Raw genomic sequence first — 115343 nt, 5'->3', positions numbered from 1 at the left:
TAAAATGATGGACCTAAATGAAATTATTGAACAAGCCATTGATATATCGGAAGAATTTATCAAAAGGAACTCTGTAGTGGTTACTTTTGATAAGAAATATAGAACGCTTAAAACATATGCCAACCAAACATACTTAAAGCAAGTATTTGTCAATTTAATAAAAAATAGTTCGGAAGCCTTTCCTATAGAAAGATCTGATAGAATAATTATCATTTCGACTGATATCCAAATCGATAAGATTATAATCGATTTTATAGATTCCGGAAAAGGAATCCCTACAGACAATTGGGAAAGTATTTTTGACCCGTTTACTTCTTCAAAAAAGGATGGATTAGGTTTAGGTTTGCCATTTGTCAAAAACATCATTTTTGAACATCGCGGAGATATAAAAGTGGTAGACAGCAGTTCCAAAGGAACCCATATTCAAATTATTTTGCCCCAGTATTCTTTTAGTGATTTCTAATGTTAGTGCCGGATAGTCTATTGAGACTATCCGGTTTTTTATTTTCTGGGATATCTTGGCCTATACTGATCACTGAAGATTTTAAACTTCCATGCTTTTTTAATTGTATAAATTGCCATAATAGATTAGAAATAAATTTTAACTATAAATAAAAGTAGGAAGGAGCACCCCTTCCTACCATTGCTTACTTATTTAAAAGCATGTTATCCAAATATTCCTTAATTGCTTCCACATTTCGAGAAACTTTCATTTCTCTGATTTCATCTTTTTTCAACTTCTCTAAAGATTTTTCCATGATTTCTTGAGCTTCCGCTTGAGGTATGACCACTACACCATCAGCATCCCCCACGATCATATCCCCTGGATTCACCGATGTTCCACCGCAAGAAATCGGAATGTTTATTTCCCCGACTCCTGCTTTGCCACTTGCTGCTACAGCGGTCCCTCTACAGAAAACAGGGAAGTCTAAGTTCTTAATCCCAACAACGTCACGGATCACACCATCGACGACAATGGCACTCACGCCAAGAGTCTGAGCCATTCCTACGACAAAATCTCCTGCTATAGCTCGATACTGATCTCCCTTAGCATCAATTACAATGACGTCTCCTGCCTTTGCTTCTCTAATCGCTTTTAATACAGCTAAATTATCCCCAACCGGAATTTTTACGGTTAATGCCCTGCCGGCAAACTTGAATTCTTCCTTTAGTGGTTTAATAGCTGGATGCATATTATTTAATCCATCCATAACATCAGAGATACAAGTTGTAGGTATGTTTAAAAATTTTGATATTATTGAGTCCATAATTTCCTCCTTTTATTAAATGCTATTACTAAAAATTATACTGTTGATAATTTAATCGGAGAAATAAAAAAAAGTTATCAACATCCATAAATAATAATTATTTGTGACTAAGTTATAAAAGTATGAAAATTAGTTATGGAAAATGATAAAAAATAGATATTTTACGAATCTGAATTATTTCATTAAAGTAAATGTAAGCGCTACTAATTACGGTGAGTTAAAATTCTACTTTTGATGGCCATCGAATGGGAGAGTAGTAGTTTTGAAATCGAAGACAAACAAAGGGGGATTTTTACGTGCAAATGCAGGTTGAGGATGCAAAAAACAACGTGGATATGAAATCTGATGACTCCAACAAAAAGGGGTTAGCAAAATTGTTTAAAATAAGTTTTTATGGGATTTCAATGCCAATCTACCTTGTTGGGCTAGCGATCATCATACTCGGATTAGCTACTAAGTCCCTTCCTACAGATATAACTGGCAGTCTTTTTCTTGTATTCGGTAGTGGATTGATTTTTGGTAAAATTGGTGATAATTTGCCCATTTGGAAGGACTATCTTGGCGGCGGAGCTATTTTGGCCTTCTTGGGGACTTCTTGGGCAGTGTACGCTGGGATTATTCCAAAGGAAAATGCCCAAAATGTCACTACCCTTTTTGATGATATGGGTTTCTTGGATACATACATCGCTATCATCATTTGTGGTGCATTACTATCCATTGATAAAAAGTTCTTACTTAAAACCATTGGCGGATTTATTCCGATGGTCCTTATAGCCACCGTTACTGGATTTCTTGGTGCTGCCATTGGGGGGTTAGTCACAGGTGTTCCCTTTAAAACTGCCATCATGAACTTTGCGCTTCCGATTATGGGTGGTGGAAATGGCGCAGGTGCCATTCCTTTAAGCCAAATGTGGGGAACTGTAACGGGTAAGGATCCTAAGATCTGGTATTCTTCTGCTGTGTCAGTATTAACGATTGCAAATATTATTGCGATCATCTCCGCTGCACTTCTAAACGGACTTGGTAAGAAAAAACCAAAGTGGACAGGAAATGGTGAATTAATTAAAGGGGCAGCTAATGCTGAAGTGAGTAAAAAATCAGGTTATAAAGCCAATTTGGAAGACGCAGCTTTTGGACTTTTTGTCACTTTTGCATTCTATGCTTTAGCAAATATTATTGGAAATAAATTATTACCTACTATTGGCGGCATCTTAATTCACCCATATGCGTATATGGTGATTATGTTACTGTTAGCTAATGGCTTCGACTTAATACCTGAACGTGCGAAGGCCGGAGCTAAACAGGTGAATAAGTTTATGACTGGCAATCTTTATTATGTAATGATAGCTGGTGTGGGTATATCAATGGTAGATTTCGGTGAACTGATCAGCGCAGTAAACCCTACTACTTTTATTATTGCAATCCTTACTGTATTTGGAGCCATGTCAGGTGCTTGGGGCTTCGCTAGATTTGTTGGTTTCTATGAAATTGAATCCGCCATCGCAGGGGCATTATGTCACGTAAACAGAGGTGGATCAGGTGATTTAGAGGTATTGGGAGCTGCGAGAAGAATGCAGTTGATGGCATATGCTCAAATTGCTACAAGACTTGGTGGGGCATTAATCTTAATCATTGGAAGTTTTCTGTTTAGTCTATGGGCTAAATAATTCAATAACTTTTTTTGATGGACTTTCATAAAAAACCAATATTTTAATTTATGGAAACAATTAATTAAAATATAAAATGTAAAGGCTAACAAACTATTAAAACATCATATTTTAGAAGGGGTTTTAAACGATGGCAAAGTATAAATTAGGCGTATTATATGGCGATGGGATTGGACCAGAAATTGTTAAGTCCTCTGTTGAAGTTTTAAAAGCTGCTACTTCAAAGGTAGCAAATGGATCCCAATTTGAATATGTTGAACTTCCAATGGGGTGGGAAGGGATTAAAAAGTACAATGATCCTGTACCTGAAATGACAAAAAAAGGCTTAGAAGAAACAAATGGCTGGTTAATGGCGCCACATGATTCTGCTGCGTACCCAGATGAGCATCGTATTTCTAAAAGAAACCCAAGCGGTGAATTAAGGCATCATTTTGATTTATTTTCCAATGTTCGTCCAAGTCGTGCACTACCCGGGACAACCAGTTTAGTAGGAAACGCAGATTTAGTCGTATTCCGTGAAAATACGGAAGGCTTCTTATCTGACCGTAATATGTATAAAGGTATCGGTGAGTACATGGTTTCTCCAGATGTAGCACTTGTAACTGGAGTATTTACTAGAAAAGCGACTGAAAGAATTGCTCATGAAGCTTTTAAACTAGCAATGACTCGTCGTAAAAAAGTGGCTATCGTTCATAAAGCAAATGTCATTAAGTTTGCATTCGAATTATTCCGTGATGTTTGTTATGAAGTGGGTCAAAAATATTATCCAGAAGTTCAAGTGGAAGACTATCATATTGATGCCATGACGGCACATTTGGTACGTAGAGCAGAAGACTTTGATGTGATTGTCACAGAAAACTTATTTGGCGATATTCTTTCTGATTTAGCCGGTGAGCTAGTTGGAAGCTTAGGATTATCACCATCCCTCAACACAAATGGGACGCAGGCTATGGCACAGGCCGCACATGGTTCTGCTCCTGATATTGCTGGACAAAATATTGCCAACCCAACAAGCATGCTATTATCTACCGTTATGTTACTACAATGGTTAGCTGCTAATCATAATGATAATAACCTAAACGAAATTGCTAAAGTAATGGAAGAAGCTGTATTGAACATAATCGCTGAAGGACCTACTACCCGTGACTTAGGTGGATCGGCGTCGACAACAGAATTTACTGAAGCAGTCATTAATAGAATCAACCAAAACTAATCATAAAAAAACCAAACGGGTACATTCTGTTTGGTTTTTTCAATAAAGGCTCTGTTGTAACCGAATGTTGATTTCAGTGTGTTTGAAAAATAAACGGAAAATTTCCGTTTAAATTGGGAAATACCTATATTTCCTCCAAAATAAAGGAAGTTTTTCCGTTTATATTATCCAAACCTCTTGATTTCGTCTTATTTAGAACAGTTAAGCGGAAGATTTCCGCTTATATTTGCATCTTAAGCTGTCTCTATATACATTAGCGGAAATTCTCCGCCTATGAATTCTCATACCTACACGAAAATCAACAAAAAATGATGGAGGGAATCTTTTTGTCAGCAATAAATGAGTTAATTCATACAGGGCATTACTTATTAACTAATCAATTGGCGTGGGGGACGTCGGGTAACATTAGTAAAAGGGTCGAAGATGGAAAAATGGTTATAACGGCTTCAGGGACATTTATGGGGAATCTAAAAGAGGATGATTTTGTCCTTTTTGATCTTGAAACCCAAGAAAACTTAAGTGAAAAAAAGGCATCGAAAGAAACACCGATGCATACGGGGATTTACCAATCCAGGCCTGATGTAAATGCCATTATCCATTCATCACCTTTCTACACAACACTATTTGCCTGTAGTAATGAACCCATAACTTCAGAGCTCTTTATCGAGAATATGTATTATCTTGAAAATCTTGGATATGTAGATTATTTTCATCCGGGTACCATTGATTTAGGGGAAGCGATCGCTGAAGAAGCCAAAAAATCGGATGTTATTTTTATGCGGAATCATGGTGTAGTTGTAATGGATACCTCACTACCAGAAGCATTGATGAGAATTGAAACTGTTGAAATGACTTGCAAAATGATTGTTACTGCTAAAGCCAGTGGCTTCGAATTAACTAAACTATCCAAAGAAACCATTAGAGAATTTTTAGAGGATTCCAAGTACAAACCACGTAGAAAGCGCATGTAATAAGGGGGTGTAATCATGATAGGTGTTGTAGCAGATGACACAACAGGTGCAAATGACATTGGAATTATGTTTACCAATAGTGGTTACAAAGTGAAAGTAGTCACTTTTGAACCAAATCTAAAGGTTATAAAAGATACTGATGTGTTAATTATTGATACGGATAGTAGATTAGATTCACCTGCTTTAAGTTACGAGAAAGTTAAGAAGGCAACAGAAATACTAAAAAATGCAGATTGTACTATGTATTTTAATAAAACCTGTTCCGTGTTTCGTGGGAATATTGGGGTTGAATTTGATGCCATGCTAGATGAACTTGATGAAGAGTTTGCCATTATCTCGCTGGCCTTCCCGAAAAATGGCCGAACAACGTCTCAGGGAATACACAAAGTATATGGAAAACTCTTAGAAGAATCAGAGTTTGCTAATGATCCTGTTCACCCAATGCATGAATCCAAGTTGCAATCCATTTTGCAGAAGCAAACGAAAAGAAAAGTAACATCTATTTATTTAGATGCCGTTCGGAAAGGTCCTGTAGCATTAAGGGATTCGATTGAAGCGGCAAGGAATCATTATAATTATGTCATCATCGATGCTGAAACCCAAGAAGATCTTCATACCATTGCTGAAGCGTCAGTGGGTTATAAAATTTTAGCAGGCAGCTCAGCTATTGGTGAGGAATTACCAAAGGTACTAAAGAAATCTGAGTATCAAAACTTAGCCAATACCATTGAGATCAAAGATAAAAATGGAGTACTCGTTATTTCAGGAAGCCTAACGCCGCAAACAAAAGGGCAAACGCAAGAATTAATAGAATCAGGTTTTCCGTTTATTTCTGTAGATTCAAGAATGATTATTAACGAAGCAGGAAATAATGCTGAACTTCATAAGGTTGTAAATAATGCGAAAGCTGTCCTTACGGAAGGGAAGGATATGTTGATTATGGCTGACAACAACCCTGAAATCGTGAAAGAAACAAAGAAAATTGGGTTGGTAAAAGGGTTTAACGAGTTGGAGATTAGTAAGAAGATTTCTGATTTTCTTGCAGAAGTCGCCAAAAGACTAACCGACGATTTAAACCTAAAGCGTATCGTAGTAGCTGGTGGAGATACATCAGGAACAGTCTGCAGGAAACTGAACATTAAGGGAAATTATATTATAAGTGAAATTGATACGGGTGTACCATCGGGATTAGCCATCGGCCAAGAGATGCTTATCGTCTTAAAATCAGGAAGTTTTGGTAAAAGAGATTTTCTAATTAAAGCTGTCGAACACCTCAAACAGTTATCTAAATAATAGCGGTTCTACAATTTTTATATTTTCTTCTATATAATTGGAGTAATGTGTTGAACATTGGAGGGTTTGATAGATGGACAAACGTGATTGGCATATTCTTCAAATGTTATATAGAGAAAAAAATATTACAAAAGTAGCAGGTAATTTATTCATGTCTCAACCTGCCCTGACTAAACGTATTCAACAGATAGAAAATGAATACGAAGTTAAGGTGATTCACCGTGGAAAAAAGGGATCCAATTTACTCCCCAAGGTGAATACTTAGTGAAATATGCTGCCGAAATGATTGAAAGAGAACAAAAGGTCAAAGACCATTTGAATAACATGGATACAGAGATATCAGGTACTTTACGATTAGGAGTGTCAGGTTTTATCACTAGGCAAATTCCACCCATCTTAAAGCAGTTTAAAAATAGATACAATAAAGTGAATTTTAGTTTGACAACGAATTGGAGTAACCAAATTTATAATCAAGTGTATAATCATGAGATTCATATTGGATTTGTTCGTGGTGATTATACGTGGAAGGGCGGTAAAAAGCGGTTATTAACAGAAAATCTGGTGCTAGTCGCTAACGACAAAATTGAACTTAGTGATCTACCATCGCTGCCCCGGATTGATTATAACTGTGATGTGAAATTAAAAGACTTGATCGATACTTGGTGGGCAGAAAACTTTATTTTGCCACCAATGGTCGGAATAAAAGTGGATAAGACCGATACCTGTAGGGAAATGGTCGCAAACGACTTAGGATATGCAATCATGCCAGGTCTAGTAGTGAACAATCATGGGAATTTGTATGAAACTGCCTTAAAAGACAAAGAAGGAAATCCGATTATAAGAGAGACCTGGATGCTATACAATGAGGATGATTACGAGTTAAATCTAGTTAGAACGTTTATAGAGTTTATGGATGAAATTAATTTCCAACAGATGATAACAAAAAATTCCTAAGTTGGAGGGATCATAATGTCCAATTTACAAATCGGATTAATACATGCAACCTTAAATTCGATAGATCCTTTAATAAGTGCTTTTGAAAAAAACTTTCCGCAAGTTGATACTATAAATTTTTTAGATGAAGGTTTATTAATTGAATTAAATAGGCAGGGCCAATTAACAGAAAATCTAATTGATCGGATATCATACCTATTACAGAAAGCAATAGATACGGGTGTTGATGGTATTCTGTTATCATGTTCATCCTACAGTCCTGCCATCACTGAATTGAGAGCAAGATTTCCCGAGGTTCCTGTTGAGAATGTAGATGATGAGATGATTCTAGAAGCATTAAACAAAGGCAAAAAAATTGGCGTTGTTGCGACTGTGGCTGCTGCAGGCCCGACGACACAAAAGACTCTTCTAGAAAAAGCGAAACAAATAAATAAGAATGTTGAAGTCTTTGTAGCGGTAAGCACGGAAGCCTTCGATGCCTTAAGCGAAAAGGATTACGAAAGGCATGATACTCTTATCGCTCAAATGGTTCATAAATTACTTAAAGAGAGTGAAATTGACGTAGTTATTCTGGCGCAGTTATCCATGGCAAGAGCGCTAAGCAGCCTTCAACATTTAGCCATACCTGTTTTAACTAGTCCAGAAATTAGTTCGAAAGCAATTGTAGATAGAGTATTAGAAAAAGGCTAAGGAAGGATATAAGAATGCAGCAGGGATAGAATCGAAAGAAATGCCAAACTGCTCATGATGGAAAATAACCATTTCAGGAAGCTATTTCGAATAGACGTAAACAACAGGGATGTCCATAAGCTAAACCAGATAACAATAGTAAAGATAATTAAGCTATCAATCATGTAATATGTAATATAATTCCAATAAACTAAACTACCAAGAAGACAGCAAAAAAACATTGGTATTAAAATATCAAATGTATTTTTTATCACAGGTTTACTCCTAGGATCTAGGGCATTACCGAAAATCAGTGGGAACATGAAGAAAGGGAGTACAAATCCGAATCCAAGTCCTGTTAGTAGCCGTCGCTCATTATTACTTTCAAATAAATGAGCATACGACCCTAAGCCGTCAATCATCATAGGTACCATAAATAATAGAAGAAAAAAGCTAACTTTTATAGATGGAATGGTTATGATTTGATTTCGCTTCAATAGAAACAAATAAATAAAAGTGGAGAAGATCCCTAGATAAATCCCTGTGTCACGTGCACAGACGGAAAGAGTTTTTCCTGATGCCAGGAGTGAACGATCCTCGATCTGGTGGCAAATGGCTTTTCCGAAAAATTGCAATAGTTCATGGATCAATCAACATTCACTCTCCTTATTGAAAAGAACCCGATTCACACCTACAAGAATGGGTTCTTTTCATTTCTTCCATTACTTATCTTAGTAACCCGACGTAAAGGCAGGGGCAAGCGACAATGCCGAAGCAGCAAACCAGCAAATACAGCTTAAAACAATCACTACAATGGCAATAATTAAGCAGTTTTTCCCCACAGCTTTCTTCTCAGGATCCTGATCATTCATCCAAATAATCCCTAAAACAATCCCAACAACCGGAATAAGTATCGATAGAATATAAAAAAGTGCTTTTTGTCCACCTGACACTCATTTCACCTCCGTCAATATGCATATAATCATAGGAGAAAAATCTTGTTCAATGATATGTATGTTGAACGGATTTAGAATTTGCCTGTCTTCCTTTTGGGAAAGGGAGAATAATTTTTCCTTTATTCCCCCTTTTTTGTTTATTATTGGTATAATGTGGTGGTAAAACTTGTAATGTAGTAAAAGTGATAAAATACCCATGACAAAAGTATTATTTAATAGAAATGTAATATTTTTAATAGAATTGAAACAATTATATGGAAAATTCATCTATAATGGGGGAAGAGAAAAAAAGATCAAAGAGGGTATGAACAATGGGGAATCTAAAAAGAGGTTGGTCAATCTGGACGTTAATCATCCTAGTGGCAGTTGGATTCTTATTAACAAGAGTATATCTGAACCACAATTTCCAGGTAAATGCTGTAAATAACACTATTAATCAATCAAAAAATGAACATATCAACCGGGCAATTGCAAAAGAACCGCCACGTGAGACCGTTATTAGGAACACCAAGGATTTAAAACTGGAAAAAGGGCTATTTCACAAAAAACAAGAGCAAGCAATAGCTTGGAGAAAGCAACACGAAAGAATTCAAATAAGCGTTACCCAACCGACTGCTGCATCAGCTTCTGCAGCGGCCGAGCCAACTACGAACACCACAGAACCTGAAGCGGCCGAGCCAACTGCGACCACCACGGAACCTAATGCGAACACTACAGAGCCTGACGCGACTCAGCCAGCTGCGGGCGCTACAGCTTCCTCCCAACAACAGGAAAAAGATGCAAAACCAGCATCGTCCGGGGAGCCAAATGTGCCGCCAGTTAAGCCAGACACGCAAAAAACGATTTATCTAACATTTGATGATGGTCCGTCTGCCTACTCAGCTCAAATTATTGCTTTGTTGGAAAAGTTTCATTATAAGGCTACTTTTTTTATGATTGATGGCAATATCCGACGCTATCCAGATGCGGCTAAATTAATGGTCCGATCAGGAGAAACCGTAGGCTTGCATAGTGTATCACATAATCCGAAGATTTTTTATGCATCTGCGGCATCAATCATTGGAGAATTAACGCAAAACCGGCAAACGCTAAAAGAAATTACGGGTGTGGATTCTTATATAATGAGAACCCCATATGGCAGCGTTCCGTATATGACACCGGAATACCGGAAAGCCGTGCAAGATAACGGATATTTGATGTGGGATTGGAATATTGACAGCAGGGATTGGGACTATAAGGATTCCAGATATGTAACGAGTGTGATTGAACAGATAAATCAAATGGTCCACCATTCTGGACCAATTGTCGTTCTAATGCACGAACGGAAAGAAACGTTAGCAAATTTACCGAAGCTTTTGGATTATTTATCGAAAAACGGCTGGAGTAGTAAAGCGATTGATCGTTCTATGACACCTGTTCAATTTCGAACATAAAAGAGTCTAAAACTGTCTATTTAAGGATAAAATTTGATATAATGAGCAAATGATACTAGTAAATTTAATGGGGTTAAAACAAAATCTATGATTAATAAACTTTTTCAGAGTAGCAGCTTTAAACGAATTTCGATTTTTATTCTTATTGCACTCATTTTATATGCGATGAGATCAATGATGAATTTAATTTTACTTACGTTTATCTTTACTTTCTTAATGGATCGGTTAGTGCAATTCATTGAAAAAAAAATACCGCTCAATCGCCGGCTAATTGTCGTGCTCTCGTATGCCTGTATTGTTGGTTTACTTTCCTATGGTGTGGTCATGTATTTGCCTATGATCATTCAGGAAATAACCGCGTTAATCAAACAGATAACGGCTTTTTACACGTCTAAGCATGATAACTTGGTTTTAAGTTATCTCCACAACCGGCTCGAAGAAATTAAGATTTCGAGTTATCTGGAGCAAGGGGTTACTTTTTTAATTAAGTATTTTACAGACATTAGCAGTGTTACCGTGCAAGTGTTATTGGCTTTGATGCTTAGTATCTTTTGTTTATTAGAAAAGCCGCGGCTAATTGAATTTACTAAGAAATTTAGAAAAAGTAAAATTGCTTCAATTTATGAAGAAGTGGAATTTTTTGCAGGTAAATTTGTGGGGACGTTCGGTAAAGTCATTGAAGCACAATTAATTATTGCGATTGTGAACTGTATTCTAACCACGATTTTCCTATGGATATTAGACTTTCCGCAATTGGGCGGTTTGTCGATCATGATTTTTATCTTGGGGTTAATCCCTGTTGCCGGAGTTATTATTTCCTTAATTCCGTTGGTGATTATTGCTTATAGTATTGGCGGATTAATGAAGGTTCTTTATGTGGGCATAGCGGTTATGATTATTCATGTGATCGAGGCCTATATCTTAAATCCAAATTTGATGAGTTCCAAAACCAATCTTCCTGTCTTCTATACATTTATTGTCTTGATTTTCTCAGAACACTTCTTTGGGGTATGGGGGTTAATCGTTGGCATTCCAGTGTTTGTGTTCCTTTTGGATGTATTAGAAGTGACAGACCATAAAAAAGTGTAAACAAAAGTCCAGTACATTATTGGGCTTTTTTCTTTTCGAAACTTTTCTGCTATCCTAAACGTACATACATAATGGAGGAGGAAGAAACAAATGAGCGAATGTAAATTGAATCACTCTCTAGAAGATGTGAAAAATAAATATGAATCACAGATCTCTTTTTTACCTGAAGACATGAAGGATTTATTTAATCAGTTTTTGGGTAAAGAACATACACAGGAACTTTTGAATGAAGTGTTCCATTTATTGAAAAAATATGATTTAGCATCAACCGAAGAACAAAATGAGAGGAATAACCGTTTATATTTAGTGTTAAAAAATGTTTAAAGAAACGAGGATATGATGGTAGAAATTTTCCAATTATTAAAACGAGGGAATAAATCAGCATTTCTTGCTGCCATTATCAATACTATTATTGCGATTATTAAAGGTGTGGCATTTCTGTTTACAGGAAATGTTGCGATGTTTGCTGAAACGATGCACAGCCTTGGTGATGCGGCGAATCAGTTGTTTGTCTTTGTTGGTTCGGCTTTAAGTAAAAAAGCTCCGACAGAAAAATATCCGAATGGCTTTGGTCGTCTGGTCAACCTTGTTCTCTTAGGGGCCGTGTTAATTGTAGGAGTTATGGCATTTGAAACGATTAAAGAGGGATATGCTCATATTATTCATCCTACAGAGTCGAGTGGATTTTTAATTAATATTGGTGTTTTAGCTTTATCTACCTTGCTTGAAACCTTTGTTTTGTTTAAAGCCATGAAGGAAATTTTGCACGATGTTGAGGTGGAGGCAAAAGGATTGAATGTTTTCGCTAAAGCCTTTGCTAATTTAGGACGGGCTAAACCGGCGACCAAGCTTGTTTTTATGGAGGATTCGGTTGCGACTTTAGGTGGTTTGTTAGCGATTATTGCGGTTGTTTTATCTCACTTTACTCCTTTACACCAATCCGAAGGGATTGCTTCGATCTTAATTGGGGCGATGATGCTCTTTGTCGTTGGGAGGGTCTTTTTAGATAATGCCGCCGGTGTGATTGGTCAAGCTGATGAGGAAATGGAGAATAAGATTGGGGTGCTCGTTATGGAGGACCCGGATGTGAAGGATATTCAAGATATTACTGTTATTAAAGAGGGAGAAGATTTCCACGTTGAATTGGAAATCGAAATTGATCCTAAATTAACGGTAGCTGCGGCCGATGATATTAAGGACCGTATCCATGAAAAAATTATGTCCGAAAAAGGGGTCGTCGATGTCACGATTGAGATAGATGAAGCCGATGATATCATGACCTGGAATAAACCGAAAGCAACTTAACAAAAAGATAGTGTAATTGGAGTCCAATTCGGACAGGTTCTTGAGAAAACCCGAGGCCCTTGTCTGAATGAGAGGGCTATTCCGACAAGGGAGAGAGAAAACCAAGGGCCTTATTGTCCGAATTGGGTCCGTATTCGGACAGCATGACTTAGAAATCCCGCAGAGCTGTCCGAAGTCCAGCCAAGTTCGGACAGCACAATCCAGAAATCCCGCAGAGCTGTCCGAAGTCCAGCCAAGATCGGACAGCACAATCCAGAAATCCCGCAGAGCTGTCCGAAGTCCAGCCAAGTTCGGACAGCACAATCCAGAAATCCCGCAGAGCTGTCCGAAGTCCAGTCAAGTTCGGACAGCACAATCCAGAAATCCCGCAGAGCTGTCCGAAGTCCAGCCAAGATCGGACAGCACAAGCCAGAAATCCCGCAGAGCTGTCCGAAGTCCAGCCAAGATCGGACAGCACAAGCCAGAAATCCCGCAGTGCTGTCCAAAGTAAATTATAGTTTACTACACTAAGTTGTTCTAAATAGTTGAAAATCATGGTTGACACTTTTACACATTTAAGTGGACTTGACTAGAAACCCCAAGAGCCTTGTTCGAATGAGAGAACTATTAGGACAACAAAAACAAGAAAATCACCCGGGAAAGTCCAAAAGCAAACCCCATTTAGCCAGGCTAAAATAATAAACAAAAAAAGAATGGCTCGGAACTTTTCCGGGCCATTCTTTAATTCGTAAAAAGTTGTGATAAATGGGCGAGTTCAATCCACCTACATGGTGACCAGACAAATCGCTCCTAATCATTCACATATCCTACAAATACTTTTCCTATTCCCAAGGCTTATGTGTAGTTAACACCCTGGCATATTCTTTACTATTTTTGCGATGTTCCTTCCGCTTTTCAGCGCGGCCTTTTCCTGTCTCATACAGTTTTTTCTCTTCTTCCGTTTCAGGAATAATCGCTGGAACTTTTGTTGGTTTTCCATTCTGATCTAAGGCAACAAAGGTTAAAAAAGCAGTAGCCGCTATCTTCCGCTCACCCGACATCATATTTTCCGCAATTACTTTGGCGATGACCTCCATTGAAGAAGTTCCGGTAAAAGTAACAAACGTTTCAATACAAACCGAATCTTTTGGTGTAATTGGACTTAGGAAATCAACCGAATCAATGGAAGCAGTTACACACTCTGCTCTAGAATGCCGTACAGCCGAAATCGATGCAAGCATATCAATATCACTGATCAGTTTTCCTCCAAACAAAGTATTATGGTTATTTACATCATTAGGAAAAATTCTACTTGTCCTGATCACTCTTGTTTCATTACATGTTTTGGCTTCCATACAATCCCTCCAATTTTGTCACATTTATTTTGCCCACATACTGAATTTTCTTCTTTCTTTTTAGTGAAACCGAGCTAAATGTGGTACATTACATATATCAATAAATTGGGCAGGAGGTCAACAAATGAGTTTACAAGCACAAATTATGAAAGACTTAAATGTAAATCCAAGCATTAACCCAAAGGAAGAAATTCGCAAACGTATAGATTTTTTAAAAAATTATTTGTTAAAAACAAAAGCAAAAGGTTTCGTATTAGGGATCAGCGGCGGACAAGATTCCACATTAGCAGGACGGCTGGCGCAGCTCGCTGTTGAAGAATTACGAAAAGAAGGAACAGAGGCTCTGTTTATTGCCGTCCGATTACCATATGGCGTGCAGCAGGACGAGGAAGATGCGCAGCGTTCATTAACTTTTATCCAAGCGGACCGTGAGGAAGTTTTTAATGTCAAGAGTGCAGTAGATGAAGTACAAACTGAATATGACGCAACCATCAAAGGGGAAGCCCTACGAGATTACCATAAAGGGAATGTAAAAGCGAGAATGAGAATGATTGCCCAATATGCAATCGGTGGAATGGAAGGTTTGCTTGTCATTGGGACGGATCATGCCGCTGAAGCCGTAACTGGTTTCTTTACGAAATATGGTGATGGCGGTGCGGATCTCCTGCCACTTACAGGTTTAACTAAGCGACAGGGGAAGGCCCTTCTAAAGGAACTTGGCGCCGACGAACGTCTATATTTAAAGGTACCTACTGCCGACCTTCTAGACCAAAAGCCAGGACAAGCCGATGAGACCGAATTAGGCATTACCTATGACGAACTTGATGATTATCTAGAAGGAAAGTCGGTGTCACCGGAAATTGCGGAGAAAGTTGAAAAACGCTACATTATCACGGAGCATAAACGAAGACTTCCAGCAAGTATGTTTGATGAGTGGTGGAAATAAATTAATCAAAAGCATCGCATTTGCGGTGCTTTTTCAATGGTGAAAATAGTCCTCTAAAAACAAATGTTTGAGGGTACTCTTATTTTTTTATGCTAATGCTTTAGCGAGATAAAATTTCCCATTGACTAACATCTGAATTGGTCTTATATTTGATGAGGTTAATTAATGTATATACATCTAAAAAAGCTATTTTATTATAAAAGCTCATCAAGGAGGATCACACCATGGGCAAGTCAAATAAATTAGGACTTTGGGTTTTAACAGCTCTTGTCATTGGAAATATGGTCGGTTCAGGAATCTTTATGCTGCCGCGTTCATTATCAGAAGCAGCCAGCCCGGCAGGTGTTATTTTGGCGTGGCTCGTAACAGGATTTGGTGTTCTGATGCTGGCTCTAGTGTTTGGAAGTCTGGCCATTCGGAAACCGAATTTAACAGGCGGACCTCAAATCTATGCAAAGGAATTGTTTAAATCAGGTTCACATGCTTCTATGCTTTCAGGATTCATGTCAACATGGGGTTACTGGATTGGGAACTTAGCCGGGAACGTGGCGATGATTACAACCTTTGCCGGCTATTTATCAACCTTCTTTCCCATCTTAACGAGTGACGCAACCTGGTTTACGGTTGGAGGAATTACTCTTAAAGTTGGCAACGGCCTGACATTCCTTGTTTGTTCTATTTTGCTTTGGGGTACACATTTTATCATCTTACGAGGGATGGAAAGTGCCGGAAAATTGAATTTCCTCGCTACAGCTGCTAAGGTCGCTGGATTTGTCTTCTTTATTATTGTTGGTCTGTTTGCGTTTGAAAAGAGCAATATCCTGCCATTGATGGCACCAAGAGTGGACGGGGCGGGACATGCTATCGGATTATTGAGCCAAATCAACGGTGCGGCGGTTAATACATTATGGGCGTTTATTGGTGTTGAGTCTGCCGTTGTATTTGCTTCCCGTGCCAAGAGACAAAAAGATGTAAAAAGAGCTACGATGTTAGGATTATTTATTGCGCTAGGGATTTATATTGGAATTAGCACTCTTGTGATGGGGATGCTGGACCAAAACACCTTAATCCATTCAGATAAACCATTAATTGATGCGATTCAAACCGTCTTAGGTCCAATCGGCGGCAAATTATTAGCTGGTATTGGATTGATTAGTTTATTTGGTTCCACCATTGGCTGGCTAATGTTAAGTGCAGAAGTACCGTACCAAGCAGCGAAACAGGGATTATTCCTTCCTGCTTTCTTAAAAGAAAACAAAAAAGGTTTGCCGGTGTTTTCGATGATTGTTTCCAACGGTTTAGGGCAGCTATTTATTTTTTCAACGGTATCAAAGTCCATTTCAGGTGCATTTGACTTCGTGATTGTTATTGCGACATTAGCCTATTTGGTGCCATATCTAATTTCATCTGTTTATCAGCTTAAACTAGTAATAACCGGAGAAACGTATCAAGCAGGAAAGCATAGAATCTCAGACGGGATAATTGCGGTGCTAGCTACGATTTATTCCATTTGGGTGATTGTAGCAGGAACGGCAGATTTAAAGACATTTATGTACGGAATGATTCTGCTTGCAAGCGGTATTCTTTTCTATCGACCGATTATGAAGAAAAAAGACTCCGCTGAACTCAAATCCAAAAAAGCTATATCTGCTTAGCCTATCAGATTTTTCTGATAGGTTTTTATTTTGAGGAAAAGGGTAAAATAACGATACTCGATTTGTGCCATAGTATTAAAATGACCAAGTCCGATAAAGTTGATATGATCTAGGGGGTTTGACACATGAAAAAACTAATGGTTATTTTTGCACTGCTCCTCAGTTTTATGTTCGTCCTTTCAGCCTGTGGCGGCAAAGACGAAAAAGAGGACCAAAAAACGGCAGTCAATACGAAAGATAAAAAAACAACAAATAATCAAGATTTATTGAAGACAATCCAAGATGATGGAAAAATTACAATTGGAACGGAAGGTACATATCCACCGTTCACCTACCATGATACCAGCGGAAATTTAACTGGTTTTGATGTGGATTTAGCAAATGAAGTGGCTAAGCGCCTTGGTGTGAAAGCCGAGTATAAAGAAACCCAGTGGGACGCGATGTTTGCTGGTTTAGACGCTAAGCGTTTTGATATGATTGCGAATGAAGTGGGGATTCGTCCTGACCGTCAAGCGAAGTATGACTTTTCGGACCCATATATTACATCAACGGGTGTCCTTATTGTCAATACAGCCAATACGAAAGTGAAAAAGTTTGAGGACATTAAAGGCTTAAATGCGGCCCAATCACTGACTAGTAATTACGCCACTACGGCTAAAAAATATGGAGCCAATATTGTTGGGGTCGAAGGTTTCCAACAGGCCGTTGAATTGCTAACACAAAAACGAGTCGATGTGACTATTAACGATAAGCTTACTTACTTGGATTATAAGAAACAAAAACCAGATGCACCGATTAAGATTGCCGCAACAGCAAATGATGCAGCGACAAGCGGTTTTATGTTTAGAAAAAATAGTGACACACTCGTAGCTGCGGTGAATAAAGCCCTTAAAGAGATGGTGGATGACGGCACTTATAAAAAAATCTCAGAGAAATGGTTTGGTGAAGATGTACTTAAATAGTATTTTTGCTGATCCGGAAAGAACAGCTAGGTTAGTCGATATTGCGAAGAGTTCCCTCCAGCCTCTCCTGGAGGGGGCTGTTTTTTATACCATCCCGTTAACGCTGATCACTTTTGTCGTCGGGATGATTTTGGCTGTTCTGACAGCATTAGCTCGAATCTCACATCTGAAAATTTTACAAATCATCGCCAGGGTCTATGTTTCAGCCATTAGGGGTACTCCATTGTTAGTTCAATTATTTATTATTTTTTATGGACTTCCTAATCTCGGCATCACCTTAGATCCCTATACCTCTGCTGTTATTGGCTTCTCGTTAAGTGTCGGAGCTTATTCCTCAGAAATTATTAGGGCAGCCATTTTATCGACACCTAAAGGACAGTGGGAGGCAGGCTACTCGATTGGCATGAGCTATTCTCAAGTATTAAGAAGGATTATTCTGCCGCAGGCGGCAAGGGTATCTGTACCGCCTTTATCAAATTCATTCATTAGTCTTGTCAAAGATACCTCGCTTGCATCATTGGTGTTAGTAACCGAGATGTTTAGGCGTGGTCAAGAGATTGCTTCCACCAACTATGAATTTTTACTAGTATATTCAGAAGTAGCACTTATTTATTGGGTGATATGCTTTTTCCTTTCCATTCTTCAAGGATACTTGGAAAAGAGACTGGGTCGTTATGGGTCTTAATCAAAGGAAAAAGGGAGTGTTTTTATGATACGCATACAAGGTTTATACAAGCAATTTGGTCAACTGGAAGTCCTAAAAGGAATCAATTTAGAAGTGGAAAAAGGCAAAGTAGTTGTGATGATCGGACCATCCGGTTCCGGGAAAACAACCATGCTCCGCTGTTTAAATGTTCTTGAAATACCTACTAAAGGTATCATATCGATTTCAGGCCAGAGCTTAGATTTTTCAAAAGAAGTTCCGAAAAAGAATATTGCTTCCTTTCGCCGTTTAACGGGGATGGTGTTTCAGAACTATAATTTATTTCCCCATAAAACAGCCCTTGAAAATGTGATGGAGGGTCCGGTGATTGTGAAGGGTGAAAACAAAGAGTCGGCCAAGAAAAAAGCGCAGACCCTTTTAGAAAAAGTGGGACTGGCGGATAAGCAGGATTATTATCCGGCTCAGCTTTCAGGCGGTCAGCAGCAGCGTGTAGGAATCGCAAGGGCACTAGCGATGGAGCCGGAAGTGATGCTGTTTGATGAACCAACCTCTGCACTTGACCCAGAATTAGTCGGTGAGGTGTTGAAGGTGATGAAGGACCTTGCAGCAGAAGGGATGACGATGATTGTCGTGACCCATGAAATGCGTTTTGCCCGCGAAGCAGCTGATGAAGTGATCTTTATGGATCAAGGCGTCATAGTGGAACGAAATAAACCAGATGACATTTTTACAAATCCAAAAGAAGAACGGACAAGGAAGTTCTTGAATATGATTCAATAAGGTGCTGTAGCTCTAGTAGGGCTATGGCACTTTATGCCCATAAACAATCTAAAAGAAATGATGGAAAAGACCAGCGATTGCCCTGCCTAAAAGCTGAAAAAAGCCTACAACCAATCTCCATAACAGACCCAGGATTCCTTCAACTATCCATCCAAGGATTTCTTCTATTACATAATGGCCTCCACTGTTCTTCTTCTTTTTTTGCTTTTCTTTAAATGGTTTCATTTGTCATACCTCATTAAGATAGTAATTGATAGTTATATTATTAGAATAGAGGTGCTGGTTTATAAATATAGCTATGACAAAAAAACTTGGCTAAAAGAAGGAATCCATTTTCCAACGGATTCCTGACAAGTAAATGTTAGTGGATTTATTTTTCAGTAGTTTTATCTTCTTGTTTGGTTATACCTTGAGCAATGGCTCCAAGTTCACCTTTTAAGTTATGTTTACCTGAGTAGTTTTCAATCAATTCCTTTAAATCCAAACCAGTTGTCTCTTTTAAGGATTCTTGCAACCCAGTCATTAAATTGGTTACGTTCCCACTGACAGATGAAATTCCTCCGCCATTACCAGAGTCAATCACGGTTACCTTATCAATATTGCCAATCGGTTCAGCTACAGCTTTGGCGTATTCTGGTAACATTTTAATAATCATATCCATAATCGCTGCAGAACCGAATTCTTCAAATGCCTTCGCCTTTTCACGCAATACATTGGCCTCTGCCATCCCTCGTTTTTCAACAGCAGATGCAGTTGCTTCTCCTTCAGCAGCAATGGCTTTTGCTTTTGCAAGACCTTCTAATTCCACTTTCTTCGCTTCTGCCTCCGCTTTGTTGATCTCCTGAATTCTCAAGGCTTCCGATTGATTTTGAATGCGAATCTTTTCAGCTTCCGATTCCTTAACCTTTTTATAATATTCAGCATCTGCCAATTTTACAACATTTGCCGTATACTCTTTCTCTCTTCTGAGAATTTCCTTTTCTTCCAATTCAATTTTCTTTTCACGTTCGACAATTTCTACTTGAATCTCCTGTTGTTTTAATTCTTGCTTCCGTTGAGTGGTTTGAAGTTCAAACGCAATAGCAGCATTCGCTTTGGCTGTATCTTCCGAAATCTTAAACTCTGCCAACCTTAATTCATTATTTTTCTTTGCCTCTGCTACTTCAGCCGCTCTTTCATATTCAGCCGACGTAGCCTCTTTCTTCGCCTGGGCAACTTGGATTCTTTGTTCCTTTTCAGCATTCGCACGAGCCACTTCTGCATCCCGTTTTACCTCTGCCGTACGTTTAGCAGCCAAACTGCTAATGTAGTCGTGGTCATCCGTCACGTGAGTAATATTAAAGGTAACAATTTCAATCCCGAGTTTCTGTAAATCTGTTTCACTTGTTCTTTTTACAGAGGAAGAAAAACTATCCCTATTTTTATTTGCTTCCTCAACGGTTAAGGTTGCGATAATCGCCTTTAAATGTCCTTCTAAAATCTGTCGAATTTGTTGTTCACGATGTTCGGTCTGTACGCCTAAAAAATTCTCTGCAGCGCTAATTAAATTTTTCGTATCGTTATAAAATTTTACCGTTGCTACAGCAGTAACGTTAATGGGAACGTCTTCTTTTGTGACAATCCCTTTTGCTTCAACTGTTAGGTTTGAAGGTTGCAACCTTAATGTACCCATTTTATGTATGATGGGTAATACAACGGCTCCGCCCCCAACCACTACTTTAATTTTCTTACCTTGTTCATCTGTTTCCACGTTTCTGCTGCCCAAAGCACTACCCGTAATAATCATTGCCGTATCCCTACCAACAACCTTATAACGGCTAATGGCATAAAGGATAACTCCTAAAATTACAACTACTAATATGCCAACAATACCAATGGTCGGAAGCATGTAATCCCCTCATTCCTTTTAAAATATTAAACTTTAAAAATATCTGTTTCGTTTGTTCTCTGAAAGACAACAAAGCGATTATCTTTTATTTCCCAAACAATCACTTCTGTGTCTAACGGAATGGCTATTCCATCTCTACTGATTGCTGTTTTGAACATATACCCCAAATCGTGTTCCACTTTTACTTCACCTAAAGAATCCCTTCCTTCCTTAATTTCCATCGTAATAATTCCTTTTCGGCCGACCATATCCTCTAAATCCACCGCAGAAGAACTCTCCATATGTTTCAATGGTCGTAAGAAAAAATAAGAAATAACAAAGGTTAAAACAAAAGCTGTAATAGCAGAAATAATCAAAGTAACAATGGAGGGAAATGCCAAAAGGGCTAACTTTTGAAGCAATAACCCAACCCCACCTAGAAAACTAGCAAACAAGACGACTTCACTTGGTCCAAAAGGTAATACATCTAAATGCCCCGTTAGTGCATCCATGAGATCACCTAATAATAAAATAACGAGTAATAAAATTACCCCACCTATCAATAGATACCAATAAATATGTGCCATAGTGGTTCCATCGATGTGCATAGTCATCATTCACCACCTTCCAAGTTTAAATAGGAAAATACGGAGTTACAAAAGAATGAATGCTTCTAAATATACGTAACTAGATGGAAAATGTTCCCGATTTCATCATAGGATTACTCCATTATATGTAAGGACAATAAAAAAAGATGATAAGCCGAAATCTTTCCCATCTCGTTAACTTCATTTTATTCCTTTTTGTCTGTAATGCTTTAACAGATTTTGTCAAATTATTGTTATTTTTATTTGCGATTAATTTTTTAGAGGAATTAATGCCTACGAGTTCTAGCCATTTATAGGAAATTCTTCTATTAATTTGGCATAGTTAAGTAGAGTTATTATTTTATAAGAAACTTCAAATTTAATACATTAGGGGCCCAGTTATACCAAGGAGCAGAGGAATGAATGCTCTATATAATTTTGTAGCAATATAATCAAATACTCTTCGGGGGAAAAGAGCAACTCAGAACCGTCGAATCAAAAGAACTGAAGAACCTTCGGGGGAAAAGAGCAACTCAAAACCGTCGAAGCAAAAGAAGCAAAGACCCTTCGGGGGATAAGAGCAACTCAAAACCGTCAAGGAAAAGAACTGAAGGCCCTTCGGGGGATAAGAGCATCGCAAAACCGTCGAAGCAAAAGAACCAAAGGCCCGTCGAAGGATAAGAGCAACTTAAAACGGTCGGCAGCCGGACCAAGGCTCCCCATTGCTTCGCCTCCAAAGAATCTCCTCGTTCCTATCTCACCAATAAAGTGTGAAAAAACAACAATTATCGTAAATATATACAAAAAAAGAAGGTGTCCCAACGCGCGGGGCACCTTTTATATTGAGAGGTTAATTTTGGAATGAGTAAGATGGTTGTTGCCATCTACTCTAGATAAAGAACCGATAACCGAAACTATGGGGAGTTCGAAGGTTTATCTTGTCCTTACATGACTATCTTAGCGGAAAAAATTGAAGATGTTATGAAGAACTTGTGGTGAATTTGTGAAGTTACAAAAATCACAGACTAGAGGTGTTATAGTAAGGATATGGGGAGTGATGAATCATGAAAATTTTACTAGTGGACGATGAACGCAGAATAGTAGAAGTCCTCGAAGCTTATTTAGAAAGAGAAGGCTATGAAATCCATAGTGCAGATAATGGTATAGATGCATTGAAAAAAGCGAAAACAATCGAACCTGATTTAATTATTCTTGACCTCATGCTGCCTGATATATCTGGTGAAGAGGTTTGCCGTCTGGTAAGAAAAGAGTCAGATGTACCCATTCTGATGCTGACAGCGAAATCTGCAGAGGATGATCGAATTAACGGCATCGTAATGGGAGCAGACGATTATTTAACGAAACCATTTAGTCCGAGGGAAGTTGTCGTACGAGTGCAGGCCATCCTAAGACGCGTGAAAAAGGTAGACAAGGTTGAACGTCTGGAATTCAATGACAGTAAACTGTCGATTGATTTAGTCAAAAAAGAAGTCACCATAAATGGAGAGTATGTTACATTAACACCTATTGAATATAAGTTATTAACCAATATGGCCGTCAATCCTGGGCGGGTTTACAGCCGAATGGATTTGCTTGAAAAAATTCAAGATGAAGGGATCTATTATGAGGGCTATGAACGCAGCGTGGATACCCATATTAAAAATCTCCGTAAAAAAATAGAGTCAGATACACGGCAGCCTGATTTTATCCTGACTGTTTTTGGAATGGGCTATAAATTTGGAGGGGTCTTAGATGCTGCAAACGCTCCGGTCTAAAATTCTTTTTTATTTAGTCCTTATCTCATTGATTGGCATTCTAATTGTCAGCTTTTTTATTCAATATGGATTTGAAGAAAGCTTTAATAGCTATTTAGACCGTAGCCGCGAAAAGAAGATTGATCGAATTATCACTGAAATTGAGAAAGACTACCAAAAAAATGGTCACTTTACCAGTGATCCGGTCTATGGACTGCTGCATGAGAACGCCATGACGGATCAGTTGTATTTCCAATTATATGATCGATTTGGCAAAATGCAGATGGATACTTCCAGTATTCGCAGCATGTTAAATAGCTTTGGCTTAACTGAACCGGAGCCAGATGGAGAAAAGTGGCACAGTAAGACCTATACTTTGAAGGTTGATAATGCCATCATAGGCAAACTAATTGCCATCTATCCTGAGGGTCCTATTGATAACGAGTACACTTTTATCCAAACCATTCAATTATATATCCTTGCCGCGGTGTGCCTAACCATTTTGTTAGCGATTATTTTTAGTATGGTCTTTTCTAAAAAACTAACCTCCGGGCTAAATAAGCTCTCGTTTGCCGCAAGAGAACTGCAGCAGCATAATCTTGATATCCGGGTCCCATTAGCAGGTTTACCAACAGAGGTAAAGGAGATTGCCGTTTCATTTAATAATTTGGCGGAGTCCTTAGCAAAGGAAGAAATACTTCGCAAGCAATTTACCGGTGACCTGGCACATGAACTGCGTACGCCACTTGCAACGTTAAGAAGTCAAATTGAAGCCTTTCAAGATGGAATTTGGGAGCCAACAGAGCAGCGCTTGCAGGTAAGTCATGAAGAACTTATGCGCCTGGTGCGGCTTGTCAATGAATTAGAAAAGCTGCTTGCGGCGGAGAATCCACAAATACGATTGGAAAAAATGGAATTGGAAGCAGGAAGTGTCTTAGCGGCTTTATGGGAAATGTTTTTACCCATTTTTAAAGAAAAGGGTGTTGGTCTCCAAATCGAAGAACCTGTCCAGGAAGAAATGTTTGAGGCTGATAAAGACCGGCTGATGCAAATTTTATCCAATGTCCTAAACAATGCCTTGAAATATACACCTGAGGGGAAAAATGTGACGATTTCAGTGGTTTCTGACAAAGATGGTTATGTTGGTTTTAAAATTGAGGATGAAGGCTCAGGGATGGCTGAAGATGATATCCCGCATATTTTTGAACGGTTCTATCGGGGCGATAAATCCAGGGACCGAAAAACAGGGGGTGTGGGAATCGGACTCTCAATCGTAAAGGCATTAATGGATGCCCATAAAGGCTTTATTAAAGTAAAAAGCAGATTAAATAAAGGGACAAGTATTACTTTATGGTTCCCGCAAGAAGAGTAAAGACCGTACCTTTTGGGAACGGCCTTTTTTCTAAGTTTCTAACAGTTCTTTGATATGGTAAACCTTCCCGCTTTCAGGAGTTCCGGTTAGCACGAGGTCAACCAAGCGATGTGCAACGGTATCGGTATCTAATAACATATTTTTTTCTTTATATTCCTTGAATTTTTCTAATTCTTTAAAGGCATCTTCGGTGGTAGAACGGATCGTTTCCTGCATGCCTGTATCCATGACACCTGGACTGAAGCCAATAATCGTATGCTTTGTTTCCAAATCTGCCTGTTCGACGGCAGTGGTCTGGGTGAACATATTTAGTCCGGCTTTCGAGCTACAGTACACACTCCAGCCTTCAATCGAGCGAATGGCGGCACCTGATGTAACATTGATAATCGTGACTTTTGTGTTGGTTAAATGGGCTTTACTTAAAAATAAATTCGTAATCAACATGGGTGCAATCAAATTTATTTTAATATTGCGGATGATGGGGGTTTGATCTAAGTTGCCTACCTTTTGGATGGGTTCGATGACACCAGCATTATTAAATAGAAGGATCTCAGTTGGTTGGTTTTCAAATAGACAATGAGCTATCTCCATAAAGACCTCTTGTATTTCTGTTTCTAATGAGAGATTACAAGATATATGTTTATATTCAATTCCTTTGTCCATTGCCAGACTTTTTAACTCTTTATTCTCTGTCCGGGAAACAGAGATGACGGCAATTTGTTCTTGTAAAAGGCGTTTTGCAATACTTTCTCCTAAGCCTTTAGAAGCCCCGGTTATGATTGCATATTTCATCAAAAACTCCCCCTGAAAGCCAGTTTCATTCTGTATATAATCTATTTTATTCTTCCCAAAAATATTAAGCAAATTTAGGAGATATTTAACAGTGACTAAAAACACATACAAATATCTTCAAAAGTAATAAAATTAAAATATGGAAAAATATACAAACCAAAAGAGTTTACATCTATGTTGGGCGTAAGCGTCATTACCCTTCAGCGATGGGATAATGAAGGTAAATTGGTCGCCTATCGAAACCCTAAAGGAAGAAGGTACTATACCGAAACGCAGTATCTTGAATACAGGGGGATTCCAAAGGAAAATAAAGTAGGTAAGACGATCATTTATGCTAGAGTATCCAACCGAAATCAAAAAAAGATTTAGAGAACCAGATTGAGTTTTTGAGGAATTTTGCCAATGCCAAAGGATGGATTGTGGATGATATCCTGAGAGATATTGGAAGTGGACTAAATTACAAACGCAAGAACTGGAATGAATTACTGGACCTGGCTCAAAAGCGAGAAATCAAAACTGTTCTTATCTCTCATAAAGATCGGTTTGAACGATTCGGATTTGAATGGTTTGAAGGCTTTTTGCAAAAGTGTGGAGTAGAAATGGGCGTTGTGAACAATGATACCCTTTCACCAAGAAGAACTCGTTCAAGATTTAATTTCAATTATTCACGTTTTTTCTTGTCGTATCTATGGTTTAAGAAAATACAAAAAGAAATTGAAAGAAGATAAAGAGTTATGAAAAGGGCCTATAAAACGGAAATTGAATTAACTTCCGATCAAGCAGAGAAAGTGAATCAAACAATAGGGGTTTGCCGCTATGTTTATAACTTATATCTGAAAACAAACCAGGAGCTTTACGAAAAAGATAATAAATTTATAAGTGGATTTGATTTTTCTAAGTGGCTTAATAATGTCTATACCAAAGAAAACGACCCTTGGATCAAGAAAGTGTCTAGTAAAGCAGTCAAGCAAGCCATTATGAATGGCGATAAAGCATTTAGAAATTTTTTTGAAGGGAAAGCCAAACTTCCTCGATTCAAAAAGAAGAAAAATCAAGATGTGAAAGCCTATTTCCCAAAGAACAATAAAACAGATTGGACAGTAGAACGCCATCGGATTAAGATTCCTACCTTAGGGTGGATTAGGCTGAAGGAATTCGGATATATTCCAACAAACGCCGAAGTTAGAAGCGGAACGGTTTCGCAAAAAGCAGGCCGATATTATGTATCGGTTTTATGTGAAGTGCCCCCTAAAGAAAAAATGATCAACAACCATGATGGGTTAGGAATCGATGTAGGCATAAAGAATTTTGCGGTTTGCAGCAATACGGATGTTTATGGGAATATAAACCTTCGAGAAAGAATAAGGAAGATAGAAAAAAGCTTAAAACGTCAGCAGCGAAAGCTTAGTCGAAAATATGAAAACAAAAAGAAAGGTGGTGAATCCTGCTATAAAAACATTCAAAAACAAGTAAAGAAGATTCGAAAACTTCATGCTAGATTACCCAAATTAGAAAAGAATATGTCCGTGATGTCGTAACCCGAGTGGTGAAAACCAAACCCTCTTTCATTACGATTGAAGATTTGAACATCAAAGGCATGTTAAAAAACAAACATCTTGCCGATTCCGTTAGAAAACAAAATTTCTATTATTTCCGCACATGCTTGGAACAAAAATGCAAGCAAAATGGGATTGAATTGCGAATCGTAAGTAGATTCTATCCATCTTCTAAACTTTGTTCCTGCTGTGGTCACAAGAAAGCACGTCTATCGATATCTGAGAGAATTTTCATATGTGACCAATGTGGAATCGAAATAGAAAGAGATTTTAATGCGAGTTTAAATCTTAAATATGCCATGGACTATACCATTATCACTTAACGGTAATGTATAGATATAGGGTGGGCTACATCCGAATTAACGCCTGTGGAGAGCCGAACAAACGATAGTAGCTAGCAAGTGGCGAGATCGGGTTCAAAGAAGCAGGAACTAATCTAGCATAAATGAATGATGATATTTGTTTATGTTTTTAGTAGCAGTGAGGTACACTTATTAAAATAAAAAAGCAGTTCTATGACAGAACTGCGCCCCGCTTTTGGGTAATATCAATATAACGAACTGCCCGTTAAGGCGGGTAAGAATTTCTTCCACTCCTTTAGGAAGGATTGAGTGGAAGGGTTAGGATGTTCGAGGACCAGAGGGGTTGGTCCTGATTGCTTTACTTGGCCATTGACCATAATCATAAGCCGATTGGTAAGATAATGAATCTCCATTACATCATGGCTGACAAACACAGCAGTTGTTCTGGATTCTTCGGTAATCTTCTTAAAATCTTCCATTAAGCGGATTTTCGTTGGAAAATCGAGCGCTGAAAATGGTTCATCAAGAAACAGGATTTCCGGTTCAACAATCATGGCTCGGGCAAGATTAACCCGTTGCGCCTCACCACCGGATAAATAAAGAGTATTTTTTTTGGCCAGATGGCTGATTCCAAATAACTCCAGCCACTGTGCCGCCTTGTCTTTTATGATTGATTTGGGAACCTTTCTCAATGTTAACCCAATGGCAATGTTCTGATAGACGGTTCCATCTAAAAGGAGGGATTGCTGCAGAGCCACTGAGAACTTTCTTCGCAACTCGAGCGGTGCATATCCAAAAGGAAGGAGCTGCCCCCGATAAAGTATTTCCCCGCTTGTTTGCTTGTCTAGTAAGGATAGGACCTTAAGTAAGGTGCTTTTTCCTGCACCGTTTGGTCCCATAATCCCAAGAAATTCACCGTCATTTACTTGAAATGCTGGAATATCAAGAATCGTTTTTTGCTGGGCAGTAAAAGTAACGTTTTTCAGCTCCATTAACGGGTTCATGATATTCGCTTCCTTTGCTGGAAAAATGTTAAGGCTCCTGTAATCATTAAGGCAACAGACAGTAAAATGAACGAGAGGGCTAGGGCAATGTCAAAGTTTCCCTTGGAAACTTCCATTACGATAGTCGTTGTTAATATTCGGGTATCCCCTTGAATATTGCCCCCAACCATCATCGCAGCACCCACCTCAGCAATTACACGGCCAAAACCGGCCATGAGGGCTGCTAAAATGGCCATTTTTAATTGTTTGATTAGAATCCATAATGTTTGCAGTCGTGTTGCCCCAAGTGCCTTAATTTGCAATAGCATTTTTTCGCTAATTTGCTGAAAGGCTGTACAGGTAAGGCTTGTTACGATTGGCAGACTGACTAAAATTTGTGCCATCACAATCGCTGTCGGTGTATAGAGCAAAGATAAATCACCTAGGGGTCCTGATCGCCATAAGACAAGAGAAATCCAAAGACCGGCCACAACAGGGGGCATCCCTAAACCAATGTTGATGAACACGAGCAGGAATTTGCGTCCTCTGAAGCGGGTCAATCCGAGCAACATACCAAGCGGCAATCCGATAAGGGTACTGATGAGAATGGACAGTAGACAGACTTTTAGGGTTAGAAGCGTAATCGCAAATACTTCCGGATCCCCGGAAAGGATGATTTCAATCGCTTTTTTTATTCCGTCTAACAATAAGTCCATATCCTATTCCCCCAGGTGATCCATTATGCCTAGTCATACTATTTATTCAGTGTACTTAATAAATAATGAGCGGCCATATTCTTTTTTACCGAAGTTTTCAATCACATCTTGTGTTTTTGGATTAATCATAAATTCAACAAACTTTTTAGCATCTGTACTATTGATGTTTTTATGTTTGTCTGGATTTACTTGCATAACATGGTAGATATTCATTAAATCTTTGCCGCCTTCAACGACGATCTTTAAAGTATCTAAGTTTTTAGCTTGGGCAAGCCATGTAGCACGGTCTGTTAATACATAGCCTTTTTTCTCTGCAGCCACTTGCAGGGTTTGACCCATTCCCTGTCCGGTTGAAACATACCAGGTGCCACTTGGTTTGATATTAACAGTTGTCCAAATGGCAAGTTCTTTTTTATTTGTACCAGAATCGTCTCCGCGTGAAACAAAAGTAGCTTTCGTCTCTGCTAATTTTTTAAATGCCGCATTAATATCATCTCCGCTAACACCAGCAGGATTTTCTTTTGGACCTACTAAAACAAAATCATTGTACATAACGCGCTTATAGTTGATTGCATCACCAGCATCAACTACAGCCTTTTCAGCTGCAGGAGCGTGAACAAGCAGTGCATCTGCTTCACCTTTTGTCCCCATTGCCAATGCTTCACCAGTTCCAACTGCAACCACTTTAACTTTCACATTGTTTTGCTTTTCAAACATAGGGATGATAACATCCAGTAACCCACTGTCTTGTGTACTGGTTGTTGTAGCAAGAATCATTTGGGTAGGTGCTGGTTTGCCAGCTGTTTTTTTCTCTTTCGCTGCTGCTTCTTTGGTATTCGAATTGCCACATGCTGATAAAACGAGAAGCATTAAAGCAAATAAGGCGATTAATAATCGATTTTTCTTCATACAAGTTCCTCCAATTGACCCGTTTGATAGATCATTTTTCCTAAATCTTGAATCGAATAGCCATCTACATCTGTTAGGCTTTCTCTAAAGCCTGAAGACTGTAAAAAATGGATAATAGCCAATAAGTTCTGTTTGTTTTCTGCTGTAAAACGAAAAACAAGATCAAACTTTTCCTGCGCAACTGGCACAAAATCTAGACCTAAGTGACTCGCGGCGGATTGTATGCCAAAGGTCACATCAGCGATGCCTCGGTTGATATGTGAAGCAGCAGATAAATGGGTCCATTCGACACGACCGTAGCCGTTAATCCTACTTGGATTAATCCCATAGTTAAAAAGCATTGAATCTAGTAAAAATCTTGTACCTGCCCCTTTTTGCCGGTTAATAAACTGGACATCCCTTTTGGTTAAATCCGGAAAATCAAGAATCCTTTTGGGATTGTCCTTTGCGACGATGAAGCCTTGCTCTCTGGAGGCAAATCTCATGACCGCAATATCTTCATAAACAAATAGCTGATGGATAAATGGCAAATTATACTCTTGTGAAGTGGGATCTAATAAATGAATTGCAGCATATCACATTGACCGCGGTATAGAATCATTAAACCGTCTAAACTGCCGATAAAGGAAGGTTGGATTTGTATATTCAAAGCGCTTCCAGCTTGTTTGGCGAAATGCTCAACAAGAAAATCATGACTACCGGACAGACGAATCGGTGCAGCCACTATGTTAGTTAAACTGGGAACATGGAGCATTTTTTTAGATGGTGCTTTCATGCTTTCTTTATACCGTTCCAGTTCAGCATGCTCGATTCTCATTTTATTACCTATTTTGAAGGCTTGCAGTTGTCCTCTTTTAATTAGCTCATAAACAGTATGCTTTGAAATTTGAAAAATTTGCGCCACTTCATCGGGAGTATAAGCCTTTTCCTCCATTATTTATGTCAACCTCCTTTTCCTGCTTTATTTTATAAAAAAATTCCTATACCACATGTGACTTTTGTTAAGTGTTGTTAAGTGTTGTTGAGTTTTGTTAAGTTTTGTTTAAGATTGTCATGAATTGTTCATAGGGAAGAGTTAAGTTCTTATTTTCGTCACAAATGTCACGTATTGTTCAATCGTGAGCAAGGGGATTTGTTGTAGTATATTTTATAGAAGGAAAATTTCTGGTTAAGGGAAGGATGTACATGTCGAAACTTTTATATATAACAGCAAACCCTAAAAATAATCTAAAACTATCAAAAGGGATGCAAATCGGGGAAGTATTTTTAGAGGAGTTTAAGGCTGCACAGCCAGATGTGGAAATCGAACGCTGGCACTTATATGATATGGACATTCCTGAGATTGACATGGATCTTTTATACGCACGGGCAAAATTATCATTCATGGGTTATACAAAGGAGCAATTATCAGAGGCTGAACGGAGCAAGCTTGAAAAAATGCATGAACTTGCCGACCGTTTTATTGCTGCGGATTATTATGTATTTGTGACACCGATTTGGAATCTTGGTGCCCCATCAATATTGAAGAAGTTTATCGATAATTTATTTATTGTGGAAAAAACCTTTACGAATACACCGGAAGGTCCTAGAGGACTATTGACCGGCAGAAAGGCGATTCATATTCAAACGCGCGGAGGCATCTATTCTTCAGGTCCAATGGTTGATTTCGAATTTGGTGACCGCTACTTGCGCAAGGTATTCGATTTTCTTGGATTTGAGAGTTTGGACACTGTTGTGGCGGAAGGAATGGATCATTTTCCAAAACAGATTCCAGAAATTATGGCAAAAGCAAAAGAACAGGCAGCTGCAGCTGCTAGAGTTATGGCTGCGGAGGCGGTTATTTTATAAAAAGTCTCTATTAAACGACATTGTTGTTTTTATACTATGTTGATTGAAGCGGAAGGCGCTCGACTCCTGCGGGAGTACGGGGCAGGGGAGACCCCACAGGCCGCATTAGCGCCGAGGAGGCTCCCCGGCACGCCCGCGGGTTTGCTGAGCGCCTGTAGCGGAAATCAACAGCCTTATTTAACAGAACTAATAAAAATGCGACTCATCAATGAGTCGCATTTTCTTTTAATGAATTATGAAAGCATTTTCGACTTCGAGAAATGTCCAGCTTCAGGCGCCATCGGCTCGAGGTCACAAGCCAATCCGTCCAAAAGGTTAAAGAACAACCTTTCGGCCGGCTCGTCTTGTGCTTGTCGCCGAAGTCTAAGCGCCTTACGCTTTTCTTAAAATCTCCCCGTAAACTGAAAGAACAGTACAAGAACCCCTAACACACAAACATAGATGGCAAACGGCTTTAAGGAATGTTTCTTCAAATAGCCAATCATCCATCTGACGGCTACATAACCAAATAGGGCAGAGGCAGCGATGCCGACAAGCAAGGAGGATAGCGAGATGGCTTCGCCTTGTCCTTCGAGTAAATCCTTGGTCTGTAGGACAATGGCCCCAGCAATCGCGGGAGTGGACAAAAGAAATGAAAAGTATGCGGCTGTTTCCCGGTCTAATTTCCGCCAAAGTGCTGCCACAATTGTCATACCTGAGCGGGAAATGGCCGGTAGGATTGCGACTGCCTGAAAGGTGCCAATTATAAGGGCATCCTTATAGGTAATATCGTCCATTTTCTTATACCCGTTTTTGGCAGAATCGGCAAGCCACAGGAATAATCCCGTTATTAAAAATTCCCAGCCGATCGTCACGCCAGTTTTGGAAATTTCATCAATATAATCTTTTAATGTAAGACCAAACACAACCGCAGGAATCGTCCCAATAATTAATAAAAAGGTTAACTTGCTAAACGGCTTTTTTAGAATTTTGACAAATTCGTCCTTATAGAAGACAAACACGGCCAGCAATGTTCCAACATGCAGCATGGTATCAAGCAAGAGCCCCGCTTCTTGTAGACCGAATAGATTTCTTCCTAAGTAAAGATGACCGGTGCTGCTAATGGGCAAAAATTCTGTTACACCTTGGATGATTCCGAGGATTAAGGCTTCCAGTTTTGTTAACATAGAATGTATGCTCCCTCTCATACTAAAATAATCTAAGCCTGTACATTTAATAGATATGCAATGATGACGAATACATGAAATTTTATTGTGGTAAATGAATCAATAAAATAACTGTTACAACAATCAAAATAAGTGCAAATCAACCGTGTTCTCCCATAAAATAGGTATATACTGCCTGAGAGGAGAACGCGATTTGGAAAATTCTCATCTTCATTTTAATACGTCTATCGGAGTCAAGAAGCCAGAAAATATTCGAAACAAAGATCAGGCCTGTCCATTTTGCGAAAGAGACCAGCTGACAGACCTTATTTCCGTCGAAGGACCCATCATCCTTTTAAAAAATAAATATCCTGTCCTAGAAAATGCCTATCAAACGGTTTTAATTGAAACAGATGAATGTCAAGGCGATCTATCTACCTATTCAAAAGAGCATCTCCATCGCTTAATTCAATTTGGACTCACGTCTTGGTTAGAAATGGAGAAAAGCGGTCAGTATCGGTCGGTGCTATTTTTCAAAAATCATGGTCCATTGTCGGGAGGGACGATTGCCCACCCGCATATGCAGATTGTCGGGTTACATGATATTGATTATCGAGAAAAAGCAGCACATGATGATTTTGAGGGGATTGTGATTGCGGAGCAGAATAATGTTCGGTTTACCTTATCCACTAAGCCCCGTGTCGGCTTTTATGAATTTAATGTCCAAATGAAGGATAGTCGTTATCAGGACGAGTTTGCGGAGTACATTCAAATCGCGGTTCACTATATCCTGAATCATTTTCCTTTTAGAGCTACAAGCTATAATGTCTTTTTTTATCACCTGGATGATCAAATATATGCTAAAATTGTTTCTCGCTTTGTAACCACGCCGCTGTATATTGGATATGGAATTCCGCAAGTCCCGAATAATCTTGTTTGGATGGCAGATGATGTAAAAGGAATTTATTTTTGAATAAGTTTAAATTTCGACTTCGAGAATTGTCTAGCTCCAGGCGCCATCGGCTCGAGGTCACAAGCCAATCCGTCCAAAAGGTTAAAAAACAACCTTTCGGCCGGCTCGTCTTGTGCTTGTCGCCGAAAGCTAAGCGCCTTGCGCTTTTCTATTTCAATCATGTAAATAAAACCAGCAGCCGGTTAGAAGTTGAGATTTATATGTTTTCAAAATATAATGGAGAAATGGACAAGATTTTGTAAGGTGGAACACATATGACTTCTAATAGCAATACAACTTCAAAACTGGATTACAACCTGGTTTTTATCTTAATCCTACTTTTTATCGCGAGCTGTTTAGCCATTTATAGTGCCCAAGCGAGCGGGCAGTATAAAGAGAACTTTCTCGTCAAGCAAATTTTCTGGTATGTAGTTGGGGCAGGGATTATTGGGTTCATTATGACCTTGGATTCGGACCAATTAAAAAAATTAACCTGGTACGCTTATGGCTTTGGGATCTTTTTGCTAGCGTTCTTAATTGTTGCGCCATCTAGTATTGCCCCGACCATTAACGGTGCAAAAAACTGGTTTAAGGTACCAGGAATTGGTTCTTTACAGCCATCAGAATTTGTGAAGATTTTTATTATTCTAGGTCTGGCTCGTGTAATTGAACAACATCATTTGAAAAATCCGCTTAAAACCCTGCAATCTGATTTTTGGCTCTTAATCAAAATGGGGATGGTGGTGATGGTTCCGTTAGGTCTCATTATCAAACAGGACTTGGGGACATCACTTGTTTTCTTGGCGATTTTAATCGGGATGGTCTTTATTTCAGGTATTTCGTGGAAAATCTTGGTTCCGATGTTTTCCATTGGCATCATCTTCATTGGGGTCATTTTTTATTTTGTTATCTGGGCTCCGGATCTTTTGGAAAAGTACCTTGGGGTAGGGAGTTACCAGCTTCGCCGTATTTATTCTTGGCTTGATCCCTATAGCTATGAAGGTACGGATGCCTATCAGTTGACAAAATCGCTGCTAGCAATCGGTTCAGGTCAAACAGGTGGTAAAGGCTTCGGCAATCGTGAAGTCTATCTGCCTGAAAGCCAAACGGACTTTATTTTTAGTGTCATTGGGGAAGAATATGGCTTTATCGGTTCTAGTGTGTTGATTAGTTTGTTTTTCTTATTGATTTATCATTTAACCAAGGTCGGAATGGAAACAAAGAACCGTTTTTATACGTACATTTGTGTTGGGGTTATCAGTATGATTACGTTCCACGTGTTTCAAAACATTGGGATGACCATTGGTGTTTTACCGATTACAGGTATCCCGCTTCCATTTATCAGCTACGGGGGAAGTGCGCTGATGGGGAACATGATGGGGGTCGGTTTAATTTTCTCGATACGATATCATTATAAAAAGTATATGTTTTCGACATCGGCATAAAAAGAGCGGACAATTGTTCGTTCTTTTTTTTGTAGTCTTGGAAATGATGGATTTACTACTTGTGTTTTTCAGGAGCCGACCAAGGCGCTTGCTCTTTTGTTCTCGTTTAGGAAATTATAAAATTTTCGCTTGTGGATAGCTGTTAATAAAAAGGACTGTCGACGTCCAGCTCCAGCGCCTAGCCCCTCGAGGTCATAAGCCACTCAGGGAATGAAGGCAAAGTACGCCTTCCTTCCCTGAGCGTCTTATGCTTGTCGGGGCTGTTCAAGGCGCTTGCGCTTTTGTTTCTGAGCTGAAACTAGCAAAAACAGGGCCGCTACAAAGGGCAGCCCTGTTTTAAGATGCTATTTTTTTAAAAAGATTTTCTCGATGTCATCCAGCATCAGATTAGCTGCGAGAACACCGCCAGCTGTATTCCAAATTGGATCACTTACTTTGTGTACTTCGCCCTTTTTAGCCACTTCCAGGTTCTTAAATAATGGATCATCAATCCATTCTTTTTCTAATTCAGAACCTTTTCCATCCCCTGTATCATAGGTGAAATAGAAGAGGATGTCTCCGTCCATCGCTGGTATTCGTTCCTTTGTCACATTTAACTCTGCAAAGTCATTCTTGTCTTGACTTTCCGGACGGGCAAAACCAAGGTCATTTAAAATAACACCAGAAAAAGAATCCTTATGATAGATGCGAACTTGGCCAGCCATAAAACGAACCATAGAGACCTTCATCTTCGTTTTGTCACCAAGCTTTTCTTTTAAAGTAGCAATCCGTGAATCGTAATCTTGAATCACTTCCTTTCCTTTATCCACTTTATTGAGTGCCTTCGCATACAATTTAAAGTTCTCTTTCCAGTCACCGCGAAGTGTCTCGGCAAAAACGGTCGGAGCAATCGCACTTAACTGATCATAGATTTTTTCCTGACGCATTTTGTTCCCAATAATTAAGTCAGGCTTTAAAGCAGCAATCGCTTCTACATTTACTTCACTTTCAAGTCCAACCACTTTTACGCCCTTCATTTTATCCGCAATGTGCTCATACCAAGGATTACCCGTGAACGATTGAACAGCTCCAACAGGTTTCACTCCTAATGCTAAAAGAGCTTCTGTACCTTCATTTGTGAGAATGACGACCCGTTTCGGTGTCCCCTTAATCGTAGTAGACCCCATGGCATGTTCCACCGTATAGCTTTTTTCATCTGTTGTCTTTGGTGTTTCACTTTTTACTGTTGTTTTCTCATCGGTACCTCCGCATGCAGCTAATAAGAATATAGCCATAAGTGAGAAGATAGAGAAAATCATTTTGATTGCTTTCATTGTGTATGTATCCCCCTTGAAAAATAATTGATAATGATTTTCATTTACAATCCAATCATAATTTGCCTTTCAAGCACCTGTCAACACTTAATTGAAAATGATTATCAAAATCATTGACAGTTATTATCCATAAAAGTAGACTAAAAGAAAATGAGTTTGAAAGGGTTTCAAATCAATGCTGTTAAAAAGTTCAACATTCAAATGGTCTGGCATAATTGTTGCGGTTATCCTAATGCTGCTATTAATGTGTGCTAGTGTCATTTTTGGTTATACGGACACAAGCTGGAAAACGGCTGTCGATACTTATACGAATTACAATGGTTCAAATGAACAGATTATTATCCAAACAGTCAGGGTCCCGAGAGCATTAATCGCAGCAGCTGTAGGATCCAGTCTGGCAATTGCAGGGACGCTCATGCAAACCTTAACGAAAAACCCACTGGCCTCTCCTGGAATATTTGGAATCAATGCAGGGGCAGGCTTTGCTGTAGTAGCAGCAGTTACCCTATTCAAGGTAACCGATCTACAGACTTTTAACGGACTTGCCTTTTTGGGTGCGGCAGTTGCAGCATTTTGTGTGTATGGGGTTGGATCCTTTGGAAGGGAAGGGCTGACTCCTATGAAGCTTACTCTTGCTGGAGCAGCTATCGCTGCTATGTTTTCTTCTTTTACGCAAGGCTTACTCGTCATCAATGAAGCTGCACTTGAGCAGGTATTGTTTTGGCTGGCCGGTTCGGTTCAAGGAAGAAAGCTTGAAACTTTAAGCGCCGTGTTACCATATATCGGAATTGGCTGGGTGGGGGCAATTTTAATTGCTGGCAAACTGAATATCCTGTCCATGGGGGAAGATGTTGCAAAAGGACTGGGCTTACATACAGGAATTGTTAAAATTACGATTGGTATCTTAGTTATTCTTTTAGCAGGGGGGGCTGTGGCAGTAGCCGGTCCTATTGGCTTTGTTGGGATTGTCATCCCACATATTACACGAACCATCGTCGGAATTGACCATCGTTGGGTAATCCCTCTATCGGGAATTCTTGGTGCAGTACTGTTACTTGCAGCAGATATCGCTGCTAGATATCTTTTAATGCCCTCAGAGGTACCTGTAGGGGTAATGACTGCGATTATTGGAACTCCATTCTTTATTTACATCGCAAGAAGGGGGTTCAATGGCAAATGAGCAATTATCATAACTTCCGTCCTTTTAAGGGCAAGATATCTTTTTTAATTGATCGAAAAGCGGCACTTTTGTACTTCATTTTGCTCCTTGTTACCTTCTTTGTTTTAGTATTTAGTACAGGAGCGGGGGACATGAAGATTAAGCCGCTAACTGTTGTAAAAGTATTATTTGGCGGCGGCCCGGAAATGGAGAAGCTCATTATCACCTCTTTCCGCTTACCCCGGATTATTGTTGCTTTATTAGTTGGGATGTCTTTAGCAGTGGCAGGAGGTATTCTCCAAGGAATGATTCGCAACCCATTAGCTTCTCCGGATGTTCTTGGAATAACAGGGGGAGCAGCTTTTGCCGTGGTTGGATTTTTAGCAGCATTTAGCGATAAAAATAATGCTTTAACCATAAGTATTGCGTGGTTACCATTAGCAGCTTTTCTAGGGGCCGGACTCGTTGCTTTTTTAGTTTATTTCCTTGCTTGGAAAAATGGTGTTTCACCAATAAGGCTGGTATTGATTGGGATAGGGATATCAACCTTAATGCAGGCATTAACAACATTAATGATGATTATGGGACCCATCTATCAAGCGAGCCAGGCGAATATCTGGATTACCGGTACAGTCTATGGATCCAATTGGAAAAACGTTATGACACTATTGCCTTGGACCATTATTTTCCTACTCATAGCCTTCATTTCAGCGCGGTCAATTAATATTCAGGAGCTTGGTGATGAGGTGACAACTGGACTAGGCGGAAAGGTCCAAAAACAGCGGTTCTTGCTATTACTGATTAGTACAGCATTGATTGGCAGTTCAGTCGCCTTTGCTGGAGGAATTGGTTTTGTCGGATTAATGGCACCCCACATGGCAAGGAGATTAGTCGGCTCCTCATTTGGGGCATTACTTCCCATCTCTGCGTTATTGGGTGGAATCCTTATTATGGTGGCCGATTTAATCGGAAGGACCTTGTTTTCGCCATTAGAGGTGCCTGCCGGAGTGTTTACTGCAGGGATCGGAGCACCCTATTTTATTTACCTTCTTTTTAAAACGAGAGGTGCATAAAAGTCCATCGTGCTGGGGCAGCGCTACCGAAGCTAATCAAAAAGGAGTTGGCATCATGAGGAATGCAATTGAAACGCAAAGTTTATCTCTTGCATATGGGGAAAATCTCATTATTAAAGAACTGGATTTAGAGATTCCAAAGGGTGAGATTACCGTTTTTATCGGTGGGAACGGCTGCGGAAAGTCTACGCTTCTTCGTTCCATTGCCCGGCTCTTAAAACCGAAATCTGGCGGGATTTTACTGGAAGGGAAAACAATCGCAAAGCTTTCGACAAAAGAGATTGCTAAAAAGATGGCTATCCTGCCGCAATCGCCGTCAGCACCGGAAGGGCTTACTGTTCTTCAGCTAGTTAAACAAGGGCGTTATCCACACCAATCCTGGTTAAAACAGTGGACTGAAGAAGACGAAAAAAAGGTATATGAAGCGCTAATGGCAACTCGACTTGAACATTTGAAAGAAAGAGCAGTCGATTCTCTGTCAGGCGGACAAAGGCAGCGGGCCTGGATTGCCATGACATTGGCACAGGATACAGATATTATTTTATTGGATGAGCCTACTACTTACCTGGATATGACCCATCAAATTGAGATTCTTAATTTATTATTTGAATTAAATGAATTTAAAAATCGAACTGTTGTCATGGTGCTTCACGACCTTAATCTTGCCTGCCGGTTTGCCCATAATATTGTCGCAATTAAGGATCAAAAGGTTTATGCCCAAGGGGCACCTGAGCATGTGATCAGTGGTCAGTTAGTGAAACAGGTATTTGATATGGAATGTGAGATAACCGTGGATCCATTATTTGGTACACCACTCTGTATTCCTTATGGAAAAGGACGACGAATCCTTGATAAGGTGGTTGTGATGAATGGCTGACAAGTTAACAGATATAGAACGGATTCAACTACAACAATCTAACTTGCCACACTCATTTCTTATTAACGATTTGTTGGATGACACATTTCTCAGGGAATTTTTTAAAAAATTTGCACATGCAATCGGAGCGCCAAATGAAAAGGCTGCTGCATCCATGTTAAGTAAACGGTATGCTTTTATTGCTGTTTTATCTCTTTATGCGATGTCAAAATGGAATAAACAACTGAATATGTCATTAAATAAAGGATGCAACAGTTAACGGAGATTTTACTTACTTACTATTTTGAAGCAGAAGGATCCATCTTCGGCACTTACAGTCTCAATCCATTACAAAGATACTTTGGGGATCCTGCGAATATGATAAACTATAACAATGAAGTACGGATGAGGAGTACTTGTTGTTTTTCATATTAGTTAAAGGCAGGAAATCGATGCAAAACTTGTCCATGCACGTAAAAAACCCAGAATGGAAGGTGTCAGGATGAAAAAGGAATTTACTGCTCAGTTCGAAGCATTACTCGAAAAATACAGTGAGCTTTTAGTTGGTGAAAGTACGGAAGAGACGAAAGAAAAGGTAAAGGCGTGGGCCTTATATACCCATATTGCTAAGTCTATGCCAGCCTTAGCCAAGCACTGGAACGAACTCTATCCTGATGGAAAAGAAGAAATGAAGCAGATTAGTTATGAAATAAAGCAGTTGAATGAGCAGCATCGAAAAGCGAATAAATAAAAAAACGGCCATGTATGAAACATGGCCGATTCTCTTACAATTGATCGTCAGAGCCAGATTGGTTGCTGTCTGTAGGCTTGTAAGTTTGGCTGGAAGCAGATTGTTGTGCACGGTTATTAATATCTGTCATGTCATTTTCTTCACCAAATTCTGTGGCGTAATTCGGTTTACCATAGTTCTGTTGAGTAGTATTTGCTTGGGTATCTCCGATCCGAGCAAATAATAATGGGATACAAACAAGTCCGGACAGTCCGACAAGGCTATAAATGATTCTAGATAAGGCTGAGTCCTGCCCGCCAAAAAGAGCAGCTACTAAATCAAATTGGAATAAACCAATCAGACCCCAGTTAATGGCCCCAATAATGACTAAAACCAAAGCAATCCGTGATAAGGTTCGCATGAATTTCACCTCCTGAATCGTAATGGAAGATATCGATACTAGCATGTGTAAAAAAATAAATATCATTCAGGTGTAGAAAAAGAAAACAGGCTGAATTTCAGCCTGTAAAAAAACATAAGATTTTTGAATATACTTTGAGAATTGTCCAGCTCCAGCGCCTAGGGGCTCTTAGGTCTAAGCCAAGCCGTCAAGAAGGCTATAGTGCAGCCTTCTCGCCGGCTTGTCTAGCCTGTCGCCCCTGTTCAAGGCGCTTCCGCTTATCTTTTAAATTGACTATTCTGGCTGTTTTGCTTGTCAACTTGTTGTTCTTCATTACCTGGACCGCCATTGCCTTTTACACTAGCGGCACTTACACCGGCTTTGGAAGGGTTCTTTTTCATTTTCGCCATACTTATCACCTCGTGATTAGGATGCCCATCCCGTTCCATTTATGCAGGTAAAAAATATGTTCAAAAAATTTTTGAAATTCCGCATTTATCGATTGCACAAATTTTCAAAATATTTTATATTAGTTAGTAGCAAGACTCATTTAACCGTTCATTTTTTTTTGTAATAAAAATGAATGAGTATTCATTCAAAGCCTGAAGGGGGAGACAATGTTGAACCATTTAATAAAAAAAGCTGCAGTCCTCGGATCCGGGGTGATGGGCTCAGGTATTGCTGCTCACTTAGCCAATATCGGCATCCCGACACTATTACTGGACATTGTGCCGCGTGAATTATCAAAAGAAGAGGCAGCAAAAGGATTAACCTTAGCCGACAAACAAGTCCGCAACCGGATTAGCTCACAAAATATCCAAAAATTATTGAAGCAAAAGCCTGCACCATTAACCTCCAAAAAGAATCTCGCCCTGATTGAAGCAGGTAACCTCGAAGATGATCTCATTAAACTGAAGGACGTTGACTGGATCATTGAAGTCGTTGTCGAGAACCTCAACGTAAAAAAACAAGTCTTTGAAAAAGTGGACCAATATCGTAAACCTGGCAGCATTGTCAGTTCCAATACCTCAGGAATATCAGTTGAAGCCATGGTGGAGGGGCGATCAGATGATTTTAAAAAGCATTTCCTTGGAACACACTTCTTTAATCCACCGCGCTACCTAAAATTACTCGAAGTCATCCCAACACAATATACGTCAGCGGAAGTACTTTCATTCATGAAAACTTTTGGAGAGGATGTATTAGGAAAAGGGGTTGTCATTGCTAAGGATACCCCAAACTTTATCGCTAACCGTATCGGTACCTATGGTCTTCTTATAACAGTTAGAGAAATGTTAAAAGCTGGTCTTAGTGTCGGTGAAGTCGATTCGATCACTGGTCCATTAATCGGCAGGGCCAAGAGTGCGACCTTCCGAACACTTGATGTGGTTGGATTAGACACATTTTATCATGTCGCTAATAATGTGTACGAACAGGTCGAGGGTCCAGAAAAAGAGATATTTGAAATTCCCGCCTTCCTCAAATCAATGGTTGAAAAAGGCTGGCTAGGAAGCAAGTCGGGTCAAGGTTTCTTTTTGAAAATAGGAAAAGACATTTTGGAGTTAGATCCTAATACATTAGAATATGGACCACGTAAAAAATTAGCAACGCCAGCGGTAGAATTAGTTAGTCAGGAAAAAGGCACAGCCAATAAATTGAAAGCGCTTGTATATGCGAACGATAAGGCTGGTCAATTTTTATGGAAGACTTTTACGGAGTCATTCATTTACTCTGCTCAATTATTAGGGACTATTGCAGATGATATTGTCGCCATCGACCGTGCGATGAAATGGGGCTTTGGCTGGGAATTGGGACCGTTTGAAGCTTGGGATGCGATTGGGTTGGAAACATCAGTGCAAAAACTGAAAAGTTTAGGTGTTGAGGTACCTACTTGGGTTACTGAAATGCTTGAGAAAGGATATTCATCTTTTTATTTAGAAGAAAACGGCGAGCAATTTTACTATCATAACGGTCAATACCGGCTTGTTGAAACGAACCCTAAGGTAATTGACCTTCAAAAAATAAAAAAACAAATTGGCGTCATTAAAAAGAACAGCGGCGCAAGTCTGATTGATATTGGTGATGGTGTTGCTCTACTAGAGTTCCACTCACCAAACAACGCAATCGGACTCGATATTGTCCAAATGATTAACCACGCTGTCGATGAGGTTGAGAAAAATTATAAAGGTCTGGTCATCGGCAACCAGGGGAAAAACTTCTGTGTTGGGGCAAATCTCGCGATGATGTTAATGGAAGTACAGGATGACAATATTGATGAATTAGATTTGATTGTCCGCCATCTTCATCGTGCCTTGTTAAAAGTGAAGTACAGCTCTAAGCCGGTTGTCGCTGCACCATTTGGCATGACACTTGGTGGCGGTGCGGAGGTTTGTCTGCCTGCAACTCATATCCAAGCTTCCTCTGAAACCTATATGGGGCTTGTCGAAGTGGGTGTTGGTCTGCTCCCAGGCGGCGGTGGAAACAAAGAACTTTACATGAAGCACTTAGCGAACCTGCCAAATGGAGTTCCAATTGATTTGCAAAATGTGGCCAATAAGGTGTTCGAAACGATTGCCATGGCGAAAGTTTCCACCTCTGCTGAAGAAGCAAGGGAAACTAATTTCTTAAGTGCTTCAGACGGAATTAGCTTTAATAGTGATCATCTCCTTTACGATGCCAAACAGACCGTGCTTTCCTTACATGAAAAAGGATATAAACCAAGAATTCGCAGGAAGGTTCCAGTCGTAGGAGAAACGGGCTATGCGACTCTTTTGCTCGGAGCAGAAGCCATGCGGCTATCCGGTTATATCTCAGAGCATGATGTAAAAATTGCCAAAAGAATCGCATATGTGATTGCTGGTGGTCGAGTCCCATTTGGTACCGAAGTCGATGAACAGTATTTATTAGATTTAGAACGAGAGGCATTCTTAAGCCTGATTGTCGAACCAAAATCGCAGCAGCGAATGCAGCATATGCTTGTTAAAGGAAAACCGTTAAGAAACTAAGATAACTAGATTTAGAGAAAGTGAGGGAAATCGAATGAGAGAAGCCGTGATTGTGGCCGGGGCTAGGACTCCGGTTGGTAAGGCAAAGAAAGGATCGCTTGCCCATGTACGTCCGGATGATTTAGGGGCATTGGTCGTAAAAGAAACCCTAAAGCGTGCCGGCATTTATGAAGGAAATATCGATGATTTAATCATGGGCTGTGCGATGCCGGAAGCGGAGCAAGGAAACAACATGGCCCGCAATATTGGAGCTTTAGCAGGTCTTCCCTATACTGTCCCAGCGATTACGATTAATCGTTTCTGTTCATCCGGATTACAGGCAATCGCTTATGCGGCACAAGGAATTATGCTTGGATCTACTGATACAGCCATCGCGGGTGGAGCCGAATCAATGAGCATGATTCCGATGATGGGGCATGTAGTCCGTCCGAATATTAAACTCGCGGAGACCGCTCCGCAATACTATATGGGAATGGGGCATACAGCTGAACAGGTCGCTCAAAAATATGGCATTAGCCGCGCGGACCAAGACGCCTTTGCCGTAAGAAGCCATCAGAAAGCCGCAAAAGCCCTCGCAGAGGGAAAATTTGTAGATGAAATTGTTCCCGTCGATGTAACCGTTCGGACGGTTGGAAATGACCAAAAACTAGTTGAAAAAACGTTTTCCTTTTCTATGGACGAAGGAGTTCGCCCAGATACCAATCTAGAGACACTCGCGAAGCTTCGGCCAGCTTTTTCCGTTACTGGTTCTGTAACTGCTGGTAATGCCTCCCAAACAAGTGACGGAGCGGCAGCCTTAATGCTGATGGACCGAGAAAAAGCACAAGCACTCGGATTGAAGCCACTAGCGAAATTCCGCTCGTTTGCGGTTGGGGGTGTCCCGCCAGAAATCATGGGTGTCGGGCCGGTTGTCGCCATTCCACAAGCGGTTAAGCTGGCAGGTCTGGAGTTATCGGATATTAACTTATTTGAATTAAATGAAGCCTTTGCCTCTCAATCCCTGCAAGTTATCCGGGAACTGGGGTTAAATGAAGAAATTGTCAACGTCAATGGCGGTGCGATTGCCCTTGGACATCCGCTTGGCTGTACAGGCGCAAAACTAACGCTCTCGTTAATTCACGAATTAAAACGCCGCAACGAACAATTTGGCGTTGTGACCATGTGTATTGGCGGCGGAATGGGCGCAGCCGGAGTATTTGAATTATTAGCATAAAAGGAGGAATTTTTAATGGCAGATACGAAGAAAGTTGTCAAAGGCGGAAGCTTTTTAATTGAGGATCCTTCCTATCAGGATATTTTTACCCCGGAGGATTTTAACGACGAGCACTTAATGATTGCCCAGACCGCTTCAGACTTTGTCGAAAAAGAAGTCGTCCCGCAGCTTGAGCATTTAGAAAACCATGAATTTGATCGGACGGTCAAACTGTTAAAGAAAATGGGTGAGCTGGGTCTGTTAGCGGTTGATGTTCCCGAAGAATTTGAAGGACTTGGTTTAGATAAAATCACCTCGTCACTGATTACCGAAAAAATGGCGGGTGCCGGCGGATTTTCCCTTTCCTATGGAGCGCACGTCGGGATTGGCTCCCTGCCAATCGTCTTATTTGGTAATGATGAGCAGAAGAATAAATATCTACCTGCCCTTGCCTCTGGCGAAAAAATTGCCGCTTATGCTTTAACCGAGCCTGGGTCCGGTTCAGATGCCCTTGGCGCTAGAACAACTGCCAAACTAAATGCAGCAGGTACTCATTATATCCTAAATGGTGAAAAGCAATGGATTACCAATGCTGGTTTTGCCGATGTATTCGTGGTGTACGCGAAAATCGATGGAGAGCATTTTTCCACTTTTATTGTGGAACGGGATTTCCCAGGTGTGTCCACTGGTGCGGAAGAAAAGAAAATGGGAATTAAGAGCTCTTCGACTCGGACGTTGATTTTAGAAGATGTGCCAGTTCCGGTTGAAAATCTCCTAGGTGAGTATGGGAAAGGGCATGTGATTGCCTTTAATATCTTAAACATTGGCCGTTATAAATTGGCAGTCGGCGCTGTCGGCGGTTCGAAGAAAGCTTTTGATATGACCGTTAAATACGCCAATGGTCGTAAACAATTTAAAACCGCGATATCCCAATTCAATTTAACCAAAGAAAAGTTCGGAACGTTGGCATCGAAAATCTATGCGGCGGAAAGTTCTGTTTACCGTACCATTGGTTTATATGAAGAAAACCAAGGAAAGCTGTCCACTGAAGATGCAAAAGATCTAAAAAAGGTGGCCAGTGCGATCGCAGAGTATGCCATTGAATGCTCGGTGAACAAATTCTTTGCAAGCGAAGTATTATCCTATGTCGTTGATGAAGGGGTACAAATCCATGGCGGTTATGGTTTCATGCAAGAGTATCCAATTGAAAGAGCCTATCGGGATTCCCGGATTAATCGAATTTTTGAAGGAACCAATGAAATTAACCGGCTCTTAGTGCCAGGCACCCTTGTGAAAAAAGCAATAAAAGGTGAGCTGCCACTCTTCCAAAAAGCATTAGCACTACAAGAGGAATTAATGATGTTAATGCCAGAAGAGCCTGGTGACGAGCCATTAGCACAAGAAAAATACCTCGTCAGAAATGCGAAAAAGATTGCTTTATTGGCTTCCGGCTTGGCGGCGCAGAAATTCGGTAAGGCATTAGAAAGAGAACAAGAAATTTTAGCAAATATTGCGGACATTATTTCCAACGTCTATGCCATGGAATCCGTTGTGCTTCGCACTGAAAAGGCGATTACCAAAGACGGCTTAGATAAGAACAAACAGAAGCTTCTTTATACCCAAATCTTCTGTCAAGAAGCCTTTAACGAAATCGAAGCATCCGCTAAAGAATCGCTTGTTGCGATTGAAGAAGGCGATACACTGCGTATGATGTTAACGTCCCTTCGCAAATTTACACGCCATCAGCCAATCAATGTGATTGCGAAAAAACGTGAAGCAGCTGATGTCTTAATTGAAGAAGAACGCTATACCGTCTAAATAAAGGAGCCCTGTCATTTGATGGGGCTCTATTATATTTTTTTAAAGTGAAGGAAATAATTCAAAAGGTGTCGAATTTACCTGATGAAAGGACAGTCCATTAGGATTTTCGAAGGCCTTATGATAAAATTTTTATGAATGAATGTTTGGGTGGTGAAAATCTTGGCTTTAACATTTTATTGGTATCCAAAATGCGGTACCTGCCGAAACGCGAAAAAATGGCTAGATGCACATCATCTTTCCTATGAAGAAGTACATATTGTCGAGCAGCCCCCTTCACGAGAACAACTACAGGAGCTATACCAAAAAAGCGGCTTAGAATTAAAGCGATTTTTTAATACCAGTGGTTTAAAATACCGTGAATTAGGGATAAAAGATAAAATCAACACAGCATCAGAGGATGAACTGCTCGATTTGCTGGCATCTGATGGGATGTTAGTCAAAAGGCCGATCTTGACGGATGGAGAGCGTGTTACTGTCGGCTTTAAAGAAGAAGAGTTTGAAAAAACTTGGCTCTAGCTTCTAATTTATGCAAATTGGAGGGATGTTTCAAATGAGTACACCAAAAGATTTACGTTATTCTGAAGAACATGAATGGGTGAAGGTAGAAGGCGAAAAAGTCCGCGTCGGGATTACTAAATTTGCCCAGCATGAACTAGGCGATATTGTTTTCGTTGAACTTCCAGAAGTAGGCGCAGAAGTAACTGCTAACGAACCATTTGGCAGTGTTGAATCTGTAAAAACCGTATCAGAACTATATGCACCAGTAAGCGGTAAAGTAGTAGAAATCAACGAAGAATTAAGTGACAGCCCTGAGTTTGTCAACGAGTCACCATATGAAAAAGCATGGATGATTGTCATTGAGCCTTCTAATTTAAGTGAAGTTGATAACTTAATGACGTCTGAACAATACGATGAAATGATAAAAGAAGACTAATTTGTTGTGTAAAGCACCTAGATTATGGGTGCTTTTTCACTTATATTTCCACTCTTTTTCTGAGCCCTGTCTGGGAAGACTAATGCTAAACAAATTGAAGAGGGTGGATGTAATGACGTTAAAACAGCAAAAGATTGATGTAACAGATCGTGTGGTTGGCAAGTTAAAAAATGGTCAAATCGAACTCTTCCTTGAAAATACATCGATTGGAAAAATAAAACTTTCTGATCAGATGCAAGTCGAATTGGATCATCATTTCGAGGCAGAACAACAAAAAATCTATCAGAATGTGACCGTTTCTGAACAGCCGAATGCTAAATATACCGATTGTGATGATGGTGGATGGTGTTAATATTTTTCGAGCAAAAACCTATTTCTAAGTGGACAAACATGATATAGTTAATTTACTAACAAGAAGTTCACTAAATCAATATTTTAGAATATGTTAACATAAACAACTTTATATTACAGGTGATGGGATATGAATGATACGTATGTTGACAAAGTTCTTATTGTCGAAGGTAAATCCGATAAAATGAAGGTTAAGAGTATAGTGAAGGAACCTGTGGAGATCATTTGTACAAATGGAACGATTAGTCATTCGAAGCTAGAGGAATTAATTGATTTTCTTGAGGATAAGGATGTATATATCCTGGTGGATGCAGATGATTCAGGTGAGAAGCTTCGAAAACAATTTAAACGTGAATTTCCTCAGGCCGAGCACTTATATATTGATCGGATGTATCGAGAGGTTGCGACTGCGCCCGACCACCACCTGGCAACGGTTCTGTTAGGGGCCAACATTGATGTCCATGCCGAGTATTTAGAAATGAGTTAATGTGTAATGAATGAATGGAATCGAACTGATCTGGCTGATTTCCTTGATCGTAAGGAAATTGGTTTGTTATATTTTTATACTCCTCTATGTGGTACCTGTCAGGTTGCATCGAGAATGCTGCAGATTGTTGAGGAACTAGTAGAGGTTGAAACAGGGAAAATGAACCTGAATTTTTATCCGGATTTGGCTAAGAATTTTGCGGTGGAAAGTGTACCTTTCCTGTTAATTATTCGTAACGGCGAGGTTCAGGAGGCCATTTATGCGTTTCATTCGGTCCCGTTTTTGCTTGATAAAATTAAATCTTATCTTGGATGAGCAGATGCGTTGAGGCGCATCTGTTTTTTTTGTGGGAATTTAAAAAATAGCCAGACTGGTTAAAATAAAGGTAAATATTGCTCGTTTCAGGAGAAAGAGAACTGTAACTGTCAAAATAAAAAAGTATAATGCCTGTTTTGGAAATAAGAACCCGGAAGCGGTCAAAATAAAAAAGTATAATGCCTGTTTTGAGAAATAAGAACCCGGAAGCGGTCAAATAAAAAAGTATAATGCCTGTTTTGAGAAATAAGAACCCGGAAGCGGTCAAAATAAAAAAGTATAATGCCTGTTTCGGGGAAAAAGAGCCCAGAGCGGTCAAAATGAAAAAGTATAATGCCTGTTTCGGAAAAAAAGAGCCCAGAGCGGTCAAAATAAAAAAGTATAATGCCTGTTTCGGGAAAAAAGAGCCCAGAGCGGTCAAAATAAAAAAGTATAATGCCCGTTTCAGGAGAAAGAAAGCAGGAGCGGTCAAAATAAAAATATATAATGCCCGTTTTAGGAAAAAAAGAGTCATAACGGTCAAAATAAAATTAGAATAGGTTTTAACAAAAAAATGAGAGCCACCTTGGTTCCAAACCAAAATGACCCTAAAACCATGTTATTCAAAAATTAGCCCCTTGGTCTTTCCTGTACAATTCAAGTTTTGTTTTAAAACTCTCCTTATTGTCTTCTTCGAATCAATTACCTCACACCACTCATACACCAAATTAGTCGTAATCTTCTCATTTGGATAAAGCAACCTAATCTCCTCCACCATCCTTAACACCGCAGCATCAAGCCCCTCAAGATGACCGCACACCTCACATTGTAAATGTCTACCACAAAACGAAACATGAAAGGAGCCGCAAACACCACAAATAAACCCCTTCTTTACCTTATCAATCGTATACCTAGTATACTTTTCATAAGGAGATTCAATTCGATGCATGGATACCAATTGTTCAGCAAGCCCCTTATGGCGTCCGGTTAAAGTGGATGATTTCCTATTTAATTTCTTCATAAAATCAGGAAGCTGATTAGGATAAATAATGGGTTTATTCAAGGGGGATTGATAAAGGTGAAATCTGGGGTTAATAAAAATAACAAAACCTTCAATCGTCACGCGAACACCAAGACTTTGGAATAGCTGCCGCAACAGAGATTGACACCGTTCCAATTGTAATAGAGGATTCTTAATTTCCTTTTTCGAGGCAAGCGAGCGAAAAATGCCATTCTCATAATAAAAATCTCCTTCAAAATTTTTCACTTCGAACAAATAAAGTAGATCTTGAGTGATCATCAATGTATCAATTTGAAACTTATTGCCATTCAAATCTAGGAACAAATCGTCACATTTAAGTGTTTCTGTCAACGAATCAAACATCACTTCCCCTTCATAACCTTTTGCCAGATTATGAAAACGCTGCTTATCAGTTTCTATTAAATCTGCACGCACATCTAATGACCTTAATAGTTTTAATTCCAGTGACTCAGTTCGTTCTTTAAAAATCATATGCCACATCCTTTCTTCAACCTATCTTCATTTTATAAAAAATTTCCCGACCAATAATTGAAAAATTTCTAACAATTCGAAGCAGCTCCACAATCTTCTAAAAGAACCGACATATTTCTCAGGGAATTGTCGACCGATTATCAAAGGAATCCCGGCTAACATGATGAATTAGTTAGCTAATACGCCCAAAGACCGGAGTGATTAATATGAAAGAATTGGCAGAAAAATTCATTGAAACTTTCACATTACAGGCCCATGTTCTCGGCTTAATTAAACATGCAGACATAAAAGTCAAATTTAGTTGTGGTTTGGAATCCGCCATAATTGAAATCCAAAACGGCAAAATGTCCTTACTCAACAATCAAGATTCAATATGGTACGAAATCAAAGGGGATTGGACTGCGATGATGCAGCTTTTTGAAGGCACCGAACGCTTACGGGTACTCGAACACAAAGGGCATCTTACCGTATCTGCCTCATTAAGAACGACATTGTTGCTTGAATCAATATTCTTTTTAACAAAAGCACATAAGAATCTTGCTAAAGTTATTTAATCCAAGGGCTTGACTCGGAATTAAAACTCTAGTAATCTACAAGTACAGAAAAAATCGTTGACACCCTATTTTATCCGTGATACGATAACTTTTGTTGAAATAATAAATTTATTTAAATAATATAATTTTTCAAAAAATGAATATAGTAGCTGTATACTCTTATCAAGAGAGGTGGAGGGATGTGCCCGATGAAGCCCGGCAACCGTCAATTCAATTGAAATGGTGCCAATTCACACAAAGCGTTTGCTTTGGGAGATGGGAGAAAGGTTCGTTTTATAATACCTTTCTGCCATGTGTAGAAAGGTATTTTTATTTTTCTGAAATAATAGAATCCTTTTAATACATACAGTTAAACCTATATTCAACTAATGCAAAAAAGTAGGTGATGTCATGATTTCAATACAGAATGTTCGGAAAATCTTCCCGAGTAAAAAAGGTGCATTGAAGGCAGTGGATGATGTAAACCTTGAAATTCAAGAGGGAGAAATATTCGGTGTAATTGGTTATAGTGGTGCCGGAAAAAGTACATTAATCCGCATGTTAAATGGATTAGAACTTCCAACAGAAGGAAGTGTAACAGTTGCTGGTCGCGTAATATCCAAAATTAAAGGTGCTGAACTTCGAAAAGCCCGTCAAGAAATCAGCATGATATTCCAGCATTTTAACTTGCTGTGGTCGAGAACCGTCAGTCAAAATATCGCTTTCCCGCTAGAAATTGCTGGTGTCAATGGAGCGGAGCGAAAGAAACGAGTACAAGAGCTAATTAAACTCGTTGGTTTAGAAGGCAGGGAAAATGCCTATCCATCAGAATTGAGCGGCGGACAAAAGCAACGGGTTGGTATTGCAAGGGCTCTTGCGAATAATCCGAAAGTATTATTATGTGATGAAGCCACATCGGCACTTGACCCACAAACTACTGATTCGATCCTGGATTTATTGGTCGACATCAATAAGCGCCTGGGTCTAACGATTGTTTTAATTACGCATGAAATGCACGTGATTCGCAAAATCTGTCACCGCGTCGCTGTGATGGAAGGTGGAAGGGTCGTTGAACTTGGCAGCGTGCTTGATGTATTTAAAAATCCACAGCAGCCGATTACAAAGAGATTCGTTCAACAAGTTTCTGAAGAAGAAGATACAAAGGAAACGGTTGACCATTTGCTCGAACAGTATCAGTCAGGTCAAATTGTCCAATTAACCTTTATTGGTGAATCTGCGGAACAGCCAGTCATTACGAATTTAATTCGTCATCATCAAGTGACCGTCAATATTTTACAAGGGAAAATAGCGCAAACGCAAAATGGATCCTATGGAACCCTGTTCATTCATATTGATGGGGACGAAAAAGAAGTTAACGAAGCCGTTGATTTCATTCGCTCTCAAGCTGTAGGAGTGGAGGTGGTTACAAATGATTAAACAATATCTGCCAAATGTTGACTGGTTAATTATGTGGGAAGAAACCAAAAATACTCTATATATGACAGGTATTTCAGTGGTAGCAGTCTTTATTCTGGGTACCTTGCTGGGATTAATCCTATTTCTAACTTCCAAGGGGAACCTTTGGGAAAATAAGCCGATCAATGCCGTCATTAGTGCGGTAGTCAATGTTTTTCGTTCAATTCCATTTATTATACTGATAGTCCTATTAATTCCCCTCACCACGTTATTAGTAGGTTCGATGATTGGTGAGAATGCAGCATTACCTTCCCTCATAATTGGAGCCTCCCCGTTTTATGCAAGATTGGTGGAAATTGGTCTAAGGGAAATTGACAAAGGGGTTATTGAAGCAGCAAGAAGCATGGGTGCAACCACATGGACCATCATCTGGAAGGTGTTACTGCCTGAATCGATGCCTGCTTTAATTTCAGGGATTACGGTTACCGCAATTGCCACTGTTAGTTATACCGCGATGGCAGGTGCAATTGGTGCAGGTGGTCTAGGGAACCTTGCTTATAACTATGGGTTCCAACGAAACCAGAACGATGTGACCTTGATTGCGACTGTAATTATTTTACTTATTGTTTTTGTTATTCAGTTTATCGGTGATTTTATCACTTCAAAATTAGATAAAAGATAAAAGGAGAGGTCAACATGAAAAAATGGTTAACATTAATTTTATCAGCGGCACTTGTGCTAGCACTAGCTGCTTGCGGTAAGTCGACTGACAAGTCAGAAAGTACTGACAGCAAGACAACGAAATTGGTTGTCGGAGCTTCAACAGTTCCACACGCAGAAATCTTAGAACAAGCAAAACCAATCCTTAAGAAAAAAGGAATTGATTTAGAAATTAAAACATTTACTGACTATATCCTTCCGAACAAAGCATTGGCGTCAAAAGAATTAGACGCAAACTATTTCCAACACATCCCATACCTAAACTCACAAAATAAAGAGTTTGGTTATGGATTTGTCAATGCTGGCGGGATTCACATCGAGCCAATTGGTGTTTATTCAAAGAAATATAAAAACCTAAAAGATCTTCCAACAGGTGCTCATTTAATTATGAGTAACTCTGTTGCTGACCACGGTCGTTTGCTTTCATTACTTGAAGCTCAAGGTTTAATCAAATTAAAATCTGGTATTGATAAGACAAAAGCAGAAATCAAAGACGTTGTTGAAAATCCAAAGAAATTAGTATTTGATGCAAATTATGAAGCAAAACTTTTACCACAGATTTATAAGAACGGCGAAGGTGATGCGGTTTTAATTAACTCAAACTATGCAATTGAAGCTGGTTTAAACCCAATGAAAGATGCGATTGCTCTTGAAGACAAGAATTCCCCATATGTGAACGTAATTGCAGTCCGCAAAGGTGATGAAAACAAGCCAGCAATCAAAACACTTGTAGAGGTTCTTCACTCTAAAGAAATTCAAGACTTCATCATCAAGAAATACAAAGGTGCTGTAGTACCGGTTTCTCAATAATTTAAATAGTAGACCTATTGGGGAAGTCAGTGAATGTTCACTGGCTTTTCCTTGTTTTTGCTATACATGAAAGAAGTCAATTGGGTAAAAATAGAAAGGTATTTATGGTCTATTACAGTTGGAAATAAACGAAAAATAGGGTATGATTTATTTCGAGTGTATTTTACATAAGGGGTTATTATCAGAATTTTCTTTTAAAAATCCTTTTTATATTCTCAATTAGCATAACCTTAATGAAAATCAACCTTTGTTTTTCCTGTTTAAGAGTTGCTAATACATTTCATTTGTTATAAGATTGTAATGAGAATAAAATGAGAATAAGAGTTACAAAACCAACTTGCTTTGCAAGCTAATAACACTTTCTTTTCGGAGGTATAAATATGGCTGGATCTACTTTAACGATCAAAGATTTACATGTAGAAATTGATGGGAAAGAAATTTTAAAAGGTGTCAACCTTGAGATAAAGGGCGGAGAAATTCACGCGATCATGGGACCAAATGGTACAGGTAAATCAACCTTATCATCAGCGATCATGGGACATCCAAAATATGAAGTAACGAGCGGTTCTATTACACTTGACGGACAAGATGTTCTTGAAATGGAAGTAGATGAGCGCGCACGCGCAGGTCTATTCTTAGCAATGCAATATCCAAGTGAAATCAACGGCGTAACAAATGCCGATTTTTTACGTTCAGCGATTAACAGTCGTTTAGGTGAAGGAAACGAAATCTCTCTTATGAAGTTTATCCGTAAGATGGATAAGCAAATGGAATTTCTTGAAATGGATTTAGATATGGCACAGCGTTATCTAAATGAAGGATTCTCCGGCGGTGAGAAAAAACGTAACGAAATTCTTCAATTAATGATGATTGAACCAAAAATTGCCATCTTGGATGAAATTGACTCTGGTCTTGATATCGATGCCCTAAAGGTTGTTTCTAAGGGTGTTAATGAAATGCGCGGAGAAGATTTCGGCTGTCTAATTATTACGCATTATCAACGTCTTTTAAACTATATCACTCCTGACCATGTGCATATTATGATGCAAGGCCGTATTGTTAAATCAGGCGGAGCTGAGCTGGCACAACGCTTAGAAGCAGAAGGATATGACTGGATCAAACAAGAGCTTGGCATTGAAGATGAAACAGTTGGGCAAGAAGCGTAACAGAGTGTTAGGAGGATTACAATGACAACAGAAACCAAATTACCAGTTGATCAGGAATTTGTCCGCTCATTCTCCAAAGACATGAATGAGCCTGCATGGTTTGAAGAATTCCGGCTTAAAGCGTTAAACGAATTTGAGCAGCTTTCCATGCCTAGACCTGATAAAACTAAAATTGATAAATGGAACTTTACACAGTTTCAACAGCACACGGTTAAAAGTGATGCCTATCCATCACTTGATGCTCTTCCAGACGAAGTAAAAGCATTAGTGAGCTTGGATAATGAAAATAAAAATCTTTATATCCAACGGAATCAAACGCCAGCTTTTTTAACTTTATCAGATGAGTTGAAAAGTCAGGGTGTCATTTTTACAGATATAATTACAGCTGCAAGAGAACATGGCGATCTTTTGAAAAAGTATTACATGACTCAAGCAATCAATATGGATGAACATCGTTTAACTGCCCTTCACGCAGCGCTCGTGAACGGAGGAGTTTTCCTATACATTCCGAAAAATGTAGAAATCAAAGAACCAATTCAGGCAGTATATGTACACGATAATCCAGAGGCTAACCTTTTTAATCATGTTATTGTTGTCGCAGAAGACAATAGTGCTGTCACATATGTAGAAAACTATATTTCTACAGTGGAAAGCTCAAATACCCTTGCGAATATCTTGACTGAAGTCATCGCCAACGTAAATGCAAAAGTTCAATATGGAGCTGTTGATTACTTGGCAAAAGGAATCACTACCTATGTAAACCGCCGCGGTGTGGCTGGAAGAGATTCCTCGATTGAATGGGCACTTGGTCTTATGAATGAAGGAAACACGATTTCAGAAAACACAACCAACTTGCTTGGTGATGGTGCACAGGGCGACACAAAAACAGTCGTAGTCGGTCGTGGGGACCAAACGCAAAACTTTACCACTAAGGTTGTTCACTTCGGGAAAAATACAACCGGAAACATTTTAAACCATGGGGTTGTTAAAGATAGTGCAACATCCATCTTTAATGGTATTGGTAAAATTGAACATGGTGCATCTAAGTCAGATGCCGAGCAAACTTCTCGTGTCCTAATGCTAAGTGAAAAAGCACGTGGAGATGCGAATCCAATTTTATTAATTGATGAAGATGATGTAGTTGCAGGACATGCGGCTTCTGTCGGACGCGTTGATCCAATTCAACTATACTATCTAATGAGCCGCGGAATACCAAAAACAGAAGCAGAGCGTTTAGTGATTCATGGCTTCCTTGCGCCTGTTGTGAAACAGCTTCCGATCGAAGGAGTAAAGAAACAATTAACTGAAGTGATTGAAAGGAAAGTTCGCTAATGAACATCCAAGATATTCGCAGCCAGTTTCCAATCCTTCATCAAGAAGTGAATGGTAAGCCATTGGTTTACTTAGATAGCTCGGCGACTTCTCAAAAACCGCTGCAGGTTATCGAAACAGTTGAAAAATATTACCGTGAAATCAATTCTAATGTCCATCGTGGTGTTCATACGCTTGGAACAAGAGCAACGGACGCCTATGAAGGGGCAAGGGAAAAGGTTCGTAAATTTATAAACGCCAAATCTACTCAGGAAGTTATTTTTACAAGAGGTACCACGACTTCCCTTAATACGGTTGCCGCAAGTTATGCAGCTGCCAATTTAAAGGAAGGCGACGAAATCGTCATAACCTACATGGAACACCATAGTAACATTATTCCATGGCAACAGGTGGCGAAACGGACAGGTGCCCAGTTAAAATACATTCCACTTCAGGAAGATGGCACTCTTTCATTAGACGACGTTCGGGCAACCATTTCAGCTAATACAAAAATTGTCTCTGTGATGCAGGTTTCTAACGTACTTGGTGTCATGAATCCGGTAAAAGAAATTGCACAAATTGCTCATGAGAATGGAGCCATCATGGTCGTGGATGGTGCTCAAAGTGCGCCACATATGAAGATTGATGTTCAAGATCTTGATTGTGATTTCCTTGCATTCTCTGGACATAAAATGTGTGGACCAACAGGCATTGGTGTCCTGTATGGAAAGAAACATCTCCTTGAAAACATGGAGCCCATTGAATTTGGCGGCGAGATGATTGATTTTGTCCACTTGCAGGAATCAACTTGGAAGGAGCTGCCTTGGAAGTTTGAAGCGGGTACCCCAATTATCGCCGGGGCAGTTGGTCTTGGAGCAGCAATTGACTTCTTAAATGAAGTTGGTCTTGACAATATTGCGGAACATGAGCATAAGCTTGCTGCTTATGCACTTGAAAAATTGTCCGAGGTTGAAGGCATGACGATTTATGGTCCGCTTGATGCGGCCAAACGGGCTGGACTTATTACATTTAATATTCAAGATGTTCATCCACATGATGTTGCAACTGTATTGGACGCAGAAGGAATTGCGGTCCGTGCAGGACATCACTGTGCACAGCCGTTAATGAGATGGCTGAAAGCTTCAGCTACGGCACGTGCAAGTTTTTATTTATACAATACAGAAGAAGATATTGATAAACTCGTTGAAGGGCTTGTCAAAACAAAGGAGTATTTCAGCGATGTCTTCTAAAAATATAGATCTAGATGCATTATACCGTCGAGTCATTATGGACCATTACAAAAAACCCCGCAATCGCGGTGTGTTAGAGGATGGTAGCCATACGATTAATATGAATAACCCTACATGTGGCGACCGCATTCAATTAACCTTTAAGGTCGAAGATGGAATCATCAAGGAAGCAAAGTTTGAAGGAGAAGGCTGTTCGATTTCGATGTCTTCCGCCTCGATGATGACGCAGGAGATCAAAGGGAAAAAAGTTGAAGAGGCACTTAAATTATCAGAGATTTTTTCTGAAATGATGTTAGGTCATGATCACGATGATTCCATTGATTTAGGTGATATTGAAGCACTTCAAGGTGTTTCTAAATTCCCTGCTAGAATTAAATGTGCAACATTAGCATGGAAGGCAATGGAAAAGGGATTAAAGGGCGAGGAACAAGAGTAAAACAAACTGAGAAAGTGAGGCGTCTAACCTTTGGGTGAAAAGGCGCTTTCACTTTTCTAATAAGGAGGAACTCGACGATGGCGAAGAAGATGCCGGAAATCGGTGATTATAAATATGGTTTTGCCGATAAAGACGTTTCCATATTCCGTTCAAAACGTGGTTTAACACGTGAGATTGTTGAAGAAATTTCAAAGATGAAGAATGAGCCACAGTGGATGTTAGATTTCCGCTTAAAGTCTCTTGAGCATTTTTACAATATGCCAATGCCACAATGGGGCGGCGACTTAAATTCTTTAAGCTTTGATGAAATTACGTACTATGTAAAACCATCTGAAAAATCCGAGAAATCTTGGGATGAAGTACCAGAGGAAATTAAAGCGACTTTCGATAAGCTTGGGATCCCTGAAGCAGAACAAAAATACCTTGCAGGGGTATCTGCACAGTACGAATCAGAGGTTGTTTATCATAACATGAAAGAAGATCTTGAAGAGCTAGGTATTGTTTTTAAAGATACCGATTCCGCTTTAAGAGAAAATGAAGATATTTTCCGTGAACACTGGGGGAAAGTAATCCCGCCAACGGATAATAAATTTGCAGCATTAAACTCAGCCGTATGGTCTGGGGGGTCATTCATCTATGTACCACCAGGTATTAAGGTAGATACTCCGCTTCAAGCGTATTTCCGTATCAACTCTGAGAACATGGGACAATTTGAACGTACGTTAATTATTGTTGATGAAGGTTCTTCTGTACATTATGTAGAAGGTTGTACTGCACCTGTTTATACAACTAACTCTTTACACAGTGCGGTTGTTGAAATCATCATTAAAAAGGATGCTTACTGCCGTTACACCACCATCCAAAACTGGGCAAACAATGTGTATAACCTAGTTACCAAGCGTGCGGTTTGTGAAGCGAACGCAACCATGGAATGGATTGATGGTAACATTGGTTCTAAGTTAACGATGAAATATCCTGCCGTTATTTTAAAAGGCGAAGGTGCCCGCGGTATGACATTATCGATCGCCATTGCCGGTAAAGGTCAGCACCAGGATGCTGGAGCGAAAATGATTCATTTAGCTCCGAATACTTCTTCAACGATTGTTTCTAAATCCATCTCTAAACATGGTGGTAAGGTAACTTATCGTGGTGTTGTTCATTTTGGACGTAAAGCGGATGGTGCTCGTTCGAATATTGAATGTGATACATTGATTATGGATAATCAATCCACATCTGATACCATTCCATACAATGAAATCTTAAACGACAACATTTCTCTTGAGCACGAAGCGAAGGTATCAAAGGTTTCTGAAGAGCAGTTATTCTATCTAATGAGCCGTGGTATTTCTGAGCAAGAAGCTACTGAAATGATCGTTATGGGCTTCATCGAGCCATTTACAAAAGAATTACCAATGGAATATGCCGTTGAGATGAACCGTCTGATTAAGTTTGAGATGGAAGGTTCTATCGGTTAATAAAGATAAAACCTTTTTATATCGAGTGTTGAAGAATTATAATAATAAGTTAAATTGATGGCGAACCTATTTCGACTGATTTCATTTTATCTATTTAGATTAGAAGGCGAACTTTTGAAGTTCGTCTTCTTCATTTTTCACTAATATTATGATAAGCCTCCTAGAGGAGAGAACATTGTGCCGCCATCTCCGAGTTTTCCACTAAAACCAGAGAGGGGTATGTATGATACTTTTCTGATTAAAGGAAATATGGGGATAACAGAGAGTATAGAATAATAAGAAACTTAGTTCGTTGTATGTACAAACTTATAGTTAAATGCTATAATAATCTAAAAGTTTTATCAATCGGTTAGAAGGAGGTTTTTGGGTGAAAAAGATTTTCTGGAGGGTATTGGCTCGGCAGATGCTGTTAAATATTGGTGTATAGGTCGATACTTCGTTCGGAAATATCGGAATTAGTAAGAATTGTAAGCAAAAGCCTCAAAGCGAAGGATATTGATTAAAAATTTCGATACACAGCAATTACGATAGAGTGCGGAATTTATTAAGATAAGAGGATTGAAATGGTTTACATTGAAAAATGCTGGGAACCGTTCTAAGAGTATTTTTGACGATATGAGTTTATCTACAAGTAGTCCTAGGTGAAAACGATTCTAAAATTTTCCCTGTATTTTGTGGTGGAAGAAAGTTAGAAATCAGTCCCGGTAGTTTTAGTCTAACTGAATGAATAGTAAGAATAGCTGTCAGGTTTCTATTGAATAGCTGATTATTTCAAACATATAAAGTTAAAATTGTTAAAGAGGTGATACCATATGCCAATGGGCAGAGTGATGGGAGGACTCTTCACTGTAAGTGATTGGATTTGGAAGATGGCTTTTATAAATATCTTATGGCTTCTTTTTACATTAACCGGATTCATAGTTCTTGGGATCATCCCCGCAACTGTGGCATTATTTACAGTGGTAAGAAAGTGGAACATGAAAGAAACGGATATCCCTATTTTTCGGATCTTTTTTGATACCTATAAAAAGGAGTTCCTTCATGCAAATTTAGTTGGACTACTAATGGGAGCAATCGGCTTTTTCCTATTTATTGATTATAGGCTCGTTATGGCAATAGGGGGAACCGTTCAATACATTCTGTCAATTCCTTTATTAATCCTTCTTGGTTTGTATTTGATCACCCTGTTATATCTTTTTCCTGTTTACGTCCATTTTGAATTAAAGTTTCTTCAATATTTTAAATACGCATTTTATATCGGGACTCTTAATATACACATTACCATCTTGGTGGTAGCAGTGCTTCTAATACTAAGTTTTCCATTATCCCTTTTCCCAGGATTTATTCCATTTTTTTCGGTTAGTCTAATGTCCATTGTGATGATGTTTGGTGCGACAATGGCTTTTAAGCGAATTGAAAAAAAACAAACGAAGTTTAGTGCTTAAAACTGACCCAAAGATCTGTTCTTTGGGTTTATTTTTTTAAAAAAATATTATTTTTATTCTAATAACATTTAAAGGAGGCAACACAACGTCTAATCAATACAAGGATTGAGGAAATAATTTCCTTTTAATCTTTATTTAACAGCAGAACCTTAGAATATATCAATTATTTATATGGAAAGGTCAATGCATGGAGGGAATAATTATATTATTATTCTATTAAATAAGTTGGAAACGCTTTATTTGTAAAAAACTTTTGCAGACATCAGAGTTGCTCAAAAGAAATAGTTTCCATTGAACAGTTGTATCAAAAAAAGCAGGGGAAAGTTGAAAAGGCTTTAGTTGCAGAAAAAGCAAGGAAAAGTCGAAAACGTATTAATAGGAGGGGGTGTTGAGAGAATTGTAAGTCTTAGATTTTTTAAGAAAAAAACTTAAAAGGAGAGAAAAATGTATGAAAAAACTCTTAACATCAGTGTTAGCTGGGGCATTAGCACTGTCTCTCACTGCTTGTGGAAGCAGTAGTAGTCAGTCTAGCAGCAAAAGCGATGGGAAAACGATTTCTGGTGAACTCACTATTATGGGATGGGGTGGCGGAGAAGAACTCCAGGCCAGAAAACAAGCTACAAAAGTATTTGAAAAATTGTATCCTGATGTGAAAGTTAAAGAAATATGGCTTCCAGCAGATAGTGTTGATCAGAAGCTTGATGCGGCACTGGCAGCAGGGAATGCTGCTGATGTTATTATGATGTCCCCTGACTGGAAAGGTCTTCGTGCAAAATGGTTAGAAGATTTGAATCCTTATTTAAAAAAGGATAAGATCGATGTTGCAGATTTTACCCCGGGGGCGGATGATGGGTATGTAGATCCGGATGGAAAGCGAGAAGGAATGCCAACAACAGAATCAGATTTCATGTTTGCTTACAATAAAGAAATTTTCGATAAAGCCGGAGTTCCATATCCTACGAATGATTGGACATGGGATGATTTTAAGAATGTTTCAGAGAAAGTTTCTTCAGGTTCTGGAGCTAAAAGGACCTATGCTATTGTATCACATTGGATTAATCATAGTTTTGCATCTTACCCATATGGCGGCAGTCCATATAACAGTGATTGGACCAAACAGACCGTAGATGATCCAAAAACAATAAAAGGGTTGGAGTTGTTTAGTGACCTCATAAAATCAAAAGCATTACCTGATGATTCTGCATCTAAAAGTATACCTATGGACCAGATGTTTGTATCAGGAAAAGCGGCCATGTACCCATTAGGATTGTTTGAGGCTAAAGACATTGCCCAAAAAATAGGGAATAGCTTTAAATGGGGTATTGCTTTGCCTCCTAAAGATCCGAATGGAAAAAATACAAATATTAAATTTCAAACAGGTTTTGGTATGAATAAGGCATCAAAGAACAAGAAGGCTGCATGGGCGTACATAAAGACCATTTCTATGAATAAAGAAGTAAATGATATCTACGCCAAAGTAGGAATTCCAGCATTAAAGGAATCAGCTGACGCCACTTTCAGTAAACTGACTATTCCAAACACGGATTTAAAACAGACTGACTATCTTACTGGATTGGCGGATGCAACTACGAATCCTTGGGGTGGATCCCTTAATAAAGCTGCAGACTTATTCGAACAAATATATCAACAAATTACAACTCAGCAAAGTTCGGCTAAAGACGCTGTGAAAAAATATGCTCCACAAATACAAGCTGCACTTGACGAAGCTCATCAAAAACAAAGTAAATAGTGTAGGTAATTAAAATCAATGGGAGGAAGACATAAAGTAATTTCCTCCCTGTATCAATTCGTCTCTTGAGGGGTGAAAAAATGAAAAAGAAGAATACAAGTAGTGAAAAAAGGGAAGCTAGGCTATTTTACTTATATACATCACCATTTATTTTGGGTTTTTTAATTTTTACATTATATCCAGTAGTTTATTCCATTATATTAATTTTTACAAATGCAGATATGACTGGTACGGGTGAATTTGTAGGCTTGGCCAATATAAAAAAGGCTTTTACTCAAGATCCTTTATTCTATAAATCTCTATTAAATACTTTATATTTTGTGATAGTTTCTGTCCCATTAAGTTTAATACTTTCCTTTTTGGTTGCACTCTTACTAAATCACAAAAAAATAAAGGGAATGGGAATATTCAGAACCACTTTTTATATACCGTATATAACTGCAGGTGTTGCTGTTACATTATTGTGGGGATGGATTTTTAACGCACAATTCGGTCTTATAAACTATGTTCTTTCATTTTTGGGGATAACCGGTCCGAATTGGCTTAGTGATGGTAAATGGGCGATGCCTGCGATTATCATTATGGGGTTATGGACCATTGGCAACTCTATTATCATAACACTTGCTGGGTTACAGGATATACCGGAACAATTATATGAAAGTGCTTCTATAGATGGTGCGAATCGCCTTATAATGATCACTCATATTACCCTTCCTCTGTCAACACCAACATTATTTTTTAATCTAGTAATGGGAATAATAGGTGGCTTTCAAGTGTTTATGCAGCCTTTTGTTTTAACAGAAGGGGGCCCTAACTATGCTACCTATACCTATATGATGCATATATATAACAGTGCATTCAAATATGGTGAGATGGGGTATGCTTCAACATTAGCGTGGATCTTATTTATTGTAATCCTGATTATAACTTTAATTGTAAACCGTACTTCTAAATATTGGGTATACTACGAGAATTAATTTTTGGAGGCGGAAAAATGCAGGCAAATGTGGCAATAAAAGAAACGACATTGAATCATTATAAGAATAAAAGAAAGGTTGAAACGATTAATCTAATTATAAGTTATATTATATTGAGCTTATTGGCATTAGTGTTTATATTCCCATTTTTATGGATGATTTCTACTGCTTTTAAAGTACCTTCTGAGGCGTACACAATACCTCCGAAATTAATACCAAAAACATTTACATTGGATAATTTTATTCAGGGATGGCAGTATGCCGATTTTACAAGGTACACATGGAATACGATTATAGTAACTGTTTTAGCAACCTTAGGAGCAGTATTCTCAGCATCTTTAGTTGCATATGGCTTTGCAAGGTTTAAATCACGCTACAGTAACATCCTTTTTACAATTGTGCTTGGAACAATGATGCTGCCTAACCAGGTTCTTTTAATTCCAACATATATCTTATTTTCAAAACTAGGTTGGCTGGATACATTAAAGCCTCTTATAGTACCCTCATTTTTTGGCGGTGGGGCGTTTAATATTTTTCTTCTGAGACAATTTTTTAAGACCATACCAGCAGAGCTAGATCAAGCTGCTAAAATCGATGGTGCAAATACATTTCAAATTTACTATAAAATTCTATTACCTATAATAAAACCAGCTATGATGTCAGTTGCAGTTATGTCAGTTGCTTTTCATTGGAATGACTTTATGACACCATTGATTTATTTAAATAGTGACGAACATTTTACACTCGCTTTAGGTTTGCAGTTTTTTCAGAATTCCTATGGTTCCTCTCAAGTTCAGATGCTTATGGCCGTGTCCTTGATCACGGTAATTCCCTTACTCATACTTTTCTTCATAGGACAAAGATACTTTGTTCAAGGGATTACTATGTCAGGACTTAAGGGATAAACAATTCACTAGAAAAAGGTAAAACTTTTCTGGCACCTGTCACTTGGACTAGCGATGGATGGCCGGTTATAGGAAATGATGGTTATATACTAGTTTAAATATACCTGAAACAATGATTAGTATAGAACTGATTGATCCAAGTAAAACTTGGATCAATCAAATGGTTCTTCCTGCAATATCAAAGAATTGGCTCTTTTTCACTGTATGAATTGGCAGCATGGTTTCGAAATCTGCCTGGAGTATATCCCGTCTTTTGTTTAAATTGTCGGCAAAAGTGCTCTACATTGTTATAACCACAGCGAAATGCGATGTCAGCAATTGTAAAGGAACCATGCATCAAATATTCTTTGGCTAGCCGGATTCGGCTGATAATGACGTCATCCATGCAGGAGATACCAAAGGTATTTTTATAGAGTGCCTGCAAATAGCCAGGACTAAGATGCAAATATTCCGACATTTTAGAAACCGTCCAATTATTACCGGGGTTATGGTAAATCTCTGTACGAAGATCAATAAGGTTGTAATATTGTGGGGTAATCTCAGTCTGGAAGTAGGATTCCAAAAGTTTATTAAACAGAATTCTCAACAAATAGTCTGTTGATGATTCTCTAAAATCTTTATTAAAAGAGTGCTCTGTAACAAGTAATTGAAATAACTTGTGGCAATATTCCGGATCGGCTATTGAAAAAGGTAAACCACGTGGAAGTACTGTTTCGGTAACAAAAGGTTCATTTGTATCAAAACGTATCCAGTCATTTACATATTTATCAGCACAAGCTCGATAGTAAATTTTCTGATGTGCTTGATATAATACGGCACTGTGCTTAGGATATTCTTTTAATTGACCATTAACCCAGAAAAGAGCAGGAGTGTGAGTTACGACAAGAAGCCAGCAGTCATGACCTTTAGGAATATCAAAAACAAAACTATTTGTGTGTGTAGCCTCAGTTTCTACATAGTAAATATTTGTCATAGTACCCTCCTAATCTTCATGTTGTCATAAAACGCATTAGGTCCTAAGAGTTTCCATATAGAATCATAGAATATAACAGTTATATTATGTATCATTTTTCTGAAAAATCCAAGAAATTAATTTAATAATAGAAATGATGAATGGGTTTTACTATTTTTAATGTTTTAGATAAGTGAGAAAGAACGTAAATAATGACATCAAAAGCAAGAAAAGAGTCAAACTATGTACTGATTGAGAGGATGAATAAAATGGGCCAGAAGGCAAAAATGGTACTAGAAAAAGATTTTAAAATTTCTGAGATTGATAATCGTATTTATGGTTCATTTATTGAGCATCTTGGGAGAGCAGTTTACGGCGGGATCTACGACCCAGGTCATCCCCAAGCAGATGAAAATGGTTTCCGTCAAGATGTGATGGAAATGGTAAAAGCGCTCCAGGTTCCTATCGTTCGTTATCCCGGTGGAAACTTTGTTTCTGGTTACAACTGGGAGGATGGTGTAGGACCGGTTGAAAATCGCCCACGCAGGCTTGATTTAGCTTGGCGCACTACTGAAACCAATGAAATTGGTACAAATGAGTTAATGAAATGGGCAAAGTTGGTAAATGCGGATGTAAACATGGCCGTTAACTTAGGAACACGCGGGATTGATGCTGCAAGAAACCTTGTAGAATATTGCAACCATCCGGGCGGTTCTTATTATAGTGACTTACGGATTTCACACGGGTTTAAAGAGCCGCACAAAATTAAAACATGGTGCTTGGGAAATGAAATGGATGGTCCTTGGCAAATCGGCCATAAGTCGGCTGAAGAATATGGGAGAATTGCTGCGGAAGCAGCCAAGGTCATGAAGTGGGTTGACCCAACAATTGAACTTGTTGCCTGCGGAAGCTCCGGCAGAGGCATGCCGACCTTTGCAGATTGGGAAGCAACCGTTTTGGATCATACCTATGATCATGTTGAATTTATTTCGCTTCACCAATATTACGGAAATCGTGATAATGACATCTCCAACTATTTGGCGATGACTCTCGAAATGGATGACTTTATCCGTTCAGTCATATCCATAGCAGACTATATTAAAGCCAAAAAACGAGGAAAGAAGAATATCAATCTTTCGTTTGATGAATGGAATGTTTGGTACCACAGTAATGATGCGGATAAGAAAATTGAACCTTGGAGCATTGCACCTCCTCAATTGGAAGATCATTATAATTTTGAGGATGCCCTATTGGTTGGATGTATGCTGATCACGTTATTAAAGCATGCTGACCGCATAAAAATTGCTTGTCTTGCCCAATTGGTCAATGTGATTGCACCTATTATGACGGAGGAAAATGGACCAGCCTGGAAGCAGACGATTTTCTATCCATACATGCACGCCTCTGTATTTGGACGCGGTGTTTCCCTGAACCCCATTATTTCAAGTCCAAAATACGATAGTAAGGATTTTACGGATGTACCTTATTTAGAATCAACTGCTGTATATAATGAAGAAAAGGAACAGTTAACCATTTTTGCTGTAAACCGCCATTTAACGGAAGGCTTGGAACTAGAGTGTGATATTCGTAACTTTGATGGATATGAGGTTGTGGAGCATATCGTGCTTGAAAATGATGACTTAAAACAAACCAATTCAGCTAAAGACACACCGGTAGCTCCACATTCAAATGGTAATGCCGTGATTGACAATGGTTTAGTTTCAGCTGTATTGCTGAAATTATCCTGGAATGTAATCCGGCTAGCAAAACGTAAATAGTTTTGAATCAAATCCTATATCTTTTTTTACTACAGAAAATTAATAGAACAACAGGCCTGAGAGGCAAGGTAGCTCTCTCAATAAAAAGCTAAAACAAAATCCTGATTTCTTTCAAAGCTTATGTTTTGGGGAGACCTGTATAAAAAAACTTATGCTGTGAAAGTAACCTTTTTATAAGATCCAAGGAGTGGAGTAACGATGAAGCAAGGATTCAATCCGTATCTTCCATCGTGGGAATATATTCCTGATGGAGAACCATATGTTTTTAATGATAGAGTGTATGTGTATGGCTCTCATGATCGTTTTAACGGGCATGTCTTTTGTATAAACGATTATGTGTGCTGGTCGGCACCAGTGGATAATTTAGGTGATTGGCGCTATGAAGGTATCATTTACAAAAAAACAGATGATCCACTCAATCCTGATGGCAGAATGTGTCTTTTTGCACCAGATGTTACAGTAGGTCCAGATAATCGGTATTATCTCTATTATGTGCTAGACAAAGTCCCTGTTGTCTCGGTAGCCGTATGTGATTCGCCGGCGGGCCGTTACGAATTTTACGGTTATGTACATTATTCAGATGGAACACGCTTGGGAGAAAGAGAGGGCGACCAGCCTCAATTCGACCCAGGGGTATTGACCGAAGGTGACACAACCTATTTGTACACAGGCTTTTGTGCAGCAGGAGACAAATCAAGAAAAGGTGCTATGGCGACGGTCATTGGTCCGGATATGCTTACCATTATGGAAGAACCAGTTTTTATTTCACCAAGTGAGCCCTACAGTAAAGGCAGCGGGTACGAAGGACATGAGTTTTTTGAAGCGCCATCCATAAGGAAAAAAGGCGATACTTATTATTTTATCTACTCCTCTATCGTCATGCATGAGCTTTGCTATGCGACTAGCAAACATCCGACAGAAGGCTTTGTCTACCAGGGAGTCATCATAAGCAATGCCGATCTTCATATCGATACTTACAAACCAGCGGATAAGCCTATGTATTATGGTCACAATAATCATGGCAGCATAGTTGAAATGAATGGGAAATGGTACATCTTTTATCACAGGCATACCAACGGAACAGTTTACAGTCGACAGGGCTGTGTTGAACCGATTGAATTTAGGGAGGATGGCACAATACCTCAAGTAGAGATGACATCCTGCGGGCCCAATGGAGGACCACTAGTGGGACGCGGAGAATATCCAGCTTATGTGGCTTGTAATCTATTCTATAAAGATGAGGAATTGTATTCGGGTTCTCTTGGGGCATGGATGGACGGACGGTTTCCGAAAATTACACAGGATGGAAGAGATGGGGACGAAGAAATTGGATACATTGCTAATATGAGGGATTCTGCGACAGCAGGTTTTAAATATTTCCAATGCGACGGAATTCGAAAAGTCAAAATCAAGGTGCGCGGGTATGCCAATGGAACTTTTGAAGTCAAAACATCATGGAACGGGCCCGCCCTCGGAAAAATACCGGTTGGATTTACGAACATATGGACAGAATATTCCGCTGATATAACCATTCCTGATGGCATACAGGCATTGTATTTTACTTATACTGGGATCGGTAACGCGAGTCTCGCTTCTTTTACTTTGGAATAAACTTTACTTACATTTTCCGAAAGAAATACCACATACTGTTGAGTAAAAAATATGAGTAAAAAATATGAGTAACAAATTAAAAGAACAACAGATTGTAGTCTATGGGTTCTCTTTTTATTATGCGGCATCAGTACTTGCCTTGAACCGTGCCGATTTCATGCCGAAATGAATTTATTTTGTATATTAAGTTATTAAAAAAATTTGCTTTATACAGGCTTTAGACGTTTATATATATATTATTTCATGCTGTTTTAAACAAAATTATTCAAATTCGAGATGGAAGGTTCTATTGGATAATAAAGAAAAACCCTTTGTATATCAAGGGTTTTGAGGGAATTTTATAATTGTCGGCGTGCCGATTTAAATGTAGGAGGCGAACTTTTGAAGTTCGTCTTCTTCTATTTTTTCTGTGAACTCAAGATAGGTATCTGTAGTTGTTTTGATGGTTTTATGTCCTAATCGATAGATGATATATATTTAAATACACTTATTCTTTCTCTCACTCTAAATAATAAGTTGGTACGATTTTATGGTTGCAAAATGCATGCCTTCATGATATAAACAAAAACTGAGTAATTCTTCTACTGTTGATAAAGTAAGTCCTGTTGACGTAGTAAAAGGTTTCTCGATAACTTCTTTTAACCGAAATTCCAATACTTGTTCGATCCTGTCGATTTGATTTTTTAACAATTGGATTAATTCGCTAATCGTTGGTAGCTCCTGCTTCTCCCAATTGATGGGACTTGTGCCTGTAGTAAATAATTCCAAAAAGTTATTGGGCATAATCATTTTTTCTTTTATAAAAAAATATGCGAACTTTTCTTGCACAACATATATATGACCTATATTCCATTTTATATTATTATTGAATCCTTCTGGAATAAACAGTGATGCTTCATCATTAATTTCTGTGACGCAATTAATTGTGTTTTCTCGAACAAATCGTAATTGTTTAAAAATGTAGTTGTTCATCTTATTTCCTCCTTAATTTCTGCTACAATATCTTTAATTAATGATTCGACCGTTGAACAGGGGTCATATACCCTGCTCCCATCATCCCTAGACCACCAGAATTTGAAACCTCATCGACTATTTTCGAAGTGGTTACTCCTCCAGCTATTGGAGCTTGAATAATGGGATACTCAATTTTTAAAAGTTTGTCATTTCATTATTTAACATAATTTCACACCCCGTAATTCATTTTTACTTACTGATCAATATTCCTTTAGATTTCTTCTCAAACTGAATTCCATTTAAAAGCATTCCTGCCCCAATTAAAACGACACTAGATGCTCCTATCAAAGCAGTAGTAAAATTATGAGTGAATGATGATAAGACTCCAGCAAGGATTGGCCCTATCAACTGTCCAAAAGCATAAATAGCGGTCAGAATGCCGATTGTTCGACTGCTATTAGAGGGATTCATGTGTCGTCCCAAAGTTGTAGCAAGTGTAGTGATACCCATAAACGTTGCTCCAAATAATAAAGCACTTATGATAAAACTAGTTTTTGAAATCCAAAAAGCTGGCATCGCCATACCCAAGGATTGCAATACCATTGCAAGAACTAAGGATTTAACATGACCACATTTTTTAGATAGGATAGACCAGATAAGACAGGAGGGAATCGCAGCCAAACCAACCATCATCCAAACTAAGGTGGCATCATTTTGAAAGTATGAGGTCTTTTCAGCGATAGATACGATAAACGTTCCTGTAACAATGTAACCCAATCCTTCTAAACCATAGGCAATAGTCAACCATAGGAGCCATTTAGTTGGGGGGACAAGTGCAAAAGTTTCTTGTTTATTTTGCATCTCAAGATCGTTTGGAGCTTCATCGAGCCAGATCCATACGAAGCTAGCTAGGATTCCACTAACAACAGCTAATCCTATCCATGTACCTTCCCACTGAAATAGACGGTTTAAAGTCGGAATAAGTAAACTGGATAAAAGAATTCCCAATCCTACCCCTCCATAGAATAAACCCGACCAACTGGTTTTGCTTATAACAGCAAGTTTATCTAACACGATACCAGAGGCTAGGACCAACACATAAGCACTGGAAACCCCCGATAGAAATCGAAGTATATACCAAAGGAAATGAGAGTATGTTAGCCCCATGAGGGCAGTGGTTAAGATACTGATGATTAGACTTATTTTTAAGATAATCACTCGATACTTCTTCAAAGGTATCGCTCCTGCTAAAATTGCTCCAAGCAAATATCCAGCGTAATTACTTGATGCGATATATCCAGCAACCGTATTCGAAAAAGAAAGATCTTTTTGCATAAGTGGAAGAATGGGAGTATAGGCAAACCTTCCAATCCCCATAGCAATAATTAGTGACAGTATTCCCCCTATTAAAAAAAGAAAAGATTGCTTCTTCAAATAAAAACCTCCAATAAAATGATTTTATTTAAATCATATCTCTTATCTGGTATATTGAATAATACATAATATTGATGTTGGCTATCAGTTATTCAGATGGCAAAAAAAGAGGTGAGGATTTTGATGGATTTGCATACATTAAAGATTTTCCAAACTGTTGCAAAGCTGGGGAGCATTTCACAAGCAGCAAGAGAACTTCAATATGCTCAGTCTAATATCACGATGAAAATTCAACAGTTGGAATCGGATCTTCAAACAACCCTTTTCTATAGACATAATCGTGGAACTGTATTAACAACTAAAGGAAGCCTGTTGTTAACATATGCAGAAAAAATATTCAATCTTATCGAGGAAACGAAAAATATAATGATAGATGATCAAACGCCAAGAGGCCCTTTAATTATTGGTTCAATGGAGACAACCGCCGCCGTTCGCTTACCAGTCCTATTTTCAAAGTATCATAAAGACTTTCCAGAGGTAGATTTAACTTTAAAAACAGGTTCTACTGAACAAAATATTCAAGCTGTTCTTCAGTATGAACTTGATGGGGCATTTGTGGCCGGACCTATCAATCACCCTGATCTCATTCAGAAAGAAGTATTTGAAGAAGAACTAGTTCTCATTACAGATAAGGATCATCCTCCTATATCTTCAATCAAAGATGTTCAAACAAGGACACTGCTTGTTTTTCATAAAGGATGTGCTTATCGGGAAAAGTTTGAACAATGGCTACTCCAAGAGAAGATGTTACCCAATAAGATAATGGAATTTGGCACTTTGGATGGCATCGTCGGTTGTGTATTTGCTGGTCTAGGCATAAGTATGCTTCCTTACAGTGTCATTGCAAAACATATACAAGAGGGTTCCCTTAGACAGCATTCATTACCGAATGGTTATGGAAAAGTCAAAACAATGTTTATCTATCGAAAAGAAAATTATTTACCAACGTCTTTATTAAAATTTATTGATATGTTAAGTGATTAGGTCGGCTTGTCGAGTAGATGAAAGAACAAGCATGATAAAAAAGAAGAAAAATGAATTAAAGAGAAGAGTGAAAGTAATGAGAATTGGTTTTTTTGACTCTGGAATAGGTGGAATGACTGTACTTCACCAAGCATTGAGGTTTTTACCGAATGAAGATTACATTTTTTATGCAGATACCTTACACGTTCCATATGGTGAAAAACCAAAAGATGAAGTAAGGGAATATATTTTTAATGCAGTTGATTTTATGGCTCATCAAGGGATTAAAGCATTAGTCATTGCTTGTAATACTGCAACCAGTATTGCAGTAGATGATCTTCGCCAAAAGTATGATTTTCCTATTTTGGGGATTGAACCAGCCGTAAAACCTGCTGTTCAAAGCTGCGAGGGAAAACGAAAGAAAGTATTAGTGTTGGCAACTAATTTGACTCTCAGAGAGGAAAAGTTTCATAACCTTTTGAAAAGTATAGATCAGCAAGATATTGTTGAAAGTCTACCTCTTCCTGGTCTTGTCCAATTCGCTGAGAATTTTGAATTTAGAGAAGAGAAAGTTGTACCATATTTAAAAGAAAAACTATCCTCGTTTGATTTAAAGCAATACGGCACGATTGTTCTTGGATGTACACATTTCCCGTATTTTGAGAATAGTATTAGAAAAATATTTCCTGGAGAAGTGGACATTATTTCTGGCAGTATTGGAACTGCTAAGAACTTAAAACGAATACTTGAAGCAAGGAATCAAATTAACGATGGAAAAGGGGATATTTTATTTTTTAAATCTGGTCATAAAGTAGAAGATAAAGAAACTTTAGCTAATTATAATGAGTTATTGGTCATGTTAGATAAGATTCATTCTTTAACAATGGGTGTTTAACGTCATTGTATTGGTATAATACCAGGAGGTTTAGTTGGAAATGAAACAACATTCAAGATCAAGAACGGTTCTGCTGCTTTGTTTTCTTGTCATTCTCTGGGGCATTAATTGGCCATTGTCCAAAATCGCACTGAGCTACACTCCGCCAATCCTGTTTGCTGGGCTTAGAACGGTCCTCGGAGGCTTTATTTTACTCGGATTTGCATTGCCAAGATATAAGCAGCTTCGATTTAAAGAAACCTGGTTTTTTTATGTTATTTCAGCCATTCTTAACATCATTATTTTTTACGGGATGCAATCGGTCGGATTAAGATATATGCCTGCCGGGTTATTTTCCGCAATAGTGTTTATAGAACCAGTTTTGCTTGGCCTTTTTTCCTGGATATGGCTTGGAGAAGCCATGTATACTTTAAAAGTCATAGGATTAATTCTCGGCTTTGTAGGTGTAGGTGTCATAAGTTCCGGCGGTTTTTCGGGAGATATTTCTGCGGCAGGAATTCTGTTTGCGCTTGGCTCTGCCCTTGGATGGGCATTAGGAACCGTATTTGTGAAGAAAATAGGTAATCTAGTAGATTCCATTTGGATGGTGACACTTCAGCTTATCACCGGCGGGATCTTCTTGCTTTGCATCGGTTCAGGTTTTGAAAGTTGGTCCAGTATTGAATGGAAATTACCATTTATAGCAAACCTGCTTTTCATCGCCATCTTTGTTATCGCATTTGGATGGCTTGCCTATTTCACTTTGGTAGGTTCAGGAGAAGCTAGTAAAGTTGGCTCTTATACTTTCCTTATTCCTCTTATTGCGATAATGTGCAGCTCCTTTATGCTGCACGAAGCCATTACACTGAAACTCTTGGCTGGGCTATTGTTGATTGTTGTTAGTATTTGTTGTGTTAATCTCCAACTTAATCCTAAAAAAGTCAAGGGAGAGCTTGATTCCGAGTCAAATAAAAGCCCTGCTTAAAGATGTCACTTTGACATTAAAATAAAACGTGGTTTTACTCAAATATGAGGCTACTCTAGATATTTAGGGGGTAAATGATAAATGGACAAATTAAGCAAGCTGTTTCTTCATAGAATAGGTGTCCCAACAACCGAGAATGTGACCTTTGAAAATTTGTCTAGTATTCTTGAAAAGACTGCTAGAGAAATCCCATTTGAAAATTTGTGTGTCATAAAGAACAGGACAACTGACATTACAAAAGAGAATTTAGTCAACAAAATACTCAATCGAAATGAGGGTGGGCTATGTTATGAACTAAATACTATTTTTTATTTATTCTTAGTTGAAAATGGCTTCAATGCCAACCTCTTTCAAGGTGTCACATCTGACCCTATCAATCAACAGTGGAGTAAAACGGGAAGAACACATGTAGTCATTATCATAACTTACAATGCTCAACAATATTTGGTCGATACTGGATTCGGAGGAAACTTACCATTAAAACCAGTGCCATTAAATGGGGATACCGTAAAATCGAGTAATGGCGAATTCAGAGTGGAAAAGACCAACCATGAATATGGTGATTACGTTTTATATATGAAGTTAAAACATAAACACGATGATTGGAAGCTTGGTTATGCTTTTGATACCACAAAAGTAGTTAAGAATCTATCGGAACTTAATGAGGTACAAAAAATCATATTGGAGCATCCCGCATCTCGTTTTAATAAGAAACCATTAGTGACTAGGCTAACAGAACGAGGAAACATCATTTTAACAGATACCTCGTTCACAGAATGGATAGATGGAAAAGTACAAACGAAAGAAATCGATAAGACGATGTTCAACGAGCTAATTAAGGGGAATTTTGGCATGGATGCAGATATACTTGAATCTAATAAGAAAGGAGGACACGGGAATGAAACTATATAAGGTTGTTGGTACGAGTTTTATAGCTATTTCTTTGCTTGGATTATTTGGTTGTGAAAACAACTCGTCATCATCCCAAACGCAGCACAACAACTCCACAGTTGAAAATCATACAGATCAATCACAGCAAGATAAAACCAGGCAAGCATCTGGAAAATCTACTAATGGAGTTCAATCACCACAGAATAGTGGTTCAAACCAAAGCAGCGGTAATGATCAAACAGGCAGCACAAACCAAAAGACACCTCCCAAAACAAAACAAGAAGCGTTAAATAACATTGCCAAGCAACTAAAAACAAAAGTCCCGTTAATGATGCCAAAAAATGTACCTGTAGATGTAGGCAAGTATCTAACAGCCACCACTACTTCGCAGGCGTGGCACTATCAGATAAAATTATATGAAACCGATATTCCCGTAAACATTAATTCACAGGATGCTTCTAAAGGGACACTAATTGCAACTGTTGAAGGAACAGAATACAAGGATATTGCTAGTGCAGAAAAAGCGATTAGTGGCTATACTCAAGCTGATATTTCCCAAAATTCCGTTGATCTTGGTCAAAGTATAAAAGGCACGATGGATGGTGCTATGGGGCACTCTTATATTCTTTGGAACGAAGGGAGCTGGAGCATTAATGTGGATAGCCCGAATGACCCAACATATCAAAATGAAATATACCCAGATGGATTAAAATTAGCCCAAAAGATCGTAGCGTATTTAAATGATCATACACTGCCTGCACCTCAAAAAAATGGTGTTATCACCATACGCAATTGGCAGCAGGGACCGGAAACGACGATTGAATGGCAATACCATGAAATGACATACCAAATCACAAGCCCAGATCCGATAAAGGCATTAGAAGTCGCTACACATTAATGCCTATTGGGACGGTTCTGTTACTTCAAAATGAAGTGACAGAACCGTTTTTTGTTTCCGCAGAATTTAAAGTATTACTGCTGAGGATTATCTAACGAAGAAAAAATGATCTAAAGTATTCAACGTGTTCAACGTGTTCAACGTAGTGATGTCTTGTCAGTGATTTAGACATTAAATATCCATGCTTTGTTAAACCGTACTATTCTATGCATATCCGAGTAAAGCCAAGGCATTTATTACTTATAGTGATCGCCTTAAGGAGATGTTTTATTGCCTTCACGCAACAAATGATTTTAGAATTCAATGCTGCGTTGTTCATTATCAAGACGAGTATGTTGTGTACATGGCTTCAATGTAAAGCTCTTATTAAATCAAGGTTTTTACTCTTTTGGTATAGATAATCGCATATTTTGTAAGTTAAGCAAAACGACACGAAAAAATCCAATATCCGTACGTTAAGGTATTTGGATTTTTTATTAATTATTTTTTTGGGGGGCTTAGTGAATTAGCTGGTAATCTATTTGAATCAATCCTTTATTGCATTAAAAACAGTGTTGATTATCAAAAATGTTACTTTGTTTTTTAAAATGAGTTTTGGTTCTACTAATTAACCCGAATAGGTTGTTTTCTGATAAAGTGATAATCGGTAAAGCCTAAAAGAAAAAGGTTAAGCTGACGAACTTCTGAATGTACGGGTCTAAAACTGCAATACATAGAAATGTGTATATAGGGATATTGCTGAAAAAACTCCAAAATGGATAATATTGTATTCTACTTCTGACTTCCTATATCTCTGTTTTATCAATATAATAAAAGTTAACAGAATTTAATCAATCTTTTTTCATGTAGGTGATGCACACAATGGCTACTTCAATCCAACCAAAACTTATGGAAATAAGCAGCTTTATTAGTAAGTTGCTAAGAAAAAACTTTGGGAAGGGTCCACTTTCCTGCCACGCCTTTGCTAAAAGTCGTTTTTTTGTTTTATACATACGAGAATTTCTTTCACCAATGGAAATTGTTTTAATAGAAAATAAGGACATCAACAATGCTAAAATTTCACGAGATATTGTTATGAAAACAATACTTACAGAGTTGAAGGGAATTCTCGAATTAGAATTTCAGCAGGATGTGGGAAGCCTCTATCATGACTGGAACTATCTTAATAATACTGGCATGATTACTGTTGTTTTTGAAAAAGAAGTCTCATCGTTTGAACCAGTTGGGCAAATTCCAGAGTATAATGGTTTTATTGATGAAATAGAGCGTTTAAGTATTTTAACTGAAAAAAAACCAGACAAAATCGAAGCTTTTCAAATAACTCCAAAGCTTTTTTTGGTGAAACGTTATGGAATATTAGTTCCGATTGAAAAAGCACTAATTCAAAACGGATATGAACAAGCACTTCTAGTTACAAAAGATAAGTTGGAAAAAACATATCTCCACCAACATGGGCGTTTTGAAGAAATATTTAAAAAGCCAATTACAGATATTTTTGTAGATTGGAATTTAAAAGAGGATAGAAGTCTAACTTATTTTTTTCTTAGCTAATTGGGTGTATAAAAAGGGTTCTCCTGAACCCTTTTTATATATATAGGTTATATTGTGAAATGTTTCATTTTAACTACCATGGAAGAACACGTTTAACCTCCATCCTTTGTGGTGAAGCTCTGCTTCATGGATGGCTAACGTGTGCTTGAGCGAAACTTTTATAAATTTACCTAAGCGACTTTGTAGACTTTACGACTTTGCTGGTTGTAAAAACCATGGCACTTATCATGTGCTCATGATTTTTGGCTCTTCGAGCGACATTTCTAGAATGGTGTCTTTTTCTCTGTTTTCACGTTATAATTAAATTTGGTTGGGAGATTGAAGCCCCTGACTTTTTGTTTAAGGGAAAGATACAGTTCATGTTTAAAACACTGTCTAATGAGCAGAGACTAGATCAATCTTTTTTACAACTGTTATTAGATGAAATTCAAAAAAGGGGAATCTATGACTCTTTATTTGAAACAAGTGAAAGTCCAGTAACAAGTAAGCCCTTCATTCGAAGAGCTTTTTTTATTGTCCATAAACGTAACGGTGGAATAAGTATAGTACCGATGTTGTTCTGAAATTACTTAGTAAAATAATGAATCATGGTTTTAAAATTAAAAATAGTGAAGTTGAGATATTTACGAAATTTGATTAAAATTAAGTATTAGTAAGTTTTAGGAGTGTGATTAATAATGTATCTTTTTCAACGTATTGAAGAAGCTGTATTCAAGCAGTTTGATGCAAGAAGAACTATTGGTGAATTTTTATTAGCAAATAGAGAAGAATTACCCAATTACTCAATGGATGAAATTGCCAAATTAACCCACACTTCTAAAGCGACTTTAGTACGATTTGCTAAATACTTTGATTATTCGGGATGGACTGAATTTATGTATGCTTTTACGCATGAAGTGGTCCATTTTGAAGAAAATACTTTTGAAATAGATCCTAATATCCCATTTACTCGTTCCGCAGACACTTTGGAAATTATAGAAAATATAGCAAACTTACGAATTCAAACGATTAAAGAAACAAGTTCTTTAATGTCAGTAGATGATATAAGTAGAGCTGCAAAAATTATTAGCCAAGCAAATAATATTATTATATATGGAAGAAGTCCTAATTCCTATTTTGGAGAACTGTTTAAGCGAAATTTAAACACGATTCATAAAAAAGCATTTATGGCAGACGGTGATGAATCAGGACTAATTTCCAACACTTTAACTAGTGAAGATTGTGCTGTGATTATATCGTATTCAGGTAATAATGCAGATACGTACCCTATGAAAAATGTTAAATGGCTTTTAAATAATCATGTTCCGATAATAAGTATTACCAGTGGAGGAGAGAATTATCTTAGGGACTATTCAACAATCGTTTTTAATGTTTCAAGTAGAGAAAAGTTATACTCTAAGATTTCCAATTTTTCGACAGAGGAGTCCATCTTATTCATACTAAATGTCTTATATGCGAAGATTTTTGCGTTAGACTATGATCACAATATGGAAATGAAGATTGAAAATTCCCGAACTTTAGAATCGCGTAGAATGACTACTTTTAAAGATATTTCTGAGGAATTTTAAAATGAAAAAACAAAACGATTTAGTAGTGTAGATCGTTTTGTTTTTTTTATTTGGTTTTTTTTAGTACAAGGAGAACCTCAGGATCCTTGTACTTTTCTATGATTATTAAATATTGTTTCAACATGTCTCATTAATTATAGAAGTTTATCCATTGAAAATCGCTCCTTGTAATAGCGTATAACATTTGAAGTAAACTCTTAGTCCAGATAAATAAATTAAAAAGCTTTATTTATTGGAAATGAAACAAATTTCATAAAAAGGCTTCAAAAAAAAATAAACATGAAACAGATTTCGAGTTGTCGAATATGTATTGGAAACGCCATCAAAAGGTGTTAAAGTTCATTCAGAAGAAATCTTATGTCATACCGGTGACAACATAAAACTTTCTTAAAATTAATTTAGGAGTGGCTTGTATGAGTAAAAAATATGAAAAATTAGCTCAGGATATTGTTGAGCAATTAGGTGGAAAAGACAATATTACTGAAGCTTATCATTGCCAAACAAGATTACGTTTTAAATTAGCAGATGAATCAAAGATAAACAAAGATAAGCTTGAAGTTTTAGATGGTGTTACTAAGTATATTAACAATGCAGGTGTACATCAAGTTGTCATTGGCACTCATGTAAAAGATGTCTTTGAAGAAGTCGAAAAGAATATTGATGTTGTCTCTTCAAATGATAGAGTTTCAGAAAAGAAAAGTCCTGTTTCTGCTGTCATTGATTTTGTATCAGGTGTGTTTCAACCTGTTATCCCAGCATTATCTGGGGCGGGGATGGTTAAGGCTGTTTTAGCACTTTTAGTTGTTCTTAAAGTTATTACTAATGAGTCTCAAACGTATTATATGCTAAATCTATTTGCAGATGGAGTCTTCTTCTTCTTGCCAATGATTTTAGCCTACACAGTGGCTCAAAAACTCAGATGTAATCCTATTTTAGCCGTTTCAGTAGCTGCTATGATGATGCACCCAAACTGGGGAGCACTTGTAACAGCAGGTAATCCTGTACATTTCTTTGGGGTTATTCCATTTAAGTTAGCTTCATACACTGGATCAGTTATTCCAATTATTATTGTTATTTTTTGCCAGTATTATGTTGAAAAATTCTTAAATAGAGTTATTCCCAAATCTGTACAACTAGTTTTTGTTCCAATGTTGACATTCCTTATCATGGGGACACTGGCATTTTCAATCTTAGGTCCAATTGGTAGTATTATCGGTGGATATTTAGCTTCATTCTTTACTTTCCTAAGTGTAAATGCAAGCTGGGTACCAGCCGTTTTAATCGGTGGCTTCTTACCAATTATGGTTATGTTTGGTTTGCATAATGGTATAGCGCCATTAGGTGTAATGCAAATGGCTCAACTTGGACACGATAGTATTTTTGGACCGGGTGCATTAGTATCAAATATTGCTCAAGCAACTGCAGTTGCAGTTGTGGCATTTAGAACAAAAAATAAAAAAACAAGACAAATTGCTACATCAGGTTCTATTACAGCTTATATGGGAATTACAGAACCTGCTTTATATGGTGTGAGCTTACCTAAACGATATCCATTAATCGCTGCTATGATTGGTGGTGCATCTGGTGGATTATATGCAGGATTAACAAATACTCACCGCTTTGCAACAGGTTCATCTGGTTTACCTGCAGTTCTATTATATATCGGTGACGATACAATGAAATACTTCTGGAACATCATTATTGCGTTAATCATCTCTGCTGTTGTAACTGCTATTGTAACTTATGTTTTAAGTTTTAAATTTGAAAAAGACGAAGAAGTAACTGAAGTTCCAGAAATTAAACCAGTTATTTTAGGAGATACTCACTTGAATAGTCCAATTCCGGGAACCGTTATTCCTTTGAGTGAAGTGAAAGATGAAGCTTTTGCTTCAGAAGCGCTAGGAAAAGGATTTGCAGTTGAACCTTCAGAAGGAAAAGTATACTCTCCATTTGATGGGAAAGTAGTTGCACTTTTCCCTACAAAACATGCTATTGGGCTTGTGTCCAATACTGGTGTAGAAATTTTAATTCATGTTGGTTTGAATACTGTTGAATTAAACGGACAATATTTTGATGCTTTAGTTGAAGCAAATCAAGAAGTTAAAAAAGGGCAATTGTTACTAACCTTTGATATGAAAAAAATTCAAGGAGCTGGATATTCTACTCAAGTACCTGTTGTTGTAACAAATACGCCACAATATTCATCTATTGAGACAATTGCACAAGGAAATGTAGGTAAAGCGGAGGATGTACTAGTAATCGTAGTTTAAGGAGAGATTTAAAATGGGATTAAGCAAAGATTTTTTATGGGGCGGCGCGACTGCTGCCAATCAAGCAGAAGGTGGCGTACTTGAAGGTGGGCGTGGTCTATCTAATGTAGACTTACTCCCCACCGGTCCAGATCGTAAAAAAGTAGCTGCTGGTGACTTAGAAATGCTTGAATGGAAAGAGGGATATTATTATCCCGCAAAAGAAGCAATTGATATGTATAACCGATATATGGAAGATATTCAACTATTTGCAGAAATGGGCTTCAAAGTTTATCGAATGTCTTTATCTTGGTCTCGTATTTTTCCAAATGGAGATGATTTAGAACCAAATGAAGAAGGACTTGCTTTTTATGAGTCCATTTTTCATGAATTAAAGAAACACAATATAGAGCCTTTAGTAACAATTGCTCATTTTGATGTACCAGTACATTTGATTAAAGAATATGGTGGTTGGAAAAATCGTAAATTAGTAGATTTTTACTCTCGTTATGCAGAAACTATTTTAAATAGATACAAAGGTTTAGTGAAATACTGGTTGACTATCAATGAAATCAATATCCTATTACATCAACCATTTGTAGGTGGAGGAATCGTATTCCAAGATGGCGATAATAAATTAGAAATTAAGTATCAAGCAGCACATCATCAATTACTTGCTAGTGCTCTAGCAACAAAAATTGCTCATGAGGTTGATCCAAATAATATGGTTGGCTGTATGTTAGCAGGTGGAAGTCACTATCCATATACTTGTAGACCAGAGGATTATCAAGAAGCAATTAATCGTGATCGTGAAGGTTATTTCTTTATCGATGTACAAGCACGCGGAAAATATCCTAGCTACGCATTGAAAAAATTTGAACGAGAAGGTTTGAATATTCAAATGGAAGAAGGAGATAAAGATATTCTCGCTGCTTCGCCAGTAGATTTTGTAACTTTCTCATACTATTGTTCAAGAACTGTTAGTGCTCATCCAGAAGATTATGCTCATGCAACTGGAAACTTATTCCCATCAATCAAAAATGAACACTTACCATCAACAGAGTGGGGATGGCAAATTGATCCTTTAGGATTAAGAAATTCATTGAATCAAATGTATGATCGTTATCAAAAACCGTTGTTTATTGTAGAAAATGGACTAGGTGCGATTGATACACCAGACTCAAACGGGTATGTGGAAGATGATTACCGTATAGATTACTTGAAGAAACATATTCAAGCATTCAAAGATGCTGTAGAAATTGATGGTGTAGAACTTTTAGGATACACAACTTGGGGTTGTATAGACCTAGTTGCCGCAAGTACAGGACAAATGAGTAAACGTTACGGATTTGTTTATGTAGATCGAGATGATGAAGGAAATGGTACGTTGAATCGTACAAAGAAAAAATCATTTGACTGGTATAAAAAAGTAATTGCTTCAAATGGTGAAGTTTTATAAAGAATACTTGCGTTAAAGTTAGCTTTAATGTGTATGAAAAGACAAAAGAATGGTACTGGTACTTAGTTCCATTCTTTTGTTTTATCAAAAAAATGGATTGGAGAAGTAATATGGATAAACGAATTCTAGGTAGAAATGGAATGGTTACTTCTGAATTGGGTTTTGGATGTATGGGGATTACACCATCATAGAGGACCTGTAAAAGATAGAAATGAGATGAATAAAGTTGTTCAAAAATGACAGAGTTGGAAAATAGGGTGAAAAAATTGGAAGATAAGGTTATTGTTATCATGGGGGCTTCCAGTGGAATTGGTGAAGCTACCACAAGACTATTAGCAGAAAAAAATGCAAAGATAGTAATTGCTGCTAGACGATTTGAGAAGTTACAAGAGATTGTAAATTCATTAACTGACAAATGTGTTAACTATTTACCAGCAGATGTTACCCAATTTGATGATGTAAAAAAAGTAATTGATTTCACTGTTAAGAAATATGGTCGAGTTGATGTTTTATTTAATAATGCAGGAATTATGCCTACAGCTCCTTTGAGTGAAGGTAGACTAGACGAATGGAAAAGTATGTTGGATATAAACATCATGGGTGTTTTAAATGGTATTGCTGCAGTATTACCAATTATGATTTCTCAAAAGTCGGGTCATATTATTTCAACAGATTCAGTGGCAGGTCATGTAGTTTATCCGAATTCAGCAGTATATTGTGGTACAAAATTTGCTGTGAAGGCGATCATGGAAGGCTTACGTCAAGAACAAAGAGAAAACAATATTAAATCAACATTGATTACACCAGGTGCAGTAGAAACAGAATTGTACACAACCATTAATAATAAAGAAGTTGGAGAAGCGCTAAAAAAGTCTCAACAAGATTGGGGATTGAAAGCAAAAGATATTGCTGAAGCAGTTTTCTTTGTCATTAACACTCCAGATCGAGTATCAATTAGTGAGATGATTGTTCGCCCTACACTACAGGAAAGATAAAGATAATCAATTAATTTGAAAAACTAATTTTATCAATTTTTAAAGTTGATAAAATTGGTTTTTTTAGTTGTTTTTATACATCCTCCTTTTTGGAGAATTGGTTTTTTTCTATAAACTTCAAGCGTGGATTCTTTGTTCGTGTTTTTCTCTCATTCGATTCATATCTTCTCTTGGTGGACAACCAAACATATGGGAATATTCACGAGTGAATTGCGATTGACTTTCGTAGCCTACGCGAAATGCGACTTCAACTATCCTGTATCTTCGACATTCTCATTATATAGCATATTGGTCTATTGTGGTTGTGAGAGGATTAGGCAAAAGCTTGTTATGAATAGGTTAAGGGTTTCTTTATTTGCTGTTGTATAGTTAGAGCAGGGAGGGATATTATGAAGAAGACTTTTTATTTAATGCGGCATGGGCAAACTTTGTTTAATGTAAGAAGAAAAATTCAAGGCGCATGTGATTCTCCTTTGACAGAATTAGGAAGAAAACAAGCGGAAGTAGCAGGCGGATATTTCGAAAATATTCCATTAGATCATGCATACAGTTCTACTTCAGAAAGAGCTGGCGACACATTAGAAATTATACTAAATAATCGTATACCCTATACACGATTAAAGGAATTAAAAGAAATGAATCATGGTTCCTTTGAAGGGGAAAGTGAAGATTTAAATCCTAAAAGACCAAAGGATTTTGAAACATTTTTCGAACCGTATGGCGGTGAATCGAGAACTGAAGTTAAAAATAGAATGGTAAAAACGTGTACAGAAATAATGGAAAAGGGAGATCATCACATTGTTCTAGCTGTGTCACATTCAGGTGCATGTTACAATTTCTTAAGTGAATGGCAGGATCCGGATGGAGAACTAGCAAAGGGATTTTCAAACTGTTGTATTTTCAAATATGAATATGAAGATAAAAGGTTTAAATTAATTGAAGTCATTAGACCGCAGTTTTAACAAGGATAATTAGGAGATGAAAATATTGCGTTTATCTGAATCTAAACAAAACGCTGTTGCACCTGCTACTCAACCCCTTGAATCAGATTCTTTTGCCAAAACTACTAATACATTTGTAAGCTGGCTTTCTGGAGCTGGATTTTTAATTAATTCACACGGAACCGTTGTGATGATTGACCCTGTTATTTCAATGGAAAGGGAAAAGCCTAACACTGTTGAACTAGGACTCCGGTTGCGAGTACCTTTACCGATTGAGGCAAAAGATGTACCACATCTAGATGCAGTCCTTTACACACATGGTGACAGCGACCATGTTGGAAAATACACTCCTCCTGCTTTAGCAGAAAAGGAGGTGTTGTTTTATGGCACTCTTCCAGTGGTAAATAAATTAGAGACGTTAGGAGTACCGGCTATACAAACAAAAACCTTTGGCATTGGTGATACCTTTAAAATAGGACAAATTGAAATAACAACGACTCCAGCTGATCATCCGTGGCAAGAAAATAATCCAGAAAAATATGGTGCACCATGGGGACCGGAAGATTGCTGCGGTTTTCTTATTAAAACACCAGATGGCACTATTTGGTGTACGGGAGATACGCGCCTATTACCTGAACATCTGCAGATGGTGGGAATCGACGTACTGTTACTCGACGTATCCAGAGATCCGTACCATTTAGGGCTAGAAGCAGTGACTGTCGCCAATAATCTTTCGAATGCTCATTTAATCCCATACCACTATGGCACTTATGACACTCCTATTGATGCTCTAAATGGTAACCCAATGGAAGTGGCTCCTAGCATTAGCGAATGGGAACGCCGCTTACATGTTCTTGCTCCCGGTGAAAAATTTTGGGTAAGGGCTTCTGAAGACAACAGTTAAAGATTACTTTGGAGAAGATTTTAATCCAGTATGAATCTCTACGTAAAGAAGAGCCATATATAGAAAAGTAAATTCGAGGGCGCATAGTATATTTTTTTTCGAATTATAAACGAACGATTTCATGTGATTTCTCCTTTTAAGAATGCCATAATAAGCAACTTCTTTAGTATTATGATGTTATGTTAAAGATAAAAAAACTATATTTATCATTGTTGGTCTATTTTTCTTAAATTGAATATACGTTATTTTGAACTTTCTGTTAACTTCCCTGTCAGTATATCTCACAGGGTTTTTTGTTTAATATAAATTAGGAGCAAACGATGGTGAAATTCATCCAATAAAAGGGGATTTAATAAATATTAATAATTTAAGACAGGTTTTCAAAGATACTTTAGAGAAATTAGAGGGTGGATTGAAAGTAAAATTGTCATAAATAAAAGGAGAGAAGCTGGGTGTATTCAACGATCATAATTCCCCGCATATCTGAAACAAATGGGGCCGGTCACATTGATAATACGGTTGTTCCTATTTGGTTTGATGCAGGGCGAAGAGAAATTTATAAAATATTGACTCCGGATTTATCTTTTGGAAATTTGAATGTTGCTTTAGTAAATATGAATGTGGATTACATAAGACAAATTTTTCTTCATACGAATGTAGAGGTAAAAGCATGGATTGAAAGAATTGGAAATAAAAGTTTTACCGTTTATGAAGAATTGTTTCAAAATGGCCAAATCTGTGCTAAAGGAACAGCAACATATGTGTATTTTAATTACAATATTCAACAATCAGAAGTGATACCACAAGATGTAAGAACAGAACTGGCGAAACATTTATATGAAAAGTGAAATATGTAATAAGAAGAAACTCAGTAGCGCGATAAAACAATGCGTACCAGAATGAATGGCTACTAGATTAGTAATAACTTAGTCAATGAAATTGATAAGAGTACCCCTATAGGCATATGTTAAGGCAAACCCAATATAAAAAACCCAATTTCTCAGTATTAAAATTTGAGAAATTGGGTTTTATATAAGTAGGACCCAAAGCTATTTAAACCTATTACTTTGTATTAAAAGAAATTTTGATTTTTCATCGTAAAATAATAAATAAGAGTTAAAAGAGCTAAAATCGAAAAGTTATATAAGCTAAACCTTATAAGGTACATTTTACTTTTTTGTGGATCTCTCTTAATAAAAAGTTTAAATGAAATTACACTTGCGAGGGAAGCAACAATCGTACCAAGTCCACCTAAATTCACACCTACTAATAAAGGCTGCCAATTCACGGAGAATTTTGATAAAAAGATCGCAGCTGGTACATTGCTTATCAGTTGGCTTAAAATTATGGAACTGAAAAAGATAGATGTGGGGCTTTTGAGATTTTCGCTAGCGAATGTGTGAACTACCTTTAATTCCGATATGTTTCCTATAAATATAAAAAAACATATAAAAGTAATAAGCAATAAATAATCAATTTTCTTCAATAATTTTATATCAAGTATACATGCGGTTCCCAATGCGATGATGAACGCAAGTTTGTAGCTTAAAACCCCTAGTATGGATGCAGATATAATGCCAAATAGTATTCCCCATACGGTTGCCCTTTTTTTATTTTTTATAGTGATATACGGAAGTTCCATTTCTAATGTTTTACTATTCAATCTTTGATTAAAAAAGAATAACAGAATAATTCCAAGAACCACTAATAGAAGGATTGTTGTGAAAAATTGTATAGGCCTTATTCCATAGTTAGTAAATATGAAAAGATTTTGAGGATTTCCCATAGGAGTTAGGCTGCTTCCGATGTTAGCCGCAATTGTCTCTAGTATAATAGTATCTAACATAGAAGTTTGTATAATCTTACTAATTATAAGTGTTAAGGGTACAAATGTTATTAATGCCACATCATTCGTTACAAGCATGGAACTAAAAAAGCATAATAAAATTAGGATTGCTGAAACACTTTTACTATTATGACATTTACTCAGTATAGCAATGGCGAACTTATCCAATAGTTTAAGATCTTCCAGAGCCTTAACTACGAGCATAAGATTAAATAAACTGACTAATACTTTAAAATTTATATATTCTAGTCTTGGTGCATGGAATAAACAGCTTACGATTGCTAACAAGAGTGATATGGTAAATACAATGTCTTTTTTTAAGATTCCAAATTTCAATTTCACTTTTTTTTCGTTTTCCACATAAATATATTCTTTCATCAATTCCCCTCCAGTGCTTTCTATTCTACTACACACCCCTGTTTCTTGCATTTGAAACCTTAATGCACTTAAAAAATACCATCATTTCCATGAAATTATAGAAAAAATGGCGTTTTTTTTGTTATGGGGGTAATGATTTGTCTTGACTTGATGGGCAGGGGCTACCACCAGCAAAACGAGGATTTATAACGTAAAGGAAATACAAATATAAAAAGCCTAATCTCTCAGGTGTTATAAGTGAGAAATTAGGCTTTATTTTCTTCAAAAAATCCATTTTCATGAATAAGCCAGAAGCTGTATATAAGAAAAAGTGAGTTATAAATGAGCTGCTATTCTAGTTAGGCTGCTTACTGAAATCTCTCTGGGCTCCCCTATAGCTTCCAATAAGATTTTGATAACCTGGAAGATGGCTAGAAATTAAAGCGCCAAAACCTTCAACATCATTGCGCCAATCACGCTGTAATTCGCACGCTATGCTAAACCAGTTTAGAAGCTGCACCCCACCATGGGCCATACGCGTTAATGCCGCATCCGCTACTTGTTTACTGAATGTTCCAGAAGCATCAGTAGCAACAAATACTTCATAACCAGCATTCACAGCAGAAAGTGCTGGAAATGTAACACAAACATCTGTTACTACGCCCGCAATGATCAGTTGTTTTTTTCCAGTTTCTTCGATTGCTTTGACAAAATCTTCATTATCCCATGCGTTAATTTGTCCAGGACGAGCTATTTTTGGCGCATGAGGAAAAAGTTCAACCAATTCTTGCATAAGAGGCCCATTTGGCCCATTTTCAAAGCTTGTTGTTAAAATAACTGGTAAATCAAAAAACTTAGCAGTGTTAGCAAGAGCCATAACATTGTTCTTGAATTCATCAACACCATAGTCACGTACAAGACCGGAGATAAGGCCGGTTTGATGATCAACTAAAAGAACGACAGCATTATCTTTATTAAGACGAGAATAGAAATCAGACATTTTATTATCCTCCCTTTAATTAAGTATAAGTAATCGAAGAAGATTCATAGATTGGAAAATGGATGTTAAACTCCTTCGTGTGTTCCCATGTAATTGAATGGATGACTAGAATTCGTTTTCTAAAAAATCACTATGTGTTAGTAGTATTGTAATAAAAATGATTGATTGAAAAAGCTTGGACTTTTTCAATTATCTAGAGCTGGAAGGTGATCAATCCAATGAATAAACTGGTGTAAATATTGTTGAAGATAACGTTTTGTTTGTTCGTCTGTAAGGACTTTCTGATCAGAATCGATCTTTTTATGTACTTGGGAAATCAATACTTTTTGAAATGGAAGAACATGAACCTGCATGGCCTCTAGTACTTGTCTGATTTGCAATTGAGCAAAGGCAGTACCTAATCCCCCAGGAGTTGCACCAATTAAACCAACCGGCTTTCTGCTAAGAACAGCTGATTCCCGAGGTCTTGAAGCCCAGTCCAAGGCATTCTTTAATACGCCTGGAATCCCAGAATTGTACTCTGGACTTACAATAATGATACCGTCAACGTCCTGGATAGCAGATTTAAATGATGTTACTGTTTCTGGAACACTTTTTTCTAAGTCTTCGTTGAACAAAGGCAGATCATTAATCTCAATCCAACGAAATTGATGGGAATCATCCAGCTCTGTTAATGATTGAGCAATGATTCGATTATAAGAGTTTTTTCGTAAACTACCACATATAAGGCCGATGGTCTTGGTCATACATTTCCTCCTCATTTAAAATCACTTTTATGTTACCATAATATACCAAAATTAAAAAAGTGACGTTATACCCAATATGAAAAATGGGTCTATGTCAATTCTATTTTCTTTCAATTACCATATATTTCTAGCATACTAGTAACTATAAAGAATTGGAGGGAGTGCAGAAATGGAAGAAAAAAAAGTGACGTGGTTAGAACTCTTTTATGATTTGTTATTTGTGGCGGCGGTTGCGGCTGCGACTCATGTTTTACTTCATGTTGAAAGTGGTCAAATCCATGCAGAGTATTTAGTAAAATTTGTATTAATTTGTATTCCTATCTGGTGGGCGTGGGTAGGGCAAACCATATTTATTAACCGGTTTGGGAAAGATTTATTTCATCAACGTATCTTTTTAATTCTGCAAATGTTTTTTGTACTAATTATGACATCAAGTTTATCCGCTGATTTTGATCCTTATTATCTTTCTTTTTTAATTGGGTATATTGGCTTAAGAGCAGTGACTGCTATTCAATATCTTATTGTCCAGCGTGTGGAAACGGGAGTTCGAAAACAAGCAGCCCTCTTTTTGGGAAGGTATTTTTGGATTGGAATCGTCATTTCATTATTGTCCGTCTTTTTTGATTCTTGGGTTCGATATGCTGTGTTGTATACAGGAATCCTTATTGATATTATTGTCCCGGTGCTTGGACGAAAATGCTTAGTAAAGGTTCCCACAAATACTGCTCACTTATTAGAGAGATTTGGTTTATTTACCATTATTCTCTTTGGCGAAGCTCTTATTAGTACACTTGCGGTCATTCAGCCTACACAAGGAAACTGGGATTCAATAGGCTTTGCGATTATTTCATTTATCCTGATAATATCGATGTGGTGGCAATATTTCGATAACATGGAGAAGAAACTCGACAAGTCTTTACAAACATCCGGCCAAATCATTATTTATGGTCATCTGTTTATTTTAATATCTTTGAGCATGATTGCGGCATCTATCAGACTATTGTTTTTACGTGAGGTCCATTACTTATTTATCTTATTTTTTGTTTTTGGAGCTGTATTGCTCTATTTCCTGTCAACTACCTTTGTATTCCATCAATATAGACATGTGCACCACCGATTGAAAATTTATCATTTAGGGTTATTTTTAGGAATTTTAGCCGTCTTTTTTCTTATTAATTTGATTATTGTAGTACCAAATATTGTGATAATAGCCGAATTAACCTTGTTTTTTATAATCTTTACTAAATTGACAATTTAGTAGCTAGAAAAATTATCTGAAATATTTATTGACTAGAATCGTTTATAACATTATTATGAAGTTAACCAAAATATAACCAACATATAACAAATATATTCCGTGTTAGGATAAGCTTTGGAAACACAATATGTTGCCTGAACAGACCCATTTGCTAATGTTTGAAGGTATCGAGGAGCTAAAGAAGGGAAAGATTTTATGAGAATTAGAGGGGAAATTTTCAAAAAAAGACCTTATCCGAAGCTTTTGTACAACAATATTAATTGTATCTCTTTTCTTGAGGTTGAACACGGGATTCAGGTAGAAGGAGATCATATAAAGATTATTCCGATACTAAGCGAAGAATCATACGTTTCTCCGCTTGTTGGGGAGAAAGTTGAAATTGAGGGTGAATTAAAATGGAGGCGAATTATTACTTCTTCAGGTAAACTCAGTTTTTCGCCTATTCCGGTCTTCATGTTACAAGATATTAAAAAAGTCAGTTCTTTTGCCCAATCCAATGATAAATATGGGTTTAACGCTTAATTATTTAATATCAACTATGTGAATATAAAAAAACTAGGAAAGGAGAGCGTTTATTAATGGTGGAAAAAAGGGTAGTCATTCATCTACAATCTGGCCTCCAAGCTCGATATGCTACAGAATTTGTAAAAATAGCATCTTCTTTTAACTGTGATATCAATCTCATCAAAAACGAAAGATCAGTTGCCGCTAAAAGTATTATGGGAGTAATGAGTCTTGCAGTTAGAAAGGGAGAAGAAGTAATTCTCATTACAGAGGGAAATGATGAACAAAATGCTATTGAAACCCTTGCAAGTTTTCTTTCGGGTAAGGAATGATGAGTGGACTTATTTCAGCAATTAAAGTATTAGAATCCATTCACTAAAAGGAGTCAATTATGTTAAGTATTATTTTGATTTTTGTCCTGCAATTAGTCTATGTCCCTATCATGACGCTTCGAACAATCTTTTTAGTTAAAAATATGAGCGTAGCAGCATCATCGTTTGGTGTATTAGAAGCTTTAATCTATGTTTTTGGTCTTTCCTTAGTTTTTTCGGGGCATCAAAGCATCGCAGGGATGGTCACTTATGCTGTTGGTTTCGGAATAGGTTTATACATTGGCACTCGAATTGAAAATAGGCTAGCCATTGGATACACTTCTTTAGTTGTTACTTTATTAGATATTAATGAAGAACTTATTGTTTTATTAAGAAATAAAGGGTTTGGTGTTACGGTCTTTGAAGGCATGGGCCGTGATAGTAAACGATATCAATTAGAAATATTAACTAAACGCAATCGAGAAAATGAAGCCATGAATATCATAGAAGAATATGAGCCTAAAGCTTTCATCATCTCATATGAACCAAGAAAATTTAAAGGTGGTTTCCTTGTTAAGGCGACGAAGAAGCATATCAATAGGTATAGTAAGATACATCAATGAAACACGCAGTGATCATGAAACAAAATAATCGAAAAAAGTGATTTTATACAATGAGTAAATGACTTCGGTATTGAGCCGGAGTTTTTTTTATTTAACCCCATTTATAACCATCATTGTAAAATTACTAGTGAAACATTTTGAGCTTATCAATCATTTTCGGAAAGGCATTTACCGTTCCCGAAAATCCCGGCAACCGGTTCCCGATAGGTAATATCTTATCATCTAAATAATATAGATGTCTATACCAATAATTAATTTAAATGAAGCCTTCCTAATTTTAACAACACATCAATACTTTATAGAAAAGACTTTGGTTGAATTTCCCAAAAAATTTTTAAGAATTGGTATAGACGTCTATAACAAATGCATGCTATGATAAATTCACTTTTGAAAAACGCTTTCATAAAGCAACAACATTTTTTTATAGAGGAGAGGTTCTATTTATGCTTAGTTTTTTACAAAGAATAGGAAAAGCATTAATGCTACCTATTGCTGTATTACCTGCTGCGGGCTTACTATTACGCTTTGGGCAGCCAGATCTTTTGAATATTCCGTTTATAGCTAATTCAGGAAACGCCATTTTTGCAAATTTAGCCTTAATTTTTGCGATTGGGGTAGCGATGGGATTTGCGAAGGACAATAATGGGGCAGCTGCCTTATCAGGTGCAATTGGTTATCTTGTGTTAACACAAGGAACACAAGCATTAGATAAAAATATCAATATGGGTGTACTAGGCGGGATTATTGCTGGGATTATCGCTGGGTTATTATACAATCGCTTTAATAATGTAAAGCTTCCCGAATGGTTAGGATTCTTTAGTGGGAGACGCTTCGTTCCAATTATTACCTCTCTATCAATGGTCATTTTGGCTGGGATTTGTGGATTTATTTGGCCCCCCATTCAAGATGCAATTAATGGATTAGGAAATTGGATTATTGGATTAGGTGCAATTGGATCAGGTGTTTTTGGTATTCTTAATCGTCTGTTAATTCCTTTAGGGCTGCACCATGTGTTAAATAGCTTATTTTGGTTCCAATTTGGACACTATGCTGGTAAGTCAGGAGATATTGCTAGATTCTTTGCTGGAGATCCAACTGCTGGTTCTTATATGACTGGCTTCTTCCCGATCATGATGTTTGGTCTTCCAGCGGCTGCATTAGCCATTATTGCAGCTGCTAAGCCTGAAAAAAGGAAAGCTGTTTCAGGGATGTTCATTGGAATAGCTCTAACATCTTTTCTAACCGGTATAACCGAACCAATTGAATTTTCATTCATGTTCATTGCTCCTTTATTGTATGGGATTCATGCAGTTTTAACAGGACTTTCCTTTGTAATTACCTCTTTACTAGGCATTAAGGATGGTTTTACCTTTTCAGCAGGAGCGATTGATTTTGCGTTAAACTACAATATTGCCCATAAGCCTCTTTTATTAATATTGGTCGGTCTTGTGTATGCTGTTATTTATTTCTTAACCTTTTATATATTTATTAAAAAGTTTGATATAAAAACGCCTGGTCGCGAAGACGAAGAAACAATAGAAGAGGTCCCTACCAATGGAAATGTTGTTGGAAAAGATAAATATGAAATCATGGCTTATAACTTTATTAATGACATTGGTGGAAAGGGAAATATTTCCGATATTGATAATTGTACGACACGACTTCGCTTAAATGTCGTTGATATGGACAAGGTTAAAGATTCATTATTAAAAGCACATGGTGCTAAAGGTGTAATGAAGCTAAATAGCAAAAATCTCCAAATTGTAGTCGGAACTGAAGTTCAATTTGTGGCAGACGCTATGAAAAAAATCGATATGCAATCAATAAGTAAGGATCTTGTGGTTGAGGAATCACCTTCCTCCAATCTAAGTGGGGGTTTTCTACCTTTAACTGAAGCAGATTTTGTTATGCCCATTGAGGGGGAAGCAATTCCAATCACAGAGGTCCCAGACCCAGTCTTCTCACAAAAAATGATGGGCGATGGATTTGCTATCATCCCAGCAAATGGTTCTGTAGTTGCTCCAGTGGACGGTGAGATTATAAATATCTTCCAAACCAAGCATGCAATCGGCATTAAATCAAAACAGGGCTACGAAATTCTTATTCATATTGGATTAGATACCGTTAATTTAGGTGGTGAGGGATTCACTGTACTTGTCGAGGATGGTGAAAAGATAAAAAGAGGCCAACCGCTTATAAAAGCTGACCTTTCCTATTTAAAACAAAATGCGCCTTCTGTGGTCACGCCAATTGTGTTTACAAATTTAACGGATGAAAAAGAAATCAGTTTACAGAAATTGGGGAATCAAAAACAGGGCACCCCGGGTGTTTTGACCATTGCAACAAAAGAAATAATAGCTCATTTATAACGTTCTTAAACAAAACCATGGTGCAACTGACTGCAATGCAGCAGTATCCTGTATGTTCGAAGTGTTGATTATTAAACTAAAGAGAGGCATTACTCCAAGATGGGATTGTTAAGGCAACCCCATCTTTTTTGTTTAAACGGGGGTTAATGGAAGACAGCTTACGATTAACTATTTATTTAAGCGTAGCGGGATTCTAGTTATTTAATTCCATTAATAATTCGTGGACAATGTATTGTTCAAAATCTTGTGGCTTATCCAATAGTATCCCTCTCCTAGACGCAACTGCAATAATGAGTCCTAATTCATAGTACATATTTTTAGAAATTAATCCACTTGAAATCATTTTTTTCACTTCATAATAAAATTGAACCAAAAAATCACTTGGCAATTTTTCATACAAAGACATATTTGGAAACACCTACTATTCCTACTGTATTAATTGGAATAATATCAAGTAAAACGGAATTTGAAAAGAGTTTTTCGTCAGATTCATAAATTTGTCATTTTAGTGCAATATTAATGAACAATTTTGCTAGATTTGTTTATTAATAAACAAAAATAGCGACCGCCTTGTTGTAGAGCGAGTTGCGGAATTGGCGGAAAAACATGGTGTACTTAGAGCACAAATTGCACTTGCCTGGTTGCTGCAGAAAGAACTAGTAACAGCTCCTATTATCGGTGCGACTAAAATTTCTCATCTGGAAGATTCCGTGGGTGCTCTATCGGTTAAGTTAACACTCGAAGAGGTTGCCTATTTGGAAGACCCTTATGTTCCACACCCAGTGGTTGGTGCTTTAATTTCTAAGTAATCATGTTTTAAGCAATATTTTTAAAAGTAAAACCTCTGATTTTCTTTAACGAAAGTCGTAAATACGAACAAAATAAACGAGATTGGCTAAAAGGTGCTTCGATGCAGTCCGTTGTCCGACTGATTCAGGATGTAGCAGCGGAATATGATGTTGTCGGTTTGGGTATTACCGAACATTTGCCATGGGACGCTATTGCACTTTCCAAAATGTTAAGCAGTCTTCCTTTATTGAAAGATTAAACATTAAAAATTGCCCCGCTTGCTGGTATAGCAGGCGGGGTTATTATTCATGGTTTATTTTCGTGTAGGTATGTGAATTCATAGGCGGAAAATTTCCGTCTAATGTTTATAGAGGAAGCTTAAGAAGCAGAGATAAGCGGAGATTTTCCGCTTAACTGCTCTAAATAAGACAAAATTCAAAGATTTGGATAAAATAAGCGGAGAAACTTCCTTTATTTCTAAGGAAATAGGGGTATTTCCCAATTTAAACGGAATTTTTCCGTTTATTTTTCAAACACAGTGAAATCCAACATTCAGTTTTAACTGAGCCTATTATTAAAAAGCAGGAGTACTCCCGGATCCGTTGCTATGTTGGCGGAATTAATTAGAAAATCGATGGAAATAATCCAAAATGGACGTAAAATAATGGCGTGCACAGGCGGAATTAGGAAGAAAACTGGCGGAATTCCATCCGAATCAGGCGGAATTAAGTATTCTAGCTCAGTCTTCAATCTGAAATCAATCTTTACTTCAATAGTTTACACTTTTTTGGCAGAACTAAAATTGGTTATGCTATTATTAGATAGAGGTGAAAGATTTGATCTATATTGGTGTAACTGGCTGGGGCGACCAAGACAGCCTATATCCAGCAAAAATCTCCTCAAGAGACAAACTAAAAGAATATGCCGGTCACTTTCCTACCGTGGAAGTAGACTCAGCATTTTATGCCATTCAGCCCAAACGAAATGCGGAAAAATGGGTCAATGAAACCCCAGAAAGTTTTCAGTTTATTGTCAAAGCCTATCAAGGCATGACCGGTCACCAGCGGGGAGAACTCCCGTTTGACAGCATACATATCATGTTTCAAGCCTTCAAAGAGTCTTTACAGCCCTACCAAGAAAAAAATAAATTAGCGATGGTTTTATTTCAATTTCCACCATGGTTTGACTGTAAAAGAGAAAATGTTGACTATCTAAGATGGTGTAAACAAGAAATGGGGGAAATCCCAAGCGCCTTGGAGTTCAGGCATCAATCTTGGTTTACCCCCTCTTATTTGGAAAAAACACTAGAATTCATGAAAGCAGAAAAATGGATCCACAGTATTTGCGATGAGCCCCAATCGGGGGAAGGATCCATCCCAACCGTTCTACAACCCACCACTCAAGACCAAGTACTGGTCAGATTTCACGGCCGCAACATTTACGGTTGGCAAAAGCGGAATGCTGAAAACTGGCGTGAAGTCCGTTATCTTTATCGCTATAATCAGCAGGAGCTGCAGGAATGGGCCGTACATATCGAGCAATTAGCAAAGGAATGTAAACAAGTTTACGTTCTGTTTAACAATAACTCTGGAGGAGATGCCGCCGATAATGCCAAAGAAATGATGGAGCTCTTGCAGATAACCTATGAAGGGCTCGCACCTAAACAGCTCGATTTATTTCATGAATGACAAACTAGAAGGTGAAAACAATTGGAGTGGATTATTTTAATACTAATCGGAATAGCGGCTAGTTCACTTGGATCCCTGATTGGGATGGGAGGAGGAATAGTTGTGGTTCCGGCATTGCTTTATCTGGCCACCCTTCCAACCTTCAGCCACCTGACACCGCAAGTGGTCGTCGGCACGTCGCTGTTTACGATGATTTTTACTGGTCTCTCGTCTACACTCGCTTATATGAAACATAAAACAGTCGATTATAAAAGTGGTTTTATTTTTCTAATCGGCAGCGGACCAGGAAGTATTGTGGGTGCATGGGTTACCGAAAAATTAGACTTACATTCCTTTAACATTTATTTCGGGGTTTTTATTCTTTTTATTTCGGCAGTCTTAGTGGTAAAGGACAAATTAAAACCAATTCCCTTTCGGAAGGATAAAGGGATTATTCGTACTTATACCGATAATAGCGGCACTACATTTGAATATGGTTATAACCCTATTCTTGGAATCCTAATTGCCTTTATCGTCGGATTCCTTTCTGGCATTTTTGGCATTGGCGGAGGTTCCTTAATGGTGCCAACGATGATACTACTATTTTTCTTTCCGCCGCATGTGGCCACCGCTACATCCATGTTTATGATTTTACCAACTTCCATTCTAAGTTCGATTACACATATCTCCTTAGGAAATGTGAATTGGCTCTATGCTCTGGCATTAATACCTGGTGCATGGATTGGCGCAAGGGTTGGGGTCTATTTAAATACAAGGTTTAAGAGTAAAACAATTGTACTATTGATTCGAACGATTCTCATCGTAGTTGGCGTTCGCTTAATTTATCAAGGAATAACAGGGTAGGATTAATTTATGGAAACAATACATATCTTTCATACAAATGATTTTCATAGCCATTTAGAGCACTGGCCCCGGATACAGGAGTTTTTGCAGAGAAAAAAGAAGCAATCTCAAGTACAAGGAGAAGACCTTTTTTTATTTGATATAGGTGATTTTATTGACCGCTGGCATCCCTATACCGAGGCGACAATGGGTCGAGGGAATATTACCCTTCTAAATCAATGCGGCTATAACGCTGTTACGATTGGTAATAATGAAGGAGTCAATCTTCCCCATGATGATTTGGATCATCTATATGATGAAGCAAAATTTGATGTCATTAATGCAAATCTTTATCAAAAAAATGGTCACTATCCTGATTGGGTTAAACCCTATAAGGTCTATCGCACAACAGAAGGAACACGAATTGGGGTCATAGGTCTTACCGCCCGATTTGATCATCTATACGGTCTCTTGGGATGGGGAATCACAGAGCCGCTAGAAGAGCTTAAGAAGTGGTTGGAACCACTAAAAAAAGAGGCCGATGTGATCATCTTACTTTCCCATTTAGGGATCAAAGACGATGAATACATCGCAGAACACTTTCCAGATATTGATCTTATTTTGGGTGCCCATACTCATCATTTCCTTGAAAAGGGGAAATTGGTGGGACGAACCTTAATAGGTGCCGCAGGCAAATTCGGCTACTTTGTCGGGCATATGACACTTCAAGTGAATGAAAAGAAGGAAATTGTCCACAAAGAAGCGATTCTGTATGACTTTCAGGATATTCCTCCTCTAGAAAATGAGCAAGAGCAAATCCAGGACTTTTTAGAAAAAGGAAAGGAACTCTTAAACGAGAAGGTTACTGTTCTAAAAGAACCTTTAATCCATGACTTTTTTCATGAAACTAATTTTTCTAAATTGCTGTGTAAAGCCTTACGAAATTGGTGCCAAACGGATTGTGCGATGGTGAATGCCGGTCTTCTTTTGGGATCTTTATCTGGTTTGGTGACAACCTATGATCTACTGAAAATCTGTCCACATCCGATTAACCCCTGTGTCGTTGAACTGACAGGGGAGGAACTGGAAAAGATACTAGAGGAAACGAATGGTGAAGAATTGCCGCACAAAGAAATTAAGGGCTTAGGCTTTAGAGGGACAGTTCTCGGAATATTTGTTTATGACGGAATTCAATTTAGAAATAATCAACTATTCGTCAACAATCATCCTTTGGAAAAGAATAGAACCTATACTTTTGCCCTCCCGGATATGTTTACCTTTGGACATTTTTTCAAAGAGGTTTTGCCGCAAAAACACAAGAAATATTTCCTTCCCGAATTTTTGCGTGATTTATTAAAATGGGAGTTAGAAAAACAACAATAGTCTATAGCCTGTTACTCTTCAATCCTTATAATCATATTGTGATAGTAAGGAAAGGAGTGAGGAACCATTGATTGAGCTTTCGCCAATTGAAATTAATGGTCATACCTTCTTGGCTGTTACCGTGTTACTCCCTAAAACCACCTTGCTTACCGTTTCAAATGATAAGGGCTATATCATGTGCGGTGCTTTGGATGTAGGCCTATTAAACGATCAATTAAAGGATCGAAAAATCATTGCTGGGCGGGCTGTAGGCGTTCGGACGATTGAACAGCTTCTAAATGCCCCATTAGAGTCAGTGACATGGGAAGCAGAGGAACTTGGGATTCATAAGGGAATGATTGGGAAGGATGCCTTGCTTAAAATGATCTAAAAGCTTGCAATATGCAAGCTTTTTTTTATGAGAAATTTCGGGGCTGACCAAGGCGCTTGCGCTTTTCTTTTTAATTGGGCTAGTTCACCCTTTCTTTGCATACATATTTAAAAGAAGGGGGGATGTTCTTGGCTAAGTTTTCAAGACGGGCTCGCATTCGGGGACCGCTTCCATTCCGTTACGTCTTGTTGTTATCCTTTATACTTTTCTTATTCACGTCAGCCTCGGGATTATGGCTTGTAAATAAGGGTATTGAGCCAACTTTAATGAGTATTGCTACTACTGAAACTCGAAATATTGCTTCGCTTGTTATTAACAGAGCAATTACCAAACGTACGACCAATGTTGGTGATAACAATAATGTGATTAAAATTGTACCAGGCAGCAACGGGAAAGGACAAAACGCCCAATTGAATACCGATTTAATTAATAGGGTCTTGGCAGATACCACCGCACAGATTATAAAGAACTTAAAAACAGCAGAAAAAGGCGATATTGCTTTATTGGAAAATGATGTCGATATTGAAACGCATAAGACTGAAAAGGAAGACGGAATTGTTTGGTATATTCCTTTAGGGCAGGCAACTAACATCACGTTATTAGGTAATATGGGCCCAAAAATTCCTGTCAAATTCCACGCTATTGGTGAAGTAGAACCGGACGTGCATATTTCCACAAAAGCTATGGGAATCAACAATACATGGATGGAGGTTGCCGTCCAAATTAAGGTATCCGTACAAATTGTAACGCCGTTTGCAACGGAAGTGACGAAACTGAAACAAAGCATTCCAGTTGGTGGAACACTTGTTGAAGGAGAGGTACCTCAATTTTATAATAGCGGCGGGAATTTAACACCTTCCATACAGATACCTGAAAGTACTGATACAAGTAAGAAGGCAAGCAAAAAAGACTAAAATAGAGACTCAAAATAGGACTGCCGCTAAGGACAGTCCTATTTTAAAATAACAATATCGGGGCTGACCAAGGCGCTTGCGCTTTTCTTATTATCACTTCGAGTTTCTTGCTTTTCGAATCTCGATTCGTTCCAGTCGTTTCCACTGGGCTAAATGGGGATAGGGGTCAAATGACCATTCCGTGATTCCATTATCTTTGTACATGCCATAATGTAAATGTGGGGGGAACTTCCCGGATGTTCCCGGAGGACCATAACCTGAGCTGCCTACACCACCTATGACCATTCCGGGTTCCACAACCTGCCCAACCCTTAAATTCTTGGCAAAGCCGCTAAGATGGGCAAAATAATGATACGTATTGTTAATATCCCGAATGCCAATTCGCCAGCCGCCAAACTTATTCCAGCCTTTCATTTCAACAATTCCATAGCCTGTGGCTCGGACAGGGACTCCATAATTGGCGAATATATCCGTACCTTCATGCATTCTTCGGCCGCCCCAGCCACGTGCATCTCCCCATGTACTACGATAACTATGATTACTGGATAATGGGACAGGGAACGCTTTTTTATCTAAATTCAATCGACCAAAGTGGCGGTATATTTTTGCTTTTCCAGCAATAATCCCGACCGTTCTATCACGATGGTAGTAGTTCCATAACCCAATTTTTATATTATCAGGGTCCACACCGTATGAAAGAAGATAATTTGCAAATGCATATAAAACATCTTCATCACTCTTTAAACTTGCTTTCCCGTCACCGTCGCCGTCAACCCCCATTCCATCAAAAAGCTGGATAACAGCGGGATTTTCTTCGTTAGGATTAGGGTTTGTCACTCCTGACCATACTTCAGGACGAAAGTAGATACCAATGTTGCCATCTATTTTTGGTAAGTCCCTACGAGCTTGGCGGACACTTCTTTCATATTGATCAATAGCCGCTAAATAATACCAAGGGATTTGGGTGATTGTTTCCACCTTTTTATAAAGCTTCATTCTTTCTTGATAGGGATCGAATTCTTGTGCATGAGCATCCCTGACAGACAAAGTGGAAGCGAACAATATAAGGATGGTTCCAATAATGAGAACAGCCCGCAACAGGAATCCTCCTTCCGAGTAATGTACAAGTTTAGTGTGCGAACTTTAAGATTTTTCATGATGGTCAATAATTGGTAATCGAAAATGAATTGCTTGTTGTTCACCCTCTGGTATGATAAAGTGACAGGAGAACTCAATTTTTTGATTTTGAGGAGTGTAAAAATGAGTAATACAGAAGACATTTTACGTAAGCCGGAATGGCTTAAAATAAAATTAAACACCAATGAGTCCTACACAGGCTTAAAAAAAATGATGCGGGAAAAAAATCTTCATACGGTTTGTGAAGAAGCGAGATGTCCAAATATTCATGAATGCTGGGCAGTAAGACGTACAGCTACGTTTATGATCTTGGGTGATACATGTACACGAGCATGCCGTTTCTGTGCCGTTAAAACCGGTTTACCAACCGAGCTTGATTGGCAAGAGCCAGAACGAGTGGCTGATTCTGTTCAACAAATGAATCTAAAGCATGTTGTAGTAACAGCTGTAGCCCGTGATGATTTAAAGGATGGCGGTGCAGCAGTATTTGCTGAAACCGTACGTGCTATTCGTCGTAAAAATCCATTTACAAGTATTGAAGTGCTTCCTTCTGACATGGGTGGTAAGGAAGAGAACCTCAAATTATTGATGGATGCAAAGCCAGACATTCTAAATCATAATATTGAGACCGTTAGACGTTTGACCCCAAGAGTCCGTGCGCGTGCCAAATATGACCGTTCTCTTGAATTTCTCCGTCGTGCGAAAGAAATGCAGCCTACTATTCCTACCAAATCAAGCTTAATGATTGGTCTTGGAGAAACAAAAGAGGAAATCCTAGAGGTTATGGATGATTTAAGGGCCAATAATGTCGATATTATGACCATTGGACAGTATTTACAGCCGACCAAAAGCCATTTAAAGGTTCAAAAATATTATCATCCTGATGAGTTTAAAGAATTACAAGAAATTGCGATTAGTAAAGGTTTTAGCCACTGTGAAGCGGGTCCATTAGTTCGTTCTTCTTACCATGCTGATGAACAAGTGAATGCAGCAGCGAAGCATAAGCAAATGCTTGGTGAAAAAGAAGAAGCAAAAGAGGCTTAAAATGAAAGAGAGTTCAGCCAATGGGTCTGAACTCTTTTGTTGTATAGAATTTATAGTATTGCGACTTCGAAAATTGTCTAGCTCCAGGTGCCATCGGCTCGAGGTCACAAGCCAATCCGTCCAAAAGGTTAAAGAACAACCTTTTGACCGGCTCGTCTTGTGCTTGTCGCCGAAGTCTAAGCACCTTACGCTGTTCTTATTGACTCATCCTGGAATTTTGATTGGTGTTTTTAGATTTAATTATGTTTTTATTATTGGAATTTGGCATGTTTTTGTAATTAAAGTCTTCCTGTGTTCGACCATTTTCGTCTTCACTTGCATTAACACGAGAGCCTTGAGGAGACTTTAACATTTGCTTAATAACACTATTAACGGTGGTGCGGGCATGCCGACTTGTGGAATCAACATTTGCAAGATTCTCGACATCACGCATCAATTTGGTGTTATCTGACACATACACATGGTAATAGCGCGGAACCACTGAAAGAGCCGTCTTTTTCACTTGATCCGCTGTCAAGTTGCGTTTCTTCGAATCCGTGTCATAGGCGATTAAGACCTCTTGGTCGGTTACAAGTGTGGCCACATCGTTTACATTCGGGATATTCGCACTGTACTTGCTAATAATATTCGCTACTTGCTCACGGTCAAGGCCTGCGTAATGAGTATTTGCGGTTTTATCATTCATTATTGGGCTTTTTTGATGACGGACATAGCCATAACTTGATGTCTTATTGCGAATCCCGCGGCCTGCGCCTTCATTGTATAGTTCATGCTGCTTATTATTTACATTAATCGTGTTGCCGCTCTCTTCATACATGTCGTTTTTTCCGGTATCCTTCGTACATCCGCTCAAGGCCGTGATCGTACATAAACCTGTGATAATGAGTAGTTTTTTCAAAGCTTTAGCACCTCCTATCCTTAGGATGACCAAAGCAGGTATTTATTTTCTTAGCAATTGATGGTGAATCGGGTATAATGGAAAGTAGGAATTTGTCGGCTAAAAATGAGGTGATACAATGATTGTGATTAACAATACCACATATGAAATTCTTCAGGAATATCGAAATGCCTATAATGAGGAAGCCTTGAAAGCAAGGTACAGTGATATTTTAGCGAGATATGATTATATTGTAGGCGATTGGGGATATGGACAGCTCCGTCTTAAGGGGTTTTTTGATGACCAAAATCAAAAGGCTACATTTGATACAAAAATCAGTACCCTAAGTGAATATTTGTATGAATACTGCAACTTTGGCTGTGCCTTTTTTGTATTGAAAAAAGTAAAAAAATGAGAAGGATCAGATAACTGACCCTTCTTTTTTTGGGAAATATCCAGCTCCAGCGCCCAGCGACTAGTGTACTTCGCCCATCTCCCTACGATAAGTCAACATCGAATCGACTTGAGCTCCGTGTTTCCTTTATCTCAGTCGAAGGGCTCCAGTCCTGTCGTGCGCTAAACGGGCGCTTCCGCTTTTAATTATCGTAAGGCGGTTGCTCATCCGTATTCGGATCATCATGGGTGGGGTGGGCGCCCTCCATTTGCCTTGGGATATCTTGGTGTAAGGATTTATTTTCATAATTAAAATTGCTGTAATAGCGTTGCCCTTCCTGCCATGGTGTACTCTTATTTTGAACGGGTTCTTTTGCTCGAATGGGTGAACCAAAAGGTCCTTCAGGAAATTCTTGGGCAGTCAGATAGTTATGTTGTTTTTCAACATTTGATAATTCTGTATATTTTTCCGAGCCTTTATTTGTCATGTTTTCACTCCTTTAGCCTTATTATTGGAAGGCTTAAGAAAAAACATGTGTAATGTTTAAATGATTTCCGCTAGGAAGCTACGCAGTTCTTCGGCATCTTCTTCATTTAATTGAAAGGCAAACTCTAAATAACCTTCCTCTTCTAAGTCATCTTGGCCAATAATCGCAAAACGATTACCTTGCATATCCATGACTAATGATTTTCCATAATGACGGCTTGTGTGAACAATCGCCAAATCAAATCGCTGGTTCTCGCCAACAAAACTGACAAATCTTGTTTTCGTATTTTCTGTATCATCGTATAAATAAAAGCGTTCCGTCATTGGGCTAGTCTCCTTTTGGTTTAACAGTTTTCCCTCTCCTTTATAGTATCAAATTTAGCCTTATGTTGGGAGGATAAAAAAATGAATGGCTGGATTTGTGATACAATAAGAAATGGAATGATTACATATAGCGGTAAAAGGAAGTGGACTAGATGTATTTTGTTGATAGGGAAAAAATTGAACATACTCTCCAATTTTTAGAAAAACAAATTCATCTTTTTCAAGGTCAGCAGGAGTGGATAAACCCTGTGGAAAAAGCAGCCTTGGAGCGGATTTGTCAAATGATGATTGAGTCTGTTTTAGATGTTGGCAATAGTATAATCGATGGCTTTATTATGCGTGATCCTGGGAGCTATGACGATATCATTGATATTTTAATCGATGAAAAGGTGGTTACAGCATTAACCGGTGAAAGCTTAAAGCTTCTCATTCAGCATCGTAAAATACTTGTTCAAGATTATCTTGAAATTTCCCATGAGAAACTAAAAGAGGAATTTTCACAACATCTACATGAATTAGAGCTTTTTTCTACAAGCGTACGTGACTATATAGCCAATGAATTGGGACCGGTATCTGCATTTAGAAATTAAGCTCGGAACATATGGTCTATTTCTATTGGGAAGGAATGATGTTATAGATGAAAAAATATAAAGGATATTTAATTGATTTAGATGGAACGATGTATAAAGGAACAGAACGGATTGAGGCAGCATCTGATTTTGTAAAAAAACTAAAGGAAAACCAAATTCCTTATTTATTCGTCACCAATAATTCGTCAAGGACACCGGCACAAGTAGCAGATAAATTAAATAGCTTTGATATTCCTGCGGAGGAACAGCTGGTTTTTACCACAAGTCAAGCGACAGCGAATTATATTTACGAGCAAAAAAAGGATGCTCGTGTTTTTGTGATAGGTGAAGAGGGTCTTTTTTCTGCCATAGAAGAAAAAGGATTTGCGGCAGCAGGTGAGGATGCAGACTACGTTGTGATGGGAATTGACCGTGAAATCAGTTATGAAAAGCTAGCGATGGCCTGCCTGGCTGTCCGCAATGGTGCGACATTTATTTCAACCAATGGAGATATCGCGATTCCAACTGAACGAGGGCTGCTTCCAGGCAATGGTTCACTTACCTCCGTTATCGCGGTTTCAACGCAAACAAAACCAATTTTTATCGGCAAGCCGGAAGCGATTATTATGGATCAGGCCTTAAAGGTATTAGGAACTTCTAAAGAAGAAACGCTGATGGTCGGGGATTATTATGATACCGATATATTAGCGGGAATGAATGCCGGAATGGATACATTGCTTGTCCATACAGGCGTGACCACAAAAGAATTGCTAAAAGGGTATGATCGAAAACCAACGTATACGATTGATTCATTGGATGAATGGGAGCTGTAAAAGGGATGGAAAAAATCCATCCCTTTTTCCGACTTTATTCTTCAGCTTCATGTGCGGCTCGGTGAGCAAGTCTGCTTGATGCTGCTGCCGCTATCGCACCAACGATATCATCTAAAAATGTATGACACTCTCCGGTTGATTTATCATTTAAATGAGCCAAAATTCCAGGCTTTAGTTTATCGATATATCCATAATTGGTAAAGCCAATTGAACCGTACACATTCACAATTGAAAATGCCAGGATTTCATCCACGCCATAAAGACTCTCATCCGTGCCGATAATCGACTGAAGCGGTTCTTCGAGCATTCCTTTTTCAGCCAGTACATCAAGCTGTATGCCGGTTAAAATTGCGTTTTGTACTTCCCGTTTAGATAGAACCCGTTCAACGTTGGCAATACAGTCTTCGATTTTTAAATTTTTATGGTATTTCTCCTGTAAAAAGAAAACTAAATCGGCGATGTCCTTGATTTCGACACCTCTTTCTTTTAACCATTTCCGTGCCGTTTGTTCAGTCATATCCACTTTTTTGTCGTCTGCCATTTCCTAATCACCTTTTCCTTGTGAAATTAATGGGATACTCATAAGAACTATTTCTGCACTTGCTATTTTCACTATATATATACTCTTTGACCTAGAATTATGCAATTATAGGTTAAATGAACAAACTAAAAGTTAGCATTCCCGGCTTTATTTCGCATATACCTACAACAAGTTTTCCTTTATCGCACATATACATATGGTAACTAAAGTTTGAGGCGGGGTGAGAGGATGCTTCAAAAATTGCTTGAAAATCAATATGGGATTACCGTAGAAGAATATGTAAAGCTAGATATGTTTGATGCATTAAGAGGAAATGGCTGGCTCTATCTGGTCTCGAAACCAGGAGGAAAAGAAGAAGAGGATATTACCGAATTAGAAAAGATTGCCGAACATTTACGAAATTATGGGGATCAAAATGTGCCTATTTTTTTACCATCAAAAGAAGGTCAGTTAATTACAACATGGGAACAAAATCAATATTGTGTTTTAGCCAATCGACAGTTAGAAGAACCACGAAAAATCAAGTTAGGACGTAAACTTGCTAGATTTCACGAACGAGGCAGGCGGGTTCCGTTTCAAATTGAAAGATCAAACCGTGTAGGGCAATGGAAATCATTATGGGAAAAGCGTCTTGAACAAATGGAAAAAGTCTGGAATGGTCTTTTGTTTCAAAGTCCGGAAGATGAATTTGAACGGTTGTTTATTGATTCCTTCCCTTATTATCTAGGTCTAACGGAAAATGCTATTCAATATCTTGTCGATACAGAAATTGATGATGAACCACTCGACACCGACAGCGGGACCGTTTGTCATGAGCGGTTTACAAGTAAAACTTGGGGACCTTATAACCAGTATATGATTAAAAACCCATTTGATTGGGTTTTTGATCACCGAAGCCGTGACTTGGCAGAGTGGACCAGGGAGCGGTATTTTCGCAATAGCCAAACCTATCAAGTGGATTTAAAGAATTTTTATGAGGAGTATCAAAGTATTGCCCCATTATCTTCTTTTTCATGGCGCTTGTTATATGCCCGATTAGTCTTTCCACTTCATTATTTCGAATGTGTTGAGGATTATTATATCACCCGTTCTGAACAGGACAAGAAAGTACTTGAGGAAAAATTAAGCAAGATTTTGCGGCATTCTAGTGACTATGAACGATTTTTAGCGGAATTCTATCCATTATCAGGAGCACCGCTGAAACAGCTCCACCTGCCGCCCCTTGATTGGCTGTATACCATGTAATCATATTTACAAAATTTCAGAAGGAAGCATCCTATCCCATTTATGATACACTAACATTATACCAGCTAAGGATGTGATACCATATGAAGCCTTACGTATATATTACTCGGAAGCTTCCAAACGAACTTGTCAAACCATTGCAAGAAAGATTTACCGTCAATATGTGGAAACATGATGATATTCCTGTTCCGAAAGACATCTTAATTGAAGAAGCAAAGAAAGCGGATGCCCTTTTTACCGTACTTGCTGATTCGATTGATGAACGTGTTCTGAACGCAGGGAAGAATCTAAAAGTTGTGGCAAACCTGGCCGTTGGCTATGATAATATTGATTTAACAACGGCAAGTAAAAACGGTATAGCAATTTGTAATACACCAGATGTATTAACCGATACAACAGCCGATTTAACGTTTGGACTCTTGATGGCTGCGGCCCGCAGGATTGTGGAGTCAGCTGAATTCGTCAAAGAAGGAAAATGGCAGAGCTGGAGCCCTTATCTTTTAGCAGGTCAAGACATTCACCATAAAACGCTAGGGATTGTTGGAATGGGTAAAATTGGTGAGACTGTTGCCAAACGCGCTACAGGCTTTGATATGGATATTCTATATTACAACCGGACAAGAAAACCTGAAGTTGAGCAGCAGTTAGGAGTTGTCTATACTTCTTTTGATGAGCTTGTTACCAAGTCAGATTTCATTGTTTGTCTGACCCCACTTACACCAGAGACAAAAAATATGTTTACTCGTGAAGTTTTTCAAAAGATGAAGCGCTCAACTATTTTTATCAATGCTGCAAGAGGTGCGGTAGTAGATGAGCAGGCGTTATATGAAGCACTTTTGGCTGGGGAAATTGCTGGAGCAGGATTAGATGTGTTCCAAAAAGAACCGATAAATGCTGATCATCCATTATTAAAGCTATCTAATGTTGTTGCACTTCCGCATATCGGGAGTTCAAGCATGGAAACCAGAACGATCATGATTCAGTTATGTATCGATAATATTATGGCTATATTAGAGGGAAAAGAGCCCAAGACTTTAGTAAACAAAGACTGGCGCCCTTTGGTAAGGGGTTAATAAATGAAAAAGCGACTGCCTTTTAAGGCAATCGCTTTTTTGTAATTATTAAGTAAATGTTAGAAAACCTGCTCGACTTCAACAACGCCAGGAACTTCTTCAAGTAGGGCTCTTTCGATACCTGCTTTTAGTGTGATGGTAGAACTAGGGCAGCTGCCGCAAGCACCTAAAAGGCGAAGCTTAACAATACCTTCCTCTACATCTACTAATTCACAATCCCCGCCGTCGCGAAGAAGAAATGGACGTAATTTATCTAATACTTCTTGAACTTGTTCAAACATTTGAGTTTCTGTTGCCATTGTAATCGACTCCTTTCCTAACTATATTATAATGTGATTAGTGCTAAAAATCCATTCTCAGAAATTAGGAAAATACACATTTAAATACCTAATTTTAGTTTTAATCATTTTTATAGTATAAAATAAAAGAAAACGAACAGGGATGATTCTAAATGGGGAAAAATGAAGTTGAAATTGTCTTATATGGGGCAGAAACTTTATGTCCAAGCTGTGTGAACTTACCCTCTTCAAGAGACACTATTGAATGGCTGGAAGCAGCCATTGCCAGGAAATTTCCCAATCAGCCTTTTAAAATGACCTACGTCGACATTTATCAGCCATCAGGTGACCCAGAAAAAATAGCATTTGCAAAACGAGTCATCGAGGAGGATTTGTTTTATCCGGTTGTTGTGATTAAAGATCAAATTGTCGGTGAAGGCAATCCTCGCTTAAAAACGATTTTTGCCGAACTAGAGAAGTGCGGTTTAAAAGCAGTTTGATGAAAAGAAGCATTCCGGGTTGGAATGCTTCTTTTTACACGTCTAGCTCCAGCACTCAGTGTACTTCGGAGCTTTGGTTTAACCATTATGATATTTATACAACCATAGTATTCCTGATTTTATGAGGCGGGCGACTCGACCTGTGATCGCATGGTCAGCCATGAGGCCGAAGCCTTGTTTTTTTCCTAGCGAGCCAAGGACACCTTTTAATTTAATCGGCGGGAATGTTTCAGGCAATGCTTCACCATTCCAGCGCTTTCTTAATACTTCTACAATCTGTTCAGCCTGACCTTCTGCTAATTGGGCACTAGGAGCGTATGGTAAACTGGCACAGTCACCCACAATAAAGACATGTTCATCATTAGGCAAATGATGGTGAGGGGTAAGAACTAATCTTCCGGAGCGGTCTTTTTCACCGTCCATTTGGCGAACAATGTGACTGGCTTGAATACCTGCTGTCCAAACAATGACATCACAATCAATTGGTTCATCGTGATTATAGATTTGTTTTTCATCTACTTTGGTAATGTTGGATTGGTTAATTATCTCGACATTATTTCTCACAAACCAGTTTTCAACATATTTACTTAACCGCTCTGGGAATGACGATAAAATGTGTTTGCCTCTATCAAATAATTTAATCGAAAGATCCTCACGGCTTTCACTTAACTCACTTGCTAATTCAACTCCACTTAAACCTGCACCGACAATCCCAACTACAGCCCCTGGACCAAGGTTATTTAAAACAGAATAGGTGTGCCTTGCCTTTTCGATCGATTGGATACTGTAAGTATATTCGGCGGCACCAGGGACATCGTGGTAGTTGTCTTCGCAACCAAGACCAATGACTAAATCATCATAGGAAATCGGTGCATCATCCTTTAGGATTACTTTCTGTTCCTTGGTATCGATACTAGTGACTTCACCATATTTAACTTGTAAGCGATGGTGTTCAGGAAAAGCTACCCTTACTTCCTTATCGGAGATCGTTCCAGCGGCTAAGGCATAGTATTCGGTTTTTAAGCAGTGATATGGGACGCGATCAACAAGTGTGATGGTCACGTCTTCAGGCAAATGGTTTGGAAGAAGCTCGTTTAATATTTTCATTCCGCCATAACCGCCACCAAGAATCACAAGGTTTTTCATAATTAATTACCCCTTTGTTTATCTGGCATTATTCAAAATAGTATGGATGATTTAAAAATAGTAGGATCATATTATCTACTCAAACACATTTGAGTATAACTAATATGTGTCAAAATAACAACATTTTCACTTAGGTATTGACAGACAGTGGGCAAACGTGGTAATTGACGGCTTTGCATAATTAGGGTAGGATAGGGTAGTGTGAAGAGGTGAAGACATTGATTAAGCCAATCATTGAGTTTTGTATAAGCAATCTGGCAAATGGTGCTCAAAAGGCACTTGAAAAACTACAAAGAGATCCGAATCTGGATATAATAGAGTATGGTTGTTTAGGATACTGTGGAAAATGTGCCCTCTCACTCTATGCGTTAGTTAACGGAGAGGTCGTAACGGGAGATAGCCCAGAGGATCTGGTAGAGAACATTTATCAATACTTGGAAGAAAATCCAATGTTTTAAGGAGGAGCAGCTGTGCTCCTTTTTATATAATGTCATCGTTTAAAAATGGTGCTTTTAATCAGTTGAGACTTACCTTATAAGTGTATATACTAAATTAAAAGCCTCAGAAAAAAGGAGGAGTAATTGTGAGTAATGAGATTGTTATTTTAACGGAAGCCGCATCATTGCACATTAAAGAAATGATGAAACATAATGAAGAAGAAGGCGCCTTTTTACGTGTGAGTGTAAAGGGCGGGGGATGCAGCGGATTATCCTACGGAATGGGATTTGACCATGAAGTAAACGAAGATGATCTCCAGTTTGCTCAGCATGGAATTACGGTTCTAGTTGATAAAGAGAGTGCACTGATTTTACAAGGAACCAAAATTGACTACAAAGAGTCGATGATGGGCGGCGGTTTCACGATTGATAATCCAAATGCCATCGCATCATGTGGTTGTGGTTCATCGTTTCGTACAGCGACAGCAGCGGGAACACCAGAAGAATGCTAAAAACAAGCAAAAAAGGCGTCAATCTGACGCCTTTTTGCTTGAATAAGAAAGTATTAATTTTGACTTCGAGAATTGTCCAGCTCCAGCGCCTAGCCCCTCGAGGTCTTAAGCTTGTCGGGGCTGACCAAGGCGCTTGCGCTTTTCTAATTATCAAACATCGAAGAACTATGAATCGGCTGTATTTTTGCTTTAGGGTCGATGTAGGATTTTGCATTATTGATCGCTGTTGGGGCTTCACCAAATCCACAGGCAATTAGTTTAACTTTTCCTGGATATGTACATATATCTCCTGCTGCATAGATTCCGGGGATATTGGTTTCCATTTTTGAGTTAACGACAATCGAGTTCTTTTCGATCTCAAGTCCCCATTCCTTAATAGGCCCCAATGTAGAAACAAATCCATAATTACAAATAACGGCATCCACATCAATCGTTTCCGTTTTCTCCCCGTTTACTGTCTTCAGGACGACTTGTTTAATTCCTTTTTCATCACCGAGTAACTCAGCTGGAACATATGGGGTTTTTACTTCAACCTTGGAGTTATAGAGATTCTCTACACTGTGCTCATGGGCACGGAATTTATCGCGGCGATGGACAATTGTTACAGATTTAGCAATTGGCTCAAGCATTAAAGCCCAGTCGACAGCGGAATCCCCGCCGCCAAAGACAACGACATTTTGCCCGGCAAATTGATTTAAATCTTCTATAAAATAATAAAGGTTCTTCTTCTCATATTGCTGTGCACTTTCTAGCTCTAGTCGGCGCGGCTGGAAGGCTCCATTACCAGCAGTAATAATAACCGATTTAGTATAGTGGACTTCCTTGTTGGTTGTTAATTTAAAAATGCCTTCTTCTTGTTTTTCGACCTTTTCAACCGACTGTTCTAGGACTACTGTGGGTTCAAATTTAGCCATTTGTGTTTTTAGATTTTGGACTAATTCTTGGGCCCTAATTTTAGGAAAACCCGCTACATCATAAATATATTTTTCTGGATATAGGGCTGACAGCTGACCGCCAAGCTGCGGCAAACTCTCAATGATTTTAACTGTTGCTTGTCTCATCCCCCCATAAAAGGTTGTAAATAGACCGGTAGGACCGCCGCCAATAATCGTAATATCATAAACCCTTGGATCTTCTTGCACTCAGCATCCCCCCAACAAGTAGTAACAAACCATTTTCCTTATCTTAACACATAGGGAAAGAATCCTTATATTTAAAAACAAAATATTCAGAAAAAGTAAAATTATGGTTAAGTGAATTATTAAAAAATATTTTAGATAAATGGCTTGAAAAGAGAGAGAAAGTAGCATAAGATGTATTGTGAATATATTGTTAAAAATATGTGACGAAACAAGTACATTTGTGTGAAAGAGGCTCTATTTATCTTATTCATTTTTTTAGTTAACATTCCTCGTTCATTTTCTATGTACTTTTGTATATATTTTTTTCTATATTCCTATTCGTGAAGAAAATCACATAATTTTTTTGTCATGTATCGTGAAGTATCTCACATACATTTTTCAGTAAAGTAAAATAAAAATTGTGATAGCAGTGGAATATAAGAAAAAGAACATTTATTTAAAAATACTACAAAGGTGGAAGTGATCACTTTGAAAAAGCCTAAAGTTGTTATTCTTGGTGCAGGGTACGGCGGGCTGCTTACAGCAGTTCGTTTGCAAAAGTTAATCGGTGTAAATGAAGCGGATATTGTATTAGTAAATAAAAATGACTATCATTATGAAACAACATGGTTGCATGAGGCATCTGCTGGTACGCTACACCATGATAAAGTTCGTTATGATATTCGTGATGTTATCGACCGCAGTAAAGTTGATTTTGTACAAGATACGGTCGTGGAAATTAAAAAAGATGAAAAGAAAGTCGTTTTGGAAAAAGGCGAAGTGGATTATGACTATTTAGTCATCGCTCTTGGCGGTGAACCAGAAACATTCGGTATCAAAGGCTTAAAAGAATATGCATTCGGTATTACAAATGTTAATTCTGCCCGTCAATTACGTGAGCACATTGAATATCAGTTTGCCACTTATAATATGGAAGAAGAAAAGAACGACAATCGCCTATCCATTGTGGTGGGTGGTGCAGGATTTACCGGTATTGAATTCCTTGGCGAATTAACAAACCGAATTCCAAAATTATGTCATGAATATGATGTAGATTTCCACAAAGTGAGAATTTATTGTGTCGAAGCAGCGCCAACTGTATTGCCAGGCTTTGACCCTGAACTAGTTAACTATGCCGTTTCTACATTAGAACGTAAAGGTGTAGAGTTTTTAATCGGTACAGCTATTAAAGAAGCAGTTCCTGGCGGTATTCTTGTTGCCAAAGGCGATGCAGAGCCATATGAAATTAAGTCTGAAACGGTTGTTTGGGCAGCCGGCGTTCGTGGTAACTCAGTTATTGAAAAATCAGGCTTCGATGCTATGCGCGGTCGTGTAAAGGTTCAACCTGACTTACGCGTTCCTGGATTTGATAATGTCTTTATCATTGGTGACAGCTCACTTGTGATCAATGAAGAAATTAACCGTCCATATCCGCCAACAGCACAAATTGCGATGCAGCAAGCAGAATTGACTGCTAAGAATATTGCTGCTCTAATCCGTAATAAGTCTGAACTAGAAAGCTTTACGTTCGATAATAAAGGGACTGTTTGCTCTCTTGGTGAAGATGATGCGATTGGTGTGGTTTTTGGTAAAAAGCTTACCGGTGGAAAAGCATCGTTTATGAAGAAAGTAGTCGATAACCGTGCGCTATTTATGATTGGCGGCGCTGGAATGGTATTGAAAAAAGGTAAATTTAATTTCTTCTAAATTGAAGTGATAAAAGAGGGGCAGAGATGATCTGTCCTTTTTTAATTTTCTGATATTGAAAGCAACCTCTCGGAAATGGAAGGTAATCTGACATGTATTCGCTTTCATTTGCGAATATGGAGGAATTTAGCTCTTGTCTTTTTCGCTAAACCTTGGTATATTATCAGAAAATTAAGTTAATATTCCAAGGGGGCGAATAAGGATGAAGGTGGAAACGGTTGATAAGACCAAAACCTGTGAATATTGTGACGGAAAAGGATATTTTCAATTAGTACTTGGCGGTTCTGAAACTTGCCCAAGCTGCGAGGGGACCGGCAAGAAAATAGATAACGAAAGTAACTAGAACAGCTTCTTATTGTAAGAGGCTATTTTTTTGTTTAAAATTAAATATAATTGACTTTGAGAATTGTCCAGCTCCAGCAC

121 protein-coding genes, 6 pseudogenes and 1 riboswitch (1 of these 128 only partly in view) are annotated in these 115343 nt (G+C 38.2%); of the genes and pseudogenes, 91 read left to right on the top strand and 36 right to left on the bottom strand.

The window, feature by feature from the left end; genetic code table 11:
* Window positions 1-463, top strand: the 3' portion of a protein-coding gene (locus JOC76_RS07270; RefSeq protein ID WP_205176923.1) for an ATP-binding protein. Its footprint begins 230 nt before the window's first position; the window shows 463 of its 693 coding nt (coding positions 231-693); the start codon falls outside the window, past its left edge; the stop codon is at window positions 461-463.
* A 184-nt stretch (window positions 464-647) separates the two neighbouring features.
* Here JOC76_RS07270 and JOC76_RS07265 read toward each other — a convergent pair whose 3' ends face one another.
* The gene (locus JOC76_RS07265) at window positions 648-1268 is read right to left on the bottom strand and encodes an RraA family protein (RefSeq protein ID WP_205176922.1); all 621 of its coding nucleotides are present in this window, start codon (window positions 1266-1268) and stop codon (window positions 648-650) included.
* A gap of 302 nt (window positions 1269-1570) precedes the next feature.
* On the opposite strand from JOC76_RS07265, the gene JOC76_RS07260 reads away from it, so the two are divergent.
* The 7 genes from JOC76_RS07260 to JOC76_RS07235 all read left to right on the top strand — a co-directional run bounded on the left by JOC76_RS07260 (window position 1571) and on the right by JOC76_RS07235 (window position 8056).
* On the top strand, window positions 1571-2935 hold the full coding sequence (locus tag JOC76_RS07260; protein WP_239557604.1) for a 2-hydroxycarboxylate transporter family protein: 1365 nt from the start codon (window positions 1571-1573) through the stop codon (window positions 2933-2935).
* 130 nt (window positions 2936-3065) lie between these two features.
* The gene (locus JOC76_RS07255; RefSeq protein WP_205176921.1) at window positions 3066-4148 is read left to right on the top strand and encodes an isocitrate/isopropylmalate dehydrogenase family protein; all 1083 of its coding nucleotides are present in this window, start codon (window positions 3066-3068) and stop codon (window positions 4146-4148) included.
* Between the two features lie 326 nt (window positions 4149-4474).
* On the top strand, window positions 4475-5119 hold the full coding sequence (locus tag JOC76_RS07250) for a class II aldolase/adducin family protein (protein ID WP_205176920.1): 645 nt from the start codon (window positions 4475-4477) through the stop codon (window positions 5117-5119).
* 15 nt (window positions 5120-5134) lie between these two features.
* Entirely contained in the window at window positions 5135-6412 is a 1278-nt protein-coding gene (locus JOC76_RS07245) for a four-carbon acid sugar kinase family protein (RefSeq protein WP_205176919.1), read from the top strand.
* 73 nt (window positions 6413-6485) lie between these two features.
* On the top strand, window positions 6486-6677 hold the full coding sequence (locus JOC76_RS29895; protein WP_239557591.1) for a helix-turn-helix domain-containing protein: 192 nt from the start codon (window positions 6486-6488) through the stop codon (window positions 6675-6677).
* A complete protein-coding gene (locus tag JOC76_RS07240; RefSeq protein WP_307784696.1) occupies window positions 6677-7366 on the top strand; it encodes a substrate-binding domain-containing protein in 690 nt (229 codons plus the stop codon). The genes JOC76_RS29895 and JOC76_RS07240 overlap by 1 nt, the downstream gene beginning before the upstream one ends.
* 15 nt (window positions 7367-7381) lie before the next feature.
* Complete coding sequence (locus JOC76_RS07235; RefSeq protein WP_205176918.1) at window positions 7382-8056, top strand: aspartate/glutamate racemase family protein; 675 nt, start codon at window positions 7382-7384, stop codon at window positions 8054-8056.
* On the opposite strand, the gene JOC76_RS07230 is transcribed toward JOC76_RS07235, so the two are convergent.
* Together JOC76_RS07230 and JOC76_RS07225 are read right to left on the bottom strand one after the other, a co-directional pair.
* A complete protein-coding gene (locus JOC76_RS07230) occupies window positions 8053-8685 on the bottom strand; it encodes a DUF2085 domain-containing protein (protein WP_205176917.1) in 633 nt (210 codons plus the stop codon). The two genes, JOC76_RS07235 and JOC76_RS07230, sit on opposite strands and share 4 nt — an antisense overlap.
* An 81-nt stretch (window positions 8686-8766) precedes the next feature.
* Window positions 8767-8988, bottom strand: coding sequence for a hypothetical protein (locus JOC76_RS07225; RefSeq protein WP_205176916.1), 222 nt, complete (start codon window positions 8986-8988; stop codon window positions 8767-8769).
* Window positions 8989-9302: 314 nt separating this feature from the next.
* Between JOC76_RS07225 and JOC76_RS07220 the strand changes: the two genes are divergently transcribed.
* The 5 genes from JOC76_RS07220 to JOC76_RS07200 all read left to right on the top strand — a co-directional run bounded on the left by JOC76_RS07220 (window position 9303) and on the right by JOC76_RS07200 (window position 13308).
* Window positions 9303-10424: a polysaccharide deacetylase family protein gene (locus tag JOC76_RS07220; protein WP_205176915.1), complete on the top strand. Its 1122-nt coding sequence runs from the start codon at window positions 9303-9305 to the stop codon at window positions 10422-10424.
* Between the two features lie 87 nt (window positions 10425-10511).
* Complete coding sequence (locus tag JOC76_RS07215; RefSeq protein ID WP_205176914.1) at window positions 10512-11513, top strand: AI-2E family transporter; 1002 nt, start codon at window positions 10512-10514, stop codon at window positions 11511-11513.
* A gap of 90 nt (window positions 11514-11603) precedes the next feature.
* On the top strand, window positions 11604-11837 hold the full coding sequence (locus JOC76_RS07210; protein WP_205176913.1) for a group-specific protein: 234 nt from the start codon (window positions 11604-11606) through the stop codon (window positions 11835-11837).
* Between the two features lie 15 nt (window positions 11838-11852).
* The gene (locus JOC76_RS07205; protein ID WP_205177016.1) at window positions 11853-12818 is read left to right on the top strand and encodes a cation diffusion facilitator family transporter; all 966 of its coding nucleotides are present in this window, start codon (window positions 11853-11855) and stop codon (window positions 12816-12818) included.
* A 67-nt stretch (window positions 12819-12885) separates the two neighbouring features.
* The gene (locus JOC76_RS07200; RefSeq protein WP_205176912.1) at window positions 12886-13308 is read left to right on the top strand and encodes a hypothetical protein; all 423 of its coding nucleotides are present in this window, start codon (window positions 12886-12888) and stop codon (window positions 13306-13308) included.
* A gap of 331 nt (window positions 13309-13639) precedes the next feature.
* Here the strand turns inward: JOC76_RS07200 and JOC76_RS07195 are convergent, their stop codons facing one another.
* Complete coding sequence (locus tag JOC76_RS07195; protein WP_205176911.1) at window positions 13640-14152, bottom strand: acyl-CoA thioesterase; 513 nt, start codon at window positions 14150-14152, stop codon at window positions 13640-13642.
* 124 nt (window positions 14153-14276) lie between these two features.
* On the opposite strand from JOC76_RS07195, the gene nadE reads away from it, so the two are divergent.
* The 5 genes from nadE to JOC76_RS07170 all read left to right on the top strand — a co-directional run bounded on the left by nadE (window position 14277) and on the right by JOC76_RS07170 (window position 19159).
* On the top strand, window positions 14277-15098 hold the full coding sequence (gene nadE / locus JOC76_RS07190) for an NAD(+) synthase (protein ID WP_205176910.1): 822 nt from the start codon (window positions 14277-14279) through the stop codon (window positions 15096-15098).
* Between the two features lie 224 nt (window positions 15099-15322).
* A complete protein-coding gene (locus JOC76_RS07185) occupies window positions 15323-16753 on the top strand; it encodes an amino acid permease (RefSeq protein ID WP_205176909.1) in 1431 nt (476 codons plus the stop codon).
* Between the two features lie 125 nt (window positions 16754-16878).
* Window positions 16879-17715, top strand: a complete 837-nt coding sequence (locus JOC76_RS07180; RefSeq protein ID WP_205176908.1) for an amino acid ABC transporter substrate-binding protein — start codon at window positions 16879-16881, stop codon at window positions 17713-17715.
* On the top strand, window positions 17702-18400 hold the full coding sequence (locus JOC76_RS07175) for an amino acid ABC transporter permease (protein ID WP_205176907.1): 699 nt from the start codon (window positions 17702-17704) through the stop codon (window positions 18398-18400). The genes JOC76_RS07180 and JOC76_RS07175 overlap by 14 nt, the downstream gene beginning before the upstream one ends.
* A 24-nt stretch (window positions 18401-18424) precedes the next feature.
* Entirely contained in the window at window positions 18425-19159 is a 735-nt protein-coding gene (locus JOC76_RS07170; protein WP_205176906.1) for an amino acid ABC transporter ATP-binding protein, read from the top strand.
* 48 nt (window positions 19160-19207) lie between these two features.
* Here JOC76_RS07170 and JOC76_RS07165 read toward each other — a convergent pair whose 3' ends face one another.
* From JOC76_RS07165 to JOC76_RS07155, 3 genes are all read right to left on the bottom strand, one after another.
* Window positions 19208-19384, bottom strand: coding sequence for a hypothetical protein (locus JOC76_RS07165; RefSeq protein WP_205176905.1), 177 nt, complete (start codon window positions 19382-19384; stop codon window positions 19208-19210).
* 145 nt (window positions 19385-19529) lie between these two features.
* Window positions 19530-21047 (bottom strand): flotillin family protein, encoded by a 1518-nt coding sequence (locus JOC76_RS07160; protein WP_205176904.1) that lies wholly within the window; start codon window positions 21045-21047, stop codon window positions 19530-19532.
* 26 nt (window positions 21048-21073) lie between these two features.
* Complete coding sequence (locus tag JOC76_RS07155; protein ID WP_205176903.1) at window positions 21074-21643, bottom strand: NfeD family membrane protein; 570 nt, start codon at window positions 21641-21643, stop codon at window positions 21074-21076.
* 1034 nt (window positions 21644-22677) lie between these two features.
* Here JOC76_RS07155 and JOC76_RS07150 point away from each other — a divergent pair.
* Window positions 22678-23388 carry a response regulator transcription factor gene (locus tag JOC76_RS07150; RefSeq protein WP_205176902.1) on the top strand — a complete coding sequence of 237 codons (711 nt, stop codon included), beginning with the start codon at window positions 22678-22680 and terminating at the stop codon, window positions 23386-23388.
* Window positions 23366-24739 (top strand): HAMP domain-containing sensor histidine kinase, encoded by a 1374-nt coding sequence (locus JOC76_RS07145; RefSeq protein ID WP_205176901.1) that lies wholly within the window; start codon window positions 23366-23368, stop codon window positions 24737-24739. The genes JOC76_RS07150 and JOC76_RS07145 overlap by 23 nt, the downstream gene beginning before the upstream one ends.
* A gap of 30 nt (window positions 24740-24769) precedes the next feature.
* On the opposite strand, the gene JOC76_RS07140 is transcribed toward JOC76_RS07145, so the two are convergent.
* Window positions 24770-25531: a (S)-benzoin forming benzil reductase gene (locus JOC76_RS07140; protein ID WP_205176900.1), complete on the bottom strand. Its 762-nt coding sequence runs from the start codon at window positions 25529-25531 to the stop codon at window positions 24770-24772.
* A 147-nt stretch (window positions 25532-25678) separates the two neighbouring features.
* Between JOC76_RS07140 and JOC76_RS07135 the strand changes: the two are divergent.
* A pseudogene (locus tag JOC76_RS07135) lies at window positions 25679-26269 on the top strand (IS607 family transposase).
* Window positions 26266-27410: pseudogene (locus JOC76_RS07130) on the top strand (RNA-guided endonuclease InsQ/TnpB family protein). The pseudogenes JOC76_RS07135 and JOC76_RS07130 overlap by 4 nt, the downstream one beginning before the upstream one ends.
* Before the next feature lie 224 nt (window positions 27411-27634).
* Here JOC76_RS07130 and JOC76_RS07125 read toward each other — a convergent pair.
* The 5 genes from JOC76_RS07125 to JOC76_RS29885 are packed head-to-tail and all read right to left on the bottom strand — an operon-like array spanning window position 27635 to window position 30931.
* Window positions 27635-28393: an ABC transporter ATP-binding protein gene (locus JOC76_RS07125; RefSeq protein WP_205176899.1), complete on the bottom strand. Its 759-nt coding sequence runs from the start codon at window positions 28391-28393 to the stop codon at window positions 27635-27637.
* Window positions 28390-29088 (bottom strand): ABC transporter permease, encoded by a 699-nt coding sequence (locus tag JOC76_RS07120; protein ID WP_205176898.1) that lies wholly within the window; start codon window positions 29086-29088, stop codon window positions 28390-28392. Before JOC76_RS07120 ends, JOC76_RS07125 begins: the two co-directional genes overlap by 4 nt.
* Window positions 29089-29130: 42 nt before the next feature.
* Window positions 29131-29997, bottom strand: a complete 867-nt coding sequence (locus JOC76_RS07115) for an ABC transporter substrate-binding protein (RefSeq protein WP_205176897.1) — start codon at window positions 29995-29997, stop codon at window positions 29131-29133.
* Entirely contained in the window at window positions 29994-30527 is a 534-nt protein-coding gene (locus tag JOC76_RS29890; RefSeq protein WP_239557590.1) for a substrate-binding domain-containing protein, read from the bottom strand. Before JOC76_RS29890 ends, JOC76_RS07115 begins: the two co-directional genes overlap by 4 nt.
* Before the next feature lie 23 nt (window positions 30528-30550).
* Complete coding sequence (locus tag JOC76_RS29885) at window positions 30551-30931, bottom strand: helix-turn-helix domain-containing protein (protein WP_239557589.1); 381 nt, start codon at window positions 30929-30931, stop codon at window positions 30551-30553.
* Between the two features lie 251 nt (window positions 30932-31182).
* Between JOC76_RS29885 and JOC76_RS07105 the strand changes: the two genes are divergently transcribed.
* Window positions 31183-31845, top strand: coding sequence for an FMN-dependent NADH-azoreductase (locus JOC76_RS07105; protein ID WP_205176896.1), 663 nt, complete (start codon window positions 31183-31185; stop codon window positions 31843-31845).
* A 383-nt stretch (window positions 31846-32228) separates the two neighbouring features.
* Here JOC76_RS07105 and JOC76_RS07100 read toward each other — a convergent pair whose 3' ends face one another.
* Window positions 32229-33011 carry an undecaprenyl-diphosphate phosphatase gene (locus JOC76_RS07100; RefSeq protein WP_205176895.1) on the bottom strand — a complete coding sequence of 261 codons (783 nt, stop codon included), beginning with the start codon at window positions 33009-33011 and terminating at the stop codon, window positions 32229-32231.
* A gap of 193 nt (window positions 33012-33204) precedes the next feature.
* Here JOC76_RS07100 and JOC76_RS07095 point away from each other — a divergent pair, with 193 nt between their 5' ends.
* Window positions 33205-33963, top strand: coding sequence for a DUF4931 domain-containing protein (locus tag JOC76_RS07095; protein WP_205176894.1), 759 nt, complete (start codon window positions 33205-33207; stop codon window positions 33961-33963).
* 254 nt (window positions 33964-34217) lie between these two features.
* Window positions 34218-35387, top strand: a complete 1170-nt coding sequence (locus JOC76_RS07090; RefSeq protein ID WP_205176893.1) for an FtsW/RodA/SpoVE family cell cycle protein — start codon at window positions 34218-34220, stop codon at window positions 35385-35387.
* A 344-nt stretch (window positions 35388-35731) separates the two neighbouring features.
* Here the strand turns inward: JOC76_RS07090 and JOC76_RS07085 are convergent, their stop codons facing one another.
* On the bottom strand, window positions 35732-36700 hold the full coding sequence (locus JOC76_RS07085; RefSeq protein WP_205176892.1) for an ABC transporter substrate-binding protein: 969 nt from the start codon (window positions 36698-36700) through the stop codon (window positions 35732-35734).
* Window positions 36701-36875: 175 nt separating this feature from the next.
* Between JOC76_RS07085 and JOC76_RS07080 the strand changes: the two genes are divergently transcribed.
* The 5 genes from JOC76_RS07080 (at window position 36876) to JOC76_RS07060 (ending at window position 40539) form a co-directional block, all read left to right on the top strand.
* The gene (locus JOC76_RS07080) at window positions 36876-37880 is read left to right on the top strand and encodes a FecCD family ABC transporter permease (protein ID WP_205176891.1); all 1005 of its coding nucleotides are present in this window, start codon (window positions 36876-36878) and stop codon (window positions 37878-37880) included.
* The gene (locus tag JOC76_RS07075; RefSeq protein WP_205176890.1) at window positions 37877-38932 is read left to right on the top strand and encodes a FecCD family ABC transporter permease; all 1056 of its coding nucleotides are present in this window, start codon (window positions 37877-37879) and stop codon (window positions 38930-38932) included. Before JOC76_RS07080 ends, JOC76_RS07075 begins: the two co-directional genes overlap by 4 nt.
* A gap of 55 nt (window positions 38933-38987) precedes the next feature.
* A complete protein-coding gene (locus JOC76_RS07070) occupies window positions 38988-39809 on the top strand; it encodes an ABC transporter ATP-binding protein (RefSeq protein ID WP_205176889.1) in 822 nt (273 codons plus the stop codon).
* Window positions 39802-40068: an RNA-binding protein gene (locus tag JOC76_RS07065; protein ID WP_205176888.1), complete on the top strand. Its 267-nt coding sequence runs from the start codon at window positions 39802-39804 to the stop codon at window positions 40066-40068. Before JOC76_RS07070 ends, JOC76_RS07065 begins: the two co-directional genes overlap by 8 nt.
* A 222-nt stretch (window positions 40069-40290) precedes the next feature.
* Window positions 40291-40539, top strand: coding sequence for a DUF2573 family protein (locus JOC76_RS07060; RefSeq protein ID WP_205176887.1), 249 nt, complete (start codon window positions 40291-40293; stop codon window positions 40537-40539).
* A 34-nt stretch (window positions 40540-40573) separates the two neighbouring features.
* Here the strand turns inward: JOC76_RS07060 and JOC76_RS07055 are convergent, their stop codons facing one another.
* Together JOC76_RS07055 and JOC76_RS07050 are read right to left on the bottom strand one after the other, a co-directional pair.
* Window positions 40574-40939 carry a DUF378 domain-containing protein gene (locus JOC76_RS07055; protein WP_205176886.1) on the bottom strand — a complete coding sequence of 122 codons (366 nt, stop codon included), beginning with the start codon at window positions 40937-40939 and terminating at the stop codon, window positions 40574-40576.
* 257 nt (window positions 40940-41196) lie between these two features.
* Entirely contained in the window at window positions 41197-41328 is a 132-nt protein-coding gene (locus tag JOC76_RS07050; RefSeq protein WP_205177015.1) for a YuzL family protein, read from the bottom strand.
* Window positions 41329-41538: 210 nt separating this feature from the next.
* Between JOC76_RS07050 and JOC76_RS07045 the strand changes: the two genes are divergently transcribed.
* The 8 genes from JOC76_RS07045 (at window position 41539) to JOC76_RS07010 (ending at window position 49023) form a co-directional block, all read left to right on the top strand.
* Entirely contained in the window at window positions 41539-43923 is a 2385-nt protein-coding gene (locus JOC76_RS07045; protein WP_372441917.1) for a 3-hydroxyacyl-CoA dehydrogenase/enoyl-CoA hydratase family protein, read from the top strand.
* A 34-nt stretch (window positions 43924-43957) separates the two neighbouring features.
* A complete protein-coding gene (locus tag JOC76_RS07040) occupies window positions 43958-45136 on the top strand; it encodes an acetyl-CoA C-acetyltransferase (RefSeq protein WP_205176884.1) in 1179 nt (392 codons plus the stop codon).
* Between the two features lie 15 nt (window positions 45137-45151).
* A complete protein-coding gene (locus tag JOC76_RS07035; protein WP_205176883.1) occupies window positions 45152-46933 on the top strand; it encodes an acyl-CoA dehydrogenase FadE in 1782 nt (593 codons plus the stop codon).
* A gap of 162 nt (window positions 46934-47095) precedes the next feature.
* On the top strand, window positions 47096-47452 hold the full coding sequence (locus JOC76_RS07030; protein ID WP_205176882.1) for an arsenate reductase family protein: 357 nt from the start codon (window positions 47096-47098) through the stop codon (window positions 47450-47452).
* A gap of 34 nt (window positions 47453-47486) precedes the next feature.
* The gene (gene gcvH / locus JOC76_RS07025; RefSeq protein ID WP_205176881.1) at window positions 47487-47870 is read left to right on the top strand and encodes a glycine cleavage system protein GcvH; all 384 of its coding nucleotides are present in this window, start codon (window positions 47487-47489) and stop codon (window positions 47868-47870) included.
* Between the two features lie 112 nt (window positions 47871-47982).
* Window positions 47983-48222, top strand: a complete 240-nt coding sequence (locus JOC76_RS07020; RefSeq protein WP_205176880.1) for a YusG family protein — start codon at window positions 47983-47985, stop codon at window positions 48220-48222.
* 129 nt (window positions 48223-48351) lie between these two features.
* Window positions 48352-48708, top strand: coding sequence for a toprim domain-containing protein (locus JOC76_RS07015; protein ID WP_205176879.1), 357 nt, complete (start codon window positions 48352-48354; stop codon window positions 48706-48708).
* Window positions 48709-48714: 6 nt separating this feature from the next.
* Window positions 48715-49023, top strand: a complete 309-nt coding sequence (locus tag JOC76_RS07010) for a thioredoxin family protein (protein WP_205176878.1) — start codon at window positions 48715-48717, stop codon at window positions 49021-49023.
* On the opposite strand, the gene JOC76_RS07005 is transcribed toward JOC76_RS07010, so the two are convergent.
* Both JOC76_RS07005 and JOC76_RS07000 read right to left on the bottom strand, forming a co-directional pair.
* Window positions 49004-49603 (bottom strand): hypothetical protein, encoded by a 600-nt coding sequence (locus JOC76_RS07005; RefSeq protein WP_205176877.1) that lies wholly within the window; start codon window positions 49601-49603, stop codon window positions 49004-49006. The two genes, JOC76_RS07010 and JOC76_RS07005, sit on opposite strands and share 20 nt — an antisense overlap.
* An 18-nt stretch (window positions 49604-49621) precedes the next feature.
* Window positions 49622-50515: a nuclease-related domain-containing protein gene (locus JOC76_RS07000; protein WP_205176876.1), complete on the bottom strand. Its 894-nt coding sequence runs from the start codon at window positions 50513-50515 to the stop codon at window positions 49622-49624.
* A gap of 206 nt (window positions 50516-50721) precedes the next feature.
* Here JOC76_RS07000 and JOC76_RS06995 point away from each other — a divergent pair, with 206 nt between their 5' ends.
* The 13 genes from JOC76_RS06995 (at window position 50722) to JOC76_RS06935 (ending at window position 64709) form a co-directional block, all read left to right on the top strand.
* A complete protein-coding gene (locus JOC76_RS06995; RefSeq protein WP_205176875.1) occupies window positions 50722-51069 on the top strand; it encodes a hypothetical protein in 348 nt (115 codons plus the stop codon).
* Between the two features lie 156 nt (window positions 51070-51225).
* Window positions 51226-51331, top strand: a riboswitch (SAM riboswitch).
* 128 nt (window positions 51332-51459) lie between these two features.
* Entirely contained in the window at window positions 51460-52485 is a 1026-nt protein-coding gene (locus JOC76_RS06990; RefSeq protein ID WP_205176874.1) for a methionine ABC transporter ATP-binding protein, read from the top strand.
* Window positions 52478-53146: a methionine ABC transporter permease gene (locus JOC76_RS06985; protein WP_205176873.1), complete on the top strand. Its 669-nt coding sequence runs from the start codon at window positions 52478-52480 to the stop codon at window positions 53144-53146. The genes JOC76_RS06990 and JOC76_RS06985 overlap by 8 nt, the downstream gene beginning before the upstream one ends.
* Before the next feature lie 14 nt (window positions 53147-53160).
* Window positions 53161-53994, top strand: a complete 834-nt coding sequence (locus tag JOC76_RS06980; protein WP_205176872.1) for a MetQ/NlpA family ABC transporter substrate-binding protein — start codon at window positions 53161-53163, stop codon at window positions 53992-53994.
* 380 nt (window positions 53995-54374) lie between these two features.
* Window positions 54375-55160: a Fe-S cluster assembly ATPase SufC gene (gene sufC, locus JOC76_RS06975; protein WP_101649490.1), complete on the top strand. Its 786-nt coding sequence runs from the start codon at window positions 54375-54377 to the stop codon at window positions 55158-55160.
* A gap of 21 nt (window positions 55161-55181) precedes the next feature.
* A complete protein-coding gene (gene sufD, locus JOC76_RS06970; protein WP_205176871.1) occupies window positions 55182-56492 on the top strand; it encodes a Fe-S cluster assembly protein SufD in 1311 nt (436 codons plus the stop codon).
* A complete protein-coding gene (locus tag JOC76_RS06965; protein ID WP_205176870.1) occupies window positions 56492-57721 on the top strand; it encodes a cysteine desulfurase in 1230 nt (409 codons plus the stop codon). Before sufD ends, JOC76_RS06965 begins: the two co-directional genes overlap by 1 nt.
* A complete protein-coding gene (sufU, locus tag JOC76_RS06960; protein ID WP_205176869.1) occupies window positions 57711-58157 on the top strand; it encodes a Fe-S cluster assembly sulfur transfer protein SufU in 447 nt (148 codons plus the stop codon). Before JOC76_RS06965 ends, sufU begins: the two co-directional genes overlap by 11 nt.
* 77 nt (window positions 58158-58234) lie before the next feature.
* Window positions 58235-59632 (top strand): Fe-S cluster assembly protein SufB, encoded by a 1398-nt coding sequence (sufB, locus tag JOC76_RS06955; RefSeq protein WP_205176868.1) that lies wholly within the window; start codon window positions 58235-58237, stop codon window positions 59630-59632.
* Between the two features lie 812 nt (window positions 59633-60444).
* Window positions 60445-61077, top strand: coding sequence for a YesL family protein (locus tag JOC76_RS06950; RefSeq protein ID WP_205176867.1), 633 nt, complete (start codon window positions 60445-60447; stop codon window positions 61075-61077).
* 448 nt (window positions 61078-61525) lie between these two features.
* Window positions 61526-62827 carry an ABC transporter substrate-binding protein gene (locus JOC76_RS06945; protein WP_205176866.1) on the top strand — a complete coding sequence of 434 codons (1302 nt, stop codon included), beginning with the start codon at window positions 61526-61528 and terminating at the stop codon, window positions 62825-62827.
* 80 nt (window positions 62828-62907) lie between these two features.
* Window positions 62908-63804 carry a carbohydrate ABC transporter permease gene (locus tag JOC76_RS06940; protein ID WP_205176865.1) on the top strand — a complete coding sequence of 299 codons (897 nt, stop codon included), beginning with the start codon at window positions 62908-62910 and terminating at the stop codon, window positions 63802-63804.
* 17 nt (window positions 63805-63821) lie between these two features.
* Entirely contained in the window at window positions 63822-64709 is an 888-nt protein-coding gene (locus JOC76_RS06935; RefSeq protein ID WP_205176864.1) for a carbohydrate ABC transporter permease, read from the top strand.
* Window positions 64710-64887: 178 nt separating this feature from the next.
* Here JOC76_RS06935 and JOC76_RS06930 read toward each other — a convergent pair whose 3' ends face one another.
* Window positions 64888-65682 carry an AraC family transcriptional regulator gene (locus tag JOC76_RS06930; RefSeq protein ID WP_205176863.1) on the bottom strand — a complete coding sequence of 265 codons (795 nt, stop codon included), beginning with the start codon at window positions 65680-65682 and terminating at the stop codon, window positions 64888-64890.
* A 239-nt stretch (window positions 65683-65921) separates the two neighbouring features.
* Between JOC76_RS06930 and arfA the strand changes: the two genes are divergently transcribed.
* Both arfA and JOC76_RS06920 read left to right on the top strand, forming a co-directional pair.
* Window positions 65922-67439, top strand: coding sequence for an arabinosylfuranosidase ArfA (arfA, locus tag JOC76_RS06925; RefSeq protein WP_372441916.1), 1518 nt, complete (start codon window positions 65922-65924; stop codon window positions 67437-67439).
* Window positions 67440-67637: 198 nt separating this feature from the next.
* A complete protein-coding gene (locus tag JOC76_RS06920; RefSeq protein WP_205176862.1) occupies window positions 67638-69050 on the top strand; it encodes a family 43 glycosylhydrolase in 1413 nt (470 codons plus the stop codon).
* Between the two features lie 504 nt (window positions 69051-69554).
* Here JOC76_RS06920 and JOC76_RS06915 read toward each other — a convergent pair.
* From JOC76_RS06915 to JOC76_RS06905, 3 genes and pseudogenes are all read right to left on the bottom strand, one after another.
* Window positions 69555-70022: a DinB family protein gene (locus JOC76_RS06915; protein WP_205176861.1), complete on the bottom strand. Its 468-nt coding sequence runs from the start codon at window positions 70020-70022 to the stop codon at window positions 69555-69557.
* Window positions 70023-70074: 52 nt separating this feature from the next.
* Window positions 70075-70197 (bottom strand): annotated as a pseudogene (locus JOC76_RS06910) (nitronate monooxygenase); the annotation flags it as partial.
* A 56-nt stretch (window positions 70198-70253) separates the two neighbouring features.
* Window positions 70254-71438: a YbfB/YjiJ family MFS transporter gene (locus JOC76_RS06905; protein WP_205176860.1), complete on the bottom strand. Its 1185-nt coding sequence runs from the start codon at window positions 71436-71438 to the stop codon at window positions 70254-70256.
* A gap of 123 nt (window positions 71439-71561) precedes the next feature.
* On the opposite strand from JOC76_RS06905, the gene JOC76_RS06900 reads away from it, so the two are divergent.
* The 12 genes and pseudogenes from JOC76_RS06900 to JOC76_RS06845 all read left to right on the top strand — a co-directional run bounded on the left by JOC76_RS06900 (window position 71562) and on the right by JOC76_RS06845 (window position 83871).
* The gene (locus JOC76_RS06900) at window positions 71562-72422 is read left to right on the top strand and encodes a LysR family transcriptional regulator (RefSeq protein ID WP_205176859.1); all 861 of its coding nucleotides are present in this window, start codon (window positions 71562-71564) and stop codon (window positions 72420-72422) included.
* 76 nt (window positions 72423-72498) lie between these two features.
* Window positions 72499-73296, top strand: coding sequence for a glutamate racemase (gene murI, locus JOC76_RS06895; protein WP_205177012.1), 798 nt, complete (start codon window positions 72499-72501; stop codon window positions 73294-73296).
* Window positions 73297-73336: 40 nt separating this feature from the next.
* Complete coding sequence (locus tag JOC76_RS06890) at window positions 73337-74260, top strand: DMT family transporter (protein ID WP_205177011.1); 924 nt, start codon at window positions 73337-73339, stop codon at window positions 74258-74260.
* Between the two features lie 81 nt (window positions 74261-74341).
* Window positions 74342-75172 carry an arylamine N-acetyltransferase family protein gene (locus JOC76_RS06885; RefSeq protein ID WP_205176858.1) on the top strand — a complete coding sequence of 277 codons (831 nt, stop codon included), beginning with the start codon at window positions 74342-74344 and terminating at the stop codon, window positions 75170-75172.
* A complete protein-coding gene (locus tag JOC76_RS06880; protein ID WP_205176857.1) occupies window positions 75159-76049 on the top strand; it encodes a hypothetical protein in 891 nt (296 codons plus the stop codon). The genes JOC76_RS06885 and JOC76_RS06880 overlap by 14 nt, the downstream gene beginning before the upstream one ends.
* Window positions 76050-76910: 861 nt before the next feature.
* A complete protein-coding gene (locus JOC76_RS06875) occupies window positions 76911-77600 on the top strand; it encodes a Na-translocating system protein MpsC family protein (RefSeq protein ID WP_205176856.1) in 690 nt (229 codons plus the stop codon).
* 359 nt (window positions 77601-77959) lie between these two features.
* Window positions 77960-78163 carry a dsRNA-binding motif domain-containing protein gene (locus JOC76_RS06870; protein WP_205176855.1) on the top strand — a complete coding sequence of 68 codons (204 nt, stop codon included), beginning with the start codon at window positions 77960-77962 and terminating at the stop codon, window positions 78161-78163.
* Window positions 78164-78277: 114 nt separating this feature from the next.
* Complete coding sequence (locus JOC76_RS06865) at window positions 78278-79168, top strand: MurR/RpiR family transcriptional regulator (RefSeq protein WP_205176854.1); 891 nt, start codon at window positions 78278-78280, stop codon at window positions 79166-79168.
* A gap of 413 nt (window positions 79169-79581) precedes the next feature.
* Window positions 79582-81438: a beta-glucoside-specific PTS transporter subunit IIABC gene (locus JOC76_RS06860; protein ID WP_205176853.1), complete on the top strand. Its 1857-nt coding sequence runs from the start codon at window positions 79582-79584 to the stop codon at window positions 81436-81438.
* 13 nt (window positions 81439-81451) lie between these two features.
* Window positions 81452-82876 (top strand): 6-phospho-beta-glucosidase, encoded by a 1425-nt coding sequence (locus JOC76_RS06855; protein WP_205176852.1) that lies wholly within the window; start codon window positions 81452-81454, stop codon window positions 82874-82876.
* Between the two features lie 110 nt (window positions 82877-82986).
* Window positions 82987-83110: pseudogene (locus JOC76_RS06850) on the top strand (aldo/keto reductase); the annotation flags it as partial.
* Between the two features lie 2 nt (window positions 83111-83112).
* Window positions 83113-83871 carry an SDR family oxidoreductase gene (locus JOC76_RS06845; protein ID WP_239557588.1) on the top strand — a complete coding sequence of 253 codons (759 nt, stop codon included), beginning with the start codon at window positions 83113-83115 and terminating at the stop codon, window positions 83869-83871.
* 117 nt (window positions 83872-83988) lie between these two features.
* Here the strand turns inward: JOC76_RS06845 and JOC76_RS30835 are convergent.
* Window positions 83989-84120 (bottom strand): annotated as a pseudogene (locus JOC76_RS30835) (AraC family transcriptional regulator); the annotation flags it as partial.
* A 140-nt stretch (window positions 84121-84260) separates the two neighbouring features.
* Here JOC76_RS30835 and JOC76_RS06840 point away from each other — a divergent pair.
* From JOC76_RS06840 to JOC76_RS06830, 3 genes are all read left to right on the top strand, one after another.
* Window positions 84261-84833 (top strand): histidine phosphatase family protein, encoded by a 573-nt coding sequence (locus tag JOC76_RS06840; RefSeq protein ID WP_205176851.1) that lies wholly within the window; start codon window positions 84261-84263, stop codon window positions 84831-84833.
* Window positions 84834-84858: 25 nt separating this feature from the next.
* Window positions 84859-85716: an MBL fold metallo-hydrolase gene (locus tag JOC76_RS06835; RefSeq protein ID WP_205176850.1), complete on the top strand. Its 858-nt coding sequence runs from the start codon at window positions 84859-84861 to the stop codon at window positions 85714-85716.
* A 452-nt stretch (window positions 85717-86168) separates the two neighbouring features.
* On the top strand, window positions 86169-86564 hold the full coding sequence (locus JOC76_RS06830) for an acyl-CoA thioesterase (RefSeq protein ID WP_205176849.1): 396 nt from the start codon (window positions 86169-86171) through the stop codon (window positions 86562-86564).
* Window positions 86565-86788: 224 nt separating this feature from the next.
* On the opposite strand, the gene JOC76_RS06825 is transcribed toward JOC76_RS06830, so the two are convergent.
* The 3 genes from JOC76_RS06825 to JOC76_RS06815 all read right to left on the bottom strand — a co-directional run bounded on the left by JOC76_RS06825 (window position 86789) and on the right by JOC76_RS06815 (window position 89665).
* A complete protein-coding gene (locus tag JOC76_RS06825; RefSeq protein ID WP_205177009.1) occupies window positions 86789-87940 on the bottom strand; it encodes an SLC13 family permease in 1152 nt (383 codons plus the stop codon).
* A 334-nt stretch (window positions 87941-88274) separates the two neighbouring features.
* Window positions 88275-88919, bottom strand: a complete 645-nt coding sequence (gene ycaC / locus JOC76_RS06820) for an isochorismate family cysteine hydrolase YcaC (RefSeq protein ID WP_205176848.1) — start codon at window positions 88917-88919, stop codon at window positions 88275-88277.
* A gap of 185 nt (window positions 88920-89104) precedes the next feature.
* A complete protein-coding gene (locus JOC76_RS06815) occupies window positions 89105-89665 on the bottom strand; it encodes an NADPH-dependent FMN reductase (protein ID WP_205176847.1) in 561 nt (186 codons plus the stop codon).
* A 169-nt stretch (window positions 89666-89834) separates the two neighbouring features.
* Between JOC76_RS06815 and JOC76_RS06810 the strand changes: the two genes are divergently transcribed.
* The 5 genes from JOC76_RS06810 to nagE all read left to right on the top strand — a co-directional run bounded on the left by JOC76_RS06810 (window position 89835) and on the right by nagE (window position 94730).
* The gene (locus JOC76_RS06810) at window positions 89835-90923 is read left to right on the top strand and encodes a low temperature requirement protein A (RefSeq protein ID WP_205176846.1); all 1089 of its coding nucleotides are present in this window, start codon (window positions 89835-89837) and stop codon (window positions 90921-90923) included.
* 195 nt (window positions 90924-91118) lie between these two features.
* A complete protein-coding gene (locus tag JOC76_RS06805; protein WP_205176845.1) occupies window positions 91119-91445 on the top strand; it encodes a hypothetical protein in 327 nt (108 codons plus the stop codon).
* A 56-nt stretch (window positions 91446-91501) separates the two neighbouring features.
* Complete coding sequence (locus JOC76_RS06800; protein ID WP_205176844.1) at window positions 91502-91759, top strand: HPr family phosphocarrier protein; 258 nt, start codon at window positions 91502-91504, stop codon at window positions 91757-91759.
* 59 nt (window positions 91760-91818) lie between these two features.
* Complete coding sequence (locus JOC76_RS06795) at window positions 91819-92361, top strand: DUF2179 domain-containing protein (RefSeq protein WP_205176843.1); 543 nt, start codon at window positions 91819-91821, stop codon at window positions 92359-92361.
* 443 nt (window positions 92362-92804) lie between these two features.
* Window positions 92805-94730, top strand: coding sequence for an N-acetylglucosamine-specific PTS transporter subunit IIBC (gene nagE / locus JOC76_RS06790; RefSeq protein WP_205176842.1), 1926 nt, complete (start codon window positions 92805-92807; stop codon window positions 94728-94730).
* Between the two features lie 193 nt (window positions 94731-94923).
* Here nagE and JOC76_RS06785 read toward each other — a convergent pair whose 3' ends face one another.
* Window positions 94924-95148: a hypothetical protein gene (locus JOC76_RS06785; RefSeq protein WP_205176841.1), complete on the bottom strand. Its 225-nt coding sequence runs from the start codon at window positions 95146-95148 to the stop codon at window positions 94924-94926.
* Window positions 95149-95287: 139 nt separating this feature from the next.
* Here JOC76_RS06785 and JOC76_RS06780 point away from each other — a divergent pair.
* The 7 genes and pseudogenes from JOC76_RS06780 to yunB form a co-directional block, all read left to right on the top strand.
* Window positions 95288-95539, top strand: a pseudogene (locus JOC76_RS06780) (aldo/keto reductase); the annotation flags it as partial.
* 101 nt (window positions 95540-95640) lie between these two features.
* On the top strand, window positions 95641-95778 hold the full coding sequence (locus JOC76_RS06775) for a hypothetical protein (protein WP_205176840.1): 138 nt from the start codon (window positions 95641-95643) through the stop codon (window positions 95776-95778).
* A 577-nt stretch (window positions 95779-96355) separates the two neighbouring features.
* The gene (locus JOC76_RS06770) at window positions 96356-97207 is read left to right on the top strand and encodes a DUF72 domain-containing protein (RefSeq protein ID WP_205176839.1); all 852 of its coding nucleotides are present in this window, start codon (window positions 96356-96358) and stop codon (window positions 97205-97207) included.
* Between the two features lie 21 nt (window positions 97208-97228).
* Complete coding sequence (locus JOC76_RS06765) at window positions 97229-98050, top strand: sulfite exporter TauE/SafE family protein (RefSeq protein ID WP_205176838.1); 822 nt, start codon at window positions 97229-97231, stop codon at window positions 98048-98050.
* A gap of 9 nt (window positions 98051-98059) precedes the next feature.
* Window positions 98060-99412: a bifunctional metallophosphatase/5'-nucleotidase gene (locus tag JOC76_RS06760; protein WP_205176837.1), complete on the top strand. Its 1353-nt coding sequence runs from the start codon at window positions 98060-98062 to the stop codon at window positions 99410-99412.
* Between the two features lie 67 nt (window positions 99413-99479).
* The gene (locus JOC76_RS06755) at window positions 99480-99782 is read left to right on the top strand and encodes a YunC family protein (protein WP_205176836.1); all 303 of its coding nucleotides are present in this window, start codon (window positions 99480-99482) and stop codon (window positions 99780-99782) included.
* Between the two features lie 128 nt (window positions 99783-99910).
* A complete protein-coding gene (yunB, locus tag JOC76_RS06750) occupies window positions 99911-100696 on the top strand; it encodes a sporulation protein YunB (RefSeq protein WP_205176835.1) in 786 nt (261 codons plus the stop codon).
* A 93-nt stretch (window positions 100697-100789) separates the two neighbouring features.
* Here the strand turns inward: yunB and JOC76_RS06745 are convergent, their stop codons facing one another.
* A complete protein-coding gene (locus tag JOC76_RS06745) occupies window positions 100790-101794 on the bottom strand; it encodes a M23 family metallopeptidase (RefSeq protein WP_275591339.1) in 1005 nt (334 codons plus the stop codon).
* 162 nt (window positions 101795-101956) lie between these two features.
* Here JOC76_RS06745 and lipA point away from each other — a divergent pair, with 162 nt between their 5' ends.
* Entirely contained in the window at window positions 101957-102877 is a 921-nt protein-coding gene (gene lipA, locus JOC76_RS06740; RefSeq protein WP_205176834.1) for a lipoyl synthase, read from the top strand.
* A gap of 196 nt (window positions 102878-103073) precedes the next feature.
* Here lipA and JOC76_RS06735 read toward each other — a convergent pair whose 3' ends face one another.
* Window positions 103074-103775 (bottom strand): YhcN/YlaJ family sporulation lipoprotein, encoded by a 702-nt coding sequence (locus tag JOC76_RS06735; RefSeq protein WP_205176833.1) that lies wholly within the window; start codon window positions 103773-103775, stop codon window positions 103074-103076.
* A gap of 118 nt (window positions 103776-103893) precedes the next feature.
* Between JOC76_RS06735 and JOC76_RS06730 the strand changes: the two genes are divergently transcribed.
* Window positions 103894-104169 carry a YutD family protein gene (locus tag JOC76_RS06730; protein WP_205176832.1) on the top strand — a complete coding sequence of 92 codons (276 nt, stop codon included), beginning with the start codon at window positions 103894-103896 and terminating at the stop codon, window positions 104167-104169.
* A 181-nt stretch (window positions 104170-104350) separates the two neighbouring features.
* On the opposite strand, the gene JOC76_RS06725 is transcribed toward JOC76_RS06730, so the two are convergent.
* Together JOC76_RS06725 and JOC76_RS06720 are read right to left on the bottom strand one after the other, a co-directional pair.
* Window positions 104351-104635 carry a cytosolic protein gene (locus tag JOC76_RS06725; RefSeq protein ID WP_205176831.1) on the bottom strand — a complete coding sequence of 95 codons (285 nt, stop codon included), beginning with the start codon at window positions 104633-104635 and terminating at the stop codon, window positions 104351-104353.
* A gap of 56 nt (window positions 104636-104691) precedes the next feature.
* Window positions 104692-104958 carry a DUF3055 domain-containing protein gene (locus JOC76_RS06720; RefSeq protein WP_205176830.1) on the bottom strand — a complete coding sequence of 89 codons (267 nt, stop codon included), beginning with the start codon at window positions 104956-104958 and terminating at the stop codon, window positions 104692-104694.
* A gap of 152 nt (window positions 104959-105110) precedes the next feature.
* Between JOC76_RS06720 and JOC76_RS06715 the strand changes: the two genes are divergently transcribed.
* Together JOC76_RS06715 and JOC76_RS06710 are read left to right on the top strand one after the other, a co-directional pair.
* Window positions 105111-105548, top strand: a complete 438-nt coding sequence (locus JOC76_RS06715) for a DUF86 domain-containing protein (RefSeq protein WP_205176829.1) — start codon at window positions 105111-105113, stop codon at window positions 105546-105548.
* Between the two features lie 47 nt (window positions 105549-105595).
* Window positions 105596-106360, top strand: a complete 765-nt coding sequence (locus JOC76_RS06710) for a TIGR01457 family HAD-type hydrolase (protein WP_205176828.1) — start codon at window positions 105596-105598, stop codon at window positions 106358-106360.
* Between the two features lie 34 nt (window positions 106361-106394).
* Here JOC76_RS06710 and JOC76_RS06705 read toward each other — a convergent pair whose 3' ends face one another.
* Window positions 106395-106901 carry a phosphatidylglycerophosphatase A family protein gene (locus tag JOC76_RS06705; RefSeq protein ID WP_205176827.1) on the bottom strand — a complete coding sequence of 169 codons (507 nt, stop codon included), beginning with the start codon at window positions 106899-106901 and terminating at the stop codon, window positions 106395-106397.
* Between the two features lie 228 nt (window positions 106902-107129).
* Between JOC76_RS06705 and yutH the strand changes: the two genes are divergently transcribed.
* Window positions 107130-108146 carry a spore coat putative kinase YutH gene (gene yutH, locus JOC76_RS06700; RefSeq protein WP_205176826.1) on the top strand — a complete coding sequence of 339 codons (1017 nt, stop codon included), beginning with the start codon at window positions 107130-107132 and terminating at the stop codon, window positions 108144-108146.
* An 83-nt stretch (window positions 108147-108229) separates the two neighbouring features.
* Window positions 108230-109219 (top strand): 2-hydroxyacid dehydrogenase, encoded by a 990-nt coding sequence (locus JOC76_RS06695; protein WP_205176825.1) that lies wholly within the window; start codon window positions 108230-108232, stop codon window positions 109217-109219.
* A gap of 59 nt (window positions 109220-109278) precedes the next feature.
* Here the strand turns inward: JOC76_RS06695 and JOC76_RS06690 are convergent, their stop codons facing one another.
* Window positions 109279-109518, bottom strand: a complete 240-nt coding sequence (locus tag JOC76_RS06690) for a NifU family protein (protein ID WP_205176824.1) — start codon at window positions 109516-109518, stop codon at window positions 109279-109281.
* Window positions 109519-109670: 152 nt separating this feature from the next.
* Between JOC76_RS06690 and JOC76_RS06685 the strand changes: the two genes are divergently transcribed.
* On the top strand, window positions 109671-109997 hold the full coding sequence (locus JOC76_RS06685; protein WP_205176823.1) for a YuzD family protein: 327 nt from the start codon (window positions 109671-109673) through the stop codon (window positions 109995-109997).
* Between the two features lie 78 nt (window positions 109998-110075).
* Here JOC76_RS06685 and JOC76_RS06680 read toward each other — a convergent pair whose 3' ends face one another.
* Window positions 110076-111143: an NAD(P)/FAD-dependent oxidoreductase gene (locus JOC76_RS06680; RefSeq protein WP_205176822.1), complete on the bottom strand. Its 1068-nt coding sequence runs from the start codon at window positions 111141-111143 to the stop codon at window positions 110076-110078.
* 218 nt (window positions 111144-111361) lie between these two features.
* On the opposite strand from JOC76_RS06680, the gene JOC76_RS06675 reads away from it, so the two are divergent.
* Both JOC76_RS06675 and JOC76_RS06670 read left to right on the top strand, forming a co-directional pair.
* A complete protein-coding gene (locus JOC76_RS06675; protein WP_205176821.1) occupies window positions 111362-111601 on the top strand; it encodes a YuzB family protein in 240 nt (79 codons plus the stop codon).
* Window positions 111602-111726: 125 nt separating this feature from the next.
* Entirely contained in the window at window positions 111727-112092 is a 366-nt protein-coding gene (locus JOC76_RS06670) for a HesB/IscA family protein (protein WP_205176820.1), read from the top strand.
* A 143-nt stretch (window positions 112093-112235) separates the two neighbouring features.
* On the opposite strand, the gene JOC76_RS06665 is transcribed toward JOC76_RS06670, so the two are convergent.
* On the bottom strand, window positions 112236-113234 hold the full coding sequence (locus JOC76_RS06665) for an NAD(P)/FAD-dependent oxidoreductase (RefSeq protein ID WP_205176819.1): 999 nt from the start codon (window positions 113232-113234) through the stop codon (window positions 112236-112238).
* A gap of 459 nt (window positions 113235-113693) precedes the next feature.
* Between JOC76_RS06665 and JOC76_RS06660 the strand changes: the two genes are divergently transcribed.
* Together JOC76_RS06660 and JOC76_RS06655 are read left to right on the top strand one after the other, a co-directional pair.
* Window positions 113694-114920, top strand: a complete 1227-nt coding sequence (locus JOC76_RS06660; RefSeq protein ID WP_205176818.1) for an NAD(P)/FAD-dependent oxidoreductase — start codon at window positions 113694-113696, stop codon at window positions 114918-114920.
* Between the two features lie 202 nt (window positions 114921-115122).
* A complete protein-coding gene (locus JOC76_RS06655; RefSeq protein ID WP_205176817.1) occupies window positions 115123-115263 on the top strand; it encodes a YuiA family protein in 141 nt (46 codons plus the stop codon).
* Window positions 115264-115343 lie beyond the last annotated feature (80 nt).

Origin of the sequence: Neobacillus cucumis, assembly GCF_016908975.1 — a bacterium.
GTDB classification, from domain to species: Bacteria; Bacillota; Bacilli; order Bacillales; family Cytobacillaceae; genus Neobacillus; species Neobacillus cucumis.
Note: the sequence above shows the minus strand (reverse complement) of the source record. Positions and strands in the feature narration are given on the sequence as shown.

Excerpts from the sequence above, each read along its gene's own strand:
- JOC76_RS07265 (WP_205176922.1), bottom strand. The coding sequence starts at position 1,268 with ATGGACTCAATAATATCAAAATTTTTAAACATACCTACAACTTGTATC.
- JOC76_RS07260 (WP_239557604.1), top strand. The coding sequence starts at position 1,571 with ATGCAGGTTGAGGATGCAAAAAACAACGTGGATATGAAATCTGATGAC.
- JOC76_RS07255 (WP_205176921.1), top strand. The coding sequence starts at position 3,066 with ATGGCAAAGTATAAATTAGGCGTATTATATGGCGATGGGATTGGACCA.
- JOC76_RS07245 (WP_205176919.1), top strand. The coding sequence starts at position 5,135 with ATGATAGGTGTTGTAGCAGATGACACAACAGGTGCAAATGACATTGGA.
- JOC76_RS29895 (WP_239557591.1), top strand. The coding sequence starts at position 6,486 with ATGGACAAACGTGATTGGCATATTCTTCAAATGTTATATAGAGAAAAA.
- JOC76_RS07235 (WP_205176918.1), top strand. The coding sequence starts at position 7,382 with ATGTCCAATTTACAAATCGGATTAATACATGCAACCTTAAATTCGATA.
- JOC76_RS07220 (WP_205176915.1), top strand. The coding sequence starts at position 9,303 with ATGGGGAATCTAAAAAGAGGTTGGTCAATCTGGACGTTAATCATCCTA.
- JOC76_RS07215 (WP_205176914.1), top strand. The coding sequence starts at position 10,512 with ATGATTAATAAACTTTTTCAGAGTAGCAGCTTTAAACGAATTTCGATT.
- JOC76_RS07210 (WP_205176913.1), top strand. The coding sequence starts at position 11,604 with ATGAGCGAATGTAAATTGAATCACTCTCTAGAAGATGTGAAAAATAAA.
- JOC76_RS07205 (WP_205177016.1), top strand. The coding sequence starts at position 11,853 with ATGGTAGAAATTTTCCAATTATTAAAACGAGGGAATAAATCAGCATTT.
- JOC76_RS07200 (WP_205176912.1), top strand. The coding sequence starts at position 12,886 with ATGAGAGGGCTATTCCGACAAGGGAGAGAGAAAACCAAGGGCCTTATT.
- JOC76_RS07195 (WP_205176911.1), bottom strand. The coding sequence starts at position 14,152 with ATGGAAGCCAAAACATGTAATGAAACAAGAGTGATCAGGACAAGTAGA.
- nadE (WP_205176910.1), top strand. The coding sequence starts at position 14,277 with ATGAGTTTACAAGCACAAATTATGAAAGACTTAAATGTAAATCCAAGC.
- JOC76_RS07185 (WP_205176909.1), top strand. The coding sequence starts at position 15,323 with ATGGGCAAGTCAAATAAATTAGGACTTTGGGTTTTAACAGCTCTTGTC.
- JOC76_RS07180 (WP_205176908.1), top strand. The coding sequence starts at position 16,879 with ATGAAAAAACTAATGGTTATTTTTGCACTGCTCCTCAGTTTTATGTTC.
- JOC76_RS07175 (WP_205176907.1), top strand. The coding sequence starts at position 17,702 with ATGTACTTAAATAGTATTTTTGCTGATCCGGAAAGAACAGCTAGGTTA.
- JOC76_RS07170 (WP_205176906.1), top strand. The coding sequence starts at position 18,425 with ATGATACGCATACAAGGTTTATACAAGCAATTTGGTCAACTGGAAGTC.
- JOC76_RS07165 (WP_205176905.1), bottom strand. The coding sequence starts at position 19,384 with ATGAAACCATTTAAAGAAAAGCAAAAAAAGAAGAAGAACAGTGGAGGC.
- JOC76_RS07160 (WP_205176904.1), bottom strand. The coding sequence starts at position 21,047 with ATGCTTCCGACCATTGGTATTGTTGGCATATTAGTAGTTGTAATTTTA.
- JOC76_RS07155 (WP_205176903.1), bottom strand. The coding sequence starts at position 21,643 with ATGATGACTATGCACATCGATGGAACCACTATGGCACATATTTATTGG.
- JOC76_RS07150 (WP_205176902.1), top strand. The coding sequence starts at position 22,678 with ATGAAAATTTTACTAGTGGACGATGAACGCAGAATAGTAGAAGTCCTC.
- JOC76_RS07145 (WP_205176901.1), top strand. The coding sequence starts at position 23,366 with ATGCTGCAAACGCTCCGGTCTAAAATTCTTTTTTATTTAGTCCTTATC.
- JOC76_RS07140 (WP_205176900.1), bottom strand. The coding sequence starts at position 25,531 with ATGAAATATGCAATCATAACCGGGGCTTCTAAAGGCTTAGGAGAAAGT.
- JOC76_RS07125 (WP_205176899.1), bottom strand. The coding sequence starts at position 28,393 with ATGAACCCGTTAATGGAGCTGAAAAACGTTACTTTTACTGCCCAGCAA.
- JOC76_RS07120 (WP_205176898.1), bottom strand. The coding sequence starts at position 29,088 with ATGGACTTATTGTTAGACGGAATAAAAAAAGCGATTGAAATCATCCTT.
- JOC76_RS07115 (WP_205176897.1), bottom strand. The coding sequence starts at position 29,997 with ATGAAGAAAAATCGATTATTAATCGCCTTATTTGCTTTAATGCTTCTC.
- JOC76_RS29885 (WP_239557589.1), bottom strand. The coding sequence starts at position 30,931 with ATGGAGGAAAAGGCTTATACTCCCGATGAAGTGGCGCAAATTTTTCAA.
- JOC76_RS07105 (WP_205176896.1), top strand. The coding sequence starts at position 31,183 with ATGTCGAAACTTTTATATATAACAGCAAACCCTAAAAATAATCTAAAA.
- JOC76_RS07100 (WP_205176895.1), bottom strand. The coding sequence starts at position 33,011 with ATGTTAACAAAACTGGAAGCCTTAATCCTCGGAATCATCCAAGGTGTA.
- JOC76_RS07090 (WP_205176893.1), top strand. The coding sequence starts at position 34,218 with ATGACTTCTAATAGCAATACAACTTCAAAACTGGATTACAACCTGGTT.
- JOC76_RS07085 (WP_205176892.1), bottom strand. The coding sequence starts at position 36,700 with ATGAAAGCAATCAAAATGATTTTCTCTATCTTCTCACTTATGGCTATA.
- JOC76_RS07080 (WP_205176891.1), top strand. The coding sequence starts at position 36,876 with ATGCTGTTAAAAAGTTCAACATTCAAATGGTCTGGCATAATTGTTGCG.
- JOC76_RS07075 (WP_205176890.1), top strand. The coding sequence starts at position 37,877 with ATGAGCAATTATCATAACTTCCGTCCTTTTAAGGGCAAGATATCTTTT.
- JOC76_RS07070 (WP_205176889.1), top strand. The coding sequence starts at position 38,988 with ATGAGGAATGCAATTGAAACGCAAAGTTTATCTCTTGCATATGGGGAA.
- JOC76_RS07065 (WP_205176888.1), top strand. The coding sequence starts at position 39,802 with ATGGCTGACAAGTTAACAGATATAGAACGGATTCAACTACAACAATCT.
- JOC76_RS07060 (WP_205176887.1), top strand. The coding sequence starts at position 40,291 with ATGAAAAAGGAATTTACTGCTCAGTTCGAAGCATTACTCGAAAAATAC.
- JOC76_RS07055 (WP_205176886.1), bottom strand. The coding sequence starts at position 40,939 with ATGCGAACCTTATCACGGATTGCTTTGGTTTTAGTCATTATTGGGGCC.
- JOC76_RS07050 (WP_205177015.1), bottom strand. The coding sequence starts at position 41,328 with ATGGCGAAAATGAAAAAGAACCCTTCCAAAGCCGGTGTAAGTGCCGCT.
- JOC76_RS07040 (WP_205176884.1), top strand. The coding sequence starts at position 43,958 with ATGAGAGAAGCCGTGATTGTGGCCGGGGCTAGGACTCCGGTTGGTAAG.
- JOC76_RS07035 (WP_205176883.1), top strand. The coding sequence starts at position 45,152 with ATGGCAGATACGAAGAAAGTTGTCAAAGGCGGAAGCTTTTTAATTGAG.
- gcvH (WP_205176881.1), top strand. The coding sequence starts at position 47,487 with ATGAGTACACCAAAAGATTTACGTTATTCTGAAGAACATGAATGGGTG.
- JOC76_RS07020 (WP_205176880.1), top strand. The coding sequence starts at position 47,983 with ATGACGTTAAAACAGCAAAAGATTGATGTAACAGATCGTGTGGTTGGC.
- JOC76_RS07015 (WP_205176879.1), top strand. The coding sequence starts at position 48,352 with ATGAATGATACGTATGTTGACAAAGTTCTTATTGTCGAAGGTAAATCC.
- JOC76_RS07010 (WP_205176878.1), top strand. The coding sequence starts at position 48,715 with ATGAATGAATGGAATCGAACTGATCTGGCTGATTTCCTTGATCGTAAG.
- JOC76_RS07000 (WP_205176876.1), bottom strand. The coding sequence starts at position 50,515 with ATGATTTTTAAAGAACGAACTGAGTCACTGGAATTAAAACTATTAAGG.
- JOC76_RS06995 (WP_205176875.1), top strand. The coding sequence starts at position 50,722 with ATGAAAGAATTGGCAGAAAAATTCATTGAAACTTTCACATTACAGGCC.
- JOC76_RS06990 (WP_205176874.1), top strand. The coding sequence starts at position 51,460 with ATGATTTCAATACAGAATGTTCGGAAAATCTTCCCGAGTAAAAAAGGT.
- JOC76_RS06985 (WP_205176873.1), top strand. The coding sequence starts at position 52,478 with ATGATTAAACAATATCTGCCAAATGTTGACTGGTTAATTATGTGGGAA.
- JOC76_RS06980 (WP_205176872.1), top strand. The coding sequence starts at position 53,161 with ATGAAAAAATGGTTAACATTAATTTTATCAGCGGCACTTGTGCTAGCA.
- sufC (WP_101649490.1), top strand. The coding sequence starts at position 54,375 with ATGGCTGGATCTACTTTAACGATCAAAGATTTACATGTAGAAATTGAT.
- sufD (WP_205176871.1), top strand. The coding sequence starts at position 55,182 with ATGACAACAGAAACCAAATTACCAGTTGATCAGGAATTTGTCCGCTCA.
- JOC76_RS06965 (WP_205176870.1), top strand. The coding sequence starts at position 56,492 with ATGAACATCCAAGATATTCGCAGCCAGTTTCCAATCCTTCATCAAGAA.
- sufU (WP_205176869.1), top strand. The coding sequence starts at position 57,711 with ATGTCTTCTAAAAATATAGATCTAGATGCATTATACCGTCGAGTCATT.
- sufB (WP_205176868.1), top strand. The coding sequence starts at position 58,235 with ATGGCGAAGAAGATGCCGGAAATCGGTGATTATAAATATGGTTTTGCC.
- JOC76_RS06950 (WP_205176867.1), top strand. The coding sequence starts at position 60,445 with ATGCCAATGGGCAGAGTGATGGGAGGACTCTTCACTGTAAGTGATTGG.
- JOC76_RS06945 (WP_205176866.1), top strand. The coding sequence starts at position 61,526 with ATGAAAAAACTCTTAACATCAGTGTTAGCTGGGGCATTAGCACTGTCT.
- JOC76_RS06940 (WP_205176865.1), top strand. The coding sequence starts at position 62,908 with ATGAAAAAGAAGAATACAAGTAGTGAAAAAAGGGAAGCTAGGCTATTT.
- JOC76_RS06935 (WP_205176864.1), top strand. The coding sequence starts at position 63,822 with ATGCAGGCAAATGTGGCAATAAAAGAAACGACATTGAATCATTATAAG.
- JOC76_RS06930 (WP_205176863.1), bottom strand. The coding sequence starts at position 65,682 with ATGACAAATATTTACTATGTAGAAACTGAGGCTACACACACAAATAGT.
- arfA (WP_372441916.1), top strand. The coding sequence starts at position 65,922 with ATGAATAAAATGGGCCAGAAGGCAAAAATGGTACTAGAAAAAGATTTT.
- JOC76_RS06920 (WP_205176862.1), top strand. The coding sequence starts at position 67,638 with ATGAAGCAAGGATTCAATCCGTATCTTCCATCGTGGGAATATATTCCT.
- JOC76_RS06915 (WP_205176861.1), bottom strand. The coding sequence starts at position 70,022 with ATGAACAACTACATTTTTAAACAATTACGATTTGTTCGAGAAAACACA.
- JOC76_RS06900 (WP_205176859.1), top strand. The coding sequence starts at position 71,562 with ATGGATTTGCATACATTAAAGATTTTCCAAACTGTTGCAAAGCTGGGG.
- murI (WP_205177012.1), top strand. The coding sequence starts at position 72,499 with ATGAGAATTGGTTTTTTTGACTCTGGAATAGGTGGAATGACTGTACTT.
- JOC76_RS06890 (WP_205177011.1), top strand. The coding sequence starts at position 73,337 with ATGAAACAACATTCAAGATCAAGAACGGTTCTGCTGCTTTGTTTTCTT.
- JOC76_RS06885 (WP_205176858.1), top strand. The coding sequence starts at position 74,342 with ATGGACAAATTAAGCAAGCTGTTTCTTCATAGAATAGGTGTCCCAACA.
- JOC76_RS06880 (WP_205176857.1), top strand. The coding sequence starts at position 75,159 with ATGAAACTATATAAGGTTGTTGGTACGAGTTTTATAGCTATTTCTTTG.
- JOC76_RS06875 (WP_205176856.1), top strand. The coding sequence starts at position 76,911 with ATGGCTACTTCAATCCAACCAAAACTTATGGAAATAAGCAGCTTTATT.
- JOC76_RS06870 (WP_205176855.1), top strand. The coding sequence starts at position 77,960 with ATGTTTAAAACACTGTCTAATGAGCAGAGACTAGATCAATCTTTTTTA.
- JOC76_RS06865 (WP_205176854.1), top strand. The coding sequence starts at position 78,278 with ATGTATCTTTTTCAACGTATTGAAGAAGCTGTATTCAAGCAGTTTGAT.
- JOC76_RS06860 (WP_205176853.1), top strand. The coding sequence starts at position 79,582 with ATGAGTAAAAAATATGAAAAATTAGCTCAGGATATTGTTGAGCAATTA.
- JOC76_RS06855 (WP_205176852.1), top strand. The coding sequence starts at position 81,452 with ATGGGATTAAGCAAAGATTTTTTATGGGGCGGCGCGACTGCTGCCAAT.
- JOC76_RS06845 (WP_239557588.1), top strand. The coding sequence starts at position 83,113 with ATGACAGAGTTGGAAAATAGGGTGAAAAAATTGGAAGATAAGGTTATT.
- JOC76_RS06840 (WP_205176851.1), top strand. The coding sequence starts at position 84,261 with ATGAAGAAGACTTTTTATTTAATGCGGCATGGGCAAACTTTGTTTAAT.
- JOC76_RS06825 (WP_205177009.1), bottom strand. The coding sequence starts at position 87,940 with ATGAAAGAATATATTTATGTGGAAAACGAAAAAAAAGTGAAATTGAAA.
- ycaC (WP_205176848.1), bottom strand. The coding sequence starts at position 88,919 with ATGTCTGATTTCTATTCTCGTCTTAATAAAGATAATGCTGTCGTTCTT.
- JOC76_RS06815 (WP_205176847.1), bottom strand. The coding sequence starts at position 89,665 with ATGACCAAGACCATCGGCCTTATATGTGGTAGTTTACGAAAAAACTCT.
- JOC76_RS06810 (WP_205176846.1), top strand. The coding sequence starts at position 89,835 with ATGGAAGAAAAAAAAGTGACGTGGTTAGAACTCTTTTATGATTTGTTA.
- JOC76_RS06805 (WP_205176845.1), top strand. The coding sequence starts at position 91,119 with ATGAGAATTAGAGGGGAAATTTTCAAAAAAAGACCTTATCCGAAGCTT.
- JOC76_RS06800 (WP_205176844.1), top strand. The coding sequence starts at position 91,502 with ATGGTGGAAAAAAGGGTAGTCATTCATCTACAATCTGGCCTCCAAGCT.
- JOC76_RS06795 (WP_205176843.1), top strand. The coding sequence starts at position 91,819 with ATGTTAAGTATTATTTTGATTTTTGTCCTGCAATTAGTCTATGTCCCT.
- nagE (WP_205176842.1), top strand. The coding sequence starts at position 92,805 with ATGCTTAGTTTTTTACAAAGAATAGGAAAAGCATTAATGCTACCTATT.
- JOC76_RS06775 (WP_205176840.1), top strand. The coding sequence starts at position 95,641 with ATGCAGTCCGTTGTCCGACTGATTCAGGATGTAGCAGCGGAATATGAT.
- JOC76_RS06760 (WP_205176837.1), top strand. The coding sequence starts at position 98,060 with ATGGAAACAATACATATCTTTCATACAAATGATTTTCATAGCCATTTA.
- lipA (WP_205176834.1), top strand. The coding sequence starts at position 101,957 with ATGAGTAATACAGAAGACATTTTACGTAAGCCGGAATGGCTTAAAATA.
- JOC76_RS06730 (WP_205176832.1), top strand. The coding sequence starts at position 103,894 with ATGATTGTGATTAACAATACCACATATGAAATTCTTCAGGAATATCGA.
- JOC76_RS06725 (WP_205176831.1), bottom strand. The coding sequence starts at position 104,635 with ATGACAAATAAAGGCTCGGAAAAATATACAGAATTATCAAATGTTGAA.
- JOC76_RS06720 (WP_205176830.1), bottom strand. The coding sequence starts at position 104,958 with ATGACGGAACGCTTTTATTTATACGATGATACAGAAAATACGAAAACA.
- JOC76_RS06715 (WP_205176829.1), top strand. The coding sequence starts at position 105,111 with ATGTATTTTGTTGATAGGGAAAAAATTGAACATACTCTCCAATTTTTA.
- JOC76_RS06710 (WP_205176828.1), top strand. The coding sequence starts at position 105,596 with ATGAAAAAATATAAAGGATATTTAATTGATTTAGATGGAACGATGTAT.
- JOC76_RS06705 (WP_205176827.1), bottom strand. The coding sequence starts at position 106,901 with ATGGCAGACGACAAAAAAGTGGATATGACTGAACAAACGGCACGGAAA.
- yutH (WP_205176826.1), top strand. The coding sequence starts at position 107,130 with ATGCTTCAAAAATTGCTTGAAAATCAATATGGGATTACCGTAGAAGAA.
- JOC76_RS06695 (WP_205176825.1), top strand. The coding sequence starts at position 108,230 with ATGAAGCCTTACGTATATATTACTCGGAAGCTTCCAAACGAACTTGTC.
- JOC76_RS06690 (WP_205176824.1), bottom strand. The coding sequence starts at position 109,518 with ATGGCAACAGAAACTCAAATGTTTGAACAAGTTCAAGAAGTATTAGAT.
- JOC76_RS06685 (WP_205176823.1), top strand. The coding sequence starts at position 109,671 with ATGGGGAAAAATGAAGTTGAAATTGTCTTATATGGGGCAGAAACTTTA.
- JOC76_RS06680 (WP_205176822.1), bottom strand. The coding sequence starts at position 111,143 with ATGAAAAACCTTGTGATTCTTGGTGGCGGTTATGGCGGAATGAAAATA.
- JOC76_RS06655 (WP_205176817.1), top strand. The coding sequence starts at position 115,123 with ATGAAGGTGGAAACGGTTGATAAGACCAAAACCTGTGAATATTGTGAC.